The organism is Pseudomonas sp. efr-133-TYG-103a, assembly GCF_030209235.1.
Taxonomy (GTDB): Bacteria; Pseudomonadota; Gammaproteobacteria; order Pseudomonadales; family Pseudomonadaceae; genus Aquipseudomonas.
The window spans coordinates 57,672-170,756 of the sequence record NZ_JARVSK010000013.1; the positions used below are offsets into that span (position 1 = coordinate 57,672).

Annotated in this window: 108 protein-coding genes and 3 pseudogenes; 45 read left to right on the forward strand and 66 right to left on the reverse strand. The window is 57.5% G+C overall.

Annotated elements, in window-relative coordinates:
* Positions 1–188 precede the first annotated feature (188 nt).
* From QRN36_RS11645 to QRN36_RS11680, 9 genes are all read right to left on the reverse strand, one after another.
* The gene (locus tag QRN36_RS11645) at positions 189–1,991 is read right to left on the reverse strand and encodes a hypothetical protein (RefSeq protein WP_285424211.1); all 1,803 of its coding nucleotides are present in this window, start codon (positions 1,989–1,991) and stop codon (positions 189–191) included.
* Positions 1,992–2,275: 284 nt separating this feature from the next.
* Complete coding sequence (locus QRN36_RS11650; protein ID WP_285424212.1) at positions 2,276–3,472, reverse strand: endonuclease domain-containing protein; 1,197 nt, start codon at positions 3,470–3,472, stop codon at positions 2,276–2,278.
* A gap of 21 nt (positions 3,473–3,493) precedes the next feature.
* Entirely contained in the window at positions 3,494–3,751 is a 258-nt protein-coding gene (locus QRN36_RS27560; protein WP_373568737.1) for a DUF2199 domain-containing protein, read from the reverse strand.
* Between the two features lie 165 nt (positions 3,752–3,916).
* Complete coding sequence (locus QRN36_RS11655; RefSeq protein WP_306470360.1) at positions 3,917–4,198, reverse strand: DUF2845 domain-containing protein; 282 nt, start codon at positions 4,196–4,198, stop codon at positions 3,917–3,919.
* Positions 4,199–4,429: 231 nt separating this feature from the next.
* Positions 4,430–5,335: a LysR family transcriptional regulator gene (locus QRN36_RS11660; protein WP_285424213.1), complete on the reverse strand. Its 906-nt coding sequence runs from the start codon at positions 5,333–5,335 to the stop codon at positions 4,430–4,432.
* Between the two features lie 48 nt (positions 5,336–5,383).
* Positions 5,384–6,016 carry a glutathione binding-like protein gene (locus QRN36_RS11665; protein ID WP_285424214.1) on the reverse strand — a complete coding sequence of 211 codons (633 nt, stop codon included), beginning with the start codon at positions 6,014–6,016 and terminating at the stop codon, positions 5,384–5,386.
* Entirely contained in the window at positions 6,013–6,699 is a 687-nt protein-coding gene (locus tag QRN36_RS11670) for a peroxiredoxin-like family protein (protein WP_285424215.1), read from the reverse strand. Before QRN36_RS11670 ends, QRN36_RS11665 begins: the two co-directional genes overlap by 4 nt.
* Positions 6,700–6,866: 167 nt before the next feature.
* Entirely contained in the window at positions 6,867–7,616 is a 750-nt protein-coding gene (locus QRN36_RS11675; RefSeq protein WP_285424216.1) for an SDR family NAD(P)-dependent oxidoreductase, read from the reverse strand.
* A gap of 75 nt (positions 7,617–7,691) precedes the next feature.
* The gene (locus QRN36_RS11680) at positions 7,692–8,447 is read right to left on the reverse strand and encodes an SDR family NAD(P)-dependent oxidoreductase (RefSeq protein ID WP_285424217.1); all 756 of its coding nucleotides are present in this window, start codon (positions 8,445–8,447) and stop codon (positions 7,692–7,694) included.
* Positions 8,448–8,544: 97 nt separating this feature from the next.
* Here QRN36_RS11680 and QRN36_RS11685 point away from each other — a divergent pair, with 97 nt between their 5' ends.
* Complete coding sequence (locus QRN36_RS11685) at positions 8,545–9,435, forward strand: LysR family transcriptional regulator (protein ID WP_285424218.1); 891 nt, start codon at positions 8,545–8,547, stop codon at positions 9,433–9,435.
* A 99-nt stretch (positions 9,436–9,534) separates the two neighbouring features.
* On the opposite strand, the gene QRN36_RS11690 is transcribed toward QRN36_RS11685, so the two are convergent.
* Complete coding sequence (locus QRN36_RS11690; protein WP_285424219.1) at positions 9,535–10,260, reverse strand: cysteine hydrolase; 726 nt, start codon at positions 10,258–10,260, stop codon at positions 9,535–9,537.
* A 142-nt stretch (positions 10,261–10,402) separates the two neighbouring features.
* Here QRN36_RS11690 and QRN36_RS11695 point away from each other — a divergent pair, with 142 nt between their 5' ends.
* A complete protein-coding gene (locus QRN36_RS11695; RefSeq protein ID WP_285424220.1) occupies positions 10,403–11,224 on the forward strand; it encodes an AraC family transcriptional regulator in 822 nt (273 codons plus the stop codon).
* A gap of 109 nt (positions 11,225–11,333) precedes the next feature.
* A complete protein-coding gene (locus QRN36_RS11700; RefSeq protein ID WP_285424221.1) occupies positions 11,334–11,663 on the forward strand; it encodes a hypothetical protein in 330 nt (109 codons plus the stop codon).
* 237 nt (positions 11,664–11,900) lie between these two features.
* Here the strand turns inward: QRN36_RS11700 and QRN36_RS11705 are convergent, their stop codons facing one another.
* From QRN36_RS11705 to QRN36_RS11720, 4 genes are all read right to left on the reverse strand, one after another.
* A complete protein-coding gene (locus QRN36_RS11705) occupies positions 11,901–12,206 on the reverse strand; it encodes a hypothetical protein (RefSeq protein ID WP_285424222.1) in 306 nt (101 codons plus the stop codon).
* Positions 12,207–12,831: 625 nt separating this feature from the next.
* Positions 12,832–14,427 (reverse strand): histidine kinase famiy protein, encoded by a 1,596-nt coding sequence (locus tag QRN36_RS11710; protein WP_285424223.1) that lies wholly within the window; start codon positions 14,425–14,427, stop codon positions 12,832–12,834.
* A 226-nt stretch (positions 14,428–14,653) separates the two neighbouring features.
* On the reverse strand, positions 14,654–14,932 hold the full coding sequence (locus QRN36_RS11715) for a DUF3509 domain-containing protein (RefSeq protein ID WP_285424224.1): 279 nt from the start codon (positions 14,930–14,932) through the stop codon (positions 14,654–14,656).
* A 293-nt stretch (positions 14,933–15,225) separates the two neighbouring features.
* Positions 15,226–16,530, reverse strand: a complete 1,305-nt coding sequence (locus tag QRN36_RS11720; protein ID WP_285424225.1) for a chloride channel protein — start codon at positions 16,528–16,530, stop codon at positions 15,226–15,228.
* A 1,203-nt stretch (positions 16,531–17,733) separates the two neighbouring features.
* On the opposite strand from QRN36_RS11720, the gene nhaA reads away from it, so the two are divergent.
* The gene (gene nhaA / locus QRN36_RS11725) at positions 17,734–19,089 is read left to right on the forward strand and encodes a Na+/H+ antiporter NhaA (RefSeq protein WP_285424226.1); all 1,356 of its coding nucleotides are present in this window, start codon (positions 17,734–17,736) and stop codon (positions 19,087–19,089) included.
* A gap of 249 nt (positions 19,090–19,338) precedes the next feature.
* Here the strand turns inward: nhaA and QRN36_RS11730 are convergent, their stop codons facing one another.
* Both QRN36_RS11730 and QRN36_RS11735 read right to left on the reverse strand, forming a co-directional pair.
* On the reverse strand, positions 19,339–19,926 hold the full coding sequence (locus tag QRN36_RS11730) for a hypothetical protein (RefSeq protein WP_285424227.1): 588 nt from the start codon (positions 19,924–19,926) through the stop codon (positions 19,339–19,341).
* 170 nt (positions 19,927–20,096) lie between these two features.
* Positions 20,097–20,984 carry an NmrA family NAD(P)-binding protein gene (locus tag QRN36_RS11735; RefSeq protein WP_285424228.1) on the reverse strand — a complete coding sequence of 296 codons (888 nt, stop codon included), beginning with the start codon at positions 20,982–20,984 and terminating at the stop codon, positions 20,097–20,099.
* Positions 20,985–21,290: 306 nt separating this feature from the next.
* Here QRN36_RS11735 and QRN36_RS11740 point away from each other — a divergent pair, with 306 nt between their 5' ends.
* Positions 21,291–21,602, forward strand: coding sequence for a hypothetical protein (locus QRN36_RS11740; RefSeq protein ID WP_285424229.1), 312 nt, complete (start codon positions 21,291–21,293; stop codon positions 21,600–21,602).
* Positions 21,603–21,845: 243 nt separating this feature from the next.
* Positions 21,846–22,666 (forward strand): annotated as a pseudogene (locus tag QRN36_RS11745) (alpha/beta fold hydrolase).
* 61 nt (positions 22,667–22,727) lie between these two features.
* On the opposite strand, the gene QRN36_RS11750 reads toward QRN36_RS11745, so the two are convergent.
* The 3 genes from QRN36_RS11750 to QRN36_RS11760 all read right to left on the reverse strand — a co-directional run bounded on the left by QRN36_RS11750 (position 22,728) and on the right by QRN36_RS11760 (position 25,929).
* Positions 22,728–24,308 (reverse strand): ATP-binding protein, encoded by a 1,581-nt coding sequence (locus QRN36_RS11750; protein WP_285424230.1) that lies wholly within the window; start codon positions 24,306–24,308, stop codon positions 22,728–22,730.
* A gap of 52 nt (positions 24,309–24,360) precedes the next feature.
* Entirely contained in the window at positions 24,361–24,903 is a 543-nt protein-coding gene (locus QRN36_RS11755) for an alcohol dehydrogenase catalytic domain-containing protein (RefSeq protein ID WP_285424231.1), read from the reverse strand.
* Positions 24,904–25,074: 171 nt separating this feature from the next.
* Positions 25,075–25,929 (reverse strand): alpha/beta fold hydrolase, encoded by an 855-nt coding sequence (locus QRN36_RS11760; RefSeq protein ID WP_285424232.1) that lies wholly within the window; start codon positions 25,927–25,929, stop codon positions 25,075–25,077.
* A 417-nt stretch (positions 25,930–26,346) separates the two neighbouring features.
* Here QRN36_RS11760 and QRN36_RS11765 point away from each other — a divergent pair, with 417 nt between their 5' ends.
* The 9 genes from QRN36_RS11765 (at position 26,347) to QRN36_RS11795 (ending at position 31,867) form a co-directional block, all read left to right on the forward strand.
* Positions 26,347–27,303, forward strand: a complete 957-nt coding sequence (locus QRN36_RS11765) for a GlxA family transcriptional regulator (protein ID WP_285424233.1) — start codon at positions 26,347–26,349, stop codon at positions 27,301–27,303.
* A 377-nt stretch (positions 27,304–27,680) separates the two neighbouring features.
* The gene (locus QRN36_RS27440; RefSeq protein WP_306470346.1) at positions 27,681–27,893 is read left to right on the forward strand and encodes a hypothetical protein; all 213 of its coding nucleotides are present in this window, start codon (positions 27,681–27,683) and stop codon (positions 27,891–27,893) included.
* Between the two features lie 45 nt (positions 27,894–27,938).
* Complete coding sequence (locus tag QRN36_RS27445; protein ID WP_306470347.1) at positions 27,939–28,175, forward strand: response regulator transcription factor; 237 nt, start codon at positions 27,939–27,941, stop codon at positions 28,173–28,175.
* Positions 28,133–28,321, forward strand: a complete 189-nt coding sequence (locus tag QRN36_RS27450) for a LuxR C-terminal-related transcriptional regulator (RefSeq protein WP_306470348.1) — start codon at positions 28,133–28,135, stop codon at positions 28,319–28,321. The genes QRN36_RS27445 and QRN36_RS27450 overlap by 43 nt, the downstream gene beginning before the upstream one ends.
* A 132-nt stretch (positions 28,322–28,453) precedes the next feature.
* Positions 28,454–28,975, forward strand: coding sequence for an AraC family transcriptional regulator (locus QRN36_RS11775; RefSeq protein WP_285424234.1), 522 nt, complete (start codon positions 28,454–28,456; stop codon positions 28,973–28,975).
* A gap of 81 nt (positions 28,976–29,056) precedes the next feature.
* Complete coding sequence (locus tag QRN36_RS11780; protein WP_285424235.1) at positions 29,057–29,428, forward strand: response regulator; 372 nt, start codon at positions 29,057–29,059, stop codon at positions 29,426–29,428.
* Between the two features lie 281 nt (positions 29,429–29,709).
* Positions 29,710–30,321, forward strand: a complete 612-nt coding sequence (gene rclC, locus QRN36_RS11785) for a reactive chlorine resistance membrane protein RclC (protein WP_285424236.1) — start codon at positions 29,710–29,712, stop codon at positions 30,319–30,321.
* 147 nt (positions 30,322–30,468) lie between these two features.
* Positions 30,469–31,005 (forward strand): carboxymuconolactone decarboxylase family protein, encoded by a 537-nt coding sequence (locus tag QRN36_RS11790; RefSeq protein ID WP_285424237.1) that lies wholly within the window; start codon positions 30,469–30,471, stop codon positions 31,003–31,005.
* 40 nt (positions 31,006–31,045) lie between these two features.
* The gene (locus QRN36_RS11795; RefSeq protein WP_285424238.1) at positions 31,046–31,867 is read left to right on the forward strand and encodes an alpha/beta fold hydrolase; all 822 of its coding nucleotides are present in this window, start codon (positions 31,046–31,048) and stop codon (positions 31,865–31,867) included.
* 337 nt (positions 31,868–32,204) lie between these two features.
* Here QRN36_RS11795 and QRN36_RS11800 read toward each other — a convergent pair whose 3' ends face one another.
* From QRN36_RS11800 to argE, 5 genes and pseudogenes are all read right to left on the reverse strand, one after another.
* Entirely contained in the window at positions 32,205–32,510 is a 306-nt protein-coding gene (locus QRN36_RS11800) for a hypothetical protein (protein ID WP_285424239.1), read from the reverse strand.
* A 215-nt stretch (positions 32,511–32,725) separates the two neighbouring features.
* Positions 32,726–32,947 (reverse strand): annotated as a pseudogene (locus tag QRN36_RS11805) (DEAD/DEAH box helicase); the annotation flags it as partial.
* Between the two features lie 43 nt (positions 32,948–32,990).
* On the reverse strand, positions 32,991–34,235 hold the full coding sequence (locus QRN36_RS11810) for an MFS transporter (RefSeq protein WP_285424240.1): 1,245 nt from the start codon (positions 34,233–34,235) through the stop codon (positions 32,991–32,993).
* 21 nt (positions 34,236–34,256) lie between these two features.
* Positions 34,257–35,621 (reverse strand): MmgE/PrpD family protein, encoded by a 1,365-nt coding sequence (locus tag QRN36_RS11815; protein WP_285424241.1) that lies wholly within the window; start codon positions 35,619–35,621, stop codon positions 34,257–34,259.
* The gene (gene argE, locus QRN36_RS11820; protein WP_285424242.1) at positions 35,612–36,805 is read right to left on the reverse strand and encodes an acetylornithine deacetylase; all 1,194 of its coding nucleotides are present in this window, start codon (positions 36,803–36,805) and stop codon (positions 35,612–35,614) included. Before argE ends, QRN36_RS11815 begins: the two co-directional genes overlap by 10 nt.
* Positions 36,806–37,006: 201 nt before the next feature.
* On the opposite strand from argE, the gene QRN36_RS11825 reads away from it, so the two are divergent.
* The gene (locus QRN36_RS11825) at positions 37,007–38,404 is read left to right on the forward strand and encodes a PLP-dependent aminotransferase family protein (RefSeq protein WP_285424243.1); all 1,398 of its coding nucleotides are present in this window, start codon (positions 37,007–37,009) and stop codon (positions 38,402–38,404) included.
* A 470-nt stretch (positions 38,405–38,874) separates the two neighbouring features.
* Here the strand turns inward: QRN36_RS11825 and QRN36_RS11830 are convergent, their stop codons facing one another.
* From QRN36_RS11830 to QRN36_RS11840, 3 genes are all read right to left on the reverse strand, one after another.
* On the reverse strand, positions 38,875–39,333 hold the full coding sequence (locus QRN36_RS11830) for a YkgB family protein (protein ID WP_285424244.1): 459 nt from the start codon (positions 39,331–39,333) through the stop codon (positions 38,875–38,877).
* Between the two features lie 333 nt (positions 39,334–39,666).
* Positions 39,667–40,542, reverse strand: coding sequence for an alpha/beta fold hydrolase (locus tag QRN36_RS11835; protein WP_285424245.1), 876 nt, complete (start codon positions 40,540–40,542; stop codon positions 39,667–39,669).
* A gap of 150 nt (positions 40,543–40,692) precedes the next feature.
* Complete coding sequence (locus QRN36_RS11840; RefSeq protein WP_285424246.1) at positions 40,693–41,322, reverse strand: ABATE domain-containing protein; 630 nt, start codon at positions 41,320–41,322, stop codon at positions 40,693–40,695.
* 207 nt (positions 41,323–41,529) lie between these two features.
* On the opposite strand from QRN36_RS11840, the gene QRN36_RS11845 reads away from it, so the two are divergent.
* Together QRN36_RS11845 and QRN36_RS11850 are read left to right on the forward strand one after the other, a co-directional pair.
* Positions 41,530–42,504: a zinc-binding alcohol dehydrogenase family protein gene (locus tag QRN36_RS11845; protein WP_285424247.1), complete on the forward strand. Its 975-nt coding sequence runs from the start codon at positions 41,530–41,532 to the stop codon at positions 42,502–42,504.
* Between the two features lie 36 nt (positions 42,505–42,540).
* Positions 42,541–43,311, forward strand: coding sequence for an SDR family oxidoreductase (locus tag QRN36_RS11850; protein WP_285424248.1), 771 nt, complete (start codon positions 42,541–42,543; stop codon positions 43,309–43,311).
* 78 nt (positions 43,312–43,389) lie between these two features.
* Here QRN36_RS11850 and QRN36_RS11855 read toward each other — a convergent pair whose 3' ends face one another.
* Positions 43,390–44,352, reverse strand: a complete 963-nt coding sequence (locus QRN36_RS11855; protein WP_285424249.1) for an AraC family transcriptional regulator — start codon at positions 44,350–44,352, stop codon at positions 43,390–43,392.
* A 114-nt stretch (positions 44,353–44,466) separates the two neighbouring features.
* Here QRN36_RS11855 and QRN36_RS11860 point away from each other — a divergent pair, with 114 nt between their 5' ends.
* Together QRN36_RS11860 and QRN36_RS11865 are read left to right on the forward strand one after the other, a co-directional pair.
* Positions 44,467–45,006 (forward strand): carboxymuconolactone decarboxylase family protein, encoded by a 540-nt coding sequence (locus tag QRN36_RS11860; RefSeq protein WP_285424250.1) that lies wholly within the window; start codon positions 44,467–44,469, stop codon positions 45,004–45,006.
* Between the two features lie 424 nt (positions 45,007–45,430).
* A complete protein-coding gene (locus QRN36_RS11865) occupies positions 45,431–46,039 on the forward strand; it encodes a LysE family translocator (protein ID WP_285424356.1) in 609 nt (202 codons plus the stop codon).
* A 195-nt stretch (positions 46,040–46,234) separates the two neighbouring features.
* Here QRN36_RS11865 and QRN36_RS11870 read toward each other — a convergent pair whose 3' ends face one another.
* The 3 genes from QRN36_RS11870 to QRN36_RS11880 form a co-directional block, all read right to left on the reverse strand.
* Positions 46,235–46,909: an RraA family protein gene (locus tag QRN36_RS11870; protein WP_285424251.1), complete on the reverse strand. Its 675-nt coding sequence runs from the start codon at positions 46,907–46,909 to the stop codon at positions 46,235–46,237.
* 126 nt (positions 46,910–47,035) lie between these two features.
* Positions 47,036–47,959 carry a 2-hydroxyacid dehydrogenase gene (locus QRN36_RS11875; RefSeq protein WP_285424252.1) on the reverse strand — a complete coding sequence of 308 codons (924 nt, stop codon included), beginning with the start codon at positions 47,957–47,959 and terminating at the stop codon, positions 47,036–47,038.
* Positions 47,960–47,981: 22 nt separating this feature from the next.
* The gene (locus QRN36_RS11880) at positions 47,982–49,109 is read right to left on the reverse strand and encodes a mandelate racemase/muconate lactonizing enzyme family protein (protein ID WP_285424253.1); all 1,128 of its coding nucleotides are present in this window, start codon (positions 49,107–49,109) and stop codon (positions 47,982–47,984) included.
* Positions 49,110–49,215: 106 nt separating this feature from the next.
* Between QRN36_RS11880 and QRN36_RS11885 the strand changes: the two genes are divergently transcribed.
* Positions 49,216–50,082, forward strand: a complete 867-nt coding sequence (locus QRN36_RS11885; protein WP_285424254.1) for a LysR family transcriptional regulator — start codon at positions 49,216–49,218, stop codon at positions 50,080–50,082.
* 2,301 nt (positions 50,083–52,383) lie between these two features.
* Here the strand turns inward: QRN36_RS11885 and QRN36_RS11890 are convergent.
* The 6 genes from QRN36_RS11890 to QRN36_RS11915 form a co-directional block, all read right to left on the reverse strand.
* The gene (locus tag QRN36_RS11890) at positions 52,384–52,614 is read right to left on the reverse strand and encodes an AbrB/MazE/SpoVT family DNA-binding domain-containing protein (RefSeq protein ID WP_285424255.1); all 231 of its coding nucleotides are present in this window, start codon (positions 52,612–52,614) and stop codon (positions 52,384–52,386) included.
* A gap of 858 nt (positions 52,615–53,472) precedes the next feature.
* The gene (locus tag QRN36_RS11895; RefSeq protein WP_285424257.1) at positions 53,473–54,681 is read right to left on the reverse strand and encodes a Fic family protein; all 1,209 of its coding nucleotides are present in this window, start codon (positions 54,679–54,681) and stop codon (positions 53,473–53,475) included.
* Positions 54,682–54,793: 112 nt separating this feature from the next.
* Positions 54,794–55,444: a hypothetical protein gene (locus QRN36_RS11900; RefSeq protein ID WP_285424259.1), complete on the reverse strand. Its 651-nt coding sequence runs from the start codon at positions 55,442–55,444 to the stop codon at positions 54,794–54,796.
* A 60-nt stretch (positions 55,445–55,504) separates the two neighbouring features.
* Positions 55,505–56,131 (reverse strand): BPSL0761 family protein, encoded by a 627-nt coding sequence (locus QRN36_RS11905; RefSeq protein WP_285424260.1) that lies wholly within the window; start codon positions 56,129–56,131, stop codon positions 55,505–55,507.
* Positions 56,128–56,901, reverse strand: a complete 774-nt coding sequence (locus QRN36_RS11910) for an NAD-dependent protein deacylase (protein WP_285424261.1) — start codon at positions 56,899–56,901, stop codon at positions 56,128–56,130. The genes QRN36_RS11905 and QRN36_RS11910 overlap by 4 nt, the downstream gene beginning before the upstream one ends.
* Before the next feature lie 47 nt (positions 56,902–56,948).
* Positions 56,949–57,326, reverse strand: a complete 378-nt coding sequence (locus QRN36_RS11915; protein ID WP_373568740.1) for a hypothetical protein — start codon at positions 57,324–57,326, stop codon at positions 56,949–56,951.
* 326 nt (positions 57,327–57,652) lie between these two features.
* Between QRN36_RS11915 and QRN36_RS11920 the strand changes: the two genes are divergently transcribed.
* The 3 genes and pseudogenes from QRN36_RS11920 (at position 57,653) to QRN36_RS11930 (ending at position 59,596) form a co-directional block, all read left to right on the forward strand.
* Positions 57,653–57,967 (forward strand): helix-turn-helix domain-containing protein, encoded by a 315-nt coding sequence (locus tag QRN36_RS11920; RefSeq protein ID WP_285424263.1) that lies wholly within the window; start codon positions 57,653–57,655, stop codon positions 57,965–57,967.
* Between the two features lie 239 nt (positions 57,968–58,206).
* Entirely contained in the window at positions 58,207–58,392 is a 186-nt protein-coding gene (locus tag QRN36_RS11925; RefSeq protein ID WP_285424264.1) for a hypothetical protein, read from the forward strand.
* A gap of 975 nt (positions 58,393–59,367) precedes the next feature.
* Positions 59,368–59,596 (forward strand): annotated as a pseudogene (locus tag QRN36_RS11930) (helix-turn-helix domain-containing protein).
* A 119-nt stretch (positions 59,597–59,715) separates the two neighbouring features.
* Here QRN36_RS11930 and QRN36_RS11935 read toward each other — a convergent pair.
* Genes QRN36_RS11935 through hrpB form a run of 5 tightly spaced genes read right to left on the reverse strand, consistent with a single transcriptional unit; the run spans position 59,716 to position 68,181 of the window.
* Positions 59,716–60,144 (reverse strand): hypothetical protein, encoded by a 429-nt coding sequence (locus tag QRN36_RS11935; RefSeq protein WP_285424357.1) that lies wholly within the window; start codon positions 60,142–60,144, stop codon positions 59,716–59,718.
* Complete coding sequence (locus QRN36_RS11940; RefSeq protein ID WP_285424265.1) at positions 60,144–62,195, reverse strand: integrase; 2,052 nt, start codon at positions 62,193–62,195, stop codon at positions 60,144–60,146. Before QRN36_RS11940 ends, QRN36_RS11935 begins: the two co-directional genes overlap by 1 nt.
* Positions 62,192–64,126, reverse strand: a complete 1,935-nt coding sequence (locus QRN36_RS11945) for a hypothetical protein (RefSeq protein ID WP_285424266.1) — start codon at positions 64,124–64,126, stop codon at positions 62,192–62,194. The genes QRN36_RS11940 and QRN36_RS11945 overlap by 4 nt, the downstream gene beginning before the upstream one ends.
* A complete protein-coding gene (locus QRN36_RS11950) occupies positions 64,119–65,591 on the reverse strand; it encodes a site-specific integrase (protein ID WP_285424267.1) in 1,473 nt (490 codons plus the stop codon). The genes QRN36_RS11945 and QRN36_RS11950 overlap by 8 nt, the downstream gene beginning before the upstream one ends.
* Before the next feature lie 55 nt (positions 65,592–65,646).
* Entirely contained in the window at positions 65,647–68,181 is a 2,535-nt protein-coding gene (gene hrpB, locus QRN36_RS11955) for an ATP-dependent helicase HrpB (protein ID WP_285424268.1), read from the reverse strand.
* A gap of 143 nt (positions 68,182–68,324) precedes the next feature.
* Between hrpB and QRN36_RS11960 the strand changes: the two genes are divergently transcribed.
* The gene (locus QRN36_RS11960; RefSeq protein WP_093469165.1) at positions 68,325–68,750 is read left to right on the forward strand and encodes a polyribonucleotide nucleotidyltransferase; all 426 of its coding nucleotides are present in this window, start codon (positions 68,325–68,327) and stop codon (positions 68,748–68,750) included.
* 29 nt (positions 68,751–68,779) lie between these two features.
* On the forward strand, positions 68,780–69,685 hold the full coding sequence (locus QRN36_RS11965; protein WP_285424269.1) for a cation diffusion facilitator family transporter: 906 nt from the start codon (positions 68,780–68,782) through the stop codon (positions 69,683–69,685).
* Positions 69,686–69,715: 30 nt separating this feature from the next.
* Here the strand turns inward: QRN36_RS11965 and QRN36_RS27455 are convergent, their stop codons facing one another.
* The gene (locus QRN36_RS27455) at positions 69,716–70,459 is read right to left on the reverse strand and encodes a DUF6515 family protein (RefSeq protein ID WP_306470351.1); all 744 of its coding nucleotides are present in this window, start codon (positions 70,457–70,459) and stop codon (positions 69,716–69,718) included.
* Here QRN36_RS27455 and QRN36_RS27460 point away from each other — a divergent pair.
* The 3 genes from QRN36_RS27460 to QRN36_RS11980 all read left to right on the forward strand — a co-directional run bounded on the left by QRN36_RS27460 (position 70,445) and on the right by QRN36_RS11980 (position 72,082).
* Positions 70,445–70,684, forward strand: a complete 240-nt coding sequence (locus QRN36_RS27460) for a hypothetical protein (RefSeq protein ID WP_306470352.1) — start codon at positions 70,445–70,447, stop codon at positions 70,682–70,684. The genes QRN36_RS27455 and QRN36_RS27460 overlap by 15 nt on opposite strands.
* A 685-nt stretch (positions 70,685–71,369) precedes the next feature.
* Entirely contained in the window at positions 71,370–71,852 is a 483-nt protein-coding gene (locus QRN36_RS11975; RefSeq protein WP_093469156.1) for an Lrp/AsnC family transcriptional regulator, read from the forward strand.
* A 23-nt stretch (positions 71,853–71,875) separates the two neighbouring features.
* Positions 71,876–72,082, forward strand: coding sequence for a DUF2788 domain-containing protein (locus QRN36_RS11980; RefSeq protein WP_285424271.1), 207 nt, complete (start codon positions 71,876–71,878; stop codon positions 72,080–72,082).
* A 117-nt stretch (positions 72,083–72,199) separates the two neighbouring features.
* Here the strand turns inward: QRN36_RS11980 and QRN36_RS11985 are convergent, their stop codons facing one another.
* The 4 genes from QRN36_RS11985 to QRN36_RS12000 form a co-directional block, all read right to left on the reverse strand.
* A complete protein-coding gene (locus QRN36_RS11985) occupies positions 72,200–72,832 on the reverse strand; it encodes a pseudouridine synthase (protein WP_285424272.1) in 633 nt (210 codons plus the stop codon).
* A 67-nt stretch (positions 72,833–72,899) separates the two neighbouring features.
* Positions 72,900–74,396: an AMP nucleosidase gene (gene amn, locus QRN36_RS11990; protein WP_177182229.1), complete on the reverse strand. Its 1,497-nt coding sequence runs from the start codon at positions 74,394–74,396 to the stop codon at positions 72,900–72,902.
* A 198-nt stretch (positions 74,397–74,594) separates the two neighbouring features.
* Positions 74,595–76,241: an acyl-CoA dehydrogenase family protein gene (locus tag QRN36_RS11995; protein ID WP_285424273.1), complete on the reverse strand. Its 1,647-nt coding sequence runs from the start codon at positions 76,239–76,241 to the stop codon at positions 74,595–74,597.
* Between the two features lie 147 nt (positions 76,242–76,388).
* Positions 76,389–78,347, reverse strand: coding sequence for a hybrid sensor histidine kinase/response regulator (locus tag QRN36_RS12000; RefSeq protein WP_285424274.1), 1,959 nt, complete (start codon positions 78,345–78,347; stop codon positions 76,389–76,391).
* A 359-nt stretch (positions 78,348–78,706) separates the two neighbouring features.
* Between QRN36_RS12000 and QRN36_RS12005 the strand changes: the two genes are divergently transcribed.
* From QRN36_RS12005 to QRN36_RS12020, 4 genes are all read left to right on the forward strand, one after another.
* Positions 78,707–79,504 (forward strand): hydroxymethylpyrimidine/phosphomethylpyrimidine kinase, encoded by a 798-nt coding sequence (locus tag QRN36_RS12005; protein ID WP_285424275.1) that lies wholly within the window; start codon positions 78,707–78,709, stop codon positions 79,502–79,504.
* Between the two features lie 28 nt (positions 79,505–79,532).
* Positions 79,533–80,159, forward strand: coding sequence for a thiamine phosphate synthase (thiE, locus tag QRN36_RS12010; RefSeq protein ID WP_285424276.1), 627 nt, complete (start codon positions 79,533–79,535; stop codon positions 80,157–80,159).
* 54 nt (positions 80,160–80,213) lie between these two features.
* Entirely contained in the window at positions 80,214–81,497 is a 1,284-nt protein-coding gene (gene hemL, locus QRN36_RS12015) for a glutamate-1-semialdehyde 2,1-aminomutase (RefSeq protein WP_285424277.1), read from the forward strand.
* Positions 81,498–81,897: 400 nt separating this feature from the next.
* Entirely contained in the window at positions 81,898–82,461 is a 564-nt protein-coding gene (locus QRN36_RS12020) for a tetratricopeptide repeat protein (RefSeq protein ID WP_285424278.1), read from the forward strand.
* A gap of 98 nt (positions 82,462–82,559) precedes the next feature.
* On the opposite strand, the gene QRN36_RS12025 is transcribed toward QRN36_RS12020, so the two are convergent.
* Positions 82,560–82,886 carry a DUF1820 family protein gene (locus QRN36_RS12025; RefSeq protein ID WP_062384926.1) on the reverse strand — a complete coding sequence of 109 codons (327 nt, stop codon included), beginning with the start codon at positions 82,884–82,886 and terminating at the stop codon, positions 82,560–82,562.
* Between the two features lie 129 nt (positions 82,887–83,015).
* On the opposite strand from QRN36_RS12025, the gene miaB reads away from it, so the two are divergent.
* The 5 genes from miaB (at position 83,016) to lnt (ending at position 88,466) form a co-directional block, all read left to right on the forward strand.
* Positions 83,016–84,344: a tRNA (N6-isopentenyl adenosine(37)-C2)-methylthiotransferase MiaB gene (miaB, locus tag QRN36_RS12030; RefSeq protein WP_285424279.1), complete on the forward strand. Its 1,329-nt coding sequence runs from the start codon at positions 83,016–83,018 to the stop codon at positions 84,342–84,344.
* Positions 84,345–84,570: 226 nt separating this feature from the next.
* Positions 84,571–85,578: a PhoH family protein gene (locus tag QRN36_RS12035; protein WP_093469127.1), complete on the forward strand. Its 1,008-nt coding sequence runs from the start codon at positions 84,571–84,573 to the stop codon at positions 85,576–85,578.
* Positions 85,571–86,071: an rRNA maturation RNase YbeY gene (gene ybeY / locus QRN36_RS12040; RefSeq protein WP_285424280.1), complete on the forward strand. Its 501-nt coding sequence runs from the start codon at positions 85,571–85,573 to the stop codon at positions 86,069–86,071. Before QRN36_RS12035 ends, ybeY begins: the two co-directional genes overlap by 8 nt.
* Before the next feature lie 5 nt (positions 86,072–86,076).
* Positions 86,077–86,919 (forward strand): HlyC/CorC family transporter, encoded by an 843-nt coding sequence (locus QRN36_RS12045; protein WP_093469121.1) that lies wholly within the window; start codon positions 86,077–86,079, stop codon positions 86,917–86,919.
* Positions 86,920–86,945: 26 nt separating this feature from the next.
* Positions 86,946–88,466, forward strand: coding sequence for an apolipoprotein N-acyltransferase (gene lnt / locus QRN36_RS12050; protein WP_285424281.1), 1,521 nt, complete (start codon positions 86,946–86,948; stop codon positions 88,464–88,466).
* Between the two features lie 192 nt (positions 88,467–88,658).
* On the opposite strand, the gene QRN36_RS12055 is transcribed toward lnt, so the two are convergent.
* Both QRN36_RS12055 and QRN36_RS12060 read right to left on the reverse strand, forming a co-directional pair.
* Positions 88,659–89,420: a YdcF family protein gene (locus QRN36_RS12055; RefSeq protein WP_285424282.1), complete on the reverse strand. Its 762-nt coding sequence runs from the start codon at positions 89,418–89,420 to the stop codon at positions 88,659–88,661.
* A gap of 85 nt (positions 89,421–89,505) precedes the next feature.
* Positions 89,506–89,889, reverse strand: coding sequence for a hypothetical protein (locus tag QRN36_RS12060; RefSeq protein WP_285424283.1), 384 nt, complete (start codon positions 89,887–89,889; stop codon positions 89,506–89,508).
* A 300-nt stretch (positions 89,890–90,189) separates the two neighbouring features.
* Here QRN36_RS12060 and leuS point away from each other — a divergent pair, with 300 nt between their 5' ends.
* The 4 genes from leuS to arfA all read left to right on the forward strand — a co-directional run bounded on the left by leuS (position 90,190) and on the right by arfA (position 94,930).
* Entirely contained in the window at positions 90,190–92,796 is a 2,607-nt protein-coding gene (gene leuS / locus QRN36_RS12065) for a leucine--tRNA ligase (RefSeq protein ID WP_285424284.1), read from the forward strand.
* 89 nt (positions 92,797–92,885) lie between these two features.
* The gene (gene lptE, locus QRN36_RS12070) at positions 92,886–93,491 is read left to right on the forward strand and encodes an LPS assembly lipoprotein LptE (protein WP_285424285.1); all 606 of its coding nucleotides are present in this window, start codon (positions 92,886–92,888) and stop codon (positions 93,489–93,491) included.
* Positions 93,492–93,533: 42 nt separating this feature from the next.
* Entirely contained in the window at positions 93,534–94,571 is a 1,038-nt protein-coding gene (gene holA / locus QRN36_RS12075; protein WP_285424286.1) for a DNA polymerase III subunit delta, read from the forward strand.
* A 200-nt stretch (positions 94,572–94,771) separates the two neighbouring features.
* The gene (arfA, locus tag QRN36_RS12080; RefSeq protein ID WP_062384898.1) at positions 94,772–94,930 is read left to right on the forward strand and encodes an alternative ribosome rescue factor ArfA; all 159 of its coding nucleotides are present in this window, start codon (positions 94,772–94,774) and stop codon (positions 94,928–94,930) included.
* A gap of 26 nt (positions 94,931–94,956) precedes the next feature.
* Here the strand turns inward: arfA and QRN36_RS12085 are convergent, their stop codons facing one another.
* On the reverse strand, positions 94,957–95,886 hold the full coding sequence (locus QRN36_RS12085) for a halovibrin HvnA (protein ID WP_285424287.1): 930 nt from the start codon (positions 95,884–95,886) through the stop codon (positions 94,957–94,959).
* Positions 95,887–96,176: 290 nt separating this feature from the next.
* Between QRN36_RS12085 and QRN36_RS12090 the strand changes: the two genes are divergently transcribed.
* Complete coding sequence (locus QRN36_RS12090; RefSeq protein WP_285424288.1) at positions 96,177–97,514, forward strand: lytic murein transglycosylase; 1,338 nt, start codon at positions 96,177–96,179, stop codon at positions 97,512–97,514.
* A gap of 171 nt (positions 97,515–97,685) precedes the next feature.
* On the opposite strand, the gene lipA is transcribed toward QRN36_RS12090, so the two are convergent.
* From lipA to QRN36_RS12150, 12 genes are all read right to left on the reverse strand, one after another.
* Positions 97,686–98,726, reverse strand: coding sequence for a lipoyl synthase (gene lipA, locus QRN36_RS12095; protein WP_285424289.1), 1,041 nt, complete (start codon positions 98,724–98,726; stop codon positions 97,686–97,688).
* 1 nt (position 98,727) lies between these two features.
* Positions 98,728–99,375 (reverse strand): lipoyl(octanoyl) transferase LipB, encoded by a 648-nt coding sequence (gene lipB, locus QRN36_RS12100; RefSeq protein ID WP_285424290.1) that lies wholly within the window; start codon positions 99,373–99,375, stop codon positions 98,728–98,730.
* Positions 99,375–99,650, reverse strand: a complete 276-nt coding sequence (locus tag QRN36_RS12105) for a DUF493 domain-containing protein (RefSeq protein WP_285424291.1) — start codon at positions 99,648–99,650, stop codon at positions 99,375–99,377. The genes lipB and QRN36_RS12105 overlap by 1 nt, the downstream gene beginning before the upstream one ends.
* Before the next feature lie 107 nt (positions 99,651–99,757).
* The gene (locus tag QRN36_RS12110; RefSeq protein WP_093469089.1) at positions 99,758–100,918 is read right to left on the reverse strand and encodes a D-alanyl-D-alanine carboxypeptidase family protein; all 1,161 of its coding nucleotides are present in this window, start codon (positions 100,916–100,918) and stop codon (positions 99,758–99,760) included.
* A gap of 181 nt (positions 100,919–101,099) precedes the next feature.
* On the reverse strand, positions 101,100–102,137 hold the full coding sequence (locus QRN36_RS12115) for a septal ring lytic transglycosylase RlpA family protein (RefSeq protein WP_285424293.1): 1,038 nt from the start codon (positions 102,135–102,137) through the stop codon (positions 101,100–101,102).
* A complete protein-coding gene (gene mltB / locus QRN36_RS12120; RefSeq protein WP_285424294.1) occupies positions 102,137–103,147 on the reverse strand; it encodes a lytic murein transglycosylase B in 1,011 nt (336 codons plus the stop codon). The genes QRN36_RS12115 and mltB overlap by 1 nt, the downstream gene beginning before the upstream one ends.
* A 17-nt stretch (positions 103,148–103,164) precedes the next feature.
* Complete coding sequence (gene rodA, locus QRN36_RS12125) at positions 103,165–104,268, reverse strand: rod shape-determining protein RodA (RefSeq protein WP_177182227.1); 1,104 nt, start codon at positions 104,266–104,268, stop codon at positions 103,165–103,167.
* A 31-nt stretch (positions 104,269–104,299) separates the two neighbouring features.
* Positions 104,300–106,201: a penicillin-binding protein 2 gene (gene mrdA / locus QRN36_RS12130; protein WP_285424295.1), complete on the reverse strand. Its 1,902-nt coding sequence runs from the start codon at positions 106,199–106,201 to the stop codon at positions 104,300–104,302.
* Between the two features lie 31 nt (positions 106,202–106,232).
* Positions 106,233–106,700 carry a 23S rRNA (pseudouridine(1915)-N(3))-methyltransferase RlmH gene (gene rlmH, locus QRN36_RS12135; protein WP_093469074.1) on the reverse strand — a complete coding sequence of 156 codons (468 nt, stop codon included), beginning with the start codon at positions 106,698–106,700 and terminating at the stop codon, positions 106,233–106,235.
* 9 nt (positions 106,701–106,709) lie between these two features.
* Positions 106,710–107,102 (reverse strand): ribosome silencing factor, encoded by a 393-nt coding sequence (gene rsfS, locus QRN36_RS12140; protein WP_093469071.1) that lies wholly within the window; start codon positions 107,100–107,102, stop codon positions 106,710–106,712.
* Positions 107,103–107,118: 16 nt separating this feature from the next.
* The gene (gene nadD / locus QRN36_RS12145) at positions 107,119–107,751 is read right to left on the reverse strand and encodes a nicotinate-nucleotide adenylyltransferase (RefSeq protein WP_218147278.1); all 633 of its coding nucleotides are present in this window, start codon (positions 107,749–107,751) and stop codon (positions 107,119–107,121) included.
* 94 nt (positions 107,752–107,845) lie between these two features.
* Positions 107,846–109,120: a glutamate-5-semialdehyde dehydrogenase gene (locus tag QRN36_RS12150; RefSeq protein ID WP_285424296.1), complete on the reverse strand. Its 1,275-nt coding sequence runs from the start codon at positions 109,118–109,120 to the stop codon at positions 107,846–107,848.
* 225 nt (positions 109,121–109,345) lie between these two features.
* Here QRN36_RS12150 and QRN36_RS12155 point away from each other — a divergent pair, with 225 nt between their 5' ends.
* Both QRN36_RS12155 and QRN36_RS12160 read left to right on the forward strand, forming a co-directional pair.
* On the forward strand, positions 109,346–110,038 hold the full coding sequence (locus QRN36_RS12155; RefSeq protein WP_373568738.1) for a DNA-3-methyladenine glycosylase: 693 nt from the start codon (positions 109,346–109,348) through the stop codon (positions 110,036–110,038).
* A gap of 3 nt (positions 110,039–110,041) precedes the next feature.
* Complete coding sequence (locus tag QRN36_RS12160) at positions 110,042–111,358, forward strand: bifunctional DedA family/phosphatase PAP2 family protein (protein ID WP_285424298.1); 1,317 nt, start codon at positions 110,042–110,044, stop codon at positions 111,356–111,358.
* Between the two features lie 30 nt (positions 111,359–111,388).
* Here the strand turns inward: QRN36_RS12160 and QRN36_RS12165 are convergent, their stop codons facing one another.
* Genes QRN36_RS12165 through QRN36_RS12175 form a run of 3 tightly spaced genes read right to left on the reverse strand, consistent with a single transcriptional unit; the run spans position 111,389 to position 113,065 of the window.
* Positions 111,389–111,979 (reverse strand): LON peptidase substrate-binding domain-containing protein, encoded by a 591-nt coding sequence (locus tag QRN36_RS12165; RefSeq protein ID WP_093469062.1) that lies wholly within the window; start codon positions 111,977–111,979, stop codon positions 111,389–111,391.
* A gap of 10 nt (positions 111,980–111,989) precedes the next feature.
* Entirely contained in the window at positions 111,990–112,706 is a 717-nt protein-coding gene (locus QRN36_RS12170) for an LrgB family protein (protein WP_093469059.1), read from the reverse strand.
* Positions 112,703–113,065 carry a CidA/LrgA family protein gene (locus QRN36_RS12175; RefSeq protein ID WP_093469056.1) on the reverse strand — a complete coding sequence of 121 codons (363 nt, stop codon included), beginning with the start codon at positions 113,063–113,065 and terminating at the stop codon, positions 112,703–112,705. Before QRN36_RS12175 ends, QRN36_RS12170 begins: the two co-directional genes overlap by 4 nt.
* Positions 113,066–113,085: the final 20 nt, after the last annotated feature.

The following is a 113,085-nucleotide window of genomic DNA, read 5'->3' on the forward strand; positions in this document are numbered from 1 at the left end:
CATCGCGCGCGCATCGTCTATCGTGCGTGATCGATTTTCGAGTCCGGAGCCGCTTTTGGCCATTCCGACCGTCCAATCTCACAAGCTGTGACAAATATCGGTCATGCGATCCAACGCCGCATTTCAGGACTTCACGGTTTCAGCGAGCCGAATCACTGGTCGATCGTAATGATTGAGAGCCACCTCGTCTAGTTGTTACTCTTCGCTTGGCGCAGCTCCTCTCTTAAGGCATCAATCTCAGCGAGCAATTTTTTGTTCTCTTGCTTGAGAAATTTTTTCGATGGGCTCTCAGGATTATGATACGAGGGAATATCGTAGAGCAGCTCCAACTCATCTTTGTACGGCATCAATGGTTGGTATAACTGATAGAATGCACGTCCGACTGCGCCACGATACAGTTCCAGTATCGGTTTTTTTGCTCCGACAGAAAGTATGTGATCGGTCGCGATTCCGGGGTAAGGATCAATGTAGATAATTTTAACGACACCTAATTGGTAGGCTTTTTTTGCGCAAAGCTCGCAGGGGCTCGCCGTGGTGAAAAGAATTCCTTCCCAAAGTTTTTGTCCGCCATTTTTCGAAATCTGCAAGAAGGCATTTTCTTCCGCATGCAGCGATCTAGTATGGACTTGATTTCTTTCCCCCTCAATTTCATTTTGTATTGCCTTAAAGCAGAATGGAATATTTCGCTTTTGAGTGGCGCCAGATTTGATCAGCTGAAAATATTTATCACTAAGCGCTTTGCGGAATACGTTATCATTTTTCTCATATTCGCTATAATCATCAGCATTTACTCCGCCCAGCAAGTCTTCTGCGCTTCTCAGCAAGCAAGGTGTTTGCCCTTGCGGCGTACTGTTCCAACCGACACACTTAACGCTGTAACTATCGTCAGTAACCACAGCGCCTACCTGTCTCGATATGCAACCTGAGCTCTGTTTTACCGTGTACGCTATTTGCATACAGTTCTCAACTGATGTGGGCATCACTAGCCCCGGATGCATCATCAGTGCCAAATACCACGCTAGTTGACTTACCAAATCATTTTGATGGAACTCACTCGACTTAGAGTTGTGGATGTGAATGTCAGCGATTTCGATGCATGCTTGGATATTTTGTGCAATGAATTTATTGGCGCCGGTGATTTTCCCTGGATATTCTTTGTTGTCAAGTGCGGTTATTTCATGGCTTGAAAGCTTCCTATATTCATGCAGGCTGCTCAGCCTCTTAGAGTTAGATGTGTTGATCGATATTAGGTAAAAGTTTGCATATCTTCTCTTAAGAAAAAACGCTTCGTATGGATTTCTGATAGCGTCAATAACGACTCTGCAGGGCACCCCTTTAGCTTTTGTGGCCCTGCGAATAAGCTTGATCAAAAAATTTAGATGCTTAGGAAAATTAAATAGTTTCTCAACGTCAAAAAAGTCGCTATTTGCTAATCCTGATGATCTAACATTGTCTCCTGTGGTTTGATAAAGCTTTGTGAAGCTTGCTCCTCCCAGCTTGTTTTTTAATTCCTCAGTGGCAGAAGGGATGGTTGAAAAATAGAGTTCAATCCAAGAGTCAATTTCGCTTGGTTCGACTTTTCCGTCGAAGGAATGAAGGCGGAGAAGCTCTTCCCTTACATTGCCTAAGTCGTCATAGCTCGCAGCGGCTTCTTCTTGGAGAATATTTGCCTCTGCTACGGATGTCAGGTAAGTTATGAAAGGGTCCCTGTCGAGTAACAGTAGATGATACGTGATTATTGATCGCGCCTCGAGCCTGTAAAACGGGCTCCACTCCAGGCCTTTTAAATATTTGTGGATTATTTTATGCTTTTTTAGTTCGTTTTCTGTAAGCCCTTCATAACCATTAGCTGGGAAGTCGAAATCCGCGCCACCTAATTTTCCAGCAGCAGTTGAGCAGCCGGATCCCGTACGTCCCGTCAGGCCTATTATGAGAAAGTCTTTCGCTTCATCATACACACCATTTATAGCCTCTCCTGTTTCTGTCGACATGTGTCTTCCTTTTATCGTCTTGATCATGCAGCGGAGGTGGGCTTATACGTAAGCTCGGCGAAGCAGGCAAGATGGTTACCATAGGCGCTGCTTTTTTTGCTGCCAATCAAATATAGCTGGCTTTTCAGCCCGCCATAAAAATTTCGACGTTACTTTCTGTCGCATTGCCTAACCAGGCTCCGCGGACAGAAGCGGTCACTCCTTTCTTATTCCGCACAGGAGGACTGGCAACGATAATGGCGTTGACTGATGAGCGCTCCAGTAATGTGGCACTTCTTTTCAGCTCATTTTAGGTCACTGGCACCGTCGTTCTCGGCTTGATGACTGTAGTCATTCAACAGCGCACGAAAGCTTAACCTGGGCCGGATCGGGTGAACCAAGTGCATATACGGAAACTTTGATTCCTCCATAAGCTCACGGAAAACTTTTCCAAATACCGGATCCTTGATGCATCGATCTACGATCTCCGAAAACATCTGGTTGCGAGCTAGAAACAAGCTTTCACACTCAGAGACAATTTTTTGCTGGATGAGAGGGTCAGTTACCGTATTCGGGTAGATGATACGGGCCCACTTGAAGGCGTCCGAAAGAGGTCTGAGAGTTTCGCCCTCAGTTAGCTTATTACGTAAATCTTGGGCGAAGGCCCTTTGCTCGGGATCAAGATTCGCTTCCCAGATCCTGTGCTCGGTTTTTTTGACCATGGATTCCATATAATAACGTTCGAGGCTTATAGCCGATCTGAAATCGCCTATTGCAGCCTGATGAACGCTGGCGTCACCGATCTGCTTTGCCAGCTCTGACACCCCTTCGGTAATCGAGAAAATACCTCCCTTCAAGCTCTTGAGATAGTGCTCGATGGGTTTCCGTTTCACCCCAGACAGAGCTACAGGATCCTTTGAGACTATCTGGATAGACTGCGCAGCAATTGGCTCAAGCGCAAATTGCTTGACCTGCTGTACTGCCTTAAATGGAGTAATAAAGACAACACTCGCTGGTATGCGCAGAACCTTAAACCCATGGGCGAGCGAAAATTCATCACGGATCCGATCACGCTCAACTGCCTCTGGGGAGGAGTGATATGTCGCCCCATCAATCTCGACAATGAAAATGTTATTAATGACGAAATCGAAACGATATTGTTGAAACTTGACTTGCATCGCCAGTGAAATACCAGGAGCAAGCAGCTTGCCCTCATTGGGTAGAAGACAAAATTCGCTGACCATTGCCTTAAGGAAGGCTGACTCCGCCGGCGATTCGCAGCCTCGGATGAAGAGGGCCAGCCAGTCGTCGTCTTCGGGGGTTGCCGTTACCCAAGTGCGCGGCGGCGCGCCTTCAACCCTAGGGGATGTTAAATCCTCCCAAAGCGTCCATGCGATGAAGAGGACACCAAACCACACATACGAGAACGCCAGGCTTACAGGAATCAGAACAGCGATAATCCCAAGCCGGCGCCAGATCGTTTTGTCGAGTTTGTTTGCCATCCGAACCGTCCTTGTTTCGCTTCATCGTGGGAGACCTGATGCTCCTAGAAGAAGCAAAATCCTGCGGCATCCTATCAGCTTTGTCGGCCGCTGAACTATCAAGGCGGTGTTGCTTAAGAAGTGCTTGTCATCGATCACGCACTGATCCGATGACAACTCACCTCGCTCAGCGCGCTCGGATTCAGGCATCGAGAACCAATGGTCGGGCGCACCCGGCCCGAAGCACATCGGTAGATCGTCGTGCTGTTTGTTGCAGGTACTGCACAGAAAACTGCTCACACTAACACCAGGCTATAGGTTGAATCTGTTGGGGGGATTTTCAGGCGAGTGAAATATACGATTTTCTTTCATTTCATGTACGGGCGGGGCAGGTCGTCAAGCTCTGGCTGCTGTCGACCCAAAGCGGAAGTACCCTGGCTATACCGACACCTCTTTTGTACAAGATCACCGTTTGCTACGAATCCTTACCAGCTTTGAACCTTCGAACCTTAAATATTGGTACATCCCGCCTCGGGGCCCATATACCCATTCCTCGGCGCCGATGAACTCCCGATGATCCAGGACCCGTCGGTCTTCAATGATACCGGTCTGCTCCCGTCTAGCCGGAGCGCCGCACTTTCGGAGTACCTGATCGGTGGAGTCGCCTTCAGACGCTATGCCGTTTTCACACCGCATTGATGCCTGTGCGCCAGTAGCGGTAAGCGCCATCAGCATCATCGCGGTCATCGCCACCCTGGTTGAACGAGGGATCTTTCTTTCACTAATCACTTCGTAACTTCCTGATTGTCAGAGTGCTTCGGATGATGCTGTTTGTAACGGAGCGCCACTATCTGCGCGTTTGGATTCAGCGCTAAATGTGGGGTCTGGAAAGCAGGGATGACTTTTTCGTAGTAGCAGTAGGTCTCGTCCTGGCGAGCAGATACGTAGTCGGCGGATCTGCCTCCATGCTATTGGCGTTTACGTGTCATCCGGCAAAATTCGGTGATTCAATTCCGCGTGAAGAAAATCAATCAATGCACGTGCCGAAGGCTTGATAGGGTGGCCTGGTGGATACACCGCGTGGACTGATTTAGTACCGATTTTCCAATCTGCAAGCACTTTGACGAGACGGCCGCTCTCGATCTCTGATCGACATCCCCAAGTCCCTGTCGAAATTATCCCCAGGTCTGCTAACGCCGCTGCCGTAGCAGCCTCGTTTACAGTTACCGATACTTTGCCTTCCACTCGAACCGTCGTGCTACGTCCATCGCGTTGGAAGACCCAGGCCTCCCGAGAGAAGCCCGATGGCCCCATGATGATTGAATGTTTGGCCAGATCCGCTGGTGACCTCGGTACTCCGAATCGCTTGAGATAACCGGGAGAGGCCGCTAGAAATCGCTCAGGGCGACCTATCAGTCGCGCAACAGCGTTAGAGTCATCGAGGGGCCCGAAACGCAAGGCGACATCAATGGCCTCCGAGATCATGTCCTGAATCTGGTCGGTCAGAACAAAATCAACGCGCAGCCTTGGATGGTCGTCCAGAAAGCGGCGCATGCGGGGAATGACCTCTCGTATCGCGAAGCTGGTAGCGACACCCACTCTCAGGTGCCCGCTGAGTTCTCCGTTTCCCCGGACAGCGTGATCGGCATCGTCCATTGCCAGTAGTATGGGTTCTATCCTCTCCAGATAAAGCTTCCCGGCTTCTGTCAGCGTCACCGCGCGCGTTGAACGAGCGACAAGAATCGCACCTACGTCCTTTTCCAGATTCGACATGACCCTCGACGCTGAAGGTTGTGACAACCCCAGCTCTCGCCCGGCGGCCGAAAAATTCCCAGTCCGGGCGACTCGCACAAACAGGCGCAGCGCGGCGAGCCGATCACTCATGAGGCATGCTCACCGGAGGCAGGATACGATTGTGTTCGCATTGCTGATTCAACCGGATAATCCCTCGCGCTTCATCACCCGCTGAACGGCTGGTCGCTCATTCAAGCGTTTCAGGTACCGCATAATGTTTTCATAAGACGATATTGAAAACCCAGTCGGTTCCGCCCAGTTCAGGACAATCAATGCATAGGCATCAATAACAGTGAAGCTGGACCCTGCGATGAAGTCATGGTGTGCCAGTCGGTCATCCAGCACCTTCAGTCTCCGATCAAGCCGCAGCATCCAGAATTGTTGTGCATTTTCCCATTCAGGAGAGTTTCTATCCCAGATCAATGTCCATGCATACTCCGTAGCAAACGCCGTGTGCAGATCTGCGGCGATGAAAGACAACCAGCTTTCCGCCTGTACGCGCTCAAGCCTGCCCCTTGGAGGGAACAGAGATTTTTCGGGAGCAAGGTCTGCAATGTAAGGAAGAATTGCAACATTCTGGGTGAGAACCGTCCCATCATCGAGCACCAGTACAGGGAGCTGCGCCATTGCGTTCAGCTTTTTTACGTGTGCAGTGGCCGGACTGTGCGGATCTGAGAGGTCCACGGGGATTGCCTCATAACTCAGTTCGGCTTCTTCCAGCGCGATGAGATTGGAGGTTGAACATGCCCCTGCATGGTAGTACAGCCTCACAGCGCACCTGCCAAGGTCTTGCCGGCGACCGTTTTGTTTGCCAATGCATCCAGAACCGGCAGCAACTCAACGGGCTCAGGGCGCTGGGTGTAATCCGGATTGATTTCGGAATAAGCAATGACGCCTTGTGTATCGATCACGTATCGGGCAGGCATTGGCAGCGTCCAGCTTGACTCGCCGTTGAACGTTTGGAGATTGACGCCGAACTGCTCATACAGCGCTTTGATTTCGCCCTGCAGCGCCCAGCGAATGCCGAAAGCGTCGGCCAGCATCCCGCCCTGATCGATCAGGATCGGAAAGGAAACAGCATTGTCACGGCGCGAAGCTCTGCTGTTGCCGGCTGTCTGCTGGGAAATGGCAACCAGCGTCGCGCCTCGCGATTCGATCTCGCTGCGCAAGGCTTCGAGAGCTTGCAATTCAAGGTTGCAGTAGGGACACCAAACTCCTCGGTAGAAGGTGATGACCAGCGGACCTTTCAGCAGCAGATCCTTGGATGTGACGGTGTTTCCATCGGAATCAGCCAGCGTGAAGGCGGGTGCATTATCGCCGCTCTTTAGTGCGCGCTCTGCCTGTTTGGAGCTCACGAGATCCTGGGTGGACTTCTCCATCACGGCAAGGGCTTGAGCTGGAACTTTGGATTCAAAGTCATGTTTCACGGCATCGAGTTTGAGTTGAAGCGACATTCTTTGTTTCCTCGTGTGATCAGTCACGACAGGGTCCCTAATCCAGACTTCGGCAAGTAGCCCTCGACGACAACTTTCATTTATTCGAAATTCGAATAAGGAGATTTCGAGTTGCTCGTCGAGGAAAGGAGGCGCTGGCGTGAAAAAATTTCGCGATCCGTTACCGGTTAGCGCAAGCCACCCGAGGCATTGATGCGCTCGCCGGTTAGCCAGGCGGAATCGTCAGAAGCCAGGAACACGACTGCCGGGGCAATATCCTCTGGCTGACCGAAGCGTCCCAGCGGTGTGGCAGCTGCCATGATCTGTTGCTGTTCGCTGCCAACCAGGCCGATACGCTCTGTTCCTTCAGTTTCAGTGCCACCTGGAGCGACAACATTCACCCTGATGTTTCGCGGTCCAAGTTCCTTGGCCAAACCGGCAGACAGCGCGTCAATCGCTCCTTTTGTCGAGGAATACAGCACTGCTGTAGGGACCGGATTCTTGCTTGAGATAGAGCTGATGTTGATCACGCTGCCGCCCGTCTTGGGGAAGTACTTCAGCGCTTGCTGAATGGTCAGGATTGGACCCAGAACATTGGTGTTGTATTCCTTGTGAAACTCCTCCTCCGACACGTTTTCAAACGGCTCGAATTCGAAAGTAGCCGCATTGTTGACAAGTACAGATGGAGCGCCAAATGCGGCTTGGGTCTCTTCGAACATTCTTTTCACGTCGGCAGATGACCCGACATCACCCTGGACCGCAATTGCTTTTCCACCATTGTTCAGGATCTCAGCCACGGTGCGGTCCGCACCAGACTTGCTGGACGCATAGTTGACCGTAACGGCGGCACCCGCGGATGCCAACGCCTTGGCAATGGCCGCGCCAATACCTTTTGATGCCCCAGTTACGATGGCGACTTTGCCAGTCAGATCGTTCATGTATGTACCTTTCGATAATAGTATTAAAAAAAGGCTGGTTTCCCAGCCAAAGGGATGAACAGGGTCATGATCGGATCACACTGCGGTGAATCCACCGTCAACCACGAGATCGGAGCCGGTCATGAAAGAAGCTGAATCGGAGATCAGGAATGCAATTGCCTGTGAAATTTCAGCAGGAGCAGCAGCACGCTTCATGAGCGTTGTCCCGAGCAATTCACGGGCGAGGTCTGGGTCTTTAAAAAAATCTGCAGCCATAGGCGTGTTGACGACTCCGGGATGCACGGAGTTGACCCGGATGTTGGCTCCGGCAAGATCGGATGCGATGGCTTTGGTAAGCATCTTGATGGCGCCTTTGCTGGCGCAATAAGCAACTTCACCATCCAGATTGGCAACCATTGCCGCGATTGAACCGGTGTTGACGATCACACCGCCGCCCTGTGCACGCATGACAGGTGCCACCGCTTTGCATCCCAGGAACGTGCCTTTCACGTTGATTGCCATCAGCTTGTCGAACTGCTGAGCGCTCGTCTCTTCAAGGGGGGTGCGAAGGTAGATCCCCGCGTTATTCACGAGCACGTCGATACGACGATGCTGCTCGAGAACCTGTTCGATGACCTGACTCCAGTTGGCTTCGTCGCGCACGTCCAACTCTTGAAAGCTCGCGACATACCCCATCGCTGTCAGCTCTTGCGCAAGTTTGAAGCCGGCACCGGCCTCGACATCGGTGATGACGACGCGGGCACCGAGTTCTGCGAAGAGCCTTGAGTGGGACTCTCCCAACCCCTGAGCACCTCCTGTAATAACTACCACTTTCCCATCTAGCTTGTTCATTCTGCCGGCTCCGATTTAATGTGTTTGCTATCCTAATCGGCCTGTTTTTTTCCACCATCCGCCAACTATTCATTTCTTTTTTGCCTGGAATTCTTGAATGGTCACCATCGTCGAAAAAACTGCCGGTCTCGTCGCATTTGTGCGCACCGTTGACTCAGGATCATTTAGCGGGGCCGGAAGAGTGTTGGGCGCGAGTCCATCCGCGGTGTCCAAAAGTGTGGCGCGTCTAGAAAAACGACTGGGCGTAAGATTGCTGCAACGGTCCACGCGAACGCTGAATCTGACGGCGGAGGGGAGCCTCTATTACGACTTCGTAGCGCCTCTGCTTCAAGGCATCGAAAGTGCGGAAGATGTCGTGCAATCCGCAGGGTCAGCCAAAGGGCTTCTGCGGATAACGGTGCCTGTGTTGGTCGGCAGGTCGTTGGTTTCGGGCTGGGTCAAAGAGTTCTCTGAACGGAGTCCCAACATCAAACTTGAGGTCACCGTGACTGACCGCAATGTGGATATCATCCGTGAGGGGTATGACTTGGCCATACGCATCGGCAACCTTGACGACACGGGATTGATCGGGCGGCACCTGGCTGACATTCCCTACGTTTTGGCAGCCTCGCCCGGGTACCTGGCCGCCAAAGGCCATCCCGAAAGGTTTGCGGACCTGCAGCACCATGCTTGCCTCAGGTATCTGCTGGCCGGGCGCCCGTACCCGTTCATATTCGCTGATGGTCGCAGCTATTTGCCCGACGGCTCCTTCGACACAGATGATGCCGTGACGCTGACCCAAGCTGCCCTGGAAGGCGTTGGCATCGTTCAACTGCCCGCATTTGCACTGCGCAATGAGATAGAGCGCGGAACGCTCATGCGTGTATTGGCAGATGAGCCAATGGCAACTACATCGATCCATGCCCTGCACGCGTTTGGCAGGCAGGTCCCCATGCGGGTTCGGCTCTTTATCGATTATCTGATGGAGAAGCGTGAGCGGCTTCTGTGACCCGTGTTGATCGAGAGTTTTGAAGGCTGTCTACATTCGCCCCACTGTCGTCAGCGACCGCTCGAATCCTCACATCATTTGCACATAAGGAGTGGACTATCAGGCCAGTTTCGCCAGCACTTGCTCAGTGGTCCACAATGCGTGAGCAACGAAGCGAAAGTTAATCAGAGCAGCGTGATAGCCATCGCCTTCCGGAATCTGCGGCGCCGCTGTTGCGTCGCGTACAACGACGACTTCGAAGCCTTGCTCAACCAGATCACGCAAATGCGATTCCACGCACAGGTTGGCGGCCATCCCGGCCAGGATCACCTGCGAAACGCCCTTTTTGTGCAGTTGTAGGGTGAGGTCGTTGGTCTGCGGGCCGTAGACCTTGTGAGGCGAGCAGATGATGGTTTTGCCATCTAGGATGTAGGGTTTGAATTGCGGCATGAAGTCGGCACCGGAGCCATCGAACCCGCTCAGATCCAGTGGCGAGCTGCGGTCGAACATGCCGATGTCGTGCATCATTTTTTCCAGCGGCCCGCCGTGCTCCCATGTGTGGTCGCAAGGGTAGTAATAATGCGGCGAAACGGCGACTTCGATGCCCGCTTTCTTGGCGGCCTCGAACAGTTGGCCGAGGTGATCGACCACGCCATTTTCAGTCACGCTGTTCCCCACCAACGGCCAGGTCACGCCTTTTTCACTCAGGAAATCCACTTGAGGATCAATGATCACCAGCGCTGCCCGCGCCAGGTCCAGTTGGAATCCGGTGCCGGGTAGAATCGCGTCTGCAGGATCCTGATATTTCGGATTCGGGTTGCCGGTTTTGCGTGAATCAGTGCTCATTGTGAGGCTCCTCGAATTGGAATAACCTCTTGCGGGCGCTGTCTGGGCGGGGCGCCGTGGTGGCCTGCAAGTAGGGCTATTTTCCGCCTTCGCGCCGTTGCAGTTTTCTCTCGGCGTCCGACTTTTTTGCCTGAGCGACTCAATGGACGCCTTATCCGAGTTTTTTGATCGCATCCAGATGACGGGCCGCCTGTTCTATGCGGGCAAGGTCTACGACACGCTCGATATCAACAAGCCCGACGGCACCGCATTCGTCCACATCGTTGAAAAAGGCGGGATGGATCTGGTCCGCCGTGGCCATCCCCGCATCGCCCTTGACGGTCCGACGGTGCTGCTGTGCCCAAGCACTTGTCGGTACAAACTGGAACCCACCACCGACACCGGTGCTGACATCATCTGCGCCACGTTCGAGTTCGGTGTGAGCATGGGGCGATCGTTTCCGCTCGGCGTTACCGACACCCTGGTATTTTCCTTTCAGGACATCGATCCGGTGTTGCCCGTGATCCAGGCATTACTGACCGAATATCGCGAGCAAAATGTCGGGCATCGCAAAGGGCTGAGCGTGCTGTTCGAGTACATCCTGGTTGTACTGATACGCACGGCCATACGTGAAGGCATGATCGATAGCGGCAGCCTGTCAGCAATCGTCGACCCTCAGTTGGGCAAAGCGATCCAGCAGATTCATCTCAACCCAGAACAGGAGTGGACCGTAAAGCAGCTTGCCGACCTGGCCTGCATGTCACGGTCGACATTCTCCACGCAGTTTCTGAAGGTGGTGGGTGTCACGCCGATTGCGTACCTCGCTGCCTGGCGAATCAAACTGGCCCGGGATCTGATGAAACAGCGTGTGAAGTTGAAAGTGGTTGCTGCCTCAGTGGGATACAGCTCGCAGGCAGCCTTGAGCAGAGCGTTTGTTCAGGAAATGGGGATCCCGCCTGGCGAGTGGCTCAAGCGTCAGGATTAGATCTGGAGGCAAAAGCGCTTTTGGGGTTGACGTGCGTAACCCGACATCTGGATGGATCTCGCGCAAGAAATTTGGAAGGTGTTGCCGCCTATCACCTGGAGATCAGTCAATGAGCTTTCATACCGACGTTTGGGTTCAACCGCTGGAGGGAGATCTGCTGACACTGAACGATGTGCGATCCGATTTGATCGCGTATATGGATGAGAGTCGTCTTAGCCATGACGTGTTTACCAATCTCGTGAGTGCATGCACTGAAGGTCGCGGATACATCGCGTTGGACAGCTGGTCGGTGCTTGCTCTTTTGGGCGTTGTCGCACGCTTGAAGCCGGACATCGATTTCGCGGTCAAAGGTGCAGGCGAAGAGATGCGAGATATTTGGGTGAGGGAATTCATAGGCGGCCAGGTGGGATTCCAGGTGGGGCCTTTCAATGAAGGTTGAGCTGAGCAGGTCTGTAAACCCTGGGTAAAACGGTCGCGATTTCGTTAGAGCCTTTAGCTTGATCCAAGTCTTTTTCATCCTGACTGAATCACAGCAATCGACTCGGGGCGGACTGCCACATCAGGCGTCTTGGAGTGCGAAGTCCAACAGCACGGCGGGTGCTGACGGTCTGCTTCTGGCCGATAGCCGCCTTCCGCTGCGCCAATGGCGTGTCCTGTTCTACTCTACGATCAGACCTCATGCCCTCCAGGTCAAGGGCATTTCGAACACTTTGGCAAGCCGAGCTAGCTTCTCGGCAGACTTGGCAGAGATAGCGAGAGGAGGCTCTTTGATCATGTAGAACAGATGATCGAGTGCGACACTCGCTTCGCCGTGTGCGATGTAGTCCAGAACGATCTCTGCCCCATTCTCAAGACCTGACTGTGCCAGTGGATGATCATCAGGCAAGGGGCCAAGCTGCGCATATTCAGCGGACATCAGCGTAGAGACCTCATCCAGCACTTCGAGGAGGTCTTCACGCAGATCGGGACTCAGCAGATTCATTTTGCCTCTATTCATTTCGTCATATGCTCAGTTTGTAGCACCATTTGCCGAAGAGTCGCAGCGCTGACTCCAGAGTCGATGGCTGCCCTTGGCGAGAGACTGCTCCTGGCCGTTAACCGCCAGTCTGTTGAGTCCCTCAAACGAGGTGGTTCGATTGAGCGTTTACTCGCCGCTGCAATGAGGTATGTTGAAGGAGCTCACTGATACGAGAGGCAGGACGCCATGGATGCGGAACACAGGCTGCTTCAATGGAACGCCATGTTTCAAATTTCAGGTGGATCATTGGTCTGCCATGGTTGCTTGGCGGGACAAGGGTTGATGGATGCCGAACGGGCATTCCCACACACCGAGCACTGCCAATATCGTCATCCGGGATCCGAGTTTCCTTGGATAGCGCTTCACGAGATTTTGGATAATTTCAGGGGGTTGTGCTTTTTAATGCCCTTGCTAATGGCATGACGGCGGATCAGACCGCCGTGCTTGTCTAGTCATACTCCGCTTGCTCTGCCATCGTCTACACAACACTGAAGCACCCGCCAATGCGACCGGTTTGGTGTGATCTAGCCACAATCTGCTTATGGATGGCTTTCCCACACCTGTATCGCTGAATGCGGATTGCGAAGTTTCAGCTGACACCATTAGGGCCTTGTAGGACTTGGCGGACTTTCTTTGCCAAGTCGGTCGGGATGTAGGGCTTGGAGATGACTTCAAATTCGTTGCCTCCTGCGTCAGTGCGCTCCAGCGAATTTTCCGAATACCCTGTGGTAAGCAGTACCCTGAGCTCTGGGTAAATGCGCTTTGCTTCCCGTGCAAGCATGACGCCATTCATGCCGCCTGGCATGATGAGGTCGGTGAACAGAAGATCGAAGCGCTCGGATTTCAAAATAGCCAATGCTTCCTTACCGCTATAGGCGAGCTCGCAAAGGTAGCCATATTCTTCCAGCACCATCCTGGCCAGCTCGGCGACGTCAGGACGATCTTCCACAACGAGAACCCGCTCATGACCGAATTGCTCAATGACACTTTCTTTGGTGGGCACAATGTGGAGCTGACTGTCATCGGCAGGAAAATACATGCGTATTGTGGTGCCTATCCCTTCCTCTGAATAAATGCGCGCAGTCCCTCCAGATTGCTTCATGAACCCGTAGACCATCGACAGCCCCAACCCGGAGCCTTTACCCTCGTCTTTCGTGGTGAAGAAAGGATCCATGACCCGATTGACGATCGCCGCCGGCATACCAGTACCATTATCGGTAATTGCCACGCTGACATAACGGCCGGGCATCAGGCCGTCATACGAGGTTGATCCAAGATCCTGGATTCTTACATTCTTGGTCTCAATGGTCAGACGGCGGCTTTCCTTCGACTCCATCGCATCACGGGCATTGATAAAGATGTTCAACAGTGCGACTTCGGTCTGGGTGGTATCCACCCTGCAGTTCCAGAGGTCCTCAGCCAGAGCCAGACGAATGTCCGTATCGATCAACGTGCGCTCGGCCATCTCCTGCGATGAGTTCACGATGGCATTGAGGTTGACAACGCGGCCCTGAAGCTTCTGCTTGCGAGAAAATGCGAGCAATTGCTGAGTTAACGTTTTGGCCCGCTCTGCCGCATCGCGGGCGTTGGCGGCGCTGCGAAGGATTCTATGCTGATCGTACTGTGGCTTGTCGGCAGTACGCTGGATCATGTCCAGGTAGCCGATCATTACCTGTAGCAGGTTATTGAAGTCGTGCGCGATTCCCCCAGTCAGCTGACCCAGCGCCTCCATCTTCTGCGCCTGGCGTAGTCCGTCTTCTGCATCCCGACGCCGACTGACGTCCAACTGCGAGGCAAAGAAATAAATCAGTTCGCCTGACTCGTTGTATACCGGCGAAATGAATAGCGCATTCCAGAAGGTAGAACCGTCCTTTTTATAATTGACCAGCTCGACGGCCACCTCCTTTTCAGCTGCAATGGCGTCGCGGACCTCTCGAACTGCCGATGGATCGGTCTCTGGCCCTTGCAGGAATCGGCAGTTGTGCCCGAGGATGTCTTCCAGGCGGTATCCGGTCATGTCAATGAAAGCATTATTTGCAAAGATGATCGGATTATCTGGCCGCTTAGGGTCGGTCACGATCATCGGCATGCGAGTGGTTTCTACCGCTGCAAAAAAAATGTTGTGGTCCGAGCCACTTATATCGCCGGTGGAGCTATTGTCGACACGTGTAGGGTGATTCGCCATTGCTGCTCCAGTCAGTAGTCACGAGGCGTATTTCATCGGTAGATATGTATATTTGAACAGTACTTGAATGATGATGCAATTTGGGGAGCGAATGTATTTTGCCGCGCAGCCGCGCCCTGGGACGCACCAAGCCTGGGCAAACATTTTTGGATCTATTGCCGGTAATTACCATCCCTGACATTCACCAGCATTGAGCGCAGGCCACGAGTGAGACACTGACGGGTGTTTATCGAGAAACGTAGGTGGGCATGTCGAACCGCTGCTGGCTTTGCAGTGCAGCGATAGCAGGAGCCTCTTCTGGCAGAACTGCCAGATCACGGCGTATTGAGCTGATAAGCCATTCCATCTGGAGCGCGTTATGCAGCTGCAGATACGAAATGGCTCGCGTTATTTTACGTCCGCCGCCATCCTTGATTTCGAACAGGATTCCGCCATCTGGCCGATTTCTGGTACTGGTCTGAAAACCTGAAAAAGCTATGGCCAAGCGGTCGAAGTGATTTTTCACAATATGTTATTCCACAGCGGTCATTTGAATGACTGTTGTAACGCAGCATTTGTGCCAGCACTGGATAACAAATTAACTGTTATTAATCAATCAGTTATAAGTATATTTCGGGTTGGATATCGGGCGTTTTGCCTGATGTTCTGTGTCGAACATTGCATAACGCTCGCCTGGCCTCTCTAGTCGAAGTTCTTCGAGTAGGCATGGTTATGGTGTCTGATCCGATCTCCGTAGGACCGACCTTGCGCTAGGCGCTTGGGCGGCGATCATAGTTGAGAGGTTAATCTGCGCACTTCTCAAGGCCGCGATATCTGCGCCGATTCTTGGAAACCGCGCGCTAGTTGCTGATACAGCTCTGGTCCCATTCTTGAGCTCACAGCTTTAGCGATCAAGGCAACGGCCATGAGGCTGATCACCAGACCATGGCCGTCGATCATCTCCATCACGATAATTGCCGAGGTAATCGGGGACTGTGTGACGGCGGCCAAGAATCCAACCATGCAAAGGGCAATAATGGGCTGCGCGGCCAGATGAAAATAGTCGGCGATGTTACTGCCTACCGCAGCGCCTACGGCCAATGAAGGAGCAAAAATTCCGCCCGGAATGCCAGAGAAATAAGTGACAACGGTTGCTAAAAATCGGGTGATTGGCGCGTGCCACGGCAGACCCACATCGGAGGCGATTATTTGAGAAGTGATGCCATAACCGCTGCCAAACGACATCCCGCCGCTTAGCCAGCCCAAAATTGCCAAGATTACCCCGCAGATTCCCGCGAACCACACGGGATGCAGTCGCCGCCATTCCCACAAGATGAAGCGCGCGTGTCGCTGAGGCCACAGCAGCATTCGGCTGAACATGCCTCCCAACAAGCCGCAACCGACTCCGATCCCCAATACCGGGATAAAAATATCGACACTGATTTTCTGAACGTCAAAATGGCCGAAGTAGTTGTAATTACCTTGCAAGGCAATGGCGACCATCCCTGAGAGAATGATGGTGCTGAGGAGAACACCGCTGGTGCGGGTTTCGAGTTTGCGACCAAGTTCTTCCACCGCAAATGCTATTCCTGCAAGGGGCGTGTTGAATGCAGCTGCAATACCCGCTGCGCCACCGGCCAGGATCAGATCCTCGACGCGCACGATGCGCGCATTAGGAAGAAAGCGGTGGAAGTAATGCATGATCGATGCAGCTACCTGCACCGAAGGCCCCTCACGCCCAGCTGAAAAACCCCCGGTCAGCGCAAGCGTGCCAAGGCTGATCTTGGCAAAAGCGATACGCAATGAAACCAATTTTTCGACTGGCTTTCCCTGATGAACCATGCGAGTCGCCGCAATCACTTGCGGAATTCCACTGCCCTGAGCTCCGGCGAAGAAGCGCGTCGTTAGCCAGACCACCAGCATCCCTATAATAGGGGTAAGAATGAATGGCAACCAAGGTCGCCCGGCAGTCTGTTCAGCAAATTGAGTCAAGGCAAAGTCCGCCATGCGCGCGAACATTACTACCAGTAGCCCGGCAAGGGTGGCAGCGGCCCAGAGGGTGGTTCGGGTACGCCACCGCATGGAGGCAAAACGTCGACGTAACAGCGTTAATGGCTTGATCACCCGGAGCAGTTCCTTTTGGGTTTCGACACATTCCGGACGCGAGACTAACTAAATACGCAGCTTGATCCAAATGGCTCTACGAAGATCACGTCGCAGGTTGCTCAGCGCAGCGCTTCTAGACAACCCCGACAGCATTTTTGAGATGTGATCAGGCGCCTATGGCATGAGGACACCCACGGTGTCGAAACCTAAACCACGCCGTGAGGCATCTTATTTGGGGAGGTAGCTTGGTCCCAGTGCCCTGAAGGGGGGGGGGTAGAGGGTGCTCACACCACCACCGAAGCAGCCAACGATGAAATAAGGGGGCATTCCACTCTGTGTCGTTGGCCTAAGCAATACCACCTTAGACTCGGGTGCTCCCTGAATACTGGCAAGGCGCTGCATCAGCTGCATTAGCCAAGAATACTCGACCGACGGGTGTTTTATTTATGAACGTTAGGTCAGATCGATCGCCCAAACCATGGGGCAACTCATTGTCTCAAAATTCAGGTTACGCAAATGAGCAGCAGCGATCGTTTATTGAGATGGAATTCCCTCTGGCGGCTGGACGGCGGTCTCGTGTTTTGCCGCACATGTCATTCTGAACAGGAAGAATCAGAGGCGTCTCTACCGTTCGAGCATTCTCGAGGTTGCAGCTATGAGCGCTATGCTGCCTACCCTTGGAATGATCTCAATCGCATCTCTGCTGCGTACACAGTTCCCAATGGCTGACCTTCAGATGCTCTCTGTAGGCCCCCACCAATTCGTTTGACCATGCGTGGCACCCGCTGACAGATGGTGGACTTAGCTAGAAACTAGTTCAAACATGGACTTCGCCTTGTGCTCAGTAGGAAAAAACCGTGCTAGTGCTGTTGAAAGGAGTATGACCGTTGGCTCATGTGCCGAGGGAATGCAGCGTCCACACTATAGCGACTGTTGTTGCTACTATTCGACCAGCCTAAATGTTTCGAAAATCTAATGGAGCAGCCCCTCATGTTGTGGAATGAGCAGATGCATACGGAAGTATTTGCTTCCGGCCGACGTTACGCGGTGTGACAAAGCATATATGGATGCTGCCGCTTTTAAGCCGAGGCTGAAATGAGCGTGTTCCATGCTTTGCAGTACGCATTCCGTCATTAGTACAATTAGCTCGGGTGCGTACGGCATTTCGCCAATTCGCAGGTTAAATTCCAGCACAGGTCGGGCCGCCAGTGAGGAGTCTGCATGCCTGCGCCAAATACGCCCGCATCAAACGTAATCCCCCGTCCGCAAATTTTGACTGCCAAAGCGCTCGCGGCCGTCGAGCGATTTAGCCATATCGAAGCGGTAAGCGGCATCGTCCTGGTACTCGCAGCTATCGCCGCGTTGCTGTGGGCCAACAGCCCGGCAAGTCTGTCCTACGAAGCGTTCTGGCATACCCGCGTTGTTCTGAGTTTTGGCTCATTCCGCATCGGAGAGTCACTGCACTTTCTCGTCAATGACGGGCTGATGACTATCTTCTTTCTCGTGGTAGGAATGGAGATCCGGCAAGAGATTCAAGACGGAGCCTTATCCGACGCCAAGATGGCAATCTTGCCTCTAGGGGCTGCCTTGGGTGGCGTGCTGGTTCCGGCTGGGATCTACCTTGTCTACAACTTTGGGGCCGACTCTGTGCATGGTTGGGCGGTGCCCACAGCCACTGATATCGCTTTCGCCGTTGGTGTACTTGCTCTGCTTGGCAAATCGATACCCGGCAACCTACGGGTTTTCTTGTTGGCGCTCGCCATCATCGACGATATTGCGGCGATATTGATCATTGCGCTGTTCTATACGACTAGCCTGGACTTTGTCGGTCTGGGCATCGCGGTCGGTGGTTTAGCGCTTGTCCTGGCAATGCAACGGATGGGAATAGGTTCAGCATGGCTCTATGTTTTCCCAGGCGCGATCATGTGGAGCGGACTGCATAAGCTAGGCGTGCATCCAACGCTGGCGGGTGTCGTCCTTGGGCTTATCACACCCGTTAGATCGGCGCCTTCTTCGGAACGGCCACTGGAGATCATGACGTATGCGTTTCGCGATCTTACGCATCGAGTTCATGAGGGACAGAAAAAAGTATCGGCGCCACTTAAGAAGATCAGATTCGCTGAGCGAGAGGTACTTCCTCCTGTGCAGAGAGTCCAAGAACGCCTTCACCCATGGGTAGCGTTCGTCATCATGCCGCTGTTTGCACTGGCGAACGCGGGGGTTAGCTTTGGGGGCGCTCACTTCGGTGACGCCGCTACGGCTTCCGTCGTGTATGGCGTGGTGACGGCATTGGTGTTCGGCAAGCCCATAGGTATCGTTCTGGCCACATTCGTATTGGTTCGTACTGGCCTTTGCAGATTGCCCGAGCAACTGGACTGGGCGGGGGTAATGCTCGTAGGTCTACTTGCGGGCATCGGTTTCACAATGTCGATTTTTATCGCCGGGCTGGCTTTCGATGAAGAGCAGTTGCTGGCAGCAGCAAAACTGAGTGTGCTCGGCGCTTCAACCGTGTCCGCAGTAGTTGGGCTGCTCTGGGGAGTCGTACATTTCAGAAGAAGGCCCATGACCTCGGAGTAGTGATTGAGAAAAGCGTCTTGCCTCTGGCTTTTTCCTGACGAAGGATATGAGGGGGAAAATCGGTACGCCTGAACAGTATTCAGGTTTAGGCGTCGGCTTTCGACCCATTGCGGACGCTCAGTAACGCCATCAAGCGGGGAGTTGCATGTGTTCACCCTGCCTTCGTCAGCCTTTATTCCAGGTGATGGTTCTCTCAAGCGAGAGAGTGCGTCTGGCGTTGCGTCAGAACTCACCGACAAGCCTGCTGGTTCATCCTCTTTCTGATCGGGCTGAAGCCTGTTTGGCAATTGCCATCGGCTCCAGAGGGATATGGATCTGGATCAGCGCTACGAGTTGGCTGATCTGATAGACGCAGTCGGTCATGACATGCAGGCTGTTGTAATCGCCACTAATGACGGCGCGATCCATTAATCTTTTGGCCTGAGCTGAAAACGCCATCAAAGCATGTGTTCGTTGGGTGATCTGATCGATGCAAGCTGCGAAACTCAATTCGTACCAGCGATCGTCCTGATTCAGCCTCAGCGCGTTGACGATCTGCCGTTGCAGTAGCATTGCGCCGCCCATTTCGCGAATCCGCTCATCGAGAAATGCCGAGCAATGCTCGGTGGCAACCCCGATGCGATGGAACAACTCCCGGACGTCGACAAAGCTCACATTGCGCAGCCTGATTTCCAGGCTTTGGACGTACTGGTGCAACTGGACGGTGGTCGTCAGGTGTTGCTGTAGCAACTCCAGCAGTGCGATATGTTCGCACGTCTGGGACGAACTCAGCGTGGCATGTCGGGTGGCCATAAGACCGACAGAGTCGCTTGGCTGGCGTATGTTCCAACTGTCCATGACGAATGCCCCTCGCAATCGATGTGAGCGTTGATCGAAATCTGGCGTGGGGAAAACGATAAGCCAGTTTGCCTCGGGCCTCACTCCTACCTGAATACAGCTCAGCTATACCTTGGTGTGAAAGGATCGCTGCCCAGCCTGCACGACGTTCGTCTCTGAATTACAAAGCATCAGCGGAACAGGCTGATGTTCTCAATCAACCAGTCTGATAAATCGCGCGGCGATTGGCCTGTCATCTGTTCAACAGTCAAGGTGATCTCCGACAGCGCCGATTCGTGATACATCAAGTCCATACCGCTCAGGAGATCGGCCATCAGCGCTGATGCGCCTTCTCTGATCAGCATTGCGCGATGCTCGGTGGCAGAGCGCTGATGGTAAGCAACGGGCCGCTGCAGCTGGCGGGTCAGTTCAGCGGCAATGTCTTGCATCGTCCAGGCGCGAGGCCCTGTCAGGTGATAAGCCCGCTGGGAGCGCGTACTGACTTCTTCGAGCAAGGCGACCCTGGCGGCCTGCGCGACATCCCGAGTGTCGATGAAGTTGACTGCTCCGATGCCTGCCGATCCGCCCCAGGTTCCATTCGCCACCTGGGCCCCAGCGCGTTTGAGTACGTCAGCGAAGGCCGTGGGCCGCAGAACGGTAGATGCCACAGGCTGGATCGCTAGATGGGCCTCGATGCGCATGTGCCAGGCGAATGGGTTGAGCGGTGTCGCCGGCCCCATCGCCGAGAGCTTGACGATATGTGTTACGCCCGCCACTACAGCCGCGTCAATCAGTGCAATTTCATTGTCGACCTGGCGGTCTGAAGTGCCGTGTGCCAGAAACAGCGTGTCGACGCCATCAAGTGCCTGGGGCAGTGTGTCCGGCTGGTCGAAGTCAATGCTCGCGACGTCGACTCCGGATGGAAACCGGGTTTTGGCCGGTGTTCGCGTGAGAGCGAGGAGCTTGACAGGGTCGCTGATCAGACTATTGATCAACTGCGCACCGACCCGGCCGGTGGCGCCCGAAATGGCGATACGAGGCATGTGTGCGGCGGGAAGGTTGGACGGTGAAACAGTCATGGCGGCGATTTCCTAGGAGGAGGTCCGCCACATCGTGCCGTTGGGGATTTGAAAATAAAACGACGAAAAGCGTCGTGATTCCTGCCACGACCTTCTCAGGTCTCAGTCGCCCACTGCCTCGATGTTGAAGCCTGTGACCCGGCGATACCCTTGCTGATACCTCATACCAAGGTGTGGGTTGCCTATGCGAACCGATAATGGGGCACCGCCCCCGCGCGCAAGATCATACGATCAGCTCGAGCATTTACTTGCGCTGCCCCCTCGGCGGCTTGATGACTCGGCACTGGCCATCCAGCGGGGAATCCAATGAACACCGATGCGTTGGAAAAAGTCGTTCTGATTCATACCCGCGAGTGCTTTTCCCAAACCTGTGGGCACCTGATGCAGGAATCGGTGGCGCGTCTTAATGCCTCAGTTGGTTGTGTGTGCTGCCAATTGGACACCGCAGAGCGCCCTGTGGGGCGTTGGGCCATTCACTGCGCCTGGAATTCCATCGATGCGATGCGAGCCAGTTTCGAGCATCTGTTCCAACCTGCCTTCGACACTCTGATGGCCCATGACGCTTTGCTCTCCATACAGGTCTGCGACGCCAGCGGTGCTGGCGCTTCGCACGGCTAAACGCATCAATCTTCCTGACCTTGCGGTGGGCACCGTTGGCGCCCACCCCTGATGACTTTCGTCTACGACCCAAGAGAGGTAAAGACTGTGTCTGACACCCCCAACACACCATCGAGCTCACGCCGGCAGGTGCTCAAGGTCGGCGCGACGGCGCTGGCTGCAGGCTCACTTTCAGCAATGGTCATGGGCGCGACTGTCGCTCAGGCCGCCACAGCGGCGACTCCCAAAGAAGGACGCAATGACATGACGAGCTTCACCACCTCAGACGGCACAGAAATTTTCTACAAGGACTGGGGTTCGGGGCAGCCCATCGTGTTTCACCATGGCTGGCCGCTTAGCTCCGATGACTGGGATGCTCAGATGCTGTTCTTCGTCTCCAAAGGCTACCGCGTCATTGCCCACGACCGTCGCGGTCATGGGCGCTCGACCCAGACCTCCACGGGCAACGACATGGACACTTACGCGGCAGACGTCGCTGCGCTGGTCAAGCATCTCAAATTGAGGAATGCCGTACACATCGGTCACTCAACCGGTGGCGGCGAGGTGGCGCGCTACGTCGCTCAACATGGCGCGGGTCGGGTGGCCAAGGCGGTGTTGTTTGGCGCAGTACCGCCGATCATGGTCAAGTCGGCGAAGAACCCTGGCGGTCTACCGATCGATGTCTTTGACGGGTTCCGGTCGGCACTCGCCGCTAACCGTGCGCAGTTCTACAAGGACGTGCCGGTGCCGTTCTACGGCTACAACCGTGAAGGCGCCAAAGTGTCCAGGGCGTCAAGGAAAACTGGTGGCGTCAGGGCATGATGGGTGGGGGCAAGGCCCACTACGACTGCATCAAGGCATTCTCGGAAACTGACTTCACCGAGGACCTGAAAAAGATCAGCGTGCCGGTGCTGGTCCTGCACGGCGATGACGATCAGATCGTGCCAATTGCAAACTCAGCGGAGCTTTCGATCAAGCTTCTGAAAAATGGCGCGCTGAAAGTCTACAAGGGCTACCCGCACGGCATGTGCACGACGCATCCGGAAGTCATCAACGAGGACCTTCTGGCCTTTATCAAAGCCTGATGCCCAAGGCCCTTCATTGCCAGGCAGTGAAGGGCCTTTATCTGGCGTCTCACCGCGGCTGTCATAAAGCCGGCAGCGTCAGGGTGACCTTCGCCCCAGACTGCCCATCACATCTGTTCGCCAGCTGAATCGCCCCACCCGCGGCCTCCACGATCGACCGGCAGATCGGCAGCCCCATGCCCATTCCCGTGGCCTTGGTGGTGAAGAAGCTTTCGAACAGCTTGCCTTCCAGTCCCGGCGCTATACCCGGTCCGCTGTCCAGCACCTGAAGCCTGATGTCTCCGCTGGACAGGTGTTCGCTGCGCACATTCAGCTCCCTTGAAGGTGAATCGGCAAACGCCATCGCCTGTGCAGCGTTCATCAGCAGGTTGACGATCACCTGTTGCAGCAGCACCCGGTCAGCGCGCACCGCCGGCAATGAGACCGCCAGGTCAGTGGTCAGGCGCACGGCATGCTTGCGCAGTTCATGGTCGGTGAATTGCAGTGAGTCCTGAATTACGTCGTTGATCGCCACGTCCGACTCTTGCGCAGGTCGACGCAGAGCCATGCCGCGAATGCGCGTGATGACGTCGTCGGTGCGCTGGGCTTCATCGACGATCTGCATCAAGGCAATCTCCACTTCTTTCAAGTCAGGCTCGGGCCGTCGCAGCCAGCGCAGTGCAGCCTGGGCATACGTCGAAATAGAGGTAAGGGGTTGATTGATCTCATGGGTGATTGACGCACTCAACTCGCCCAGGATCGAAATGCGTGCCACGTGGGCCAGTTCGGTCTGCATAATCTCCAGGGCATGGCGCGCTGCTGCCAGTTCCGACAGGTCGATGATGCCGATCAGAATCACCCCGCGCGCGATGTTCTCTCTGGAAAAGCAGGCCGTGAACAAGCACTCGAACTCTTTCCCTTCGAGGGTGCGCAAGCGAGTGACTTCAATATTGTTGGGATGACCTGCGAGGGATTTGACCACGCAACGGGCGTACACCTGGATGCTCTCGTCGGGCCAATAGCGATCAATGTTTCCGAGCATTTCGCTACGATCTCCCCGACCGAACAGACGAATGCTGTGATCGTTAAGGTCCACCACCTGAGTGCTGCGCATGAAGTCGCGTACCACTTGTGGGTGAGCCAGAAAATGCGCCTCGAGATCCCGTACCCCGGCGTCGAGCAGGGCCCGGATCTTGGGGCCGACTGCGGTGAAATCCAGCTCCCAGAATGAGGCGGCCATGGCTTGAAACAGGTTGCGATAACGGTATTCGCTGGCTTTCAGATGCTGTTCGGTCTCTTTGGCCAGCGAGATGTCATAACCGGTTTCCAGAATACCGATCGGATGACCGTCGGCATCCCGGCGCAGCGACCAGCGGGCGTTCACCAAACGACGTGAGCCGGTGCCCGTGAGCCTGGAAAGTTCGCCCTCCCAGTAGCCATCCGCCAACAGTCGGTCATCGGCCTTGTCATGGCCTTCGTGCTCGTGCCTGCATTTGAGCAGTGTACGGGCGTGCGCCCCCAGCGCCGTATGTGAGGGCCAGCCGTAAAGCGCAGCCGACGCGGAGTTCCAGAAACAGATGGTCCCCTCCATGTCACGCACAAACACCGCGTCGTGAAAGCGCTCGAATACCTCGGCTTCGGCGAGGGTGATGGGTTGAGTCATTCGGCCGTCCTCACTGCGTATTCAGTCAGGCTTGGGGAAGTTGACGAGGATGTCATGGGTGCGCTTGGTCTGGTCCGCCGCTGGAATGATGCTGCGCTCCCATGACCAGAACAGCACGCAATCGAACGTCCGCCCGCATCATCCGGTCGTAGGCCTCGCTCGCCTGTTCGAGGGGAAACGTCTCTACCAGCGGATGGATACCCTGAAGGTTGGCGAAAGCCAGGGTCTGCTCGTTGTCAATCACCGTGCCGGTGAGGGTGCCGCTGACCGAGCGCGCGCCGAAGATCAGGTCGGTTGCGTTCACCGAAAGGGGTTCGTTGGGAACGGCGACCACGCCCACTCGCTGGCCCAGGCTCCAGCCCTGAACACCGGCACCGATGGCTTCAATGCGTCCAACGACTTCATGCCCCGGCACGCGAGGGAACGGGACGCCTGCGAAGCCATCCACGGTGGCGCTGTCAGAGTGGCAAACGCCGCAGGCTTCCACTTGGATTCGCACCTGGTCGTGGCCGGGCTCCGTGATCGGGCGCTCCACCAGTTCGAGTTTGCCGGGGGCGGTCGCCACGACGGCGCGATACGTTGCAGGCTTTGTCATAAATCACCTTGGTCGTGAAAAATGTTGAACAGGCACACGGCCGCCGTCCCGCTCGCTCTGAGCACGACGTTTAGGGCGCGGCTCTGGCGAAGAAGAGCAGTCCGTTGCTATCGATCAATCTGGGTGGGCCAGCGTTACAGCGAATCGAACGCAGGCCCGGTCGATCGGATGTCAGTCGTGGTCAGCCTCGACGAACGCTGCGATGTGCTTGGCGGCTGTGCGGGGATACTGCAACTGCGGGCCGTGGCCGGAACCTGGGAAGGTGACGATGTGCAGCGTCGGCAGCTGATCGCTAAGGGCGTACCAGTTCTCGACAGGAAAGGCGATGTCGTGATCGGCGCCCAGATGCAGCACGGGCACCTCGGTGTTTTTCAACACGTGCAATACGGCTTCCACCGGGAACACCGGATTCTTGGGGCCTTCGCCCAGTTGTGCACCCGCCCACTCGTAAGGGACTTCCGGGCTCTGGTCCTCTCGCCTGGACGCCAGTCGACGCCATGAGCGCTCAGCGGCGGCGCGGCTAGCGGACGAGGCGGGCTCGAAGAACAGGCTCACAAAGTCTTCAAAGGTGTTGTCGCGCTTGGCCAACTCGTAGAAGAGCTGTTCGCCAGGCTTGGCGAGAAGACCTGGAGGGGTGGTTGCGATCAGCACCAGATGGCTGACCAGTTGGGGTGCCTGGGCGAGGACAATCTGCGCTGCCACTCCGCCGATCGACCAGCCTCCCAGGACCACCTTGCCCAGCTTGAGAGCCGTGATCAGCTCGATGGTGTCCTTGGCCAGCGAGGCAGGGTTATAGGTCCGCTCGCCGGTCGATCGGCCCAGGCCGCTGTAGTCGAAGACTGTGACTTGAAAACCCTGCTGTGCCAGGCCGTCCAGGAACGCCGGATCCCAAGACTCCATCGTTCCACGAAACCGCACGCAGAGTACCAAAGGGGTGCCGTGTCCAAAAGTGCGATAGGCCAGAGTTCTACCGCCCACGTCGAGGTAGTGGGTCGATGCATGAAAACTTACGGAGTGCTCAGTCATTGCGGTGTGCTCGTTGTGATGGAACGTTAAACGACCGATGTGATCAACGCTTCAAGAAACTAACTATGGGTGTGATCAATGGATTGCCATTACAGCGATCACCGGCGCAGGATGAATAGGACTCTCGTGCGTTTCACTAAGTGTATGAATAGTGCTGGTAGATGTGTTTATAGTTGGGACACAGGTTGTCGCTACACTGGGATTAACAAGAGTAGGTCGAATAGTTTATGCAGGCTGGCCTGTTCGCTTAGTTACGCGTAGGATGCAACAACAATCATCCCCCGATGACCTGTTTAATCCTCTTTTCGTGTCACCTGTGTCCGTTTTTATGTCGTTGGCTCATCGTGCATCGCGTTGACGGGAATTGAAACGACATTTACGGTCATGTTTTCGGACATGACGCCGGACGGAGTGAAAATGCACAGAATCGGTTACTTCCTCACCGAAGGGTTCCAGGTCATGGCGCTGGGGACCCAGTCAGTGTTCGAATTTGCCAACGTGGTGGCCAAGGAGCAGGTCTATCAGGTCACCAATTATTCGTTGACCGGCGGGGTGATCACCTCCTCTATCGGGGCCTCGGTGAACACGCTCAAAGCGACTTCCGAAGCCCAGGCCGACACCTGGATGGTCTCTGGGATAGTCGATCCGCTGGCCCGGGACAGCACCGCCGAAGAACTGAATTTCGTCAAGACTGCAGCTGGCCGCGCTCAGCGCGTGGGCGGAATGTGTACGGGCGCTTTCGTGCTGGCCGAGGCGGGGTTGCTCGAAGGCAAGCGCGTCACCACCCATTGGGCGTATGCCGGCGTGCTGAAGCAGCGCTTTCCGAACACCCTTGTGGAGCCAGACAGCATCTTCATCAATGACGGCTCCATCTGGACCTCGGCGGGCCTTTCGGCGGCCATGGATCTGGTTCTGGGCATGGTCGAAAAGGACCTGGGGCACGAGATTGCCAACCGCGTCGCACGGGTTCTGGTCATGTATCACCGCCGCTCAGGCGGCCAGTCCCAGCATTCGGAAATGCTCAACATTGCGCCTAAGTCGGATCGCGTTCAGGCCGCCCTTGAGCATGCCCGAGCCAATCTTTCAGGCGATCTGAGCGCTGATGCCCTGGCGAAGATCGTGCACCTCAGCGAGCGACAGTTCAGACGCGTCTTTCTCTCCGAAACAGGCCTGTCTCCGGCCAAAGCGGTGGAACAGCTGCGCCTTGAAACCGCGCGCAACATGATTCAGCGCGGTCACCATTCGCTGGAGATCATCGCCAGAGAGACGGGCTTTCGTGACCGCCGCCACCTGCGCGAGGTGTTTATCCGCAAGCTGGGAGTATCCCCACAATCGCTCAGGCGCGACGCCAGAGAAGCACCGACAGGTGAGTAATTCCGGTCAACTGCGGGCGTTTCACCGATGCACTGACCCCCATGCAGGTTGAAACATCCACGTTAGTGTGCTTTGTATTGCCCTGCACCGACCGGTGCTGCTGCGTCGACAATGTTCACTACCTAACCTTAAGTATGAATTGACCCGTTGGCTGCGCAGGTACAAAGTTCATTCCGGCGCGTCAGCAATTCGTTTAAAAAAGATGATGTGTTTCCATCGTGTTTACGCCTCGATTGTCTCCGCGGTCGCGGGGTAGTCTTCAATTGTATGTGAAGTGTGCTGTCCGTTGAGGCAGCTTTGGCGAACCCGAATTGCAATGACTGATGTCGGTAAACAAAGCGTCCGGTCAAATAAAACCATGTTCAAAGGGAGGCTGTATGTATCATTCAACCTCATCCAGAACTGCGCAGACGAATGCACCCATTGTCTTTATTGTCGACGACGATTTGGTATTGAGCGGCTCGGTCGCCAGTTTGTTGAGCTCGGTCGGTTACAGCACCAAAGCGTTTTCCGGCCCAGAGGACATGCTTGCGCATCCACTGGCGCACAAGCCGGGTTGCCTCATTCTGGATGTCAGGCTGCAAGGTTAGAGCGGATTCGATCTGCAACAGCGATTGGCGGAGGCGGATAACCGTATGCCGATCATTTTCATGACTGGGCATGGTGATATTCCGATGTCTGTGCGCGCCATGAAGGCCGGTGCCGCCGACTTTCTCACCAAGCCATTTCGCTCTCAGGATCTGATCGATGCCGTAGCCGTTGCGGTGGCAAGACACTGCGAATTCCTCGAGGCACAACGTGAGATCGACTCCTTACGCAAGCGCTTCGGATGCCTGACTCCCCGGGAAAAACAGGTCATGGGGGCGTGGTGAAGGGATTTCTCAACAAGCAGATCGCTGGCCATCTGGAGGTAAGCGAGATCACGGTAAAACTGCACCGAGCCAACATGATGCGCAAACTACACGCCCGCAGTATCGCTGACGTGGTCCGGGCTGGTCATCAGCTCGAACTGACGTAGGCCCCGTTAACGAACGGATTTCGCTGCGTCAGGCGTACTTCATGCGCCCCCGTGAGGAGCGCTCCTTTGCCTTTCCGACGGCCGTTTCGGCAAGTCTCAGGGCGCAGTATTGTGTATTTATCAGGTGACTTCATGGCCCAGGAGCAACGCTTGTCAACGATTGATCGGGTTCCGGTTGTCGGGTCTGCTGCAAGTCTGATGTCGGCCAACGTGTCTTTTTGCGGTTACCGGGACGCGGTCTCGTCGGCGCAAGCGTTCGGACACAGTGGCGCGAAACGCAACCTTGAAAATCTTGCTCCCTGGCGTCTCAAGAAGGCCAAGGAATTGATGATCAGCCTCATGGCGCATGGGTGCTCAATAGAGCAAGTGGCCAATGCCTGTGCAATCTCACGCAGCCATTTCTCCCGCGCATTCAAGAACGCAACGGGGCTCGCGCCCCACGACTGGTTTCGACGTGAGCAGTTCCGCAAGGCGCAATCGTTACTGCGCGCGCGAGAGCTCTCGATCTGTTGCATCGCGCAGGAGTGTGGATTCTCGGATCAGTCTTACTTCATCCGGGTGTTCAGACAGTTCAGCGGAACCAGCCCCAGGCGCTGGCAGCTGCAGCATTGTGCGCCGGTTTCCGGCGTTCTTAGTGATGCATCCAACGAGTGAGCGTCCACCTTCCAGTGGAGATCTACACAAGGGCGTACGTGGCATCTGAATGCTCGTGTTCGTGGGCCCAGGACAATAAAAGTGAATAAAGTCACCCGCATTTCGATCGTCGATGATGACAGGTCATGCCGCATGGCGCTGAGTAGCCTGGTGCGATCCCTGGGTTATGAACCTTGCCTGTTTTCATGCGCCGAAGCGTTTCTCGCCTCAACCGATCTCGACAGCACCGATTGCCTGATATCCGATGTACACATGCCAGGAATCGACGGTCTGGAACTGCAGCGCATCTTGGTCAGCAGTGGCCGATCCATCCCGGTCATCTTCATCACCGCCTACCCCAAAGAGTCGGTGCGCAAGCGGGCGATGGCAGAAGGTGCGGTGTGCTTTCTGGGTAAACCTTATAACGCCCAGACTCTCATTGATTGTATTCAGAGCATCGTGCCGACCGACTGACTCTTGTAATTGCCCGAGTGTGTGTTGGCAAATGAATAACCATACGATGGTTTAGGGTTTCTGTTACTTGGGATAGTTGTTAAGGAATGTCGGGCGCGGCTAGGCTATCAATCAGTCATTCATCCACTCGATCAGTTGTTTATGTGGAGGGCGTTCAGCCGCAGCTGGGACAGTTCGAGGAGACTTGAGCGCATTGGACAAAAATCTGAGCCGATCAGATACAACGAACCTTTTTATCCGTTTTACTCTTTAACGTATTCAATCAGCGGATGCAGAAAATTATGAAACACTCATCATCAGTTGCGCATGGATTACTGGTACGTGCCAGTCGCCTAGACAACATTGGCATACATTTGATTCGCATCGGAGTTGCCATCATATTTCTATGGATTGGTGCACTGAAGTTTGTGCCGTATGAGGCTGACAGCATCACCCCGTTCGTGGCGAACAATCCGGTGATGTCCCTGTTCTATGCGCACCCGGACCAGTACAAGGAACACCTCACCCACGAAGGTCAGCTAGATCCGGCCAAGCGTGAATGGCAGGCCGCCAATCACACCTATGCGTTTTCCAACGGTTTGGGGACGGTTGAAATCCTCATTGGTCTGCTGGTGCTGTCCTACCTCTTTTCTCGCAGGCTTGGCATGGTCGGGTCGGTACTGGCATTTCTGACCCCGTTGGTCACGTTATCTTTTCTCATAACGACGCCTGAAGCGTGGGTGCAAAGCATGGGGGATGCCGAGTTCGGGTTTCCTTATTTGTCGGGCGGCGGAAGATTGGTACTAAAAGATGTTCTGATGCTCGCTGGGGCAGTGGTAATGATTGCCGACTCTGCACGCCAGTTACTTGAGCTAAAAGCGACACCTGCTCTGATAGCTACGCAAGAAATCTGACAGTTACACCATCTGTAGAGCGGGCTGCGATACATGTGAACTGCAGGTGTGCACAACTCAAACCGAGGCGGCCTTGAGTCGATGTGCCCATCTGCGACTTCAAAACAAGTTTATGGGTATCAACTTTCATACCGAGGAGATCCAACCATGGCACGTTTTACTGCAATTGCGACCGATCAGGCCAGCGGCGCTACCGCTCAAGTGTACGCCGGTATCAAACAGGCTCTAGGGAAAGTTCCCAATGCTTACGCTGCTTTGGGAACGTTAGCCCCACAAGCGCTGACGGCGATGCTTTCGGCAGACAAGGTTCTGTCAAGTGGTCCGCTGAGCAAAGCGGATCAGGAAACCGTGAAACTGGTCATCAGCGAGTTGGCAGGTTGCGATTACTGCGTCGCCGCCCACAGCATGGTCGGCAAGATGGCAGGCCTGAGCCCGGAGACCCTGCGTCAGATTCGCCAGGGCAACTCCACCGGCGATGCCAAGCGTGATGTTCTGGTCAGCTTCGTACGCAGCCTCGCGCTCAAGCCCGGCACGTTGCCGGAAGAGGAAGTCCAGGCACTGCAGGCCGCAGGCTACAGCGGCGAAGAAATCGTTCACATCGGGTTGGCGATCTCGGTGATTACCTTCACCAACGTGTTCAACCGCATCAACGACACGGTGGTCGATTTCCCCGTGCCTCAGTGACCTGTGACCCGGTGCTGTCATCGTCCAAAGGAGCTGCATCGTGAACATTCTTGCTGAATTGAACGTCGCCGACCCCGATCTTGAAGCGGCGTGCCGAGCGTTTGCCGTACCCGAGAGGGTTTCTGCCTCGTGGAGTGAAGTGAGCTTTCTGGGTAAGGGATGGCAGGCGTCGCTGGACGTCGACGCGGAGCGCCTGGCTTTCTGGATGTATGGCAGCGGGCCGCTCATCTTGCTGATGCACGGTTGGTCCAGCCGGGGCTCTCACCTGATGGGGTTTGTAAAACCACTGGTTGCTGCAGGGTTCTCCGTTGCCATGTTCGATGCGCCGGGCCACGGCCACTCTGGTGCAGAGGTGTCGAGCGTGATTCACGCGGGCAAGGCAGCACTGAAACTGGCGAAGCATTTGGGCGATATTCATGGGGTTATCGGCCATTCCGCAGGCTCCACTGCTGCGCTATGGGCCTTGAACAACGGGTTGTCGGCCCGGCGAAGCGTTCACGTTTGCGGGCCCAGTTCGATGACTTCTGTCGTGCTGGGGATTGCACGTGCCCACTGTTTGGACGATCGGCAAACAGCCGCTTTCCACCGCTGGGTGGAGGCGTTCATGGGAGCTACGCTGGCGTCTGTCGATCTTCCCGCGCTAGCGATGGGGCTCGGACATTCAGGCTTGATCATCCATGATCGCGATGACCGGGTCGTGTCGGTCGCGCAATCGCGAGCGCTGCAGAAGGCGTGGGTGCATTCGACTCTGGTTGAAACCCACGGGCTTGGCCATCGACGCATCCTTGCCGACACTGACGTCATCGGGCGTGCAGTCGAATTCATGAACCTGACCGATCATGTGCTCGAAATGCAGGGTTGAGCCTGTGCCAGAACCTCTGCCTTGGGATCGGTTCCCAAGCGCGCAGTAATCGTTCGCTCTTTTCCAGCTCCCGTGACTGTTGATCACCTCCGTCTACTTGGACGGATTCGCGGGAGCTGTTTTTTTCCGGCATATCATCACGCGAATCGAAAGCTTTAGATCCCCTGCGACGTGAGTAGTCACTAGGGTGTGCTTCTGCATGCACAGAGGTCAATGCGCTCAATCATCGAAAAACATGCGAGCGTGCTGAACCCTCGCCTTCTCAATGTCTGCTTCTGGCCGATAGCCGTCTTCCGCTGCGCCAATGGCGTGTCCTGTTCTACTCTCCGATCAGACCTCATGCCCTCCAGGTCAAGGGCATTTCGAACACTTTGGCAAGCCGAGCTAGCTTCTCGGCAGACTTGGCAGAGATAGCGAGAGGAGGCTCAGTGATCATGTAGAACAGATGATCGAGTGCGACACCCGCTTCGCCGTGTGCGATGTAGTCCAGAACGATCTCTGCCCCATTCTCAAGACCTGACTGTGCCAGTGGATGATCATCAGGCAAGGGGCCAAGCTGCACATATTCAGCGGACATCAGTATAGAGACCTCATCCAGCACTTCGAGGAGGTCTTCACGCAGATCGGGACTCAGCAGATTCATTTCGCCTCTATTCATGTCGTCATATGCTCAGTTTATAGCACCATTTGCCGAAGAGTCGCAGCGCTGACTCCAGAGTCGATGGCTGCCCTTGGCGAGAGACTGCTCCTGGCCGTTAGCTGACGCTCGCGATCCGCATCCATCCGCTACGCGTCACGTTGGATTGGCTATCCAAAAAGCCACCTGAACTTGGCACAAACCCATGCAGCAGTAAGCCCAAAAACGGTGAAGGGCAGTACGAAGCGGTGAATGCGTTTGGGGTTGAAGCCAGGGGCTTTCACTGTGCGGATTGAAAGTATTTTGCTTCGGCCCTTTAGCGTTATTCTCCACCGCGATGGGTGTGAATGTCTTTCGATAGGCTGTGATACCGCAGGAATTACATTACCGGCGCCATGCACCTCCGTGAGTAATGGATAGCCATTCTCGATCATGCGTTGGGTGCGGCATGGAACAGAATCATTCATCTATCGGGCTGCATTCGCATTAACTCTTCAGTGAGGCTGGCTGCACGCGCCACGTGAGCGCTATTGCTAGTGCGCCTAGCCCGGAGGCGATTAGAAAACCGAATGCAAGGCCAAACGTCCCGCCGGACGCGCTGACCAGCCAACCTATCGTGACGGGCCCGATACCTGCGGCAACCTGCCCTCCGAAATTAATAATCCCAGAGGCAGTGCCCACGGAATTGTCGGGCAGGTGTTTGAGAGGAATGCTGAACACCGTGCCATATATAGCCGTGTAGCCCACCAGGCTAAGGGTCCAGCACGTCAGTAGTGCGGGCAGCGAGTCCACGAACATCATTAGGCCCAGGAACAGAATGACGGTCACTGCGCCTAGGCTCATGAACACCCGATCACGCCCTTCGCCCACTTTATCCAGCAACCAACCGACGCAGTTGAGCGCTGCGAAGGCGACCAGGTACGGGATCACCGATGCAATCCCGACATGCAGAATGTCGATGTTGCGAGTCTTGATCAGAAACGTCGGCATCCATGAAATCAGGCCTATGTAGACGATATTGCTAAAGAAGAAAATAAGCATCGTCTTGCGCATCACCGGGTCGCGCAACAAGTCGCCAAACAGCCGTTCAGGCCGCGCCGCGGATTGGCGCTGAGTCGAGGGTTTGACGGCAAAACACAATACTGCTGCGACCACCACGCCAATGGCCCCGAATACGTGGTACGCAAAGCGCCAACCGTTGGCGTGCATCAACGCTGCAATCGCACCGGTACCGACCGCGCTGCCAATGAACGAGGCGCCGATGATCAGCGATTTGGCACGTGCACGTTGGGATCGTGGAAAAGCCTCGGCGATGGTGACGGTGCTCGCAGGCGCGAAGCCCCCTTCGCCCAAACCAAACAGCAGGCGAATGAGTATCAGTGCGGCGAATGACCCCGCCATGCCGGTGAGGCTGGTGAAGACTGACCAGCAGCCAACGCAAAACACGAGTACCGCGCGGGAGCCGAAGCGATCGGCTAGCCAGCCTGCGACCAGTTGCATGGCGGCATAGCTGATGTAAAACGACCCTAGCAGCAGTCCGGCCGCCTTGGCGTCCAGAGAGAACTCCTGAGTGATAGGGATGATGGCGACACTCATCGCCATACGATCCGCATTGGCCAGTATCCAGGAGATCAAAAGCGTGATCAGCACGAACACTTTCTGTCGGCGGCCGTAGGCTGAGGCGATGTTGGCGATGGATGACGTTTTCTTGTTTTCGAGGGGCTTGGTCATATCGATATCCGCAGAATAGGCTCAGGACTGCAGTCGCAAACTGGCGGCGATGGCGCCGATGCTCGACTGATGAGAAAAGTTGCTCAGCGCATCGAATAGCGGGCGTACCGGCTGGCCGCTGCTATTGCCGTCTGCACAGGTACTGAACTTGTGCCACTGCTCTTCGATCGTGAGGGGGTTGTCAGGGCAACCTTTCGGATACGTCCACTGGGTTTGAAGGACCCGCCCGTCATCAAGCGTAACGCTGGCAACGCAGTCTCCCCCCCAAGGCAGTCCTGCGGCTTCCGGACTCTGCGGGCGCACATGGCGAAACACACGTGGCATCAGGCGCTGAAAGTCCTCTCGCACCAGCGCCGCTTCGGTGAAATGCGCCGGCTTCGGAGGGCCATCGAGCAAGGTGACGGCGGCACAGTAATTCATGCTGAAGCGTGCTTCGGTCGGTGTGAGCGGCTGCGTATAGCGCAGATTGGCCACCATGAACGAAGGGAGGTGGACGTCGACCCTCTCCAGCCGCGTTGCATCGAATCCGTCGTGGTCACGCAGGGCGAGTAGCGCATCGATACCGAGGTGGCTGGACATGCACGACGGATACAGCTTCGCGACTAGGCCGTAGGTCTCTATGGCCAGCGGTGCGTGGGGAAACAGGGCCACAGGCGGATGCGCCGTTTGGCCATTGCCGGCGTACAGATCAGAGAACGACCAGGCGCCCTGAAGTGTATCTTCGGTGCCCGTGATTCCAGCGGCGGCGAGCCGTGCGGCCATGATGCCGTGCAGGGCCGCGAAGCCTGCATGCAAGGGTTTGACCATCGAACCGAATTGCAGCTTGCTACCACCGGCCAGACTGGTGGCCACACTCAACGTGTGCAGCATGCCCTGTTCATTCAGCTCTAGGAGTCTGGCACTGGCTGCCGCAACGCCCAATGTGCCGATGGTCGACGTCGCGTGCCACCCCGTCGCGTAGTGCGATGGATTGACCTGTTTGCCGATCTGCGCCTGCACTTCAAGTCCGACGATATAGGCTTGGACGATGGCGGCGGGGGTAGCGTCTATCTCTTCTCCCAAGGCCATCAGCGCGGGTACAAGTGAAGCGCTGGCATGGGTCACTGCAGGAAAGAAATTGTCATCGAAATCAAGTGCATGAGCTGCGCAACCATTGATCATCGCCGCCCACGCAGCAGCAATCGGCTCGCGGTGAGTTACGGCGCTGGCGCCCCCGGCCTCGGTGGGTAATGCGCGTCCAGCATTGATGACCGCAGCTTCTCGTCTCCCGCCCAGCAGGCAACCCATGACATCGGTGATAGCCACATGCGCAGCGTGGACGGCGGATTCGGAAAAAAGAAGCGACCTGTCGGCGCACCAGGCGGCCAGTTGTCTGTTCAATGACATGGTTCTTCCTCCAAGGTCGTTGCGGCAACGTAGCGATCGAAGAATTGTTCGCAGCGACCGAGTTGGTCGAGGGTCACGAACTCGTCGGGCTTATGTGCCTGGGCGATATCACCCGGACCACACACAACGGCGGGTATGCCTGCGGCCGCGAACAAGCCCGCTTCCGTGCCGAAACCCACCTTGCGCGCGCCTTCAGCCCCAAGAATCCGTATCGCCATCGCAACTGGCTCGTCTTGCTCGGTACCCGCTAGGCCCGGGTACGAGGCCAGGGTTTCAAAACGCACATGGCCGCGCGCATTGCCAGCCTGCATCTGCGGCGCCAGTACATGCGCTACATAGGTGTTGAGTTCATCAATGACAGACTGCGGTTGATCGCCTGGCAGGAATCGGTGCTCGAAAACGAACTCGCAATGTTCCGGCACTGTATTGACCGCATTTCCACCTTTGATAAGGGTCGTCGCGAGCGTGGAGTAGGGGACATCGAATGCAGTGTCCCATGTGCTGGAGGCGCGCATTCGTGTTGCCATTTCCCGCAACTTGGCGATCAACTCGGCAGCGAAATCCACAGCGTTGATGCCCTGCAACGGTGATGAAGAATGGGCCGAGGCACCTTGTACGCAGCAGCGGTAGGCGCGCTTACCTTTGTGAGCCATGACAGGCTGCATCGACGTCGGCTCACCGACGATGCATGCAGTAGGTGCAATGCCATGGGCCTTGAGGTCGTCCAGTAGTCCTCCTACACCTAGACAGCCGAGTTCTTCGTCGTAGGACAGCGCGACATGAATAGGGCGTTGGAGATTTGCATTGGATAACCGGGCCAGTCTTGAAAGACAAACCGCGATAAATCCCTTCATGTCGCAGGTACCGCGCCCGTAAATTCGATCACCTTGCAAGGTCGCAGCAAACGGATCCGTTGACCACGTCTGACCGTCTACCGGAACCACGTCTGTGTGACCGGAGAACACGGTTCCAAAGCCGGGCGCATCGCCATAGGTGGCGAACAGGTTGGCTTTTTTGCCAGAGGGATCGTAGGTGAGCCGCACCTTACATCCGAGGCGCTGCAGGTAATCACGGGCCCATTCGATGAGTCCTAAATTTGAGTCCCGACTTACCGTGTTGAAGGCGATCAATTGCTTGAGAAGCGCAAGCGTGTGTTCGGTGGGGTGTTGTTGTGTAGGTGCCATGGGTCATTCCGCTGATGGCCAGGGTCAAACTACCCGCAGCGCTGTCATGGTCGCAAGACAGACCGACGACGTGATGCATGAAGGGCAGCGATGATTTGCAAGCCCATGCTAGGCTCGACTCCACGGTCGTCGCGAGGTACAGACCCTCAGATATTTGCTGCCGCTGTATTGGCGCAGCACCAGTACAGAACAGGAATGGTGATGGCGTTAATCCGGTTATCAGGTGAGCTGAAAATGACGCTCGTCGAGCAGATCGTCGAAGGGCTAGGACGCCTGATCGACCAAGGTGTACTGCGTCCGGGCGTGCGTATGACGTCTATCCGCGTCTTCGCTCAACAACATAAGGTCAGCGCCCACACCGTGACCGAAGCTTATGAGCGACTCGTGGCGCTGGGGCATCTCGAATCGCGACCGCGCAGTGGCTTCTTCGTGAAACGCCCCCGGCGCAGTTCGTCTCGGGTGCCCATGCAACCGTCGTTTGCCAAGGCGTTTGATCATCTATGGCAATTACGTGCGCATCTGGCCAGCGACAACGGTCTGCTCAATGTCAGCTCAGGACGTTTGCCCAGTGCTTGGCTGGACAGCGAGATTCTCAGGGTCAGCCTGAAATCGGCGGCAACGCGCCTCGACACAGACCTCATGCAATACGGCGACCCCTACGGCTATGTGCCTCTGCGTGACCTGCTGCAATCGCGGTTAGGCGATATGGGCATCCATACGCCCGCGTCCCAATTGCTACTGACCGACGGTGCGACTCAAGCGGTCGATTTGATATTGCGTTATGTAGCGCGACCAGGTGACGCGGTCATGGTGGACGACCCGGGCTATTTCAATCTCTTCAGCAACCTGCAACTGCAGGGCATTGATGCGCTACCTGTAACGCGTACCGCGGAGGGGCCCGATCTTGAACAGCTCGAAGCGTTGGCTCACGAGTATCGACCCAAAGTCATGTTCACCCAGTCGGTGCTGCATACGCCGACGGGCTCGACGTTGGCGCCTGGACACGCATATCGATTACTGCGCCTGGCCGAACAGTACGATTTTCTGATCGTGGAAAATGATGCGTACGCCGACTTCCTCAATGTGCCGACAACCCGTATTGCTGCGCTGGATCAGTTGCAGCGAGTGATCTACGTCGGCAGTTTTTCGAAAACGCTGTCGGCGGCTGCGCGTGTAGGCTTCATTGCCGCTTCCGAAAAAGTGATACACGACCTGTGTAGCCTGAAAATGATCACTGGAATCACCAGCAGTCAGCTCAATGAACGCTTGGTATTCCATGCCCTGACGGAGGGCCATTATCGCCGCGCGATCGAGAGGCTGCGCAGCCGTTTGGAAGAGCACAGGGCCGCCAGCGAATCGCAATTGGAAAGCTTGGGCTTTGAGCTGTTCTGCAGGCCGCTGGGGGGTAAGTTCGTCTGGGCACGGCACGCGGCGTTCCCTAGTTCTGATGAACTGTGGAGACGAGCCGCGGCATCGGGCATCGTCCTTGCGCCCGGTAAGGTGTTTCGTAGCGGCATGCCTGAAACACCGTGGTTTCGCTTGAATGTTTGTTATACCCAAGAACCCGGATGGGTCAACTTCCTTCACTCGCTCGGTTGATAGCTCGTATTTTTGAGATGACGATAGGTGAATACAGCAGGGGCTCATTGCCCTTGTCTGACAATGGTTAAGATCGATATTAATCGAGCCCGATGTTCATAGACACATGATGCACGCCTGCGTAGCGCGTACATTGAGTTGGGACCCTAACGGTCTGTCGCCAGAGGCAGCTTCCCGACCCAAAGCGGACCATCAAAAGCCAACCTCAAGAGCTGCCACTCTACTTACATCGCCAGCTCGCCCTTGGCCTCGACAACGCGTCCTAGAACCCAGGCATCCAGCCCTGCAAGAACAGTGTCCGCTGCAAGGCACTGCGGGGAGTCAGGGGTGACCACCGCTTGTGCCCTCGGTCGTCACCCTGTCCAGCGCTATATGCCCGCCGGGTTCAAAGATTTCTTGCAGATGCTCGAAGCCTTAGTGACCGCGCGGCTTCAGAGCGCTGCTTGAAATCCTGGATATCTGCGGGTGGCTCAGACTGTGTGCTCAGCCACCTTCAGCTGCCGAGCGACATCCTGCCTGAGCAGATAGACCGAGACGGTGAGCAATACCAGATCCTTCAGTAGAAAGGCCGAAACGATCGTCATTGCAGGAAAACCGCCGGCGCCTTCATGCCAGGCTCCGGGTGCGAACGGCATGATAGTGACGGTTCCGATGAAGGTGGCGCAGGAGCCGAGGGCGCCCAGTATGCCAAGCTTCCTGTTCCAGAAGCCCAGGAAGATCAGCAGGCCAAATGTCCATTCGGCAGTGCCCAAGAAGACACTGGTGCCTTTGACGCCCAGCACCGGAATGGTCCATGAAATCAGCGGACCGTTGGTGATCAGCGGCAGCAGGTCGGTGATCTCGGCAACGAACCATTTGTCATAGCCAAACCAGACGAAGATGACCACCATCGCGGCGCGCAGCAGGTGGTAGTCCAGATCGCGTTTCATGAGGCTCGAGCGCCCGATGACGCTGACAAGATAATTCATGCTTGAGTCCTCCCTAAGGCAGCGTGGGCCGCAGCCTGAGTGGCAGGCGCCAGGAACGGGGTGTAGGTACGTGACATCGGAAACTCCATCGAGTGTTAAGTATTCGTCAACAACGCTATGGTAGGTCGTCGCGGCAACACCCCTAAGCCCTTTATATACCTAAAAGATGCTCAAAAGTATCAAAACATCAGAAAGTAGCGCTAGGACTCCACCTGACGGAAACGGGCTCGGGATGTTGAAGGGGGCGAGTGGGCTGTCCATGGCAGCGACTCATGAACGGCGGCTTTACAGCAGTCAGCGGATCACTTCGATAATGCGCGCGGCGATGTGCGCGGCATGGGTTTCGAGTGCGAAGTGGCCGGTGTCCAGAAGCTCGACCACGGCCTGCGGGTTATCCCGTTTGAAGGCCTCGGCGCCCGGGGGAATGAAGAACGGGTCGTGCTTGCCCCAAATGGCCAGGGTCGGGATCTTGTGCGCACGAAAGAATGCCTGAAACGCCGGGTACAACTTCAGGTTGTTGGCGTAATCCAGAAACAGGTCCAGCTGTATGTCCTTGTTCCCGGGGCGTTCCATCAAAAGCGCATCCAGTGTGTAGCCTTCCGGCGCGATGAGTTCGGGCTGGCTGACCCCATGCACGTACTGCCAGCGCGTGCCTTCCAGATTCAGCACTGCATCGGCGATTACCTGCCGATTGGCCGCGGTGGGTTCAGTCCAGTAGGCCCGGATCGGCGCCCAGGCATCACCCAGCCCCTCCAGATACGCATTGCCGTTCTGGCTGACCAGCCCGGTGACACGCTCCGGATGCTTGAGCGCGAGCCTCAGCCCGGTCGGTGCTCCGTAGTCGAAGACATACATTGCGTAACTCTTGAGTCCCAGGGCATCGACGAAGTCAGCCAGGGTCCTGGCCAGCCCGTCGAAGCTGTAGACGTAGTTTCTGGCCTCTGGCACTTCAGTGAAGCCGAAGCCAGGAAAGTCAGGAGCGATCACATGGAAGTGCGGGGCGAGCAGGGGGATCAACTGGCGGAACTGATGGGACGAGCTTGGAAAACCGTGAAGCATGAGCAGGGTGGGCAGGGTGCGGTCGCCGGCTTCTCGATAGAACACCTTGACGCCGTCAGCGTCTGCGAAGGCGTGGTTGATCACCGGCGTTGAAGCATTTGCAGTATTCATGACGTGATCCTCTTGGCGTGTGCGGGGATAGGCAGATACAGCTGCGTATCGGAAATTCGCATAGCTTGAGTAACCTGTCAAATGTATTCTAATTGGTTATTTCTTCTCTTCTGTTTTCACCGCTCGGGATCTGCGCCTGATGACTGCCCATCACACCGCGTCGGACTTCTTGCGCTCGCGGTGCGCCGCCGCCTTGGCGCGGTTGCCGCACACGGCCATGCTGCACCACCGACGTTTCTTGCCGCGGGTGTGGTCGACGAACATCAGGGTACAACTGGCACCCTCACAGCTTTTGACCTCGGAAAAGTCCTCGTCGCAGATGAATGTCGCCAATTGCTCAGCGATAGGCAGCAGCAATGAATCCGGGGTTTTCCAGCGTCTGCGCGGCGCAAGGGTCAGCTTCGAGGCGTCCGTATCGGTGACGGTTATCTGGGCAAAGCCTTCGTCCCTGGCCAGTAGGCGGTTGAGCGCAGCGAGTTCCTCCAGGACCTGGGGCGACAGTGGCTGACCCCGGTGCGTCAAAACGAAATCCCTGAACCAGTCGCGCAACGCCCTGGTTTGGCCGGCGACCATCTCCAGCTCACCGGGCATGGCCTCCTGGGCTATCCGCTGCAGGGTGTGCTCGCTGACCCAGCCTGCCTGGCGCAGCCAGTCGAGCAGTCCCTGCCCATCGGCAATCCAGTCAACGACCTCGTCCACCGGGGTAGCAATGGAATTGAGGAAATCCAGCGCCGGGGCGTCCGCGATGAACATCGCCGGACCGTGCAAATGGGTGCTCATCGAATGCTCGCGATCTCTCGAAATGTTGAAAAAGAGTAACCATTCAAAATGTGTTTGACAAGTTACTAGGTCGTTACTAACCTCCAAGCAGGCGGTAGAGAGGTTACTAGGCGGGCGCGCGTTCCGACCCCAGTCGGCCTCCCTCTCACGCGACGTCTACCTAGCCAATCGGATCAGGTGCCTAAACGGCCTCTACAGGAGAATCTTATGAAAGCGATCGTTCTAGAGAAATTCGGCGGTCTGGACAGCCTGGTTTATCAAGACATCCCGGAGCCCACCGCCAAGGAAGGACACGTCGTCATTCAGATCAAGGCATTCGGCATCAATCACGCCGAGATGCACATGCGCCGGGGTGAATGGGCGGAAGCGGCACCGGTCAGCGGCATCGAGTGCGTGGGAATTGTGAAGTCATGTCCCGGTGGCGAATTCCCGGTCGGGGCGAAGGTGGCCGCCTTGATGGGAGGGCTGGGCCGCACCATTAACGGCAGCTATGCGCAATACACCCGTGCACCGGTTTCCAACGTGGCCTTGATCGACGCCGATCTGCCGTGGACCGAACTGGCGGCGATCCCGGAAACCTACGCCACGGCGTGGACATGTCTTTTCCGCAATCTGGAGATCGAGAAGGGTCAGACCGTCCTCATTCGAGGTGCGACCTCATCATTCGGCCAGGCCGCAGTGAAACTGGCGGTGAACGCAGGGGCGCGCGTGGTTGCCACGACTCGCAGCGAGAAACGCACGCAGATGCTCAAGGACCTCGGCGCCGTGGCAGTGGAACTGGAAGGGCCGCAGCTGTCCGCCCGGATCAAGGGCGCGAAAACCTTCGATGCAGTACTCGATCTGGTGGGCAACAGCACGGTGATCGATTCGCTGGCGATCGTTCGCCGGGGCGGGCGCGTGTGCCTGGCAGGCTGGTTGGGCGGGCTTGAGCCCATCGCCGATTTCAATCCGCTGTTGCAGATGTCCAGTGGCGTCTATCTGACCTTCTTTGGAAGCTTCGTATTCGGCACCGAGGGCTTCCCGCTGGCCGATGTGCCGCTGCAGGCCATTGCCCAGGAAGCAGCCGCCGGCAGGCTCGACGTCAAACCGACGCGAGTCTTCAAATTCGAGGAAATCCATGAGGCTCACCGCGTCATGGAGGCCAACGAAGCGGCCGGCAAAATGGTCGTGGTTGTCGATTGATCTCCCAACCCACATGCGTTGAATGAGGAAATTGCGATGGTGAAGTCTGTAGCTATTATCACGGGTGCAAGTCAGGGGATCGGTCGCGCCACAGCCCTACGCCTGGCCAAGGATTTTGAGGCACTGGTTCTGGTGGCGAGAAACCGCGAGAACCTGCAGGACACGGCCCGGCAGGTCGAGGCGATCGGCGCGCAAGCGCTGGTGCTGGACGCCGATATTTCCGCACCGGGTGTGCCCTCGGAAGTGGTTGAGCAGACGCTGGCCCGGTTTGGCAGGATTGACGCCCTGTTGAACATCGCCGGGGCTGTGCCTCAGATCGATCTGTTCGAGATGACCGACGAGCAGTGGCACGACGGTGCCGAGCTCAAGTTGCACGGCGCACGGCGGATGACGCTGGCGGCGTGGCCTGCGCTCAAGGCATCAGGAGGTTCGGTGGTACTGATGTCCGGCAACTCGGCGGATACGCCAAAAGCCGGCTATGCAGCGGTCGCGACCATCAACGCTGCCATTGTGGCGCTGGCCAAGGCGTTCGCTGATCGCGGCATTCAGGAGGGCGTCCAGGTCAACAGTGTGTTACCGGGGCCGGTGATGACGGGGCGCCGCCGTTCCTTTCTGGAGAAATGGGCACCTGCCAATGGCATGAGTGTTGACGAAGCGACGATCAGGTTTCCGCAGAATGCCGGGATTTCAAGATTTGGCGAGCCTGAAGAGATTGCCGACCTGCTGGCGTTTCTGGTGTCGCTGCCTGCGAAGTGGATGACCGGATCGGCGTTGCGAATCGACGGCGGAGAGGCGAAATCCGTCTGAGGTTGAGTGCACATCCTGCCTGACAAGCCAGGTGCCACCGAAGCGGTGTGGCACCTGGCTTTTGCGTTCATGGTCCTTTCATGGAGTCGCGCCCAGGTGTCTGGACCTGCGAATGTCGCCCGGGGTCATGCCCATGCGTTGGGTGAACGCACGCCGAAACGCGGCGACGGATTGATAGCCGACGGTTTCGGCAATTGCCTCGGTAGGTAGCGTAGTTGAGGTGAGTTCATTGGCCGCCATGGTCATGCGCACGTCGGTGAGGATGGCGTTCGCAGACTTGCCCACCTTGTCCTGGAAATGGCGAATCAGGGTCGCCCGGGACATGTTGCACAGATCCGCCAGCTCCGGCAGCGTCCAGGCCCGGGCCGGGTCATTGAAGATCGCGGTTAGTGCGGGTGCCAGTCTTGGGTGGCCTGCCATCGCCAGCAGACCCTCCGGCGTGTCCGCCGATTCGCTGGCCAGGCGCAGGGTCATGGTGAACAGCGCGGTAGACAAGGCATCCAGCATGGCATTGCCGCCGAGGCTTGCGACCAGCGACTCTTGCCGCATCACGGCCAGCAGATGAGTCAGTTGCGTGTGCGTCTGGGTGTCAGAGGGCTGGCTGGCCGTGCGGACGATCAAGCGGCCCGGCAAATAGTCCCTGATGAAGCGGTCATGGGGCGGCCGGATCACGAAGCGGCCGCAGAGCATCTCCAGGGGCTCACCGCCGCCGGTGTTTTCACTGACCACCAGATTGAGCTCATCACGGTAGCTCGCCTGGGGCGGGCTGATGCCGCTGCCGTCATGCAATAGGTGTTGAGAGCCGTGCAGCATCAGCAGCACGTCACCGGCCTGTAATCGTCGTGGCGCGCCAAGGCCCGGCGTTTCGAGAATGGCCGACCCGCGGATCACCACGTGATAGGGCATCTCTCCCGGTTCCGAGTCTTCATACACGACCTGCCAAGGCGCCCCGTATGCGCACCGCAGTTCCAGGCGTCCTTTGACGGTAATCATCTCCAGCAGTCGGCTGAGCCAGTCCTGCTGGCGAGAAGAAGTGGTCATGGCAATGTCCGTACTTGATACTTATGAGCACTATAGTGAGCAATTTTAGTCTCTACAAGCTCATTGGGGCTGGATAAAGTGGAGCCATCTAACCCACAGAGCAGGAGTTTCACCATGAGCCGCATCGCAATCCCCGCTGTTGCAACTGCCACCGGCGCCACCGCTGACGTCTATGCCGAAGTCCGGAAAATCGCCGGCGGTACCGTGCCGAATCTGTTCGCCGCATTAGGTCATCTGGTGCCGAATACATTGTCGGCTGTGCTCAACGCCGAGGGTGTGCTCGCCAACGGCAGCCTGAGCAAACAGGACCTGGAAACCATCAAGTTGTTGGTCAGCGAGTTGACCGGCTGTGGCTACTGCGTTGCGGCCCATGTCATGCTGGGCAAGATGACCGGCCTGCCATCCCAGGTCCTGACCCAGATCCGCCAAGGCGCCTCAACAGGGGACAGCAAGCGCGATGCCCTGGTCAGCTTCGTACTGAAGTTGCAGAAAACCAGTGGCACCCTGAGCGATGTCGATGTTGCTGCGATCCGCCAGGCGGGTTACAACGATGCGCAACTGGCGGAAATCTCGCTGACGATCGCGCTGACCATCTTTACCAACACGTTTAACCGCATCAATGACACTGAGATTGACATGCCGCCTGTGAAGTGAATTGCGCCGGGATACGGGCGCCACAGTGCACTAAAAAAAAGAGGCCTCCGGGCCTCTTTTGCATTTTCACCCGCTTGGTATTGAAGCCTTTGAGGTCGTCGAGTTTCATGGACACCCTCAAAACCTACAAGGCTCGCGTCTGCTTCTTGCCGATTGCTGCCTGTCGCGAGGGGGCTGCTATGGGTCGAAAGCGGTCATCCACGGCCGGCCGCTATCGACCCAAAGCGGTCAGTCGAAGTGTCTACGGTAAGGGTAGTTCAAATCTCGATATGCGGCCGGAGGCGTAGCTTGCTAGAGGTTTATGAGCTATGAGATCTTAACCGTGCAAGCACCCATCTGGGTGCTGCTAGCAGTTTGGCAGCTTCGCTCATAAAAGGACTGTTCTTTGGCACTGCACCTTTGGATCACTTTCGCCTTAGCATACTTGGCGACTACCCTATCTCCTGGCCCAAACGTACTGTTGGTAGTGCGCAATGCTCTGCGCTATGGCCCTCCAGCCATGGCTGTGACACTCCTCGGCAACCTCATTGCGCAGTTGGTAGTGACCAGCGGCGTGGCTTTAGGGGTAGGTGCCCTTCTCGTTGCTATCCCTACCGCATTTCTGCTTTTAAAGATCGTAGGAGCTGGGTACCTGATGTATCTCGGGTTACGCCAACTATTCACCCGCATACCTGCTATCCAGCCGAAGGGTGAAGTAAAAGTCGACCCATCATCATCGAACTGGAAAATTGGTACAGAAGCTTTTCTGGTATCGGTCAGTAATCCAAAAACGCTGATTTTTCTTTGTGCTTTTTTACCGCAGTTTCTTGATCATGGTCAGCCCATTATTTGGCAGTTCATAATAATGTACTTAACCGTGGCAGCTATTGTCGTTATCGTCCACTCGGTTTACTGCTATACAGCTTACCGATTTAGCAAACGCCTCAGCGCTGCCCGCTGGGTTGTGGCCTTGAAGCGCACTACTGGGGCGATTTTCTTCGGCTTAGGTGTACGCTTGCTTAGCACTAAAGCTTTGGGAGCTAACCCACCATGATGGTTTTTTAAGGCGCTCGGCGATTGATCTGGTTGCATACGCACATTTTCTGGCATTTAACGAACAAGGGGTGTTGCGCAGACGCTTACGATATACCGACTCCAGTCCAACGGCATGCCTCGGTTCGGGCGATCTAAAACAGAGCGGGCCGAGTAAAGGGCAGCGCGTAGCTGCCTATTTACTCACGGAGCGACACTAGGGTAATGCGCAGCCCTTTTGCCTGAGAGCAGCCAATACCCAACTGCGATCGTTTGTACCTTCAGCGATCTGCCTCATCTGCTTTTCTTCGGCGGCATGCTTGGCGGCTGCGCGGTCATAGACTTCAGCCACTTGATCGAATGGAACGCACAGCACGCCGTCCTCATCACCCATCACCAAGTCTCCCGGCTCAATAACCATGCCGTCGATAGCGATGGGCACGTTGATCTCGCCGGGGCCATCCCTGTAAGGGCCTCGGTGCGAAACGCCGGCGGCAAATAGTGGGAAGTCTCCTGCAGCAATGCTGGCGACATCGCGAATGGCTCCATTGACAATAATACCGGCGACACCGCGCTTGACCGCATAGGCCGCCATTATCTCGCCGAGTTGGGCATTCGTCAGATCCCCGCCGGCATCTACCACGATGACGTCGCCTGGCTCGGCTATGTTCAAGGCATAGTGCAGCATGAGGTTGTCGCCCGGGCGCGTCTTGACTGTTAGCGCAGGGCCGGCGAGCACACCTTTGCGGTGCATGGGACGCAACCGTGAACCGCCAGCGGTCATCCGGTTCATGGAGTCGCTGACATTGGCGACCGGAATCTCGCGGTATCGCGCGACCCAGTCTGCAGCGATTTTGCGTTGTGCTTTGAGAACTCTAAATCCGATGGTCATGGGCATTTCTCTTATGGACGTTGTGGGATGCCGTTGGAACAGTTAATCATGCAGAGTAAATAGTAGTTATAAGTGGTAGCCTCTTTACGGGTGAGGAGTGATTGATTACTAAGCCGGAGTTTGAAGTTACTTTACTGGGGTCAGTGGATCTTGACCGGCGAGCACCCTATGGATGTTATCCAACGCAAGGCGGAGCATGGCATGTCTGGTTTCTTCAGTCGCAGAGCCCACATGCGGGGTAAGAACCACATTGTCCATCGCGGCTAGCTTGGAACCGAGAAGTGGCTCTTTCTCGAAAACATCCAGCGCGGCGCCTCGTATGGTATGACTTTCCAATGCATCAATTAGGTCAGCCTCACATACAACAGTGCCTCGTGAAACATTAATCAACATGCCATTGCTGCCTAGGCAAGAAAGCACCGCACTATCGATGAGATGACGAGTATCTTCACCTCCCGGGCAGCTTAATATGAGAATGTCAGCGAACGTCGCGAGCCTCTGTAGATTATCCATGAAGGTGTAGGGCGAATTGCTGATCTGTTCTCCACAGTAGGCAATATCTACATCGAATGCAGCTAAACGGCGCGCTATGCCTTGGCCAATACGGCCGAGCCCTACAATGCCTGCTTTTTTCCCTGCCAGACTTAGCGTCAATGGGAAGTTTTGGGTTTCCCATGTTCCGCTTCTGACGAATCGGTCAGCGGTCGGTATACGCCGTAAAAGCGATAACAGTAGCCCAATTGCAAGTTCACACACGGCCGCGTCCAAGACACCAGGTGTATTGGTCACTACCACGCCGGCGTCGCGCGCCGCTTCGAGAGGGATGCCGTCAAAACCCACTCCCGACGTCGAAATTATCCGAAGTTTTGGCAGTCCGATTAACTCAACAGGGAGTTGGTAACTGCTACGCGTCAAGACTGCCACTATGTTTTCGGACAGAGCCGGATTTCGCTGCAGATCCTCTACCGAATATCGATTTAGCTCTCGGTCAATGACCTGTTGTTGAGCAGTAGGAAATTCGCCGACCTGGAGTACGTTTGGTAAGGACATAATGTGCTCGTAGTATCGGCGCTTATCGGGAAACCGTGGTCCAGCGGCCATATTTGGCAACTTGGGATTCGTCGAAATTGAAGCCTAACCCCGGCGATTGGTGAAGCACGACGCGTCCGTCCTTTTGCGTCATCTGACGATCCAGCAATCGCCGGAAGTTCAGCACTTGGTCGTCCCAGAAAAATTCGACGTATCGAGCATTCTGGGTAGCGGCTACCAACGGAGCGTGTACATCATGGAACCAGTGCGGGCACATTTGGATGGCATAGCCTGAGGCCATTGCCGCGATTCGGCGCCATTCAGTAATGCCACCGCACACCGCAGCGTCAGTTTGAAGAATGGAGGCACCCCCCATGTCCAACAGTTGTTTGTGGTACCAGCGACCGTAACCAATTTCGGCCGTTGCTACAGGGATTCGGGTTAGTTTTGCCAGGCGAGCATGACTTTCGATGTCGTCCGGACTGAAGGGCTCTTCGATGAAATAAGGGTCATACTGCTCGAAGCGTTGCAGGTACTGCATCGCTTGAACGGTGTCGATCCATCCATTATTGCAGTCGAGCATCAGTTCAACGTTGGGGCCAATCGCTTCGCGAGCAGCCTTTACTCGTGACTCTTCACCTGCCGGGTTCCAGCGACCCGTTTTCATTTTGACGGCCTTGAACCCCTGATCTACATAACTCGCCATCTCGTCGCCAAGGTCGCCTGCGGTCTTGCCGTCGACGTAATACCCACCACTGGCGTATGCAGGCACGGTTTCCAGGTCAACGGCCCCCAGATATTTGTGCAAAGGCAGATTGACCGTTCGGGCATTCAGGTCCCAAAGTGCGATGTCCAATGCGCTGAGGGCTCGCATGACGGTGCCCATGCGACCCTGCAGCAGCGCTTCCTGGTACATTTCCTGCCACAAACCTTCGACCGCCAGGGATTCCCGGCCAAGAATTACCGGTGCCAGCAAGTGCTCCACTGCCACGCGAAAGAGCTCGCCAGCAGCATTCCCGACATAGCAGAACCCGATGCCTTCCACGCCATCGGTACTGCGAATCTTGACCAGGCCGTAGTGACGATCGACCACGGTACGGTTTGAAAGATAGGTCACTTTATCCAGTGGGATGCGAGCAACGCAGACTTCGACGGATTGGATGGTCGCCACAATGTTTCCTCAGACTCTTCGGTGGGTGCAGTCCGGACACTGTGCCTCCCCTTTGAAATCCAAAAAACCCGTAGTTACCGCGTTCAGATAACGTAAGATACGTCGAATGGATACAAAATTTCTCAATAGCTTCGTCGCTGTGGTTGAAAGCGGCTCGATCGCCGGCGCTGCACGCAGACTGAATCTGGCGCCTACAACCATTACTCAACAAATGAAGGCGCTGGAAGTCGATATTGGCTGTGAACTGCTCATGCGTGTTGGCCGAACAGTGAAGCCAACAGTCGTAGGTGCTCGAATCGTCGAACAGGCGCGAGATATCCTTCGAGGGGTGAGAGATTTGCGTTCCGCTGCGTCCGATACTGCATTACCTGCAGGGCCGTTGCTGTTAGGCGCTACGCCCACCGCATTAATGGGGTTGCTTCCCGCTATCCTTCGGCGATGGATGGGTGCCTATCCTGCGACGCAGATATTCATCGAACCTGGGACGTCCGCAACGCTTCTGCAAAGAGTTATGTCTGGGCAACTGGATGCGGCCATCATAGTCCATCCCTCCTTCCCACTGGACAAGACATTCGCTTGGCAATCTCTCAGAGAGGAGCCGCTGATCCTGCTCACTCCATCGGAAATGAAAGTCCATGACCCCCTGCACACGGCGTCAAGGGAGCACTTCATCCAGTACGACAGAAACGTGGTCGCTGGCCGGATGGCCGATGATTACTTGCGCAGCCACAATATTCAGCCAAAGGTACTTTTCGAGTTGGACGGTATCGAGCACATTGCTCAGTTGGTCGCGGAAGGGTTTGGCGTGTCGATTCTTCCAGACTGGCCGGTGATGGGTCCGCCTGACACCCGCACTAAGCGCTGGAGGCTTCCGGGTCCGTGCCCTTCGCGAGAGGTGGGACTGATTTGGCTGCGGCAATCGGCGCGTTCACCGCTCGCCAGAGCCCTTTTCGAATTGACTAGCTGCCCATGATCCGAGGCTTGGATAAATCGTATGCCATGCCTGCCCTTGTCGTAAGCAACTCAACTGTGTCTCCACTGTGTTGCAGAGACCGTTCTTGAACGGGGCCGTTTTGCATGCTGGGTAGGTGAGCTTAAGTCGTTCTGAGCAACTCAGAGCGAGGTTGATATGTGGCAATGCTCAATACGATCTATCGCCATCTCTTTGGAAGAAAGGTGGCAAGAGGGCGCTGCATCGTGCTCGGTCGCTTAGTCAAAACGCGTGAAACGGGCCTGTGGCCGCTTCTGGCCGATTGCAGACGCCCATCAACGCACCACTCCAGCAGTGTAGTCGGCAATCACATCAGCAGGATTTCCCCCAGATGAGGGCATGGTTCCGAGCGTATCAAAGCGGCGGAAGCGAATGTATCGTCAGCTCGTCAAAGCACGGAAGGAGTCGGGATATGGACAGTGAGCGAGAGATTGAGAAATGGAGTGCCGGATGGATGATCGTCGCTGGACGAGCGGTATGTACTTGCTGTCTTGAAAGCCAGGCGCTGGAGGATTGTGAAAGTCTGTTTTCACATGCACCCACATGCGAGGCTATCGATGAGCACGCCAAGCATCCGTGGGTTGCGCTGCACCACATCCTAGATCGCGCGAGAGGGTGAGTCGCACTTTCGCCTCTGAGGCCCGTCTTCAAGTTGAGCGGGTCTAAGGCGGAGAGCTTAGGGCAGCTATCGACCCGCTAGTGCCATACCGGTTTTCATCGCATCATTCTTGGAAATCTTGCGCTTCCCTTTCGTACCAGACGGATATCTAGGAAAGCGCTACGAAGAGGGAATCTCACGGACTTGGGCCATCACACCTTCGCCTAGAGTTCAGAATTCCAAGGAAGAAGTGCGCTATGCGAATGCCGAACAAGACATATTTGGAGGACTATACATCAAGCCGGGCGAACACACCTGGGCGAAGATCCGAGAGTTAGATAATAAACTGCGACACACCTCGCAGCCGTTGCCTCTTTGGATTATTAATACCACCGTACTACCCAAACAGATGGACCCAGATGAGAAGAGCATCTTTGAGCTTACACCCTTAAGCTATGGCTCTTAAGTTTCGGGCTACCTATCCACCTCAAAATATCTCGACATTTTACCCGAGATTCCAGCCTCGGTTCGTGCTTCTGCAGCCGCCGATTTTCAGGGTTTGGGACTAGCCATTGGCGTCAGTTACAGTGGATAAGCACTGCGGTCCCTGCGGCTCGGTGGGGCGTAACTGTTGATGAGCATAAGTTTGGAGACGATGTCGGAGCTATCCGGCCGAGCGATGGCGGTGGATCTGACAATCTCGGGCTGATCAGTCTGGTACGTCGCGGGGTGCGCGATAATATCCTCGTCGATGCCGAGGCAGACATGGAGGGGCGATTCGAGGGGCTTTGCTGGGATCGTGAGGTGCTCAACAGAGCGGGTTACGATCTAGAGTTCGATATGCTGGATTAGTTCGCAACGTTGTGCGCGCAACGCTATGCCGAGCGCCATGGTAAGCCTACTGAGCCAAAACGTGCTTACAATGTCAGCGCATGGAATAATCCAGTGATTAAAGGTCGGATCGTGTCCCTTCCGAACAAAGTCCAATCCGGCCAGTTACCAGAAATGCATATCTGACTTGTAAAATTGGCTTGGGACCAGGCAGCGGTGCATAGGGCACTGAATGCTAAAAAATGCGAAATCGCGGAGTACCCGGTTTCTTGTATTGGTAGTTTATCATGCGCACCAATCCTATACCGATACAGCGAAAGAGCAATATCAACTTTTCCCCCACCTTACTACTGCAGGTGCAACTGGGCTTGGCGTGAACTCGGTCGATCTGCCGCTTCTCAGTTGGTGATGACCTCGGAAGGATTAACAATGAATAAGCGGCCGAACACGGCTCAAGGGACCAAGCAGCCTTTGATTTATGGCGTCCCAGATCGTCAGGCAGTATCTCGTCCCGCATCTGGTAGCTAAATCGTCATTCGCATCATCTGCCAACGACGGTTTCAGTTCGACAGCGCGCACATAGGACAAGGCGCTGTCGAACCGCGTACGCGTCTGGTTAGGGACGAATTTCAGTAATACTCGGGCTTGATCTCATCACCAATCACTGCAGGGTCGAAAGGCTTCCGGCTTTGAGAACAAGGCGCGTCGGTTGTAATTGATCGTCTGGAACGCAGTATCCCAGAAAGGAGCCATCGGCAGACACTAGGATGCCGATGCCTCCCTTTGTTCAATCGCACGCGGCACGGTCGATGTGCTCCCTAAACTAGTTTGCTGAACTCCACGCGAAGTAGCCTTCATTCAAGCCCTGGATCTCTCCTGTCCCAAGCTTCCACCAGTTCATCAATCCTATCGGGTAACTTGGGTGTCTTCGAAAGCACCAGGCACCTTGTGTTCCCGATGAGCTCTTCGAGAAGATAAACCGAGTCGCCTACGTCCAGTCCAAACTCTTGGAGAGCCTCGTCAGGGATGCGAATCGCACCATCTCCATTCCAATCCTCAATGACAACCTTAAATGACGTTTTCATGGTACTCATGCTCCCGAATACTGACTGCGTGGTTCGGTAGGTTCACCGGTAAGCTAAACCGCTAAAGGCGTTATTTTCTCAGAAACTTTTCCCCCAGCCGATTCGCCCCGTAATAGCGCTTGCCATCCTTTCGCATGCACCAGGGATTGAAGAATTCGCGCAGGTGAGGAGGTTCGGCATTGGGATCGTCCAGGAGTCGCTGACGGACAGCCTTACGATAGCGTCTGTGCCAAGATTGCTTGTCGAAACGTTCGCTGACCGCTGTGGTGATGCCGCAAACCGGAGTCCTGCGTCGACTTCTGCTCATGATTGGACCAAGGCTGATGAAGCACTCGATTGAGTGCCTGCCCTGGATTGCAGAGCTGGTCAGGTTAACAGGGTAAGGTAGGGCCGAACAATTCAACCGATGGAAATGGCCATGATCAAAGATGATAACGCCCCCCTGTTCCGCTTTTCGCAGCTTGCATTATCGATCCACCCTCAGCCTCGTGCGCAGTGATACCCCGTCTCGCCGATAAGCAGATAGCCCCAAAAATGGTGGTTGCTTCCACTGTCGTTAATTTTTTCTGAGTGCTTGGGTCCTATTTTAAAAAAATCTTGGCTCGGTTAAAAAAATCTTGCCAGAAGCAGGGTAAAAATTAGAAAGCTCGTGGGCTCCTCCATTTGATCAAGCTGATGGGGCCGATGGATATCGATGCAAAGGGGCCCGCATTTGCTCAACCCGTTACCCGCAGGGAACAGATCAATGGCGCGATTGCAGTGTCGGAGGAATTTTCGCAAACAATTATTCTCCCTGCAGCCGGCAAATTTCGCGGCGTGTCTGACTTATGGTGAGTGTGTCCTAGATAGAACGCTGATTTATCCATATCCTGCCGGTTGGGATGAGTCAAACAGACCGGGGAATATGGTCATGGTAAAGTGCCAAGGCAGCTTGATCGAAACTCGCCCATGCTCGTCTATGGCGACCTGACCCTCGCTGCTCATCTGGCTGAGCAAGTCGTGTGTTGTGGATTCGCCGAGCCCCATCCTGGCTTGGATCTCTAGATAACCCATCGAGCTGCGCTCAAGCAGACTGCGGTAGACATACAGAGCTTCGATACGCAGTATTGGTAGCGCTAGCCCACTTGCCGTTGGAAGCGCGGACTGATGACGCATTTGAAAGTAGTGGTCGACACGGCGGGTAAGCGTGCGAGGCTCTAGAAGCGCGCTGACAAAGCGCACCTGATCCAGTGCCGTCGTGATGAAATACTCGGTGAATTTGAGCAAGCCGCTGTCGGAAAGCTCGCCACGCCCGTCCAGATCGCCTTTCCGGACATGGTCGGCAGCTTTTAGGGCGCTGTAATAAGCATCGACATCACGGCCAAATCCGCGATTCATCGTCCACAATCCGTAGCTCTTTAGGCCGCCAGCTTTGAGATATTCATCAGTGAACAGTCGGCCTGTCCTTCCGTTTCCATCGATAAATGGGTGCAACCAGGCAAGGCGATGGTGCGCACCCGCTGCAGCCATCAGCGGTGCCAGACCATGTAGCCGATTCAGCCGATAAGCATTTTCAAACCAGGTCAGGAAAGACCCGATCCGTTCTGCCGAAGGCGGAATGTGATGCCCTACGCTCACACCCCGAATTCGAATTTCTCCAGGTATCAGTTGTGTGGTTTCGCCGCAAGCGTCGACCTTGATGTACAGATGTTTCTCGGAAAGCCCTCTGTAAAGCTCACGATGGAAGCGGCTGATCGATTCACGGGTGGTGATTTCCGATGCATCGATCGGGTCGTCGGAGAGCCGAGCCTGAGCTTCGATGTGACGTTTGATTTCCAGTAAATCCCGCGCTGCTTCATCGTCTGCTGGGCTCATCCGAGCACGCAGTACATCGGCAGGCGACGCCAGGTTTCCCTCGATCTTGTTGCTGTAGTACGAATTCACCTGACGTTGCAGATGGATCATTGGAGCGCGTAGCGATCTGGGGATATTGGCGTTCAGCGCAGCGTCGAGCTCGATAAGCTCTGCAACGGCCTTCTTGAGCTCCTCTGGAGCTCTATCCTCGGTGACATAAGGTGCCAGTGTCATTTGTTGACATAGCCTTCAATGAAGCCCGGCCAATCTGAAGTCGCCCTGTTCATTTGGAAAAACCGAAGTCTTCGTGGGAGAGATGCGTATCTTGGTTCAGACACCTCTTCCGCTAGCCGTGAATGATCCCTAAGACTGCATGGCGGGCCGCATCAAGGACTTTATCGGGCTCTGAGTTGAGCAAAGTTTTAGGAGCCTTGCCTCCTAGATAGCTGTTGGTGTATCCAAACCAGCAAGCCATCGACCACCCATCCTTCTTAGTGGCAAGGACAGTGATGATTTCACTCAATCTCTCAACTGGCTCATACGAGCAGGCAGGGTCAAGGGCGTAGCTTGGGAACAACTGGACCCCTTTGTGGTTGAAGCTGAAAATCCGTCCGTCCGCTTCCCATAGAGCCAGCCGCTGACCGAACTCCAGCGGCCCGGCACCGGCGAGTGCTGCCAGATCATGGACGGTAAGCCAGTCGCCACTGGTGATGATTGTATCCAGCGTCTGGGAGAGCATCTTCGCCAGTGTCAACAGCGATCTTGCATTCCCAGTGCCCTCTGAGAGGGATGGAGGTTCGTCCTCTTCTTCACATGAAGGCTGTGTTGGCGCAGGTATGACCCGGTTCAGGATGTCGATAGCGTCAAGGTATGCCTCCATTGCAGATGAGGAGTATCGGCCATCAAGATCGATGGTTAACCGGATAGTGCCTTGTCCTTCAGGTGCTAAGACATCGCTCGGTGTGGATCGGCTGACCTTGATTCTGTTAGTAGGCATTGAATTACTCCCTTCGGCGATACTCACGACCTGCTCAGATCGTTCCAAGCGAGATACACCTCATTGGTACATGCCGTATTCGATACGCATCAAAACGTACATGACCTCTTTGAATTCGTGGGGGTCGCCCATCAGCGTGCAGGGCTCTCGCCTATTCAGACTTCGGATACGACTCTCAAACCAGGTGCTTGCCCTTGCTCGAGATCCCAGCACCACAGTAGCGCGTGAGAGAACCGCCGCTCTGGCTGATGTGAAGCAGCGATACTCGACACTCAAGCAACCAACCCCTGTCGAGTGCGCGTGCCCCAATATTTGAAGATCGACCGCCAAGCGCACTCCTTCTGTGCCGGAGATGGGCTGCAACTTGGGCACAAAGACCGAAGCCGGTGGAGCAATGGGCTCCGGCGTATCGCGCTCCGTTGGATCACAGAAAAATGGTTCGAGAAGAGGCCAAGTCGCCAATGCTGGATGCAGAGTTTGAGGGCTTACAGGAAGCCTCGAAATTTCATCCTGCCTGATCGCCTCGCATCGTCCAGCCAGTCTCACGGCTTGTGGAGTGGGGTAGTGGCGGAGGAGTTGTTTGGCTTGATCCCGGACGTTGTCGGGTAATGATCTATCTCGCGAAAGCATCGCCAAGAAACTGCCCGTTTCAATTACGCTAAGTGTCCGCTCGTCGGGTGTGGTCACTGCGGTTGCTCCGCTCGAGGGACTAGGGCAATAAGCTTCGGCAGGACCTCGGTGGCTTTCCCGATGAGCATTAGCTCATTCGGCTCGGCGGTACTGACATCCTCCGTGTTGACGTGAATGACGGTTGCGCCAGATGACAACGCAAGCCGCGGGATGTCAGCCGCAGGAGTGACGATCCCGGATGTGCCTACGGAGATCAGCACGTCGCAGTTTTTTACCAATGCGACCGCCGATTTCCAAACGTCTGACGGCAAATCCTCGCCGTACCAAACGACGTTGGGCCTTAGTTTTCCACTGCACCTTCCACAGCGCGGCGGCTCGATCAGTGCTCCTTCGGATGGGATGGGTATTTGATGCTCGGGCAGTGTTCCTGGTCGATGGCACGCAAAGCACTTTGGCGTACACAGGCTGCCGTGCAGATGCAGTACATCGACAGAGCCGGCTCGCTCATGCAAATTATCAACGTTCTGCGTGATGACAGAGAGTTTTCGGCCTGTGGCTGCTAATTGGCCGACGGCAAGATGGGCAGCGTTTGGTGGGGCATTGGTAACCTGCTGCCGTCGCCATAGATACCATCCCCACACGAACGGTGGATTTTTGCGAAAAGCGTTCGCCGTTTCTAAATCCCGCGGGTCATGCTGCGCCCAAATCCCGGTCAACGGGTCACGGTAGGTGGCAATGCCGCTCTCGACCGAAATGCCTGCTCCCGTGAAAACTACGACCTCGCGAGCATTCGATAGGGCCCGTGCTGCATAATCGAAATCTGACATCAGAAGTCCTCAGAGGCTGAGCCGTGGGGATCAAACGGTGCTGGGTCTCACTTAAAACTCACATCTGATGTAGATGATGTCTTCAAATAGAGGGGCGCATACATCCTAGGGCCTGCAACCGCGCGATGTGACTCCGAGATCCGTGGTTGATGGTTTGCCAAGCGCTTTTTCGAGAACCATACCTTCGATGTTTTCTTCATCCGGAGGTCGAGCGCCCCAATTTTGTAAATGCCCTGCGCCGTGCGATACACCACGGCACTTTCTTCGGTTGTGATGCCTTGATAACAAGTGATTTGGTCAAGCTCCACCAAGCTCCATTTGTCGGAACGAGTCAGGGCTGGCGGGCATAGCATCTGCACGTGACTGATCTCAACGTCGGGTGCGGCAGTCATATAGTGCTGAAGTTCATACGCACAGCTCACCATCGCTGCGCGGTCACTTTCCCCCGTTCGGGCAGAGGTGATTGTGAGCAAAAAGCCTAAGCCTTCTAATTCGCAATGCGACCTTGTGAACACCGTCTGCTCTGTAGGATCAAGAATGTAGATCAATTGCTACACCATCCCCGAATAGCGTGATGATTTCTTCTTGGGAGTCTGAAACAAGCACTAGCTTTGCTCTCATCTAAAACGGCAGGCGAACGCGTGACGGAGTGATTGATATGGAGTGGAGCATAATTTTGCCATATATGCTGCATACAGCATAGTGCCTACGTCACTGATAAGGCTCCATCGTTCCTTTTGTGGATAAGCAAATGGAACGCAAACTGGCGTTTGGGTCTGCACTCAGAGAGGTGCGATCACGAAAAGAGATATCGCAGGAGCAGCTTGGTGCGAGTCAATCATTCGTCTCCACAGTCGAGCGTGGAATCCGCAGTCCAACCATTGAGAAAATGGAGGAGTTCGCTGAACGGCTTGGGGTCAATCCAGCAACATTGATAATCGTTATGCAGGTCGGCCTTGATGGCGACGCAGATGCCCTGTTAAAAAAGGTAAAGGACGAGATCAAGGCCTTGAGAAAATCTTCATGCTCTGAGATGGCGGTTGGTCCCGGAGAGAGCCTCGCCTAGCCCATGCCGCCATGCTATAGGATATCATCCTGCTCTGGCCCTGGGCGGAGACCAGGCGGTAGCCAAGGTTATCAAACAAGATGGTTTTGGTTATGACGTACATTAACTTGCCCAGTGATCAGCAGTCTGCGATCAGCGAGGTTGATGAGACCCCGCTTCGGGCAGCGGTGCGAAAGTGCTTAGAAAAAGAGTGTGTAGGCCCCGTGCATCGCCTTGGTCTCAATAGCTGTGGACCTTACGTGGCTACCAAGCTCCAGCGGTTCGAACAAACGATCGCTGAGTACAGCCAGGCCAAAGCCCATGCTAAACGCGAACGCACTCGGCAGGATGCGCTACGTGCCGGCAGTGACCTCGTCCACGCCGTGCAGGAAATGAAGGGCGGCTCGAAGTTGAGCGCCAAGAGGGGGAGCTTTTTTCATCGATGATCAGATCCTCCCGCCATACCATCTCAGCAAGCGGCTCTCAGTGCGGGTGCCATTCCGCTGGCGAGCGTCTCATTCTGCTGACTGGAAATATGGGCAACTGACCTTCGCCTACGATTTCTCGCCTCTGCCCGACTATGCCCAGCTATCGTCCTGACGTAAGCCCAGCGCTGCCCAGGTCGCGAGGGCTCTGGAAAGTCGCCTGCACGAAGAATGGGAGCGTCTGAAGATGCAGGCTCTATTCTCCCTGAGAGAGTTTTTTCGCAAAGGTGGCGATGGCGGTGCTGTACCTGAGATGTTCACGGTTAGACCGAGCAGCCACGGCGGAGGCCTGAATAACTTCAGCTGCAATTTTTGGCGGTCCGCACAAACGGCGTCCGAGCTTGAGCAAATCACCAGCCATTAAGACCAATGGCTGACGTCAAAATCGACCGCTCGCCATTACTATGCGGACGTCCCGTGGCACATTGAGCTGCACCTTCACGACCACATCGCCCCGTATTACGCAAAGCCAGGACGCTGAGCGTAGTCGTGGGATGCCATTGATTATCTAGGAGTGGATAATGAAAAAGGGACAAGCAGCCACTAAAACACCAAGCCCTAAACCCCAAGACTTTCTACGAGCCAGGCTTCCGGAGCAGTTCTCAGATTCTTTAAAACTACGAGAATCGACCATTCACCGCTCCGGGCTAGAGTACCATTTCGACCCTTCGCGAAAAATATAGGGTAGCGGCGCACGTCGATGATACCAAAACCTAGGCCATCCAAACGCTTGGCGTGAGGATCCCGCAGTTCACGAGTCGTGACTCATGTAAGCGTTTACTCACGAAGCAGTTAATACAGACGGCTGTCAAAGCCGATCGAGCCTGATTTCAATGAGTCACCAAAGCAGCGAACATCCAAAAATGCGGACTATAGTCAGTGGCTCGTATGTCCGCAAACGCAGGATAGTGCCGCCTCAGCAGAATTGAGACGGTCATGGATAAGTTGGCGAAAGCGTTAGGGAGACACTCCGAACGGGGAGAAAAGCCTGCCAAATTTCTCAGGATGCACTGGCGCTGGTCTGCAATATCGACCGCAGCTATGTAGGCCGGATCGAGCGTGGCGAGGTAAACATACCGTCGAGAAGCTGTATCGCATCGCAGCTGTGCTTGCATGCGAACCATCAGGCCAACCGCCTCAGGCGTCAGAGCTGCATCCTTTCTGATTGGTCATGGTGTTCAAGAAGGCTCGATATTACTAGTGCTGCTAGCTCCAGTTGATTATCAGTCCAACCAGTTGGAGATTTTTCTGGCGCATGTGACGCTGCCGGCGACGCCGGGTCCATTAATGATGCAACTGAACCTGGCGCGACTTGTTTTGACGCTCGCTTACCTCCAGCTCTCTGACGCGCGCCCATAGCTGAAGGTTCTGCGTGAGCACTCGATCACGCTGCGAACTGACCATCGCCAACTCTTTTTCTAAAAGCATTACCTTATCTTCCAATTGTTTGATGTTTTTACCAATTGAAGCGTTACGATCCTTGTAGACTTCAGTACGCGAGGCTTCGATCTTAGCGAGTATAGGCAAATGAGCTTTTCGAGACTTTTTCAGATAACCACGATCGAAACCAGCTTCGTGACTTACTATGCTGGCGGTGAGTTTCGACAGATCTAAACCAACATGCTCGGGCACAACAGGATTTCCAGCCAAGAGACGCTGCAAGGCTTCCTCACAAGCGTACAACCCCTTGCCTACTCCGACTCCAGACTTCATCATTCAACCTCCACTGAGTCAATCAAACGAGCTTTAAAAGCAGTCAAACGCTCAATATCACCCTCCAGAATTTGATATTCGCCCGAGTCTGCCGCGTAACTGCACAACTCATCTTTCGCATCGGCAATCGCCGCATTAACCTTGTCGGGCTTTATGATCGCACCCTCACATGATAGGCATTCCGAGTAGTCACCGAGCAAAAATGAGTCGCAGCGGCCAGCCTTGGTACAACCACCAAGCAGTGTCGGACGGTAGTTAACTGCACCGCTTATTACCCTTTTTTCGGTGTCAGCGCGCACATCTTCAATCTGAATCTCACCCGCTTTGACCCGCTCTTTCTGTTTCTCCATGTATGAGCCAGTGCCGCCGAACAGCGGCTCTTCATTAAACAGAAGATCGGCAATCAACTGGTTCGCCACCGACATAGGTATGGCCGTCTGATACTCGAGGGCGAAGTGGTTACTCGGGAGAACGAAGTCTTTTTTCTCGTCGTCATAGTAGCCAAAAATGGTACGCAGATTTTCGTAGTGGTTGCTATAATAGCGCGCCATCTCATTCGTCATTTGTTTGAACTGCACCCGCAGCGTCGGCAACGAAAGAAACCCGCTGCTGCTGCCATAGAATGCCAGTGAGCGACGATACTGATGACTGGTTAGCGGCCAAGCCTGTCCCACAGCAAACTCTGGCTCATTATAAAAATCGCGAGAAGGGTCGCTCTGCGCCAGTTCTTGCAAGTCCTCTTCCCGGATCGACAGTCCGTGCAAAGCAGTTCCTTCTGTCGTTCTACTCGGAAAATCCGTCACGCTAACCTCGGTACTGCTCCGCGAAAAACCAACAATAGAGGGATTGAGAAATAGGGGGCAGCGGGCATCCAACTCAATTTTGTAGAGCTTGGCGAGTCCGCGACAAATCGCTTGGGCAACTTCGACCGCCCTGACGACCTCCCCCGGGGCAAACCATGCGCCTACTTTCTTGTAACCGGTGAACTTCGTGGTCGTGGAGAGCACGTTTACTGACTGCGGCTTATCGCGTTCAATGCCTTGATCATCGACGACCTTCGGCCGGATGACTTGGTCTGATAAACAGTGATAGGGCATTCGCATTACCTCTTGATCACGCATGCCAGTATAGAGGTGGATCACCGTTTTCACGACGTACTGCATCTGGATCAAGACCCGTTGCAGGTTTCTCTTATGAGGGCACTCAAACTCACCGGCAAACACTGAGGTCAGACAGTGGTTGTTGATCGCTTGTCCCATGTCGGGCCGCCAGTGTGCCTTACCACCGAGCTTTCTACATTTCTGATCATGATGACTAATGCCGTAATGCTCATCGGCGAAACAGACGATAAAAGATTCGAAAAGCCCAACGCCTACATAAAGTTGATCGAGCAGGTCGCCAATAAGATTAATGAGGTTCAAATAGATTCGCGTCGGGATGACGGGATGCTGTTTGCTGTCGGGCCTATCGCGGCCGACGCTGGCGGGATTGAGTGAGATATAACCCAGCCGAGCTTCGCTCACCCTCGCCAAACCTTGCAGAATCCCAGCAAGAACTTTTTTACTAAAGCTAGCCTGACCTATGAAAGCCATCAGGTAGACTGGTACGGTAAAGAGCTGCTTTAAGGATAACACGCCGACCATGGGCTTCTGCTTTTGCTCATCGCAGAAACGTATAGCGAGACGCAGAACCCTCCAATACTGATTCAATGTGCTTACACTCAGTTTACCGAGTCGCCCACCACCTGCAAAATAGATCAGGCAGTACAACATATGTTTAACTTCTTCAATAAGCACTTGCTGCGACTGTTCTGGTACATCGAACACCATATCAAACCGGATCTTGTTGATTTTCCTTGCACTGAGCCGGTATGGGTTAAAGTCCCACACAGACTCACCGTACACCGCCGTGGCATTACCGTACTCATCACGACAGAGGACAAAACCGGATGCTGGCTTGCCATAGAATTGCGGCGCCTTATCCGGCTCACTGGCAGGCAGAAACTGGCCGCTGGAAAAAAGACTTCCAATTGACTGAACAACAGTGTTCAAAATACCACCCCCATTTTCTCATACCGACTCAAGCGTTTTTCCCAGAATAGCGTGAGCTCACCGTATTCAAACACTTTGACCTTAATCGTTTCGACCAGTCGCTTAACCGCATCCGAATGTTCGCCAAGCGCTTCAAGGATGAACTCGATTCGGATCGACAGTTCTTTGTAGAGAGCTTCTGCATGGGCGGTATCGCGCGCTGTTTTACGCACCGCATTGATCACATACTGCAAGCTTACAAGCTTGTGTAGGTCTTCCTCATCGCTGTGGCAGATAAAGTGCTCGCAGTACAAGCAGCCGTATTGGCTGCGGCAATTCGGTTCAATTGACGCAGAGCCCAAACCTCGTGAAGGGATCGGATGATTGAACCCGTTACAGTGACCCGCTCCAGTCGCTATTACGTTTTCTACGGGCCTCTGGCTGCGCTCACGCACGACCTGAGCAGCATGGTGTACGGACCTCCAGAACTGCCCGAGCTCAGCTTCTTGCTGCTCGGGCGTAGCCTCCGAATAAGTCGAAAGATTGACGGCTCCGCTGTGATTCAAGGCAGTCGCTACTGCGGACGGCGATACGCCCGCAGTGTGCATCCCAAGACTCTTACACTTACGCATTTTGCGTGGCGAGAGTCTTGGCACTTTGGGGTCAAGGAAGATACCGCTGATGCTCGCAAAGAAACTAGACAACGCCCCGGATAACTTAATATCCGGAAACTCAGGATCGGCGCTTGCGAGTTTGCCACTCGCGGGCATGGAAAAGAATAGAGCCTCTTGCGATGCGCCATTCAGAATCCACTCACGAAGCTTCAGGTACTCCTTGAGTAGCGGCAAACCCGAGTACCTCCCGATGTTGTAGCGGGTCGCCTTCCCGCCCGCCCGGAATTTCACAGCCGACAACTCTTTCTTGATTGGCGATTTCGCAACGTCTAGAGCGTCTGCATAGCTAAACTGCTGAAATTCTGCTGGCGTGGCGCCCGTAATCATCACGAAAAGGCTCGCATAGGCTTTCGCGGCCAGCCCCGCCACTTGAAGTCGAAATCTGCAGCGATTGTCTTCGTTAGCCGCATTCAAGTTCGCCTTCGCCTTTGAAAGCGCGCGCTCTGCTACTGATTTAACAGGTCGCGTTCGGCCCATTTTTTCAACAGTTTCCTGGAACTCTTCGACCGTCGCAATTCGTCGCTCGACGGCATTATATAAAGGCAGCGATTGTCTGAATGGACCGACACTCCCTTGATTCGATGGAAACACAACCACCTCATAGTCCCTGCAAGTCACGACGAAAGGATAGGGCTGGTTGTTCAGGACGAAAGCACTACATTGCTGCGCAATTGCCAAGCAAACATCCCAGTATGTCTCAACATGGGTAGCGCTGGCTGCAGCCGAACCACTTCTGGAACGGATCGTGACTGCCCCAGCGAGAATAAGGTAGCTGTCTTCTGGATAAAGGTGTTCTATAAGCTTAGAAACAACCACCTGAATATTTCTCGCAGTGAGGGGCTTCCATACCTGATGGGCTATTTGATGATTCAGGTGCGCAGTAAAGTCTAAATAGGCTTGCTGGGCATGCCCTGCACTGGCAAACACCTCTCTGTAGCCGCACATGTTCAGCCAGTCGATAAAATATTCCATAGCTCTTAATCGCGTTAGCACAGTCGTACCACGCTGACCGACAAAAGATTCCAGCAGTCTCACAATCAATTCACGGCGACTTTCAACAAAAGACTCAATAACCACCGGCGTGCCGCGATCATCAAACACGCTGTCATTCTTGCCACGAATGACATAAGCAAAACTGCCAATATCAAAAGGTTTCTTCCTAACCCTGGAAGACAACTGCAAACGCAAACGCTCAGGCTCGGCAAACTCTTGGGCAACTTCACTCAGCGTAATAACCCGCGTATCAGTACGATGCTCGAACTGCTGACGACTATTCATCGTTCGCCTCCACTTTAAGCACCGCATAGCCGCCATTGAACAACTTACTCTCCCATATCTCTTGAGCAACGACCTTTTCATGAGTCATCTTGAACAGCTTTAGATAGTTTTCCGTTGTTTCCCTAGACTCGTGATGCATACGCCTCTGAATAAAGTCAATGTCTTCACCCGGCTTCATCGTTCCTTCGTTAACCAATACCTGCAAGCGCTGATAAAGCTGAAATCCAAATGTCGCTCGCAGCCAGTGATATGTGAAGTCTTTCGGGAATGCGCCATAGTCTTTTGTGATCAACTTACGTTTAATTGTTTCAGTTACCTGCCCTGTCTGCGGCGACTTAACAATTGTATAGCGCGGGTCACTTTCCGCCATATAGTAGCAATTACCTTGATCGGAGAGGAATAGATAAATATCATCCTCAGCTATTGAAAGACCAGGATGACTGACTTCTAATTTAGCGAAAAACTTCTCTCGCCTTTTTTTCATCATCGGGCTTTTAGACAGAGTAACCAGCTCTTCCGCAAGTTGCTTCGGCACATACAAAACCTGTGGTTTGTCGTATTTCGTATCTATGCCTGTACCGGGGCCGGCATGTAATTTATAGTCGCCCCCAGACTGCAGCTTATCCTCTGTAAATCCCTTCAAATGCTTCAAGCGCGTGGTCAGAACCGTTTGTTTGCGGGCACCAGTCATGAGCGCGGTCATCAAGATTAAGCGCTCAACCACAGACCAGTCGTTTTCATTGCGAACGGCGGCAAGAAACGCACCCAACTCACGATTTGAAAGAGGCCTAAGATCTTCACCATCCTCCCGAACGAAACCTAGCGGTACTGAACTAACCGGCGCCGTGCGCCGCGTTTGACTGCGTTTTTCTGTATTTAAGATCTTAGTGCCTTTAGAACCTTGGAAGACGATACGCACCTGCTCGATCGTATCGACCCGCTTCATGTCTAGGTCGTGCCAATGCTCGGAAACGTACGTGTAAAAATGATAGACAGCATAGGTATATTGGTTAATCACCTGATTACTCCGATGGCCATCGTTAATCAGGTGATAAAAGTATTTGTAGGTTGGGCGATGAGGAGGTCGAGCACCGGAAAAGTCTTTCCAATCCAGACCTTCGTCCTCACAAAACAGGAGATAATCAAGCAGTTTGCTTGCACGACGTCGAGCGTCATCAGTACGTCGATTTAGCGGAGACTTGTCACGCATTAGACTGAGCAAGTAATCGTTCGCTTCGTGCCAGGGCTCGCCGTTCGCATGAAATAGAATAGGGAAGTTGAACAATTCCCGATCATGCCCGCCTCCGACTTCATCAAGCTGGAAGACTAATCCGGAGTCATCTCCGTTGAGCCCCAGGCTGACCGACCCGGGTGGAGCTTTGTAGACATGCAGACTGGCGAAGACGTCACGCAGATGCGGAATGAGAATCAGTCGATTTTGGTGAAGCGGATTATTATAGGACATTGCTACCTCCCCATCTGAGAAGAGTAGTCAAGCCTACATGTTAAGCAATTTCAAATTACTCCTTATCTGTCAACCTGCTCTTGTTAAGCGATTCAACCCATGGGTCCATCTTATGGAATAGTTTGGGATAACGCCCCTTCAGATCCTTCTTGACCTCGGCGTAGGTGTTGCGCCAGAAACTGGCGAGGTCCTGGGTGACTTGCACGGGGCGTCGGGCGGGCGAGAGCAGATGCAGTTTGACGATCTGCCGGCCATTGGCGATGCGTGGCGTGTCCGCCAGACCGAACAGCTCCTGCAGGCGCACCGCCAGAATGGGCGGGTGTTCACTGTAATCCAGGCGCACCGATGACCCGGATGGCACGCTGAGGTGATGCGGCGCCTGTTCGTCCAGGCGCTGCGGCAGCGGCCATGGCAGTAGGTTATGCAGGATCGACGACAAGTCGAGGTTGCCGAAATGGCTCAACCGCGTGACCTTTCCCAGATACGGCAGCAGCCATTGTTCCAGGCGTTCCAGCAGGGCTTCGTCGCTGACGTCCGGCCATTCGCTGGTGCCCGGCTTCTCCAGATCGAGTTGGCGCAACAGTCCGACCCGCGCCTGCCATTGCCGCAGTTCTGGCGTCCACGGCAGCATTTCCAGCCCCTTGCGTCGCACGAGGGCAAGCAGCGCCTGGCCGCGTGCCGAATCATCCAGCCCGGTCAGCGGCTCGCGGCTGATGATCAATTCGCCGGCCTTGCGCTGACGCTCAGCGCGAAACACACCCTCGCGCTCGTCCCAGTCCAGTTGGTCGAGCTGAGTCACCTGTTCGGCGAGCACTGAATCGAACAGCGCAGGATCGAACTCGGCCGCCAGATAGATCCGTTCTTCGCGCTGGCCTTGCCGGCTGCCCAGATCGGCGATCACCAGCCACGGCTCTTTCATCAGCGCATCCGGCTCGCCGAACAGCGCCGCACGCCCATTGGCCAGACGGTATTCTGCGCCACCTTCGCGTCGCTGCCGGGCAACCCGGTCGGGATAAGCCAGCGCGAGCAAGGCGCCAAGCCAGCGAGGATGATCGGGATCGGCGACGACCTGCTCCGGCGGGCGTCTGAGGTAACCGCGGTATTGTCGCGAAAGCTGCCTGGCACGCTGCACGCCTCCCTGCGCACCCCGCGCTGCACGCTCAGTTCCTGCGAGCAGGGTCAGCCTGCTGTGTAGATCGGCGCCGGCACCGCGCAAAATATCGCGTTCCCCCAGCAGCGCCGCGACGTCGCACGCCAGCGCGCCAAGCCCCAGCTCCTGACCGCGCAACAGTAAATGAGCGATGCGCGGGTGGGCGGGCAATTCCGCCATCGCCTGTCCGTGGGCGGTGAGTTTCCAGGCTTCGCCCGACGTGCGAACCAGCGCACCGAGTCGCGCCAGCAAATCACGGGCTTGCGCATAGGCCGCCGCCGGTGGAGTGTCCAGCCAGGCCAACTGGACAGGCTCTACGCCCCAGCGCGCCAGTTGTAGCGCCAGGCCAGCGAGGTCGGCCTGAAGGATTTCCGCCGTGCCATAGGCCGCCAACTGATCGTGCTGCGCTTCAGACCACAGGCGATAACACACGCCCGGCTCCAGACGCCCTGCCCGGCCCGTCCGCTGAGTAGCGCTGGCCCGGGAAATGCGCTGGGTATCCAGACGCGTCATGCCACTGCCCGGATCGAAGCGCGGAACACGCGCCAGACCGGCATCGACCACCACACGCACGCCGTCGATGGTCAGGCTGGTTTCGGCGATATTGGTCGCCAGCACCACTTTGCGCAGGCCCTTGGGTGCGGGCTCGATGGCTGCGCGCTGGGCGTTCAGATCCAGCTCGCCATGCAGCGGACACAGCATCACGTCGCTGCGCTCGCCCAGCGCGTCGGCCAGCTGCTGATTGACCCGCCGTATTTCTGCTTGCCCGGGCAAGAACACCAGCAGGCTGCCTGACTCATTGCCCAACGCATCGAGGACTGTCTGCACCACCCGTGGCTCAATGAATTCGCTCGGCACAAAAGGTCGCCCCCACTGCATGGTCACCGGAAACATGCGCCCTTCGCTGCTGACCACCGGGGCGTCGTCGAGCAGGCTCGACAGCCGCTCGCCTTCGAGCGTGGCTGACATCAACAGAATCTTCAGCGCTTGCTCATCGCGAAACAGCGCGCGGCCATTGAGGCTGAGCGCCAGCGCAAGATCAGCGTCCAGGCTTCTTTCATGGAATTCATCGAATATCAGCAGGCCCACGCCCTCAAGCGAAGGATCGTCCTGCAGGCGGCGGGTGAGAATGCCCTCGGTGACCACTTCGATGCGCGTGTCGGGGCCAACCTTGCTGTCGAGCCGGATGCGGTAGCCCACGGTCTGCCCCACGCGCTCCCCAAGCTCCGAAGCCAGCCGCTCGGCTGCGGCCCGTGCGGCGAGGCGTCTGGGTTCGAGCATCAGAATGCTTTGCCCCTGCAGCCAGGGCTCGTGCAGCAGAGCGAGCGGCACGCGCGTGGTCTTGCCCGCGCCGGGTGGCGCTTCAAGCACGGCTTCGTCACGTTCGGCGAGGGCCTGGCGCAAGGCAGGCAAGACGGCATCAATAGGCAGAGAATTCATGGCGGCTCCAGAAACAGGCTGCCGATTATACGGAGGCGGCCGCTGCTTTGTTTGCCGTGACAACGAACCGTCGCGCAACTCGGATAGTCTTATTGATTAGGCATTTGCCTTGTATAGTTGCGACTTCCTCTGAGGAGATCCCCATGCGCATTCCTTCGCGTTTGATCGGCGGCGTTCTGGTTGCCAGCCTTCTGACTCAGCTGACCGCTTGCGGCAGCATCTTTTATCCTGACCGGCGTGGACAGATTCAAGGCAGCGGCCGGATGGACCCGGCAATCGTCGTCCTCGATGCAATCGGTCTGCTGTTCTACATCATCCCCGGCGTGATTGCCTTCGGCGTCGACTTCGCCACCGGCGCGATCTACCTGCCAAGCGGCAAGCAGGCACAGATCGATCCCGAGAAGCTCGAACCTGCGGTTCGCACCGACGGCACAGTCGACAATGCCAAGCTGCAGGCCATCATTCAGACCGAACTGGGCCGCACGCTGCCACTGGACGATCCGCGTCTGATCCAGCACAAAGGCAGCACCGAGCAGTTGGCGTCGCTGGGCCTGGTGCCCTCCGCCTGATGCATTCAACGTTCTGACAAGGAAGCACCATGAGCAGCAGCCCCGAACACGCCCGGTTATTGCGGCTGGCGACGCGAGCTTCACTGGCCGTTGCCAGCGTCCTGATCATCAGCAAGGCGGTGGCTTGGTGGCTGAGCGGATCGGTCAGCCTGCTTGCGGGCCTGACGGATTCCCTGCTCGACGGGGCGGCGTCATTTCTGAATCTGCTCGCGGTGCATTACGCGCTTCGCCCTGCCGACGACGATCACCGATACGGTCACGGCAAAGCCGAAGCGTTATCTGGCATGGCGCAATCGCTGTTCATTGCCGTCAGTGCATTTCTCATCGGGTTCCAGGCAATCCAGCGCATCCAGCACCCGCAAGCGCTCAGTGCCCCGGGCCTGGGCGTGTTGGTGATGTTGCTGTCGATCGTGTTGACCCTCGGCCTGCTGGCGCTGCAACACAAGGTGGTCAAGGAGACGGGCTCGGCGGCGATCAGGGCCGACTCGCTGCACTATCGCTCGGATCTGCTGCTTAACTTCAGCATCATGCTGGCCCTTGGGCTGGCATACGTCGGCTATGCGCAACTGGATGCTTACTTCGGTCTGGCGATCGCGTTCTACATCCTGTGGAGCGCGGTTTCCATTGCCCGGGAGACGGTTTCGGTGTTGATGGACGCCGAACTGCCAGCGGATGTCAGCGCGCGCATGCTGGCGCTGGCCGAAAGCGTGCCCGGCGTGCTGGGCGCACATGACCTGCGCACGCGGATATCCGGGAATCACTGGTTCGTGCAATTGCATCTGGAGCTGCCGGGCGCATTGACCCTGACCGCCGCCCATGAGCTGTGCGAGCAGGTCGAGAATGCCATTCGCGGCGAATACCCCAAAGCCGAAGTGCTGGTCCATGCCGACCCGCAGGAAGTCGTGAAGCGGGGCAACAGTCCAGTCCTGAACTGATGCCGGTCCGCTTCACATCACCAAGCGTGTTTACTGCTGAACGCTGTATCCACGCCCGGCGTAACAACTCGCCATCGCCTGGCGGTACAGCCCGAGCACTTCCGGCGCTGGCTGATAGGTAGCCGTAGCGGGATCGAAGTTGCTCTGCTGCACGGCGTAGCGGTAGCAATCGTAGCGATCCTGCTCGATCTGCTGCTGGGTCTGGCCGTTGGACGGGTAAGCGATCACGTCATAAGGACCGCCCTGCTGCGGCGCCTGCTCAGGCGAATACACCGGCTCGACGTTCTGCGGCGGCTCGGCCACGACATACTCCTGAGTGCTTTGCTCATAGGTGTAGTAGGTGCCTGCGGCCAGGAAGAACAGCGCGCTGCCCAGCCAGACCTGCTGCGCGTAATCGGGCAGGTAGCGCACACGAACGCCCCGCGGCGGCGCGACCACAATGTAGCGCGGTCCCTGCGGGCGATACCAATAGCCGCCTGAATAGAAGTAGTCGCTGCCGTGATAGGGCACGCGTGAGTAACCGCCCGGAATGCGGTCTATCTCGTAACCGGGGCGATAACGCGGGCCGGATCCCCAACCCTCGTTATGGCCACCCGGTGGTCTGCCGCCCTGCCAGTTGCCGTTATCGGGACGACGGTCGCCGCCTCGCCACGGGCTGTCTCGCGGCAGGTCGCGGTAGAAGCCCTGACGCGGTTCCTGAGTCTGCACCGCTGTATCAGGTCGGCTCTGGATGGGCAGATTGCTCTGACGATCCTGAAGTTGACGCTGTTGCAACTGCTGTTGCTGCTGGCGCTGTTGCTGCTGCAACTGTTGCTGGCGTTGTTGCTGCAATTGATCCTGACGCTGTTGATTGCGTTCGCGATCCTGCTGCTGGCGCTGTTGATCGAAGCGCTCTTGCTGGTTCTGCTGGATCTGCCGTTGCTGCTGCAACTGTTCCTGCTGGCGCTGCTGCTGATACTGCTGTTGCTGCTGCTGGCGCTGCTGTTGCTGACGCTGTGAATCTTCGTTGAAGCTACGCTGCTGGTTCTGTTGCTGCTGACGCTGCATCTCGAACCCGCGCTGTTGCTGCTGACGCTGTTGCTGTTGCTGTTGCTGTTGATTGTTATCGTCCGCCAGCGCCTGAGCACTGATGCTCAAGGCCAAGAGACTGACACCTGTCAAACGCCAGATGCGCATGTTCATGCTTTCCTCACTGCGGCGCGGATACCTGTGGATAGGACTGCATTCTGGGTGCGCCGTTCGCCGCACTCTATCAGCGTGCCGCATGAAACTGTAGGCGTGAGCTTGCCTGAAATCTGTCGATCCAGGCGGTCGCAGGCACGTCACGCTCAAGGGGTGGGCGTTTGGGCCTCGGCGGATATCGCAGGCACAAAAAAAGAGGGCTCATTGGCCCTCTCTTGGAGACTTCGTCCTGGCTCGACGCTTTTGACGCCGGCTCACCTCGCATCGTCTTCTGGACATTGCGCAGCCCGGTGGCCTGGTCAACCCTGTCGGGCTGGAGGCCGCGGCTGGCCTGATTCGGCGGGCCGCGCTGGACGCTATGTCCGGGCAGTGATTCTGGTTAAAAGAATAGGCCTGACCGGGCGACAGCCGATTGCGAATGTTGCTGATGAAAACACTACTTGCGCAATTTTTCACTTCGGATGAATAATTCAGCGCAATCGATCTCATAAAGGTGCTTATCGTGAGCAAGCTCGACAGATATGACTTGAGTATTTTGGCCGAATTGCAGCGCGATGCGCGCATCTCCAATCAGGAATTGGCCGAGCGCATCGGGCTGTCCCCTTCGCCCTGCTCACGACGCGTGAAACAGCTGGAGGACGACGGTTACATCGAGCGTCAGGTGGCGTTGCTGGATCGCAAGAAACTGGGCCTGAGCCTGACCGCTTACGTGCTGATCGGCATGGACCGCCACACACCCGACCGATTCGAGAATTTTGAACAGCACATCCGCAACCTGCCACAGGTGCTGGAATGCAGCCTGGTCACAGGCATCGACGCTGATTACCAGTTGAAGGTCGTGGTCCCGGACATGGATCACTACCAGAAATTTCTGCTCGGGCATCTGACCCGCATCGATGGGGTCACCAGCGTGCGTTCCAGTTTCGTGCTCAATCAGGTGCTGGCGAGCACCGAGCTACCCTTAGTGCATCTGCGCGGCGGGTAGGCCCGATTCACCGGAGATATACGATGGAACCCGAGGTGTTCGAAGAGTGGATGATGACCATCCTGGTGACGGTTCTCATCGGTTTCATGTGTTTCATCGTCTGGGACCTGGCGAAGAAATCCAGGGCTGGACGCTTCGGCACGATGATCCTGTTCGGCGTGCTGGGGTTGGGCGTGCTGGCTTTCGTGATCAAAAGCGTGGTGATTGCGTATATCGAGCAGCACAAGTGATCGGGCTGGGCCCTGTAGGAGCGCGCTTGCCCGCGATATCGTTTGATCTGACACATCCGCCTTGTCTGACACACTGCAATCGCGGGCAAGCGCGCTCCTACGGTTGAACGGTGGACGCTACAACTTCGCTGGCACTTCCCGCCACTGCCCCTGATCCAGCCCGTCGATGCTCCAATCACCGATGCGCACGCGCACAAGCCGCAAGGTGGGCAGACCGACGGCTGCGGTCATCCTGCGCACCTGCCGGTTGCGACCTTCCTTGATGATCAACTCCAGCCAACTGGTCGGCACGCTCTTGCGGAATCGCACCGGCGGATTACGCGGCCACAGCTCGGGTTCTTCCAGCTGCCGCGCCTGTGCCGGCAACGTCGGGCCGTCGTTCAATTCCACGCCGCTGCGCAGTTTGTGCAGTTGCTCCTCGCTGGGCTCGCCCTCCACTTGCACCCAATACGTTTTCGCCAGTTTGTGCTTCGGGTCAGCAATGCGCGCCTGCAATTGACCATCATTGGTCAGCAGCAACAAGCCTTCGCTGTCCCGGTCAAGGCGGCCTGCTGGATAGATGCCGGGGATATCGATGAAATCCTTGAGCGTCGCGCGGCCCTCGCCATCGCTGAACTGGGTCAGTACGTCGAACGGTTTGTTGAACAGGATCAGGCGGGGTTCGGCAGGCGGCGCTTTCGCGACGCGGCGAGTAGCGCCGGAGCGGTCAGGCGCGGGGCGGCGGGGAACGGGACGTTGATTGCGGGGCATGGGGACTCGAAACGGCGTAAGCGAAAATACAAAGGGCCACTTTAGTGGCCCTTGTCCTGAATGACCATCAGCGGAATGGCGGCTCGTCGAAACTGCGCAGTTTGCGCGAGTGCAGCGAGTTGAGCTGAGTGCGCATCAGGTCCAGCGCGGCGATGCCGATCTTCAGGTGCTGAGTGACGGCGCGCTCATAGAAGGCGTTGGCCGAGCCCGGCAGCTTGATTTCGCTGTGCAGCGGCTTGTCGGAAACGCAAAGCAGCGTTCCGTACGGCACCCGCAGTCGATAGCCTTGGGCCGCGATCGTGCCGCTTTCCATGTCCACCGCCACAGCGCGGGACAGGTTGATGAGCGGTCGCTCCTGCGCCCAGCGCAATTCCCAGTTGCGATCGTCGTACGTCAGCACGGTGCCGGTGCGTAGACGTTTCTTGAGGTCGTCGCCACGTTCGCCCGTCACCTGCGCGGCTGACTCCTGCAACGCCAGCTGCACCTCAGCGAGGGCCGGAATCGGGATGTTTGGCGGCAGCACCCGGTCCAGAATGCCGTCGCGGCGCATGTAAGCGTGGGCCAGTACGTAGTCGCCGATGGTTTGCGACTGACGCAGTCCGCCGCAGTGGCCGATCATCAGCCAGCAATGTGGGCGCAGCACCGCCAGGTGATCGGTGATGTTCTTGGCGTTGGAAGGGCCGACGCCAATGTTCACCAGGGTCACGCCATGACCGTCTTCGGCGATCAAGTGGTAGGCAGGCATCTGATAGCGGTGCCAGACCACGCTGGAAACGATGGCCTGAGCCTCGCCATGATCCATGCTCTTGTCGACGATAACGTTGCCCGGCAGAACCATCTTCACGAAGCGCGGATCGTCGCGCAGTTTTTCCAGGCCATGAACGATGAACTGGTCGACGTAGCGGTGGTAGTTGGTCAACAGAATCCAGGGCTGCACATGACGCCAGTCGCTGCCGGTGTAATGCACCAGACGGCGCAGCGAGAAATCGACGCGTGCAGCATCGAACAGCGCCAGTGGCAGCGGATCGGTATTGGCCCAGTCGTACAGACCGTCGGCAATGCCATCGGTGGCCGCCGAAAGGTCGGTGCTCGGGAACACCCGTGCCAGCGTGGCGGCGGTCACGCCGGTGCCGGCCAGTTCGTCGCCCTGCTCGACCACATAAGGATAGGGAATATTCTGCTCGCTGACGCCCACTTCGACCGTGACGGTGAAGTCATTCATCAGCGGAACGAGCTGTTCGATCAGGTATTTACGGAATGCGGCCGGGTGCGTGACGGTGACGCTGTATGTGCCGGGCAGCTGCACCTTGGCATAAGCGCGGGTGGTGAGCGGTACTTCGCCGTGGCAGTGATAGGTCAAGCGCAATTCCGGGTAGCGGAACAACAGACGCTCAGCGGCGTCGGGCTCAACGCGGTCTTTCAGGTAGCGCTTGAGGGCTTGGCTCAGCGCGGTGGTTGCACGTGCGTGCAGCTCGGCAAGCCGGTCCACGGCTTGTTCGGCGGTTTCTACGACAATAAAAGCTTCGGTCACGATACGCATCCTTCTGATCTTGCAAGGCACCATCTTGCCTGCAACGGCAAGGGAAGGCACGACAAGCTTAGCGAATCATGCTTTTGATTCTGGCCGGAGGCCGAAGCGCTCTGGCTTGTCGACGATCTGCCGTGAACCGGCAGCAAAGCCTGGCGATCTCGCTGTGCCAGACCCACCGCATTCGCGACCGCCGCAACCTCGATTGCTCCCGCGGGGGCCGCGCCCACCCAGTTAAACCTGCGGTGACGATCTGGCCACCAGTGCCTCGACATTCACCCCTCGCGGCAGCGCGCCATACACCCGCCCCGGCTGTTCGATACGACCGGCGATAAAGCCATCACTGACCGCCGAATTGCCGGCCTCAAGCAGCAGCTTCGCCTGCAAACCCACCGCAATATCCTCCGTCAGTTGCCGGGCGCGATACTGAATGTCGCTGGTGTCCTGAAACGCCGCCTTCAGCCGATCGATGTGCGCCGCCAGTCGTCGGTCGCCATGACCGTCGCCCAGTTCGTCAAACAGCGCATCGAGCACGCCCGGCTCCTTGGACAGCGCGCGCAGCACATCCAGGCACTGCACGTTGCCCGAACCTTCCCACGTCGAGTTGACCGGGGCTTCCCGGTAAAGACGCGGCAGGATGGTGTCTTCGACGTACCCCGCGCCGCCCATGCACTCAGCGGCTTCGTTGATCATCGCGGGCGCGCGCTTGCAGATCCAGTATTTGCCCACAGCCGTGACCAGCCGGGCAAAGCGCGCCTCGTGAGGATCGTCCAGCCGTTCAAGTGAGCGGCCCATGCGCAAGGTCAGCGCCAGCGCCGCTTCGCTCTCCAGCGCCAGATCGGCCAGCACGTTCTGCATCAGTGGCTGCTCGCTGAGCAGACGGCCGCTGACGCTCCGGTGCGCGCAGTGGTGCGCCGCCTGAGTCAGCGCCTGACGCATCAGCGCACTGGAACCGTTCATGCAGTCGAAACGGGTCATGGCGACCATCTCGATGATCGTCGGCACGCCCCGCCCTTCTTCGCCGACCATCCACGCCAGCGCGCCGCGGAACTCCACTTCGCTGGACGCGTTGGACCAATTGCCGAGCTTGTTTTTCAGCCGTTGAATGTAGAACTCATTGCGCGTGTCGTCCGGCCGATGACGTGGCAACAGGAAGCACGTCAGCCCTTTGTCTGTCTGCGCCAGCGTGAGAAACCCGTCGCACATCGGCGCGGAGCAGAACCACTTGTGGCCCACCAGTTCATACGCCTGCCCGGGCCCCGGCTGGCCAACCGGGTAAGCGCGCGTGGTATTGGAGCGTACATCCGAGCCGCCCTGCTTCTCGGTCATGGCCATGCCGATCGTCGCGCCCGCCTTATGAGCGATGCCGACGTTGCGAGGGTCGTATTCGGTGGCGAGGATCTTGGGCAGCCAGACGTCGGCCAGCTCCGGCTGCAAACGCAAGGCCGGGACGCTGGCGAAGGTCATGGTCAACGGGCAGCCGCTGCCGGCCTCGGCCTGGGTGTGCAGATACGTCATCGATGCGCGAGCGACATGGGCGCCTTCACGCGGATCGATCCAGGGCAATGAAGGAAGACCATGCTCCACGGCCGTCTGCATCAACTGGTGATACGCCGGATGAAACTCCACCAGATCGATGCGATGACCATACCGGTCATGGCTGGCGAACACCGGTTTGTTCTGATTGGCGAGAAACCCCGCTGCCATGAGCGGTCCACCGGCCAGCGCGCCGTAAGCATCGATCTTCGCCTGCGCCCAGCCGGCCCCGAAGCGCCGCGACCACTCCTGCAACGGCAGGTCGACCCGGTAGAGGTTGACGCCATCGAGCGAAGGCGGCTGGTTGGTGACTTCATGGGTCTCGGCGAACTGATGCAGATTCATGAGGCGACTCCGGTCCGGTCAACGCGCAGCGAGCGCGGATGACCGCCAGTGAATCACGCACCTGATGACGAAAAAAGTGCCATAGCCGACTAAATGACGGCGCCTTTGCCTTGTTCGCCCTTGCCGACGACAGCCTGGCGGGTGCCTTCACGCCACTGGCGCTGTCGCCCGCTGAACGTCCAGACTGAGTCGGAACTGACTGCCGTTGCCCAACTCGGATTGATGGCTAAGGCGCCCGCCCTGCAGCTCGATCAGCTGTCGGCAGATGGCCAGACCGATGCCCAGCCCGCCGTATTCGCGAGTCGTCGAGCCATCGACCTGGAAGAAATTCGCGTACAGCGTTTCATCGTCCAGGCGGCTGAAACCAATCCCGGTGTCGATCACGTCAATCATCAACCGCGTGCGCTGCCTGTCGACGTACTGAGCGTTCACACGCACCCGGACCGAACCGGTTTTTGTGAACTTGATGGCATTGTCCAGCAGGCATTCCAGGCACTGACGCAGCTTGAGCGCGTCGCCTTCCAGGCTGTCCGGCAATTCCTCATCCAATTCGATGGTCAGGGTCAGCGCTTTGCTGCGCGCCAACGGCTCGAACGTGCTGCGCAGTTGAAACAGCAGGTGACGCAGGCTGAATGCCTCGTTCTGCACCGTGATTCGCCCGGCCTGCAGCTCGGTCAGGGTGAGGATGCCGTTGACGATGCCCATCATGTTCTGCGCCGAGTCGGCAGCGGTCTGGCGGTAAAGCTCGATCTCGCCCTGAGCGCCGTCGATCTGCATCAGCTCGAGCGAGCCGATGACGCCATTCATGGGCGTGCGCAGTTCGTGAGTCAGCGTGGCGAGAAACTCATCCTTCAAGCGGTTGCTGACGGCCAACTGTTGATTGAGCTTTTCCAGATCCCGGCTCGACTGCTCCATCAACTGCGCCTGACGATCGCGCATGGTGTTGATGCGGTCCGCCAGCGCCAGCGACAGCAGCGCCACCTCGACCACCGAGCCGATCTGGCTGGCGTACATCGTCCAGAAATTGTTCGGCAGACTGCCCAGCAACATCGTCGCGTTGATCACCCCGCCCGTGAGGAAGGCTGACCAGGCGAAGACAAAATACCGCGCTACTCGCCGCCCCTTCAGCCAGGCGACGATGCCGATCAACAGAATGACCGGCGTGAACAGCAACACCAGCCCGGTGACCAGGCGCAGGGCGACGCCGTAATCAAGCGCCAGTGACAGGGTCATGATCAGCGCGGCACAGGCCATCATCAGCAGCAAGGGCACATCGAGCCAGCCGCCGAGCGTTGGCGTCTGCAGAAATTTGCGGGCGAACTGGCTGGCGAAGAGGATCGCTGCCGCAATCAGAAAGGTCGTGGACGTGTTGGCCCACCACGGGTTGTCCGGCCAGAGAAACTCGATCCCCGCGCCATTGACCGAGACCTGGTACAGGCCGAAGCACGTGATGTAGAGGATGTAATAAAGGTAACTGGCGTCGCGCACGCTCAGGTAGATGAACAGGTTGTAGATCAGCATCACGGCCAGCACGCCGTAGATCATCCCCAGCACATAGAGCCGCGACGGCTGCTCTTCGATGTAAGCGTGGCTGGCCCACAGATTCAGCGGCGCCTGGACCGAGCCGTGGCTGGCGACGCGCAGGTAAACGGTTTTGCTTTCGTTGGCGTTCAGGTTGAGGTCGAACAGGTAATTGTTCTGTTTTATCTGCCGGCTGGAGAACGGCAGCATGTCGCCGGTCTGCCAGGTCAGGCTCGGCGCGGCTTCGTCATTGGCCAGGTACAGGTCGGCGTGGTCCATCGGCGGATACGCCAGTTCCAGCAACCAGTCGGCGGACGCCACCGGGTTGGTCGGACGATAGGTCAGCTGTACCTTGAGCCAGTAAGTCGAACGCGAATACCCGGCGTTGAGCGAGCCGGCGTCCAGCGGGCGGAACCGGGCGGCGCCTTCGGGCGAGGAGACGTCTTCAATCGTGGCCGCGCCCGTCGGGTCCTCGAACACCTGCGTCGCCCGCCCCAACGGCAGCGTGCGCGTGGTTTCGTCGAACTCGACGGCGCCCGCCAGCATCGGCAGCACAAGGCATAAAAGGGTCAGTAGAAGGCGCATGCAACACCGCCCGCTTGATTCAGGGCGGCCAGGCTGATCCCCGACGCTTCGGGGGACGACTTCACGATCCGGGACAAACCCTGGACACTCGGGACGACCGAGAATTCTGCCAACAGGCTTAACGGGCAACGCACTTGCATTCACTCTTATGACAGGAACAGACGAGACGCCGAGACATGGCGATTGATAGCTAGATGACACCATCTTAATCGTCCAACGCCAAGCTTTCGTTAGCCTTTCGGGACGACCGGCACCATTCTCCCTGAAAACATCGAAACAGAGCCATCGCCGACGCAGGTGCGAAAATTCTGACGGCGACCGGCGGCCCGGCAAAAACTTTAGTGGTAAGCTCGCGCACCATGAATATCTATAGCTCCCGCCCTGTTGTCCTCTGTCTCTCCGGCCACGACCCAAGTGGCGGCGCCGGCTTGCAGGCAGATATCGAATCCCTGCTCGCGCAAGGGTGTCACGCCGCCCCGGCGGTCACCGCTCTGACCGTTCAGGACACCGTGAACGTCAGCGATTTCCGGGTGCTGGATCGTGAATGGGTGCTGGCTCAGGCCAACGCCGTGCTCGACGATTCGACCGTCGCGGCCGTGAAGCTCGGCATGCTGGGTTCGCTTGAAATGGTCGATACCGTCGTCGAACTGCTGCAGGCCCATCCACATCTGCCCCTGGTCTGCGATCCGGTGCTGCGTGCCGGCGGTGGCGGACGACTGGGCAAGGACGAAGTGGGTTATGCGATGCGCGAGCGGTTGCTGCCACTGGCGACCATCGCCACGCCCAACTTGCCGGAAGCCCGCATTCTTGCCGAACTGCCTGAAGGCACGGCAGATGAGTGCGCTCAGAAACTGCTGCCGTTCTGCGAGCATTTACTGATCACCGGCGGCCACGGCGACGAGCAGCAAGTGCACAACCGCCTGTACATTCGGGGCGGCAAGACCCACACCTTCACGTGCCAGCGCCTGCCCGGCAGTTATCACGGGTCCGGTTGTACCCTGGCCAGCGCACTGGCCGGTCGCCTGGCGCTGGGGCAGGACCTGATCGGCGCCGTGCAAACCGCGCTGGACTACACTTGGCGCACGCTGCGTGATGCGGAACAGCTGGGTCAGGGCCAGTTCGTTCCACGCCGCCTGCCGCTGGATTTCTGCTCGTAACGTACGCCACGAACAAGAGGCACTCTCGATGAAACTACGTGGCCTGTATGCCGTCACTGACAGCCAGCTGTTGGCGGGCAAGTTCCTGTCTTACGTCGAAGCCGCCCTCGATGGCGGCGTGACGCTGCTGCAATACCGCGACAAATCCGGCGATGAAACCCGTCGCCTGCGTGAAGCCTCGGAGCTGCTCAAGCTGTGCGAGCGCTATAAGACACGCCTGATCATCAACGACGACGCCGAGGTCGCCGCGCGACTGGGTGTCGGCGTGCATCTGGGCCAGACAGATGGTTCGCTGCCGGACGCGCGCGCCTTGCTGGGCCATAAGGCGATCGTCGGCGCCACCTGCCACGCGCAGGTCGAGCTGGCCGAGAAAGCCAAGGCCGATGGCGCCACCTACGTTGCGTTTGGCCGCTTCTTCAATTCCAACACCAAGCCGGGCGCGCCGGCGTGCGACCTCGACCTGCTCGATCAGGCGCGCAAGCGTATTTCCCTGCCCATTGCCGTCATCGGCGGGATCACGCTGGAAAACGCCGCCCCGCTGGTGGCCCATGGCGCGGACCTGCTGGCCGTGGTGCACGGACTGTTCGGTGCCGACACCGCGCAGGAAGTCACTCGCCGCGCGCGTGCGTTCAACGATTTGTTCAAACCGGCCTGATCCGTATCAGGCCGTTTTGCGCTTCCTTCTACCGACTCAAACAGAGACTTCACCATGTCCCGTTCCGAAACCCTGTTCGCCAACGCTCAGAAGCACATTCCCGGCGGCGTCAATTCGCCCGTTCGCGCGTTCAAGAGCGTCGGGGGCACACCGTTGTTCTTCAAACATGCCGCAGGCGCCTACGTCACCGACGAAGACGACAAGCGTTATGTGGATTACGTCGGTTCCTGGGGTCCGATGATTCTCGGCCACAGCCATCCCGAAGTGCTGGATGCAGTGCGCAAGCAGCTGGAGCATGGCTTGTCGTATGGCGCGCCGACGGCGATGGAAACCGAGATGGCCGATCTCGTCTGCTCGATCGTGCCATCGATGGAAATGGTGCGCATGGTCAGTTCCGGCACCGAAGCGACCATGAGCGCGATCCGTCTGGCCCGTGGTTTCACCGGCCGGGACAGCATCATCAAATTCGAAGGCTGCTACCACGGTCACTCCGACAGCCTGCTGGTCAAGGCCGGCTCGGGTGCACTGACCCTCGGCGTACCGAGCTCGCCGGGTGTTCCCGCCGCGTTCGCCAAACACACGCTGACCCTGCCATTCAACGACATCGATGCGGTCAAGACGATGCTCGTCGAAGTGGGCCAGGAAGTGGCGTGCATCATCGTCGAGCCGGTGGCAGGCAACATGAACTGCGTTCCGCCGGCACCGGGCTTCCTTCAGGGCCTGCGTGAAGAATGCGACAAGCACGGCGTGGTGCTGATTTTCGACGAAGTCATGACCGGTTTCCGCGTTGCACTCGGCGGCGCCCAGGCCTACTACGGCGTCAAGCCGGATTTGAGCACGTTCGGCAAGATCATCGGCGGCGGCATGCCGGTCGGCTGTTTCGGCGGCAAGCGCGAAATCATGTCGCACATCGCGCCGCTCGGCCCGGTGTATCAGGCTGGCACGCTGTCCGGCAACCCACTGGCAATGGCCGCAGGCCTGACGACCCTGCGCCTGATCAGCCGCGAGGGTTTCCATGACGAACTCAGCGCCTACACCACTCGCATGCTCGAAGGCCTGCAACAGCGCGCCGACGCTGCCGGCATTCCGTTCGTGACGACTCAGGCGGGCGGCATGTTCGGCCTCTATTTCACTGAAGCGAAAGAAATCGTCACTTTCCACGACGTGATGAGCAGCGATGCAGAACGCTTCAAGCGCTTCTTCCATGCAATGCTCGAAGGCGGCGTGTACCTGGCGCCAAGTGCATTCGAAGCGGGCTTCACCTCGATCGCCCACGGCGAAGCCGAGTTGCAGCTGACGCTGGACGCGGCCGAGAAGGCGTTCGCTCAGCTAAAATAACGGGCAGACCGGGCGGAACGGATTCCACCCGGCATCAGCGCCGTCTGGTTTTACGACTGCTGCGCAGCCGATCGCGGGACAAGCCACGCTCCTACACCACAGTGTTAGCTGCGCTGCATCCGTACACTGGGCAATAGAGGGTTTGTAGGAGCGTGGCTTGTCCCGCGATCTGGCGCGTAGCGGCAGCAAACGTCCATCAGCCAGCGTTTTCAGGAGCAGCCACGGCCCGAAAGCGTCATTATGCAGCGGCAAAACCTCCTGAATTCAGCGCTGTAAGGCCCGTGCAGCAGAAAATCAGTAAAGACTTTGTAAGGTTGGCCCCGCTTATTTCATAATGCGCAGCCAGCACGTTTAGCTGGACGGGCATGCCCGCACCTTTTTCAGAGGTAAGTCGACTTCCATGAATCGCACCGGCCGCACCCTTGCATTGGGCTGCCTGTTGCTTCTTCATCCCCTGCTGGCTAATGCAGGTGGCAACTCGTTGTTGATCCCAGCGGTGGGTCGTTGCACCCTCAATACCCAGCCAGACAACCTGCCAGCAGCGTTGTCGGCCTGCCAGCAGGCGGCTCAGGGCGGGGATGCGCAGGCGCAATATGAGTTGGGACAGTTCTACTACGACGGCAAAAGTGCGCCGCGCGATCTCACTCAAGCACTCAACTATTTCGAACAAGCCTCGTTACAGGGCCACGCTCAGGCGCAGTATCAACTGGGTCTGATGTTTTTCCGTGGCGAAGGCGTTCAGGCCAACAACATCCAGGCGTATATCGTGCTGAAGATGGCGGCGGTCAATGGTTCGGAAGATGCGCTGGACCAGGCTGACGAAGTGTCAGCGCAGATGAAGAAAGAAGATCTCGACGTCGCCACCCAAGTTCTGGGGCAGATCTTCCGCAAGTATCTTCTGGAGTTGCAGACGGCCGAAGGGCGCACCCCTTTTGCACCGTTTCCCGATAGCGCGAAGCCCTGAGCGGCATTTCTGAGCCAGCGCTGCGAATGATCGCTTTGCTGACACAAGCCGCCTCGGCAACGAGAGTCCCTCCCATCGAACGCTGACCGGTCAGAAGCCTACTTGTCAGGCATCGGCATCGGAAACGGCATGACATTGCCAGTCTGACGCGCTTCACTGATCTTCGCAGTGCCCATACGCTCGACTTCATCGATGCGCACAATCGAATGCATCGGCACAAAACTGCGCACCACGCCATCGAACTGTGCTTTCAGCTTCTCTTCGCTGGGGTCAACCACAACGGTCGTGCGCTCACCGAAGACGAATTCCTCCACTTCCAGAAAACCCCACAGATCGCTCTGGTAGATCTGCTTGGCGTACATCTCGTACACCTGTCCCTGGTTGAGAAAAATCACCTTGTAGATTGGAGCTTCGCGTTTGGTCATAACTGGCAGGCAATGATCGGTGTTTTGAAAAGGGCGCGAACTATAGCATGCCGCTCGTTAGGGAACGCTAGGAACCCGAGGCCCGGCTCACTATAATGCGCGGTTCTTCGAATCACCTGATGAACCCGCATGTCCAAGAAGCTTTACATCGAAACCCACGGCTGCCAGATGAACGAGTACGACAGCTCGCGCATGGTCGATCTGCTGGGCGAACATCAAGCACTGGAAGTCACCGCGCGCGCTGAAGATGCCGACGTCATCCTGCTCAACACCTGCTCGATCCGCGAGCGAGCGCAGGACCGCGTCTATTCCCAGCTTGGCCGCTGGCGTGAACTGAAGCTGGCCAATCCCGAAATGGTGATTGCCGTCGGTGGCTGCGTGGCCAGTCAGGAAGGTGCGGCGATTCGCGATCGCGCGCCATATGTCGACGTTGTCTTCGGGCCGCAGACGCTGCACCGCCTGCCGGAGATGATCGACGCCGCTCGCGTGACACGTTTGCCGCAGGTCGACGTCTCGTTCCCGGAAATCGAAAAATTCGATCACCTGCCAGAGCCTCGCGTCGACGGCCCGAGCGCCTACGTATCGGTGATGGAAGGCTGCAGCAAATACTGCACGTTCTGCGTCGTGCCTTACACCCGCGGTGAAGAAGTCAGTCGCCCGTTCGACGACGTGATCACCGAAGTTTTCCACCTCGCCGAGAACGGTGTGCGCGAAGTGACGCTGCTGGGCCAGAACGTCAACGGCTATCGCGGCACGACCCACGATGGACGCCTGGCCGATCTGGCTGAGCTGATCCGCGTCGTTGCCGCAATCGACGGCATCGACCGGATTCGCTACACCACCTCACACCCGCTTGAGTTCTCGGACAGCCTGATCCAGGCCCACGCCGAGGTCCCGGAGCTGGTCAAGCACCTGCACCTGCCGGTGCAATCGGGTTCGGACCGCATCCTTGCGGCGATGAAGCGCAACCACACCGTGCTGGAATACAAGTCACGCCTGCGCAAGCTGCGCGCCGCCGTGCCGGATATCTGCATCAGTTCTGACTTCATCGTGGGCTTTCCCGGAGAAACCGAGAAAGACCACCTGCAGACCATGAAACTGGTGGAAGAAGTCGGCATGGACTTCTCCTATTCGTTCGTTTACAGCCAGCGCCCGGGCACACCTGCCGCCGATCTGGTGGACGACACCCCGGAAGAGGTGAAAAAGGAGCGGCTCAAGCAGTTGCAGAACCTGATCGATCGTCAGGGCTTCGAAACCAGCCGCCGGATGGCGGGCACCGTGCAGCGGATTCTGGTGACCGACTACTCGAAGAAAGACCCCGGCGAGCTTCAGGGTCGTACCGAGAACAACCGGATCGTCAACTTCCGGTGCGACAATCCCAAGCTGATCGGGCAATTCGCCGACGTCTACATCGACAGCGCACAACCCCACTCGCTGCGTGGGTCGTTGGTGCAATAACGTCCTACGGTGCACGCATGACTCTGTAGGAGTGAGCTTGCTCGCGATTGCGTTTACGCGGTCACCGGAGATGTGCCTGATACAACGTAATCGCGAGCAAGCTCACTCCTACAGGGGTTGTAGCGCTTGCTGACTCAACCATTAGTAAGTGAGCCCTTTCGGACACTGCCGACAGGGGTTATCCTTCGTTTCACCTTCATTGCCGTCGGGCGGCTAAAAAACCACTTTGAACGCACCTATCGAACCACATCGTTTCAGCCTTGAACCTATCGAGGCCCATCGCTTCGCCAATCTGTGCGGGCAATTCGACGAGCATTTGCGCCTGATCGAACAGCGCCTGGACATCGAGATCCGCAATCGCGGAGGCCAGTTCGAGATGATCGGCGAACGCAAACAGACCACTTCGGCAGAAAACCTGTTGCGCCGGCTGTACCGGGAAACCAAAAGTACCGAGCTGTCGCCAGACATGGTTCATCTGTTCCTGCAGGAGTCCGGCGTTGAAGAGCTGGATAACCACCCTGCCGCCGAAGTCGGCGTCGCGCTGCGCACCAAGAAAGGCATGATTCGCCCCCGTGGCTTGAATCAGCAACGCTACGTCAAGGAAATCCTCGCCAACGACATCAACTTCGGCATCGGCCCGGCCGGTACCGGCAAGACTTACCTTGCCGTGGCTGCGGCAGTCGATGCGCTGGAGCGCGAGCAGATTCGCCGCATCCTGCTGGTGCGTCCGGCAGTCGAAGCGGGTGAAAAACTGGGCTTCCTGCCGGGCGATCTGGCACAGAAGATCGACCCGTACCTGCGCCCGCTTTACGACGCGCTCTACGAGATGCTTGGCTTCGAATACGTCGCCAAACTGATCGAGAAGCAGGTCATCGAAGTTGCGCCGCTGGCTTACATGCGCGGCCGCACGCTCAACAACAGCTTCATCATTCTGGACGAAAGTCAGAACACCACCGTTGAGCAGATGAAGATGTTCCTGACCCGTATCGGCTTCGGCTCCACCGCCGTGATCACCGGTGACATCACTCAGATCGACCTGCCCAAAGGCACCAAATCCGGCCTGACTCACGTCATCGAAGTGCTCAAGGATGTGCCGGGGATCAGCTTCACCCACTTTAAGCCCAAGGACGTTGTGCGCCATCCGCTGGTGCAGCGCATCGTCGAAGCCTACGAGCGCTTCGAAGAGCGGAACAACGACCAGCAGCCCTCCCGGGACAATCGCCGCGATGCTTGAGCTGGACCTGCAAATCGCCAGTCAAGCCAGCGCCCCGAGCGAAGCCCAGTTCCGCCTCTGGTGCGAAATGGGCCTTCGCCAGCGCGCGGCCGACTCGGAAATGACCATCCGCCTGGTCGATGAAGCCGAAGGCAGGGAGCTGAACCACACCTGGCGTCACAAAGACTACGCCACCAACGTGTTGTCGTTCCCGGCCGATGTGCCTGACGAACTCCTCGATATTCCATTACTGGGCGATCTGGTGATCTGTGTTCCGGTCGTCGCCCGCGAGGCCGCAGAACAGGGCAAGGCACTCGACGCGCACTGGGCGCATCTGGTGATTCATGGCTGCCTGCATTTGTTGGGCTACGATCACATCGACGATGACGAAGCCGAAGAAATGGAAGCGCTGGAACGAGAGTTGCTTGCAGAGCTGGGCTATCCCGATCCCTACGCTGACGATGAAATCGTCGGCAACCCCCATTCAGAAACACCTGGCAAGGACCACGAGTAAGGGCTATGAGCGAAGACCGATCGAGCAACGGGCAAAAGTCATGGTTGGGCAAACTGACCCAGGCATTTGCCCATGAGCCGAAAAACCGCCAGGAGCTGCTTGAGCTGCTGCGCGAAGCCCATCAAAACAAGCTGCTGGACAGCGAAGCGCTGGCGATTGTCGAAGGCGCCATCCAGGTCGCCGACCTGCAGGTGCGCGACATCATGGTGCCGCGCTCGCAGATGGTCAGCATCAAGGCCAGCCAGAGCCCTCGTGAATTCCTGCCAGCCGTCATCGATTCGGCGCACTCGCGCTATCCGGTGATCGGCGAAAGCCACGACGATGTCCTCGGCGTGCTGCTGGCCAAGGACCTGCTGCCGCTGATCCTCAAGGAAAACGGTGGCGCGGACGATGTGAAAAACCTGCTGCGTCCGGCGACCTTCGTTCCCGAATCCAAGCGTCTGAACGTGCTGCTGCGTGAATTCCGCGCCAACCACAACCATATGGCCATCGTCATCGACGAATACGGCGGTGTGGCGGGTCTGGTGACGATCGAGGACGTGCTGGAGCAGATCGTCGGCGATATCGAGGACGAGCACGACGTCGAGGAAGACAGCTACATCAAGCCGCTGCCCAGTGGCGACTTTCTGGTCAAGGCGCTGACGCCGATCGAGAGCTTCAACGAGTTCTTCGACAGCGAGTTCTCCGACGACGAGTTCGACACGGTCGGCGGTCTGGTGATGAATGCGTTCGGACATCTGCCCAAGCGTAACGAAATCACCGAAATCGGCGCGTATCGTTTCCGCATCCTGAATGCCGACAGTCGTCGCATCCACCTGTTGCGCCTGAGTCCGATCTCCCGCTCGTAACGTCGTATCCCTCATAAGGAATGTAAATGCGCTGGATCACCCGCCCCGGCTGGCCCGGTAACCTGCTGGCCATGGTGGCTGGCGCGCTGATCACCCTGGCTTTGGCGCCGTTCGATATCTGGCCACTGGCGATCGTCGCGCTGGTGATCTTTTATCTCGGTCTGCGCGACCTCAAACCCCGCCAGGCCTTATGGCGCGGCTGGAGCTATGGCTTCGGCCTGTTCGGCGGCGGCACGAGCTGGATCTACGTCAGCATTCACACCTACGGCGAGGCTCCGGTCTGGCTGGCAGTCTTCCTCATGGTGCTGTTCTGCGCGTCGGTGGCGTTTTTCTTCGCCCTGCCCGCCTGGCTCTGGGCACGCTGGATCCGGCGCAATGAAGCGCCGCTGGCCGACGCTCTGGCATTTGCCGCGCTGTGGTTTGGCCAAGAGATGTTCCGCGGCTGGTTCCTGACCGGTTTCCCTTGGCTTTACTCCGGCTACAGTCAGCTCGACGGACCACTCAAGGGATTGGCGCCGCTGGGCGGTATGTGGCTGATCTCGTTCAGCCTGGCGCTGACCGCAGCGTTGCTCTGCAACCTGCCTCGGCTGCGTGCGCGCAAGCCCTTCCTCGCAGGCGCCGTTGTATTGTTGCTGGCGCCGTGGGTCGTCGGTCTGGCATTGAAGAATCATGCCTGGACCGAACCGTCCGGGGCGCCATTGAAAGTCGCCGCCATGCAGGGCAACGTCGAACAGAGCATGAAATGGGACCCGGCGGCGTTGAACGCCCAGCTGGCGCTGTACCGCGACATGACGTTCACCTCGCAAAAAGCCGATCTGATCGTCTGGCCTGAAACCGCCGTGCCGGTACTCAAGGAATCGGTCGAAGGCTATCTGTCGATGATGGGCAAATTTGCCGCGGACCGGGACTCGGCGATGATCACCGGCGTCCCGTTGCGTCAGAGAGGCAGCCATAACGAGTGGCGCTATTACAACGCGATCACGGTGACCGGCGAGGGCGACGGGACGTACCTGAAGCAGAAACTGGTGCCATTTGGTGAATACGTGCCGCTGCAGGACCTGCTGCGCGGGTTGATTACGTTCTTCAACCTGCCGATGTCGGACTTCGCCCGAGGTCCTGCCGAGCAGCCGTTGTTGCAGGCCAAGGGTTACCAGATCGCGCCGTTCATCTGCTATGAAGTGGTCTACCCGGAGTTCGCTGCGGGGCTTTCGGCGCAGAGCGACCTGCTGCTGACGGTCAGCAACGACACCTGGTTCGGCACCTCGATCGGGCCGCTGCAACATTTACAGATGGCACAGATGCGGGCGCTGGAAGCGGGCCGGTGGATGATCCGCGCCACCAATAACGGCGTCAGCGCGCTGATCGATCCTTTCGGCAAGATCACCACCACCGTGCCGCAGTTCGAGCGTGCGGTGATGTATGGCGAAGTGACCCCAATGCACCAGCTCACGCCTTACCTGCACTGGCGCTCCTGGCCGCTGATCATCCTGTCGGTGCTGCTGATCGGGTGGGCATTCTTCACCGGCAGGATTGCGAAAGCGGTGTGAGGGGTTAAGGCACAGTAGAACCGGCTTCAGCCGGGAGGAGGCCGATATGTCCGCCATCAGTTTTGCGGCAGAACAACTGACGCTTTCCCGGCTAAAGCCGGTCCTACGAGGCGCGCGCGTAATTGGTAAGTAGGATCGCAGTCGATCATCACTCGGACCAAAATCGGGCCCGTCATGCGCCTGCGGCTCAGGTCACCGATAAAACAACCGGTACCCTGCCAGCCCCGCCGCTTCATTCAACAGCAGCCCGCTCTGCCAGACTGCTCTGGCTTCAGGGGTCCAGCCGCCAAACGGCCTGGCGTTGTCCACACTCAGAAAGCCGACCGGCGCCGGCACGACAGTGAACCCGGCTTTCTCGAAACTCCATACCGATCGCGGCATATGCCAGGCCTGAGTCACCACGACAACCCGCTTGATGCCCTGCGGCAGCAGGATCGCCGCGCTCATGCTGGCGTTTTCCCACGTCGTGCGGCTCTCCCCTTCCTGCCAGCGCACCGGCACGGCGAAGTCATCACGCAACGAGTCCGCCATGATCGCGGCCTCGCTGGGCGGCTCACCGTAATGCAAGCCCCCCGTGGTGAGGATCGGCAGCCCGGACGCCTTGGATAGGCGCGCCGCATAGCGCATCCGTTCCAGGGCCACGCCTGTTGGAATATCGCTGCCCCAGGTCGGATCCTTGCGCTCACGGCCTGAACCCAGCACGACAATCGCGTCAGCCCGCTGGTCCAGCGTCGCCCACTGGTCTTGCTGCAGGGGAGGAATACTTTCGATGGCCGTCGCCGACCACTGCACCACAATCGGCAGACTCATCGCCCACAGGCCGGCAATCCCCACGACGAAGAGCAGGCGAGCCGTTTTCGGCCGGCGACTTCTCAGCCACCAGGCGAAGGCAATCAGCAGCAGAAAAAGACCGGGAGGCAGCAGCAGGTTCTTGATGAAATAACGGAAGGGCATCAGGGCATCTCCAAAGATGCCCGAAGCCTAAAAGTATTGGCGCTAAGCAGCAACGCTTAGTAAGACGGGATCAAACCCGCGAAGGTTAACGCTTGAAATGTTTGCTGTGACTGTAACGACTCAACTTTGCCGACACCTTGGCGCGACGCTGGTCCTTGAGCCAGATGACATTGGCTTGAGGATGCGCCGCACGCATCGACTCCGAAGGCTCCCGTGACGTGTTGGAACTACCCTTCTTGATGTTCGCTGAATCCTCGTTGAAGACAACTTCAGTCTTTTCCGGACAAGCATCCAGATAGGCCTCGATCAACTGGAATTCGGCATGACTCAATCCACGCAATTCCAGTTCAGCGGAATGCTCGTTACGAAGCCGCACTGCTGTTTTCGCCATGTCCAGGGCAAGCCCCAGACGATCAATCAAACGGTCATACAGATCTGGTTTCTTTACTTGGTGCCGCATCTCTGCCATCCGCTCACCTCACTGAAGATAAACATACCCTCGTAAATGAGCTTAGCGTCACTGCGAAAACCGGCGCGGTGCCGCGACCAACGGCGGCTGCCAAGGGCCTGACGGGCCGAAGTCAGCAATCAGGGTTTCCCTCGATAGTCGGCCCTCATGTATGCTACGGCGCTTCCTGTAATTCCACTTCCGCCCACCCGGGCACGAACGCATCGCAATGCCCTCGGCACAGTCCGGCACGCGATGCCCAACCGATCCGGGAACGCCGAGAAGAGGTCAAGGGTCACCAATCTCTAGTCAAAAGTAGCCATGCACGAACTCTATCAGCCCCGTGAAATCGAAGCCGCCGCCCAGACCTTCTGGGAAGAGCAAAAGTCTTTTGAAGTCAGTGAACAGCCAGGCAAGGACACCTACTACTGCCTGTCGATGTTTCCTTACCCTAGCGGCAAGCTACACATGGGTCACGTGCGCAACTACACCATCGGCGACGTGATTGCCCGCTACCAGCGCATGCAGGGCAAAAACGTACTGCAGCCAATGGGCTGGGACGCTTTCGGGATGCCCGCAGAAAACGCGGCAATGAAAAACAACGTCGCCCCGGCCAAATGGACCTACGAAAATATCGCCTACATGAAGAACCAGCTCAAGAGCCTGGGTCTGGCGATCGACTGGTCGCGCGAAGTCACCACCTGCAAGCCTGATTACTATCGCTGGGAACAGTGGCTGTTCACTCGCCTGTTCGAGAAAGGCGTGATCTACCGCAAGAACGGCACCGTTAACTGGGACCCGGTCGACCAGACCGTCCTGGCCAACGAGCAGGTCATCGACGGCCGAGGCTGGCGTTCGGGCGCGGTGATCGAAAAACGCGAAATCCCGATGTACTACTTCAAGATCACCGCGTACGCGGATGAGCTGCTGGAGAGTCTCGACGAGCTGCCGGGCTGGCCTGAACAGGTCAAGACCATGCAGCGCAACTGGATCGGCAAATCCCGCGGCATGGAAGTGCAGTTCCCGTACGACCAGACGTCGATCGGCGAAGCCGGTGCGCTGAAAGTGTTCACGACCCGTCCCGACACACTGATGGGCGCGACTTATGTTGCCGTTGCCGCCGAGCACCCGCTGGCGACACTGGCTGCGCAGAACGATCCTGAGCTGCAGGCGTTCATTCACGAATGCAAGAGCGGCAGCGTCGCCGAAGCCGACGTCGCCACTCAGGAAAAGAAAGGCCTGCCGACCTCGCTGTTCGTCGAGCACCCGCTGACTGGCGAAAAACTGCCGGTCTGGGTCGCCAACTACGTGCTGATGCATTACGGCGACGGTGCGGTAATGGCGGTCCCGGCTCACGACGAACGCGACTTCGAATTCGCCACCAAGTACAACCTTCCGGTCAAACCGGTGGTGCGCACCAGCGCTGGCGATCAGACGCCTGCTCCCTGGCAGGACGTGTACGGCGAACACGGCCAGTTGATCAACTCGGGTGAGTTCGACGGTCTGGATTTCGCCGGGGCGTTCGATGCGATCGAAGCTGCCCTGATCAAGAAGGCGCTCGGCAAATCGCGCACCCAGTTCCGCCTGCGTGACTGGGGCATCAGCCGCCAGCGCTACTGGGGCTGCCCGATCCCGATCATTCACTGCGACGCGTGCGGCGATGTTCCGGTTCCGGAAGATCAGCTGCCGGTCAAACTGCCGGAAGACGTCGTACCCGATGGCGCGGGTTCGCCTCTGGCGCGCATGCCTGAATTCTACGAATGCAGCTGCCCGAAATGCGGCGCGCCGGCCAAGCGTGAAACCGACACGATGGACACCTTCGTCGAGTCGTCGTGGTATTTCGCCCGTTACGCCTCGCCTCATTACGAGGGTGGCATGGTCGATCCTAAAGCCGCCAACCACTGGCTGCCGGTGGATCAGTACATCGGCGGTATCGAACACGCGATTCTTCACCTGCTGTACGCGCGCTTCTTCCACAAGCTGATGCGCGACGAAGGCCTGGTCACGTCCAACGAGCCGTTCAAGAACCTGCTGACTCAGGGCATGGTGGTGGCCGAGACGTTCTATCGTCTGGAAGCCAATGGCAGCAAGACCTGGTTCAACCCGGCCGACGTCGAATTCGAACGCGACGCCAAAGCCAAGATCATCGGCGCCAAGCTGATTGCCGACGGCCAGCCGGTCGAAATCGGTGGCATCGAGAAGATGGCCAAGTCGAAAAACAACGGCGTTGATCCGCAGTCGATGATCGATCAATACGGCGCCGATACTTGCCGCCTGTTCATGATGTTCGCTTCGCCACCGGACATGAGCCTGGAATGGTCCGACTCGGGCGTGGAAGGTTCGCACCGCTTCCTCAAGCGCGTGTGGCGTCTGGCTCAGGCCCATGTGACCGCCGGATTGCCGGGCGCCCTCGACAAGGCCGCCTTGGGCGATGACCAGAAAGGCATCCGCCGCGCCATCCATCTGGCCATCAAACAGGCCGGTCAGGACGTGGGGCAGCATCACAAATTCAACACCGCCATCGCGCAAGTTATGACCCTGATGAACGTGCTGGAAAAGGCACCGCAGGCTTCTGCCCAAGACCGCGCGCTGCTGCAGGAAGGTCTGGAAACCGTCGCGCTGCTGCTGGCCCCTATCACGCCACACATCAGCCACGAACTGTGGACGGCGCTCGGCCATGCCGATCCGATCATCGACGCCGGCTGGCCGGTCGTCGACGAGTCGGCGCTGGTGCAGGACACGCTGCAACTGGTGGTGCAGGTCAACGGCAAGCTGCGTGGGCAGATCGAAATGCCCGCCAGCGCCAGCCGCGAGGACGTCGAAGCCGCCGCACGGACCAACGAAAATGTCCTGCGCTTCATCGATGGCCTGACCATCCGCAAAGTAATCGTGGTGCCTGGCAAGCTGGTGAACATCGTCGCCAGCTGAATGGATCGGGCGCCTGGCGGTGACAGGCGCTGAACACACTTCCAGAGCCCGCGATTTCGGGCTCAAACGGATTCAAGGGGAGCAACAAGATGATCAAACGCAATCTGCTGGTAATGGGCCTCGCGGTATTGCTGAGCGCCTGCGGTTTCCAGCTGCGTGGCACCGGCACCAACGCCTTGTCGATCAAGGAACTGGACGTCAGCGCGCGTGATGCCTACGGCGACCTCGTCACTCAATTGCGCCAGACCCTGACCAGCAGCGGCGTACACGTCTACACCGGCGCGCAATACAAGCTGTTCCTGGCGCGTGAAGAAGAAAGCTCGCGCAGCGCCAGCTACACCGGTGCCGGCCGTTCCGCCGAATACCAGCTGACCGACGTGTTGAAGTATGAGATTCGTGGCACCAAGGACGTCGTCCTGCTCAGCGACAAGGTGCAGGTGCAGAAGGTCTACGTGCACGACGGCAACAACCTGGTGGGCTCCGACCAGGAAGCTGATCAGGTCCGCCAGGAAATGCGCAGCGATCTGATTCAGCTCATGCTGGCTCGTCTGCAATTGCTGACACCAGAAGGCCTGGATGAAATGCAGGCCAAGGCCGACGCTGCCGCTCGCGCCGAAGCCGACGCCGAAGCCGCGGCTCAGCGGGTTCGCGACGAGACGCCACAGCAGTCTCCCATCGAATTCCCGACCAAGTGATGGCATCGGGGCCGGTTCGCCGGCCCTGATCTTTTCTGACCCATGAAACTCGCCCCCGCCCAACTCTCCAAACACCTTCAGGGCGCATTGTCGCCTGTCTACATTGTCAGCGGCGATGACCCGCTGCAATGCCAGGAAGCGTGCGATGCCATTCGCGCGGCGGCCCGTCAGCAAGGGTTCGACGAGCGTCAGGTGTTCAGCGCCGATTCGAGCTTCGACTGGGGCACGCTGCTGCAGGCGGGCGCGAGCATGTCGCTGTTCGCTGAGCGGCGCCTGCTGGAACTGCGCCTGCCGTCGGGCAAGCCCGGTGACAAAGGCGCTGCGGCCTTGCTCGAATACTGCAACCGCCCGGCAGAAGACACGCTGCTGCTGATCAGCCTGCCCAAGCTGGACGGCGCCGCGCAGAAAACCAAATGGGGCAAGGCGCTGGTTGAAGGCCAGCAAACTCAGTTCGTGCAGATCTGGCCGGTCGATGCCAGCCAGTTGCCGCAGTGGATTCGTCAGCGCCTTTCGCAATCCGGCCTCGCTGCAAGCCCGGATGCGGTCGAACTGATCGCCGCGCGGGTTGAAGGCAACTTGCTTGCTGCCGCGCAGGAAATCGAAAAGCTCAAGCTGATGGCCGAGCAGGGCCAGATCACGGTGGAGACCGTTCAGGCGGCCGTGGCTGACAGCGCCCGCTTCGATGTCTTCGGTCTGACTGATGCGATTCTCAACGGCGAAGCCTCTCATGCCCTGCGCATGCTCGAAGGCCTGCGCGGCGAGGGCGTCGAGCCGCCGGTCATTCTCTGGGCGTTGTCGCGCGAATTGCGCGTGCTGGCGAACCTGGCGCTGCAATACAGCCAGGGCGTGCCACTGGATAAGGCGTTCAGCCAGGCCCGCCCGCCCATCTGGGACAAGCGCAAACCGCTGATGAGCAAAGCCCTGATGCGGCACTCGGCCCGTCGCTGGGGTCAGCTGTTGATGGACGCCCAACACATCGATGCGCAGATCAAAGGTCAGGCCGAAGGCTCCGTCTGGAGCAGCTTGAGCCGACTGGCGCTGCTGATGGCCGGGCAGCGATTGGCGTTGCCGTCGGAATAAGCCTGTCGACAACCCTCCAGGCGCGCTGGCCCACCCTATCGGTGTGCCAAGCACATCGGGCTATCCGAACGATTGCAGTCGCTGGCACGCGCGCTCCTGCAAAAGAGTGCGCCCTGGCGATAGAACAGATCAATTAGACCCCGGCCTCGACCTGACGCAAGATCTGCCCCGTTTCATCCCTCACCAAGAGAGCATCCGCCATGAGCAAGCCAAAGAAACGGCCGAACAAGGCCAAATCCATCATCGCCCAGCCACTGTTCCGCAGCCGTCAGGAACAACCCGCCAAGGGCAAAGGCAGCTACCGCCGCGAAGCCTTCCAGTCGAAAAACTGGGAGGCTTCTTCCGTTATGGCCGCTTAAAAAACGCAAGAGTCGTGTGTCACATGTCATGGAATCAAGATGACTTGGTCGGTCGGCATGTAAGTAAAAGTTGCTGACCCAGTCTGGGCGGCTGGAAGTTTTACCGAAATGATGGGCAGAGCAATATTCGTCAAGGAATAAAAACGCTTCTGATCGTACTGCGCGCCCGCCAGCCCAGCAGGAAGTGTGTACATAAATGCTTCAATAGGAAGCTCGCCCGGAATATTTTGTGGCCAGACTTTTACCTTTAAGTCGTTAGGTGTATTGAACGAATTCGGGGATACCAGACGCCCACCATGAAGTCCCTGGTAGAAATTACGTCCCGCGACAGCGTCTATATCGTCACGAACATCAAACCCACAACGCCACTGATAAACGGTCGGATGTCGGTTAAAGTGATCGCGCCATTGTTCGCCTGTGGTAATCCCTTGTCTACCACAGGGTACGCTGTCTACTGGATAGGTAGCAGTAGGTCCGCAACCAGATTCTGAGCGATTATCAGACGCACCATCGACAGGAAAAAAACAAAGAATCTCCATTTGATATTTAGTGCTTGGAGTATCCAGAACAGGCATCAAAATATAACCATGCGAATAATCGAAAGCCAGCCGCCTGATATTGTAATCTGATCTGATATAGGAGAATGAGACTCCGCCCACCCGGATGGCAGTAGGGCTTGGGTTCCATGAGTCGTATTGGGTGGATGCTTCCGTACCTCTTAGGATTACGCCTGAGCATAAGAAGGCGGGCATCGATTCCTTACCGCAGTTTTCGCGTGTATCGGCATAACGTGTACTTAAAGCCAGAGCTACCGACGAACCGGATTTGATGGTTGCTTTCTGCACACTCGCAAGCGTAGTTCCGGAATCTGCAGAATTGGAAGTCGTTACATCAGGTGAACTGCATCCGGATAAAACAATAACCAACAATAGCCTGACGTTTTTTTCAGCAAACATATCACAGCCTCCATGCCCCACTCCGTTTGGTAGCACCGGATTACACCGCCATGGTGCCTATAATGCCGGCGTTAAAACTCAAACATTCGGCGTAATTGAAGTTTAGTTTTGATTTTTGTTAATCGTCTACTGTCAGAAATGACAGTTGACGACGGCTGCGTTGCGGGACGCGATACAAAAACTTAAAAAAAATCGCCCACCCGTCGAGCGACATTACCTACGCAACGCCCCGCCAACAGGGCCGGCATGTTAAGGTCTGCACCTTACGGTTTATACCTGTGGACCCCAGAATGCCCTTTAGCTTTCCCCGTCGTTGGCCTGTACGCCAACTGATCGCTGCCTCTAGCTTCTTCATACTGGTTGCCTGCGCCGAACAGCCTACCGCTGCAGTGGCTACCCCGCTTCAATCCGCTTCCGCGCCACAAGTCTCCAAAAATGTGCCCGCGGCCTCCAACGCCGTGGCGCAGCCGGACGACAACAATTTCGAAATCCAGCCCGCCATGAGTTTCAGCGAATGGCAGAGCATGTTTCGTGCGCAGGCGTTGAGCGCGGGCGTTCGTCCTGAGGTGTTCGACAACGCTTTTGCCGGCGTCACGCCTGACATGAGCGTTGTGAAGGCCGACCGCAGCCAGCCGGAATTCACCCGCCCAGTGTGGGAATACCTGGACAGCGCCATGTCAGCCGTGCGCGTACGCAAGGGTCAGGCGCTGCTGGCGCAATACGCAGACGCGCTGACAGCCATCGAGCAACGCTACGGCGTCGATCGTCAGGCCTTGGTCGCGGTCTGGGGTATGGAGAGCAGCTTCGGTCAGTTCCAGGGGACGCAGTCGGTCATCCGTTCGCTGGCAACGCTGGCGTATGAGGGTCGTCGTCCGCAATTCGCACAGGACCAGTTGATCGCCGCTCTGCAGATCATTCAGCACGGCGATATCGACGCGCCAAGCATGCTGGGTTCCTGGGCCGGCGCGATGGGGCAGACGCAATTCATCCCGACCACCTACAACACGCACGCGGTGGATTTTGATGGTGACGGCCGTCGCGACATCTGGAACTCGCCGACCGATGCGCTCGCCTCGACTGCTCACTACTTGCAAAGCTCCGGCTGGCAAAAGGGCCAGCCGTGGGGGTTCGAGGTTCAACTCAATCCAGGCTTCGACTACGCTCTGGCTGACGCGTCCACCCGCAAGACCATTGCCGAATGGCAGCAGATGGGTCTGAAGCTCGCAAACGGTTCGACGCTGCCTGCTTATCTCCAGCAACAACAGGCAGCATTACTGCTACCGGCGGGCTACAAGGGCCCGGCGTTTCTGGTGATGGACAATTTCCGGGCGATTCTGAAATACAACAACTCGTCGTCTTACGCGCTGGGCGTGAGCCTGCTGTCCGAGCGTTTCAGCGGCGGTGGGTACGTGACCGGCAACTGGCCTCGTGGCGACCGTCCATTGAGTCGCTCTGAGCGTATCGAGCTGCAGACACTGCTGTCAGCCCGTCAGTACGACGCAGGCGCCCCGGACGGGATCATCGGCGCGAATACCCGTAAGGCGATTCGCAGCGCACAGCAGTCATTCGGCTGGCCAGCGGATGGCTATCCGACGCAAGAGCTGCTGAACAGGCTACGCGGGCAGTAAAGCCTCTGTAGGAGCGCGCTTGCCCGCGATTGATACAACGCGGTTTGCCTGCCATGCCGCGTAATGGTTTGATCGCGGGCAAGCGCGCTCCTACAAGCACGCGACCTCTATAAAAAAGGGGCCGGATATTGCTATCCGGCCCCTTTGTCTTAACGTCGTTAACGCTGGCGATCAGCCCGCAGTGAGCAACGACTTGGTCAGCTTGGCTTGCTCGTCGGCGTGATACGACGAACGAACCAGCGGGCCCGACGCGACGTTCTTGAAGCCCATCTTGTAGCCTTCTTCGGCAAACCAGGCAAACGTGTCCGGGTGGACGAAGCGTTGAACCGGCAAGTGGTTGCGCGATGGCTGCAAGTACTGGCCCAGGGTCAGCATGTCGATGTTGTGCTCGCGCATGCGATGCATCACTTCGATGACTTCCTCGTCAGTCTCACCCAGGCCCAGCATCAGGCCGGATTTGGTTGGCACGTGAGGGACCATTTCCTTGAAGCGCTTGAGCAGCGTCAGCGACCACTGATAATCCGAACCCGGACGCGCGGCCTTGTAGAGACGCGGCACGGTTTCCAGGTTGTGGTTGAACACGTCTGGCGGCGTGGCAGCGGTGATTTCCAGCGCGATGTCCATGCGGCCGCGATAATCGGGCACCAGCGTTTCCAGCTGCACGTTCGGCGACAGCTCGCGGATTTCACGGATGCAATCGGCAAAGTGCTGAGCACCACCGTCGCGCAGGTCGTCGCGGTCCACCGAGGTGATCACCACGTACTTGAGCTTGAGGTCGGCGATGGCAACGGCGAGGTTTTTCGGCTCGTCGACATCAAGAGGCTTCGGACGGCCATGGCCGACGTCGCAGAACGGGCAACGACGGGTGCAGATGTCACCCATGATCATGAACGTCGCGGTACCGCCAGAGAAGCACTCACCCAGGTTCGGGCAAGACGCTTCTTCGCACACGCTGTGCAGCTTGTGCTTACGCAGCAACGCCTTGATGCGGTCGACTTCAGGGGAAACCGGGATGCGGACACGGATCCAGTCCGGCTTCTTCGGCAGTTCAACCGTCGGGATGATCTTCACCGGGATGCGCGCCACTTTTTCCGCGCCACGCAGCTTCACGCCCGCTTCAACTTTCGGCCGTGCAGCACGCTCAGGCGTCACCACATTCACTGTCGGGATCAGGGTTTGCACGGCGTCTGCCGTCTCATGCGCAGTAGTCATATCAATCGATTCCGCCCGTTAGGGTCGTCTGCTCAGCGTAGTCGAGGTGTTTGACGAGCTGCGCACGCAGCCGGGCACTAACCTCGGCAAATTCAATCGGTCCTGCGTGCTCGCGAAGCTGGGTCATCGCCAGGCCCGCATACCCGCAGGGATTTATCCGTTTAAAAGGGTCCAGATCCATGTCGACGTTCAACGCAAGGCCGTGAAACGAACAGCCGTTGCGAATCCGGAGGCCCAGCGATGCGATCTTCGCACCCTGAACATAAACCCCCGGCGCTTCAGGTTTGGCGGCAGCGGTGACGCCATAACTGGCCAGCAGATCGATCAGGCTGTGCTCGATCCGCGTCACCAGTTCACGTACACCGAACCCCAGGCGACGCACATCCAGCATCAGGTAGGCCACCAGTTGACCGGGGCCATGATAAGTCACTTGGCCACCGCGATCGACCTGTACCACCGGAATATCGCCCGGCAACAGCAAATGCTCGGGTTTACCGGACTGCCCCTGTGTGAAGACTGGCGGATGCTGAACCAGCCACACTTCGTCGGCGGCGTTGCGATCGCGGCCGTCGGTAAAGCGCTGCATGGCCTGCCAGGTGGGCTCGTAGTCGATCAGTCCGAGATCGCGAAAGCCCAGACGCGCGTCCATCAGAGCACCATGTGCACGATGCCGGTGGCGCGTAGCTCGCTGTTGATATCGTAAAGCTGATCCTGACCGGTGGCGACGATGTGCAGCTGCAAGGTGGTGTATTTACCGTTGCTGCTCTGGCGCTCGGCTACCTTCTCATCGTTGATCTTCGCGTGTTTGGTGACGATCTCGATCACTTTGTCTTTGAAACCCACACCGGTGTCGCCGATCACCTTGATCGGATAGTCGTTGCAGGGGAATTCGATTTTTGGCGCTTTTGCTTCGGAATCTGTCATGGCAGTGACGGCCTCGTAAGCCGGAAAACGGACAGTCCCTGCCGCAGTCGCGGCAGGGGCGTACGGAGCGTCGATCATTGAGTGTTCAATAATCGATCAATCGGTGATCAGTTGAACAGACCGTAGAAGAACATGCGGATGCTATCCCACAGGCGGCGGAAGATACCACCCTCCTCGACTGCATCCATAGCGATCAGATTAGCGCTATGCACCACTTTGTCGTCCAGCTTGACTTCCACCTGGCCAATGACATCGCCCTTGGCGATCGGCGCAACCAGCTTGGGGTTCATGGTCATGCTGGCGGCGAGCTTTTTCAATTCGCCTTTAGGCATAGTCATCGTCAGGTCTTCGGCCAGACCGGCTTTGACCTGATGCTCTGCGCCTTTCCAGACCGGGGCCTGAGCCAGCTCGGTGCCTTTCTGATAGAAGGTCTGGGTTTCGAAGAAACGGAAGCCGTAGGTCAGCAACTTCTGGGTCTCGGCAGCACGAGCCTGTTCGCTGTTAGTGCCGAACACCACGGCGATCAGGCGCATGCCATCACGCACGGCCGAGGACACCATGCAGTAGCCTGCTTCTTCGGTGTGACCGGTTTTCAGGCCGTCGACCGTTTTGTCGCGCCACAGCAGCAGGTTACGGTTCGGCTGTTTGATGCCGTTCCAGAAGAACTCCTTCTGCGAGTAGATCGCGTAGTGAGCAGGGTCTTCGTGGATGATCGCGCGAGCCAGCAGCGCCATGTCGTGGGCTGTGGAGTAGTGATCAGGGTTCGGCAGGCCGGTCGGGTTCATGAAGTGGCTGTTGACCATGCCCAGGTCGCCAGCGGTCTTGTTCATGAGGTCGGCGAACGCGTCTTCGCTGCCGGCGATGTGCTCGGAGACCGCGACGCTGGCGTCGTTACCCGACTGAATGATGATGCCGTGCAGCAGGTCGCTGACGGTCACCTGGCTGCCGACCTTGATGAACATCCGCGAACCGCCGGTACGCCAGGCGTTCTCGCTGATGGTCACCGGATCGTTTTCGCCGATCTGGCCACGACGGATTTCCAGCGTGGCGATGTAAGCCGTCATCAGCTTGGTCAGGCTTGCCGGTGGCAGGCGCTGGTCACCATTGTTTTCGACCAGAACGTTGCCGCTGTTGGCATCCATCAGCACATAAGCCTTGGCAGCCAGTTGCGGTGGCGATGGCGTCATCTGTTCTGCCGCGAACACGGCAGGCGCGGTGAATAGCGGGATAAGCAGGCAAAGGCGTTTTGCAAAGGTGGTGATGTTCATCCGTCTCTCGAAAATGCTAATGGGCAAACATGCCCTTGCGGGCAAAGCGGTGGTGCCGGGCTACCCCGGCAAACGGGCTCACATTCTACAGAACGCCCCGTGAAAAGCTGCTGACAACGCTCGCTCTGGCGGCAAGTCGTCGGTCAGGCAGCGTTGACTGGACCTCGTTGCCGAGGACCGATCACTGATCCGACGTTACGACGCTCGGCGAACCCAGATTGGCCGACCTTACGCTGTTTTGCAGTTGTTGGGCTTCACCCGGCGTGTCGACCGGTCCCATCCGCACGCGATAAAGCGTCTGTTGATTGCGTGCGATCGAACTCACGAACACCGGCGCCCGAACCATCCCGCTCAGCTTGGACCTCAGCAGTTCCGCAGCGTCCGGGTTGGCGAAGGCTCCCACTTGGAGAAACAGCCCAGACGGCTGTCCGGAAGCGTTTTTTTTTGCATCGATCGGTACTGGCGAAACCGGCGCGGCGTGCTGTTGCGGCGGTGGCGTCCATTGTTCGATGGTGCCGGCAGAGGCGGTGATCACGGGTGCCGCGGCCTGTTGCTGAGGCGGTGGCGGGTTACTGCTGGCCACTTGCGGCTGATCGAGCATCAATGGCGCGGGCTTGCCGCGTTGCGCCCAGTACTGGGCTGGGTCGATGCCTTCGACTTTCACGCGCGCGGTACCGATCTCAGCGTAACCGAGCTTCTTCGCGGCAGCGTAGGACAGGTCGATGATGCGATCGGAATAGAACGGCCCGCGATCATTGACCCGCAGGATCACGCTGCGGCTGTTGTCCAGATTGGTGACGCGCACATAGCTGGGCAGCGGCAGCGTCTTGTGCGCCGCGCTCATGCCGTACAGGTCATACACTTCCCCGTTGGCCGTGTTCTGGCCATGGAACTTGGTCCCGTACCAGGACGCCGTACCCGTGGCGACATATGCCTTCGAATCGCTGAGCGGGAAGTAGGTCTTGCCGAGCACCGTGTACGGGTTGGCCTTGTACGGGCCGGTGTGCAGGGTCGGAATGGCGTCCGGAATGCGCGAAACATCGACATCCCACCATGGCGCACCATCCTTATGTGCCCTGTTGATATCCAGCCCCGGCTGGGCGCGGATGACATTGCCCTGCTGTGTCGTCGGGCGACTGGTGGAGCAACTGACAACGAGCAATGTCAGTGCCGCGAAGGCCATCAGTTTCAATGGTTGTTGGATCGGCAATGACCGCATTACTTGACGTCCCGAGCTTGAACAAGCAGTTCAGACAGCTGATGCACGGCCATTGCGTACATCACGCTGCGGTTGTAACGCGTGATTGCGTAAAAATTCTTCAAACCCATCCAGTATTCAGGGCCGTTGTCGCCATCCAGGCGAAAAGCCGTGACCGGCATATCATCGCGCAGCGCATCATGACTTGCCCAGCCCAGGCCCCGCAACTCCCCGACCGTCTTCACCGGTTCGATTCCGGGGCTCAGCCCCTCGTCCACCCGGTCGCCACGCACACTGGCACGACTGACGACAGGCTCACCCGCCACCCAGCCATGGCGTTTGAAATAACTGGCGACGCTGCCAATCGCATCGTCCGGATCGTTCCAGATGTTGATGTGGCCGTCGCCGTCGAAGTCGACCGCGTACGCCCGGAAACTGCTCGGCATGAACTGCGGAAGCCCCATCGCCCCTGCGTATGACCCCTTGAGCGTCAGTGGATCGACCTGCTCCTCCCGCGACAGCAGGAGAAACTCGCGCAGCTCCTTGCGGAAGAACTCGGCGCGCGCTGGGTAATCGAAACTCAGCGTCGATAACGCATCGATTACGCGGTAATTGCCAGTATTACGGCCGAAAAACGTCTCAACCCCGATGATCGCGACAATGACTTGCGCCGGCACGCCGTATTCCTGCTCGGCGCGCGCGAGGGCCGCCTCATGCTGCCGCCAGAAATCCACGCCCCCCGCAATACGTGCGTCGGTCAGGAACATCGGCCGGTAATCCTTCCACGTCTTGACCCGCTCGGCAGGCCTTGAAATAGCGTCGAGAATGGACTGCTTGCGCTGGACATCCCGAAAAACTTCAATCAACTGTTCGCCGGCGAAACCGTAATCTCGGGTCATCTCACCCACGAACTCGGCGACTTGAGGAGAGCCTTCATAGTCACCGGCAAGCGACTCCTGCACTGAACCGAGGATGCCCATCAGACCGACCAGCGGCGCATATCGAGCAGCCCAGCCACGCACTACTTGCATTGAGTTCTTCACCTTAATCAAACCTGAGCGATCCACTTGCGATGGGTATGGATCGACATCAAAACCCCAAACGCTGACAGCAGCGTCACGAGCGAAGTTCCGCCGTAGCTAATGAAGGGCAGCGGCACTCCCACCACCGGAAGCAGCCCGCTGACCATACCGATGTTGACGAAAACATAAACAAAAAATGTCATGGTCAGGCTGCCTGCCAGCAACTTGCCGTAAAGCGTCTGCGCCTGGGCCGTGATGACCAGCCCGCGACCGATCAGCAACAGGTAGATCAGCAACAGCGCGCAGATGCCGACCAGCCCGAACTCCTCGCCAAGGACCGCGATGATGAAGTCGGTGTGGCTTTCCGGAAGAAAATCCAGATGCGACTGGGTGCCCAGCAGCCAGCCTTTGCCGAACACGCCGCCCGAGCCGATCGCCGCCTTGGACTGAATGATGTTCCACCCGGTGCCCAGCGGATCGCTTTCCGGATCGAGGAAGGTCAGGATCCGCTGCTTCTGATAGTCGTGCATGAAGAAGAACCACATGCCCACCGCTACCGGCACGGCGGCCGCGATCACGCCGATGATCCAGCGCCAGCGCAGGCCGGCCATGAACAGCACGAAGGTCCCGGACGCCAGGATCAGCAGCGAAGTCCCAAGATCGGGCTGGCGGACGATCAGAATGAATGGCAGGCCGATCAGCCCCAGACTCACGGCGACGTGCTTGAGATGGGGCGGCAGCGTGCGTTTGGACAGGTACCAGGCGATGGTCGCCGGCATGATGATCTTCATGAATTCGGACGGCTGGAAACGGATCACCCCGGGAATGTTGATCCAGCGCGTCGCACCCATGGCGTTGTGGCCCATCACGTCGACCGCCACCAGCAGCAGAACGCCCAGCACATAGGCCACCGGAACCCAGCGCGCCATGAAGCGCGGTTCAAGTTGCGCAATGACGAACATGGAAACCAGGCCGATGCCGAACGACGTGGCCTGCTTGATCAGCAGATCCCAGCTCTTGCCGCTCGCCGAATAAAGGACGAACAGGCTGCCAGCCGCCAGCGTCAGCAACAGGATGAGCAAAGGGCCATCGACGTGAATTTTCTGCAGAAAGGTCGCGCGACGGCGCATCACGTCTTCGCTGGAGAGGATGCGGTCGAAATTACTCTTCACGGGCCGCGGTCTCCGGAGGCAATGTATTACTGGCGTATTCGGGTTTCAGACGGCCATCCGGGCCCAGCAGCCAGGCGTCCATGACCTGACGCACCACAGGCGCTGCGGCACCGGAACCGGACTCGCCGTTCTCGATCATCACAGCCACCACGATTTTGGGGTTATCGGCCGGCGCGAAGCCGACGAACAAGGCGTGGTCACGATGGCGCTCCTGCACTTTGGAGCGGTCGTACTTCTCGCCTTGGCGAATGGCCACGACCTGTGCGGTACCGCTCTTTCCTGCAATCCGGTACTGAGCACCGATCGCTGCCTTGCGCGCCGTGCCGCGTGCGCCGTGCATCACCTGTTGCATGCCGTGATTGACCTTGCCCCAGTCGGACGGGTCGCGCAGCACGATGTCCGGCATCGGGTTTTCGTCCACCGGCTTTTGTCCTTCGATGGTCTGGGCCAGATGCGGCCGGTTCCACTTGCCCTTGTTCGCCACCAGCGCAGTGGCCTGAGCCAGTTGCAAAGGCGTGGCCTGCATATAGCCCTGGCCGATGCCGAGGATGAGGGTTTCACCCGGGAACCACGCCTGACGCCGGGTAATGCGCTTCCAGTCGCGGGAAGGCATCAGGCCGGGAGATTCTTCGAACATGTCCAGCGACACTTTCTGCCCGATGCCGAACTTGTTCAGGTAGGAAGACAGCCGATCAATGCCGACCTTGTGCGCCAGGTCGTAGAAGTAGGTGTCGTTGGAACGCATGATCGCGGTGTCCAGGTCGACCCAGCCATCGCCGGTGCGGTTCCAGTTACGGTATTTGTGATCGTAGTTCGGCAGCATGTAATAGCCGGGGTCGAACACGCGGGTGCTGGCCGTCACGACACCGGTGTCCAGACCGGCAATCGCCACCGCAGGCTTGATGGTCGAGCCCGGCGGATACAAACCCCGCAGAATACGGTTGAACAGCGGCCGATCGACCGAGTCACGCAGCTCGGAATAGGCCTTGAAGCTGATACCGGTCACGAACAGATTGGGGTCGAAACTCGGCTGACTGACCATCGCCAGCACTTCGCCGGTGTTCGGGTCCAGGGCGACCACCGCGCCACGGCGTCCGCCCAGCGCGACCTCGGCGGCCTCCTGCAACTGGATATCAAGGCTCAGAACGATGTCTTTGCCCGGCACCGGGTCAGTACGCTTCAACACGCGCAAAACACGCCCGCGGGCGTTGGTCTCGACCTCTTCGTAGCCGACCTGACCATGCAGTTCAGGTTCGTAGAAGCGCTCGATGCCGGTCTTGCCCATGTGATGGGTGCCGCTGTAATTCACGGGATCGAGGCTTTTCAGCTCTTTCTCGTTGATTCGCCCCATGTAGCCCACGGAGTGCGCAAAATGCGCGCCCTGCGGGTAATGGCGAATCAGTTGCGCCACCACTTCAACGCCGGGCAGGCGGAACTGGTTGACGGCGATCCGGGCGATCTGCTCCTCGGTCAGCTCGAACAGGATTGGCACCGGTTCAAACGGGCGACGCCCTTGTTTCATGCGCTTTTCGAAGATGATCCGGTCATCAGGCGTCAGCTCGAGCACTTCGATGATCGTATCGAGCACCTGGGCCCAGTCGCCGCCCGAGCGTTCGCGGGTCATGCTCAGGTTGAAGCTGGGCCGGTTGTCGGCGATCACCACGCCGTTACGATCGAAGATCAGCCCGCGACTCGGCGGAATCGGCTGCACGTGGACGCGGTTGTTCTCCGAGAGGGTCGAGTGATAGTCGTACTGGATGACCTGCAGGAAGTACAGCCGCGCCACCAACACGCAGATCAGCACGATCACCGCGACTGCGCCGACCACGACGCGGCTGCGCACCAGGCGTGCGTCCTTTTCGTGGTCTTTCAGGCGAATCGGCTGAGACATTTAGGGCGTGTTCACAGTGAAGGCAGCAGCGCTACTTGTGATAAGGGTGACCGGACAACACTGTCCAGGCACGATAAATCTGTTCACCGATCAGAATGCGCACCAGCGGGTGCGGCAACGTCAACGGCGACAACGACCAACGCTGCTCGGCACGGGCACAGACTTCCGGCGCGAGCCCTTCGGGACCGCCGACCATCAGATTCACGGTTCGCGAATCCAGACGCCAGCGATCGAGCTCGCCCGCCAGTTGCTCGGTGCTCCATGGTTTACCCTGCACTTCAAGCGTGACGATCCGCTCGCCCGGCTGCACTTTGGCCAGCATGGCCTCGCCTTCCTGACGAATCAGGCGTGCCACGTCGGCGTTCTTGCCACGGGTGTTGAGCGGAATCTCTACCAGTTCCAGCGCCAGTTCGGATGGCAGACGCTTGGCATACTCATGCCAACCCTCTTCCACCCACTTGGGCATGCGTGAACCGACAGCAATCAGACGCAGACGCACAATGAGCCCTTATTCGTTGCCCGGGGTGTGATGGGCACCGCTGGCGGCACGGCTCTGCTCAGCGCCTTGCCACAGACGTTCCAGGTCGTAGAACTGGCGAGCGGCGGCGGTCATCATGTGCACGATCACGTCGCCCAGGTCCAGCAGAACCCAGTCGCTTTCGCCTTTGCCTTCTTCGCCCAGCGGCTGTGCGCCCTTGGCTTTGACGTTTTCGCGGACCTTGTCCAGCATCGCGTTGATCTGACGGTTGGACGTACCGGTGGCGATCACCATGTAGTCGGTCAGGCTGTGCTTGTCCTTGACGTCGATGACCAGGATGTCCTGTGCCTTGACGTCTTCCAGAGCAGCCTTGGTCAGTTCAACCAGCTCTTCGCCGGATACGGATTGTTTTTGCTTTGTCATAAAAAACTCATTCAGTTCAATTGGGCGCACGGTACAGTCCGTGCGCCTCGATGTAGGCCAGTACCGCGTCTGGCACCAGAAAACGTACCGACTTCCCGCTGGCCAGCAGTTGGCGGATCTGGGTGGCAGACACCGAAAGCGGCGTCTGCCAGACGAATGTAATGTGTCCGCCAGGCCCTTTCAGGGCCTTCGGATCGCTGACCGCGCGTGCCGCCAGCAGGTTACGCATGGCGTCCGGCGACTCGCTGTCGGCGTCCGGGCGTTGCAGCACCACGATATGGCAGTGCTCCAGCAACTCTTCCCAACGATGCCAGGTGGGCAGGCCGCAAAAGGCATCCCAACCCAGCAACAAAAACAGCTGGTCATCGGCGGACAGCTCAGCCCGCATCGATTCCAGCGTGTCGATGGTGTAAGACGGCTTGTCGCGCAACAGCTCGCGATCATCCACCGTCAAGGGCGGCACGCCTTCCACCGCGCAACTGACCATCGCCAGACGGTCTTGCGCAGAGACACTTGGCGTGTCGCGATGAGGCGGTCTGGCGCTGGGCGTCAGACGCAGCTCATCGAGTTCAAGCAACGCGGCGACTTCAAGCGCGCCGCGCAAATGGCCGATGTGCACCGGATCGAACGTGCCACCCAGCATGCCGATGCGTTTCGGCTTGCCACTGGCCCGAGCCGTATCGCTGGCTGGCTGGGCAACAGCACCCGCACCGTTGCCCGGGCGCTGACCGATATCGGCCAAGTCAGGCCGGCCCCTGTCCGCGCAACTGGCGACCGTCGCCAATGACGACGTATTTCTCGCACGTCAGGCCCTCGAGCCCGACCGGACCGCGCGCATGAATCTTGTCGGTGGAAATACCGATTTCAGCGCCCAGGCCGTACTCGAATCCGTCGGCGAAGCTGGTGGGCGCATTAACCATGACCGAGCTGGAGTCGACTTCAGCCATAAAGCGGCGCGTCTGGCTCTGCGAATCGGAGACGATGGCGTCGCTGTGATGCGAGCCGTAATGGTTGATGTGCTCGATCGCCTGATCCAGACCGGTCACGACGCGGATCGACAGGATCGGCGCCAGATACTCGGTGTGCCAGTCTTCTTCGGTGGCGGCAACGGCATCGATCAACTGACGGGTGCGCTCGCAGCCACGCAGTTCGACGCCTTTCTCGCGGAACTGGGCGGCCATCTGAGGCAAGAAGTCAGACGCAATGGCCTGATCCACCAGCAGCGTTTCCATGGCACCGCAAATGCCATAGCGATAAGTCTTGGCGTTGAAAGCGATGCGTTGAGCGGCAGCGAGGTCGGCGTGGGCACTGACATAAACGTGGCAGATGCCGTCCAGATGCTTGATCACCGGTACCCGGGCATCGCGACTGACGCGCTCGATCAGGCCTTTGCCACCCCGTGGCACGATGACGTCGACGTACTCAGGCATGGTGATCAACGCGCCGACGGCCGCACGGTCGGTGGTCTCGACCACCTGGACGACCGCTGCGGGCAGGTCAGCTTCGGCCAGGCCGCGCTGAATGCAGGCAGCGATGGCCCGGTTGGAGTTGATGGCTTCGGAACCGCCGCGCAGGATGGTCGCGTTTCCCGATTTCAGGCAAAGACTGGCCGCATCGATGGTCACGTTCGGACGCGACTCGTAGATGATCCCCACCACGCCCAGCGGTACGCGCATCTTGCCGACCTGAATACCGGACGGCTGGAAGTTCATGTCACGGATGGTGCCCACTGGATCCGGCAGACCGGCAACCTGGCGCAGACCGGCGATCATGCTGTCGATACGCGCCGGGGTCAGGGCCAGACGCTCGAGCAGTGCCGGCTCCAGACCATTCGCACGGCCGGCGGCAAGATCCTGCTCGTTGGCGGCAGTCAGCTCGTCCCGGGCGGCATCCAGCGCCGCAGCAGTCGCAGCCAGCGCGCGGTTTTTCTGCGCGGTACTGGCGCGACCGATCACGCGCGAGGCGTCACGGGCGGCGCGACCCAGGCGGGTCATGTAGTCAAGAACGGACTCAGTCATGGTCTCAGAGGTCTTGGCAGAGAGGAAAGCGGCCGATTATAGCTGCCGGGCGGGCTGAACGACAGCGGCGACAGGCGGATGGTCGATATAAGCCGGATTTGCTGGACGAAACCGTGAAATCAAGCTCAGCCGCCAGCCTGCGTTCACATTTAGTGCCGTTCCCGCCGCGCCCATTCAGCTGCAATTAAGCGCGACATTGCTATCATCACCGCTCATTCCAAGATCATGCATGCGATGCCACGACAGACCCCGCGCGCCTTGCCCGACAGCTTCTTCCACCGCGATGCCCAGACGCTTGCCCGCGATCTGCTGGGCAAGGTCATCCGCCATAAGGTCGGTGAGCTATGGCTATCGGCGCGCATCATAGAGACCGAGGCCTATTACGTCTCGGAAAAAGGCAGCCATGCGTCCCTTGGCTACACAGAAAAACGTAAGGCTTTGTTTCTGGATGGCGGACACATTTATATGTACTACGCCCGTGGCGGAGATTCGCTGAATTTCAGTGCCGAAGGACCGGGCAATGCGGTACTGATCAAATCCGCTTATCCCTGGGTCGATGCCTTCTCTGATGAAAACAGCCTGGCGCAGATGCAACTGAATAATCCCGACGCCAGCGGTCAACTGCGCACGCCGCAGCGGCTGTGCGCCGGGCAGACACTGCTGTGCAAGGCGCTCGGGCTGAAGGTCCCGATGTGGGATGCCAAGCGTTTCGATGAAGAGCAGTTGTTTGTCGAAGACGTGGGCCAGCAACCATCGCGGATCATTCAAACCACGCGCCTGGGCATCCCGACCGGGCGCGATGAACACCTGATGTACCGGTTCGTCGACGCCGATTACGCGCGGTTCTGCACACGGAACCCTGTCAGACGCGGGCAAGTCGAAGGCCGCGATTACCTTTTCATCGAGCAAGGAAACTGACCCATGGGTGCATGGCTCGACAGCGTTACCTCCTGGCTGAGCGCCAACCCGTCCTGGCTTGGCGCCGCCATTTTTCTGATCGCCTTCGTCGAGTGCCTGGCCATCGCCGGCATCATCGTGCCCGGCACTGTCGCACTGTTCGCGGTGGCAGCACTGGCCGGCAGCGGCATCCTGGAGTTGAGCGAAGCGTTGCTGCTAGGTTTCCTGGGCGGTTTGCTGGGAGACTTCGTGTCTTATTTCCTGGGCCGCCGTTTCCATCAGAACATCCGCCGCCTGCCGGGCCTGCGCCATCATCCGGAGTGGATCGGCGGCGCCGAGGCCTACTTTCAACGTTATGGCATCGCCAGCCTGCTGGTCGGGCGCTTCATCGGTCCGTTGCGGCCCATGCTGCCAATGGTCGCCGGCATGTTTGACATGCCGTTGGTGCGCTTCGCCGGGGTCAGCCTGATTGCGGCCGCTGGCTGGTCGGTGGCGTACATTCTTCCGGGCTGGGCGACCGGCGCGGCGATCCGCCTGCCGCTGCCGGAAAACTTCTGGCCGCAGGCAGCAGTGGTCGGTGTCGCACTGGCGATCCTGCTCGGCATCGCCGTTCAGAGCAGCACACGCCAGAAGCGTTATGCGACCAGACTGATCGCCGCGACATGCTTCGTTCTGTTAGGAGCCGTGTTTCTTGGCTGGCCGTATCTGGCGGATTTCGATCAGGGTCTGATGACCGTCGTTCAGGCGAGCCGAAGCGAAGCGGCGGAAAATTACGCCGTGATGATCACCGGCCTGGGGGATTTCCGGACCCAGTTCTGTGCCGCTGCGTTGCTGGCGATTCTGTTGCTGCTCACTCGCCAATACCGGCACGCGATCTTTGCCGTAGGAACTACGCTGGGCGCCGCGGTCGTCAACCAGAGCATGAAATACACCTTCGCCCGCGCCCGCCCGGAAGTGCTGGCCGAGCCGTTGACCACTTACAGCATGCCCAGCGGACATGCATCCGCCTCGTTTGCCTTGTTCATGACGCTGGCCGTACTGGCTGGGCGCGGGCAGCCGGTGCGACTGCGCCTGACCTGGCTGTTGCTGGGGGGAATTCCGGCGCTGGCCATCGCGATGTCCCGTGTGTATCTGGGCGTTCACTGGCCGACCGACGTGCTGGCCGGCATGATGCTGGCGTTCTTCACATGCTCGGCGAGCCTGGCGTTCGTGCAGAACAAGCAATCGCTGCCGGCGCTGCCGATTCGCGTCTGGTGGTTGATCCTGCCTGCGACGGTGGCTCTGTTGGGCGGATTTGCCCTGCACTCGTTCGGGCACGGCCTGATTCGCTATCAGTATTGAGGCCGCGCCCTTTGGCCGGCGTCGGGCGTGTCAGGCCTGCATGTCGCCCTGCATCTCGTCGAGCAGATCCTGAATGGCGTCGAGGCGTTCTTCGGCGTCGTCTATTTCCAGCAGTTCGATCTTGTCTTCCTCCGCGAACGGCAGCAGATAGGCCAACTGATTGGCCAGCGACTGTTGCCCACTGGCCGTCAGCCCCATGTTCAACGCCGCCACCATGGGGTGCTCGGCCAAGGCCGCCAGAAGTGCAACGAGGTCATCGTCTTCTTCCTGAAGCGGCTGCTCCTGCGGATCTTCCAGCCACTCCACCTCGGCCAGCAGCAGGTTGTCACGTTGCGACTCTGCGTCGATCACCCGAAAGCGCCGCCCGCCGACCACCCGGATACCCAACAGGCCGTTGTCCTGCTGCTGGAAATCAGTGACCAGTGCCTCGCAACCGATCTGCGAGAACCCCTCAGGAACGTCACCCACCTCGCTGCCTTCAGTGATGCAGACCACACCGAACCCTTCGCCCTGTTTCATGCAGCGGCCAATCATGTCCAGATAGCGTGCCTCGAAGATCTGAAGATCCAGCACACACCCCGGGAACAGCACAGCGTTCAGCGGAAACAACGGCAACGACATAAACCCACCCTCAAGCAACCAGAGACACCGCCAACGGCAAAAACAGCGCCGTGGCGACACCCATCAGACTCATCGCCAGCGCCGCGAAGGCGCCGCATTCATCACCTTCCTGCAAAGCCGCCGAGGTGCCCACTGCGTGCGCCGTCAGCCCCAGCGCCATGCCGCGAGCTTCCGGACTCTGCACGCCCGCCAGGGTCAGCAGACCGGGCCCGAATATGCCGCCGATGACGCCGGTGATCAACACAAAAACCGCTGCCAGCGCTGCAACACCACCTATCTGTTCGGCGACCAGCATGGCAATCGGTGAGGTCACTGACTTGGGCGCCATCGTCATCAGGATCATGTGGTCGGCACCCAACAGCCAGCCGAGCGCGACACATGACCCGGTTGCCAGCACGCCGCCAATCACCAGCGTAGTCAAGACCGGCCAGAACAACTGACGAATACGCCGCAGATTCAGATAAAGCGGCACTGCCAGCGCAACCGTCGCGGGCCCGAGCAGGATGCTGAGAATGTCGGTGCTTTTACGGTATTCGACGTAGGTCAGCCCGCAACTCACCAGCACGACAATGACCACGACCATCGACACCAGCACCGGTTGCAGGAATACCCACCGGGTTTTCTCATAACCGGCGAGCACGATCTGATAGGCGCCCAAGGTGATCGCAATGCCGAACAGCGGATGATGAATCACCGAAAGCCATGCGCCTTGCCAATCCAGACTCATGACGGCTCCCGGCGGCTGGACTGGCGATCGATGAGTTTCTGCATCAGCCAGCCCGCAAAGGTGAGCGAGATCATCAGTGACAGCACCAGCGAGCCTACAATGGCCCAGAAGTCATCGGCGATCTGGTCGGCATAAACCATCACGCCGACGGCAGGTGGCACCAGCAACAGCGGCAGATAACGCAGCAGACTGCTGGCAGCCAGGCTGATGGGTTCGCTGACTTCGCCTCTGATCATCAAGTAAATCATCAGCAGCACCAGGCCGATGATCGGCCCCGGCAGTATCGACAGGAATAAATGATTCAGCGCCGTTCCCACCAATTGGAACAGCACAAGCCAGGTCAGGCCTCGTAGCAACATACAGAACTCCACAAATTCGC

What these genes read in the sequence shown, in the direction of transcription:
- QRN36_RS11860 (WP_285424250.1), top strand. Translation starts at nt 44,467, where the DNA reads ATGAGCCGCATCGCAATCCCCGCTGTTGCAACTGCCACCGGCGCCACC.
- QRN36_RS12155 (WP_373568738.1), top strand. Translation starts at nt 109,346, where the DNA reads ATGCATGCGATGCCACGACAGACCCCGCGCGCCTTGCCCGACAGCTTC.
- amn (WP_177182229.1), bottom strand. Translation starts at nt 74,396, where the DNA reads ATGGTGCCTTGCAAGATCAGAAGGATGCGTATCGTGACCGAAGCTTTT.
- QRN36_RS11960 (WP_093469165.1), top strand. Translation starts at nt 68,325, where the DNA reads ATGCGCATTCCTTCGCGTTTGATCGGCGGCGTTCTGGTTGCCAGCCTT.
- argE (WP_285424242.1), bottom strand. Translation starts at nt 36,805, where the DNA reads ATGGCACCTACACAACAACACCCCACCGAACACACGCTTGCGCTTCTC.
- hemL (WP_285424277.1), top strand. Translation starts at nt 80,214, where the DNA reads ATGTCCCGTTCCGAAACCCTGTTCGCCAACGCTCAGAAGCACATTCCC.
- QRN36_RS11800 (WP_285424239.1), bottom strand. Translation starts at nt 32,510, where the DNA reads ATGAATCTGCTGAGTCCCGATCTGCGTGAAGACCTCCTCGAAGTGCTG.
- QRN36_RS12020 (WP_285424278.1), top strand. Translation starts at nt 81,898, where the DNA reads ATGAATCGCACCGGCCGCACCCTTGCATTGGGCTGCCTGTTGCTTCTT.
- lnt (WP_285424281.1), top strand. Translation starts at nt 86,946, where the DNA reads ATGCGCTGGATCACCCGCCCCGGCTGGCCCGGTAACCTGCTGGCCATG.
- QRN36_RS11845 (WP_285424247.1), top strand. Translation starts at nt 41,530, where the DNA reads ATGAAAGCGATCGTTCTAGAGAAATTCGGCGGTCTGGACAGCCTGGTT.
- QRN36_RS11680 (WP_285424217.1), bottom strand. Translation starts at nt 8,447, where the DNA reads ATGAACAAGCTAGATGGGAAAGTGGTAGTTATTACAGGAGGTGCTCAG.
- QRN36_RS12175 (WP_093469056.1), bottom strand. Translation starts at nt 113,065, where the DNA reads ATGTTGCTACGAGGCCTGACCTGGCTTGTGCTGTTCCAATTGGTGGGA.
- QRN36_RS11835 (WP_285424245.1), bottom strand. Translation starts at nt 40,542, where the DNA reads ATGAATACTGCAAATGCTTCAACGCCGGTGATCAACCACGCCTTCGCA.
- thiE (WP_285424276.1), top strand. Translation starts at nt 79,533, where the DNA reads ATGAAACTACGTGGCCTGTATGCCGTCACTGACAGCCAGCTGTTGGCG.
- QRN36_RS11655 (WP_306470360.1), bottom strand. Translation starts at nt 4,198, where the DNA reads ATGACCGCGATGATGCTGATGGCGCTTACCGCTACTGGCGCACAGGCA.
- QRN36_RS12105 (WP_285424291.1), bottom strand. Translation starts at nt 99,650, where the DNA reads ATGACAGATTCCGAAGCAAAAGCGCCAAAAATCGAATTCCCCTGCAAC.
- nhaA (WP_285424226.1), top strand. Translation starts at nt 17,734, where the DNA reads ATGCCTGCGCCAAATACGCCCGCATCAAACGTAATCCCCCGTCCGCAA.
- QRN36_RS11700 (WP_285424221.1), top strand. Translation starts at nt 11,334, where the DNA reads ATGAGCTTTCATACCGACGTTTGGGTTCAACCGCTGGAGGGAGATCTG.
- QRN36_RS11895 (WP_285424257.1), bottom strand. Translation starts at nt 54,681, where the DNA reads ATGACACTGGCACCTTATGTCACCGAGGATAGAGCTCCAGAGGAGCTC.
- QRN36_RS12045 (WP_093469121.1), top strand. Translation starts at nt 86,077, where the DNA reads ATGAGCGAAGACCGATCGAGCAACGGGCAAAAGTCATGGTTGGGCAAA.
- QRN36_RS12170 (WP_093469059.1), bottom strand. Translation starts at nt 112,706, where the DNA reads ATGAGTCTGGATTGGCAAGGCGCATGGCTTTCGGTGATTCATCATCCG.
- QRN36_RS12000 (WP_285424274.1), bottom strand. Translation starts at nt 78,347, where the DNA reads ATGCGCCTTCTACTGACCCTTTTATGCCTTGTGCTGCCGATGCTGGCG.
- QRN36_RS11775 (WP_285424234.1), top strand. Translation starts at nt 28,454, where the DNA reads ATGGCCCAGGAGCAACGCTTGTCAACGATTGATCGGGTTCCGGTTGTC.
- QRN36_RS12115 (WP_285424293.1), bottom strand. Translation starts at nt 102,137, where the DNA reads ATGCGGTCATTGCCGATCCAACAACCATTGAAACTGATGGCCTTCGCG.
- QRN36_RS11750 (WP_285424230.1), bottom strand. Translation starts at nt 24,308, where the DNA reads ATGACTCAACCCATCACCCTCGCCGAAGCCGAGGTATTCGAGCGCTTT.
- QRN36_RS11830 (WP_285424244.1), bottom strand. Translation starts at nt 39,333, where the DNA reads ATGAAACGCGATCTGGACTACCACCTGCTGCGCGCCGCGATGGTGGTC.
- QRN36_RS11815 (WP_285424241.1), bottom strand. Translation starts at nt 35,621, where the DNA reads ATGTCATTGAACAGACAACTGGCCGCCTGGTGCGCCGACAGGTCGCTT.
- QRN36_RS11705 (WP_285424222.1), bottom strand. Translation starts at nt 12,206, where the DNA reads ATGAATCTGCTGAGTCCCGATCTGCGTGAAGACCTCCTCGAAGTGCTG.
- QRN36_RS27450 (WP_306470348.1), top strand. Translation starts at nt 28,133, where the DNA reads ATGCCTGACTCCCCGGGAAAAACAGGTCATGGGGGCGTGGTGAAGGGA.
- hrpB (WP_285424268.1), bottom strand. Translation starts at nt 68,181, where the DNA reads ATGAATTCTCTGCCTATTGATGCCGTCTTGCCTGCCTTGCGCCAGGCC.
- QRN36_RS11735 (WP_285424228.1), bottom strand. Translation starts at nt 20,984, where the DNA reads ATGACTGTTTCACCGTCCAACCTTCCCGCCGCACACATGCCTCGTATC.
- QRN36_RS11915 (WP_373568740.1), bottom strand. Translation starts at nt 57,326, where the DNA reads ATGGTGAGCTGTGCGTATGAACTTCAGCACTATATGACTGCCGCACCC.
- QRN36_RS11645 (WP_285424211.1), bottom strand. Translation starts at nt 1,991, where the DNA reads ATGTCGACAGAAACAGGAGAGGCTATAAATGGTGTGTATGATGAAGCG.
- QRN36_RS12165 (WP_093469062.1), bottom strand. Translation starts at nt 111,979, where the DNA reads ATGTCGTTGCCGTTGTTTCCGCTGAACGCTGTGCTGTTCCCGGGGTGT.
- QRN36_RS11740 (WP_285424229.1), top strand. Translation starts at nt 21,291, where the DNA reads ATGAACACCGATGCGTTGGAAAAAGTCGTTCTGATTCATACCCGCGAG.
- mrdA (WP_285424295.1), bottom strand. Translation starts at nt 106,201, where the DNA reads ATGTCTCAGCCGATTCGCCTGAAAGACCACGAAAAGGACGCACGCCTG.
- QRN36_RS11965 (WP_285424269.1), top strand. Translation starts at nt 68,780, where the DNA reads ATGAGCAGCAGCCCCGAACACGCCCGGTTATTGCGGCTGGCGACGCGA.
- QRN36_RS11910 (WP_285424261.1), bottom strand. Translation starts at nt 56,901, where the DNA reads ATGTCAGATTTCGATTATGCAGCACGGGCCCTATCGAATGCTCGCGAG.
- QRN36_RS11985 (WP_285424272.1), bottom strand. Translation starts at nt 72,832, where the DNA reads ATGCCCCGCAATCAACGTCCCGTTCCCCGCCGCCCCGCGCCTGACCGC.
- QRN36_RS11730 (WP_285424227.1), bottom strand. Translation starts at nt 19,926, where the DNA reads ATGGACAGTTGGAACATACGCCAGCCAAGCGACTCTGTCGGTCTTATG.
- QRN36_RS12085 (WP_285424287.1), bottom strand. Translation starts at nt 95,886, where the DNA reads ATGTTTGCTGAAAAAAACGTCAGGCTATTGTTGGTTATTGTTTTATCC.
- QRN36_RS12160 (WP_285424298.1), top strand. Translation starts at nt 110,042, where the DNA reads ATGGGTGCATGGCTCGACAGCGTTACCTCCTGGCTGAGCGCCAACCCG.
- rsfS (WP_093469071.1), bottom strand. Translation starts at nt 107,102, where the DNA reads ATGACAAAGCAAAAACAATCCGTATCCGGCGAAGAGCTGGTTGAACTG.
- QRN36_RS11670 (WP_285424215.1), bottom strand. Translation starts at nt 6,699, where the DNA reads ATGTCGCTTCAACTCAAACTCGATGCCGTGAAACATGACTTTGAATCC.
- QRN36_RS11900 (WP_285424259.1), bottom strand. Translation starts at nt 55,444, where the DNA reads ATGCCTACTAACAGAATCAAGGTCAGCCGATCCACACCGAGCGATGTC.
- QRN36_RS11755 (WP_285424231.1), bottom strand. Translation starts at nt 24,903, where the DNA reads ATGACAAAGCCTGCAACGTATCGCGCCGTCGTGGCGACCGCCCCCGGC.
- QRN36_RS11995 (WP_285424273.1), bottom strand. Translation starts at nt 76,241, where the DNA reads ATGAATCTGCATCAGTTCGCCGAGACCCATGAAGTCACCAACCAGCCG.
- QRN36_RS11855 (WP_285424249.1), bottom strand. Translation starts at nt 44,352, where the DNA reads ATGACCACTTCTTCTCGCCAGCAGGACTGGCTCAGCCGACTGCTGGAG.
- miaB (WP_285424279.1), top strand. Translation starts at nt 83,016, where the DNA reads ATGTCCAAGAAGCTTTACATCGAAACCCACGGCTGCCAGATGAACGAG.
- QRN36_RS12060 (WP_285424283.1), bottom strand. Translation starts at nt 89,889, where the DNA reads ATGGCAGAGATGCGGCACCAAGTAAAGAAACCAGATCTGTATGACCGT.
- lipB (WP_285424290.1), bottom strand. Translation starts at nt 99,375, where the DNA reads ATGGACGCGCGTCTGGGCTTTCGCGATCTCGGACTGATCGACTACGAG.
- lptE (WP_285424285.1), top strand. Translation starts at nt 92,886, where the DNA reads ATGATCAAACGCAATCTGCTGGTAATGGGCCTCGCGGTATTGCTGAGC.
- arfA (WP_062384898.1), top strand. Translation starts at nt 94,772, where the DNA reads ATGAGCAAGCCAAAGAAACGGCCGAACAAGGCCAAATCCATCATCGCC.
- rclC (WP_285424236.1), top strand. Translation starts at nt 29,710, where the DNA reads ATGAAACACTCATCATCAGTTGCGCATGGATTACTGGTACGTGCCAGT.
- QRN36_RS11885 (WP_285424254.1), top strand. Translation starts at nt 49,216, where the DNA reads ATGGATACAAAATTTCTCAATAGCTTCGTCGCTGTGGTTGAAAGCGGC.
- QRN36_RS11890 (WP_285424255.1), bottom strand. Translation starts at nt 52,614, where the DNA reads ATGAAAACGTCATTTAAGGTTGTCATTGAGGATTGGAATGGAGATGGT.
- QRN36_RS11790 (WP_285424237.1), top strand. Translation starts at nt 30,469, where the DNA reads ATGGCACGTTTTACTGCAATTGCGACCGATCAGGCCAGCGGCGCTACC.
- QRN36_RS11660 (WP_285424213.1), bottom strand. Translation starts at nt 5,335, where the DNA reads ATGAGTGATCGGCTCGCCGCGCTGCGCCTGTTTGTGCGAGTCGCCCGG.
- QRN36_RS27440 (WP_306470346.1), top strand. Translation starts at nt 27,681, where the DNA reads ATGTATCATTCAACCTCATCCAGAACTGCGCAGACGAATGCACCCATT.
- QRN36_RS11950 (WP_285424267.1), bottom strand. Translation starts at nt 65,591, where the DNA reads ATGTCCTATAATAATCCGCTTCACCAAAATCGACTGATTCTCATTCCG.
- mltB (WP_285424294.1), bottom strand. Translation starts at nt 103,147, where the DNA reads ATGCAAGTAGTGCGTGGCTGGGCTGCTCGATATGCGCCGCTGGTCGGT.
- QRN36_RS11675 (WP_285424216.1), bottom strand. Translation starts at nt 7,616, where the DNA reads ATGAACGATCTGACTGGCAAAGTCGCCATCGTAACTGGGGCATCAAAA.
- QRN36_RS11945 (WP_285424266.1), bottom strand. Translation starts at nt 64,126, where the DNA reads ATGAATAGTCGTCAGCAGTTCGAGCATCGTACTGATACGCGGGTTATT.
- QRN36_RS12090 (WP_285424288.1), top strand. Translation starts at nt 96,177, where the DNA reads ATGCCCTTTAGCTTTCCCCGTCGTTGGCCTGTACGCCAACTGATCGCT.
- QRN36_RS27445 (WP_306470347.1), top strand. Translation starts at nt 27,939, where the DNA reads ATGCCGATCATTTTCATGACTGGGCATGGTGATATTCCGATGTCTGTG.
- QRN36_RS12150 (WP_285424296.1), bottom strand. Translation starts at nt 109,120, where the DNA reads ATGACTGAGTCCGTTCTTGACTACATGACCCGCCTGGGTCGCGCCGCC.
- rodA (WP_177182227.1), bottom strand. Translation starts at nt 104,268, where the DNA reads ATGCGCCGTCGCGCGACCTTTCTGCAGAAAATTCACGTCGATGGCCCT.
- holA (WP_285424286.1), top strand. Translation starts at nt 93,534, where the DNA reads ATGAAACTCGCCCCCGCCCAACTCTCCAAACACCTTCAGGGCGCATTG.
- QRN36_RS11840 (WP_285424246.1), bottom strand. Translation starts at nt 41,322, where the DNA reads ATGAGCACCCATTTGCACGGTCCGGCGATGTTCATCGCGGACGCCCCG.
- QRN36_RS11980 (WP_285424271.1), top strand. Translation starts at nt 71,876, where the DNA reads ATGGAACCCGAGGTGTTCGAAGAGTGGATGATGACCATCCTGGTGACG.
- QRN36_RS11875 (WP_285424252.1), bottom strand. Translation starts at nt 47,959, where the DNA reads ATGTCCTTACCAAACGTACTCCAGGTCGGCGAATTTCCTACTGCTCAA.
- QRN36_RS11935 (WP_285424357.1), bottom strand. Translation starts at nt 60,144, where the DNA reads ATGAAGTCTGGAGTCGGAGTAGGCAAGGGGTTGTACGCTTGTGAGGAA.
- QRN36_RS11685 (WP_285424218.1), top strand. Translation starts at nt 8,545, where the DNA reads ATGGTCACCATCGTCGAAAAAACTGCCGGTCTCGTCGCATTTGTGCGC.
- QRN36_RS11810 (WP_285424240.1), bottom strand. Translation starts at nt 34,235, where the DNA reads ATGACCAAGCCCCTCGAAAACAAGAAAACGTCATCCATCGCCAACATC.
- QRN36_RS11765 (WP_285424233.1), top strand. Translation starts at nt 26,347, where the DNA reads ATGCACAGAATCGGTTACTTCCTCACCGAAGGGTTCCAGGTCATGGCG.
- QRN36_RS11695 (WP_285424220.1), top strand. Translation starts at nt 10,403, where the DNA reads ATGGACGCCTTATCCGAGTTTTTTGATCGCATCCAGATGACGGGCCGC.
- QRN36_RS11650 (WP_285424212.1), bottom strand. Translation starts at nt 3,472, where the DNA reads ATGGCAAACAAACTCGACAAAACGATCTGGCGCCGGCTTGGGATTATC.
- QRN36_RS11920 (WP_285424263.1), top strand. Translation starts at nt 57,653, where the DNA reads ATGGAACGCAAACTGGCGTTTGGGTCTGCACTCAGAGAGGTGCGATCA.
- QRN36_RS11690 (WP_285424219.1), bottom strand. Translation starts at nt 10,260, where the DNA reads ATGAGCACTGATTCACGCAAAACCGGCAACCCGAATCCGAAATATCAG.
- QRN36_RS11760 (WP_285424232.1), bottom strand. Translation starts at nt 25,929, where the DNA reads ATGACTGAGCACTCCGTAAGTTTTCATGCATCGACCCACTACCTCGAC.
- QRN36_RS12005 (WP_285424275.1), top strand. Translation starts at nt 78,707, where the DNA reads ATGAATATCTATAGCTCCCGCCCTGTTGTCCTCTGTCTCTCCGGCCAC.
- ybeY (WP_285424280.1), top strand. Translation starts at nt 85,571, where the DNA reads ATGCTTGAGCTGGACCTGCAAATCGCCAGTCAAGCCAGCGCCCCGAGC.
- leuS (WP_285424284.1), top strand. Translation starts at nt 90,190, where the DNA reads ATGCACGAACTCTATCAGCCCCGTGAAATCGAAGCCGCCGCCCAGACC.
- QRN36_RS11870 (WP_285424251.1), bottom strand. Translation starts at nt 46,909, where the DNA reads ATGACCATCGGATTTAGAGTTCTCAAAGCACAACGCAAAATCGCTGCA.
- lipA (WP_285424289.1), bottom strand. Translation starts at nt 98,726, where the DNA reads ATGACTACTGCGCATGAGACGGCAGACGCCGTGCAAACCCTGATCCCG.
- QRN36_RS12055 (WP_285424282.1), bottom strand. Translation starts at nt 89,420, where the DNA reads ATGCCCTTCCGTTATTTCATCAAGAACCTGCTGCTGCCTCCCGGTCTT.
- QRN36_RS11710 (WP_285424223.1), bottom strand. Translation starts at nt 14,427, where the DNA reads ATGGCGAATCACCCTACACGTGTCGACAATAGCTCCACCGGCGATATA.
- QRN36_RS11825 (WP_285424243.1), top strand. Translation starts at nt 37,007, where the DNA reads ATGGCGTTAATCCGGTTATCAGGTGAGCTGAAAATGACGCTCGTCGAG.
- QRN36_RS11850 (WP_285424248.1), top strand. Translation starts at nt 42,541, where the DNA reads ATGGTGAAGTCTGTAGCTATTATCACGGGTGCAAGTCAGGGGATCGGT.
- QRN36_RS12025 (WP_062384926.1), bottom strand. Translation starts at nt 82,886, where the DNA reads ATGACCAAACGCGAAGCTCCAATCTACAAGGTGATTTTTCTCAACCAG.
- QRN36_RS12110 (WP_093469089.1), bottom strand. Translation starts at nt 100,918, where the DNA reads ATGAACATCACCACCTTTGCAAAACGCCTTTGCCTGCTTATCCCGCTA.